Below are 115,343 nucleotides of genomic sequence, written 5' to 3'. Positions count from 1 at the left end.
GACCTCGATGGCGAGCTGCTCGAGGCCGGCGACGACGGGCGGATCGAAGCGGCGGGGCACGACGTCGAGCACGCAGAGCGAGCCGATCGCGTGCCGGCCCACCCGCACCGGCACCCCCGCGTACGCGCGGATGCCGTAGCTCTCGACGAGCTCCTTCGAGACGCGCTCGTCGCGCAGCGCGTCCTCGACGAGCAGCGGCGCCTCGTCGCGCACGACGAGCTGGCAGAAGGAGTTGCTTCGCGAGGTCGCACAGCTCACCGCGAGCTCCAGCGGCAGGCCGTGGTGCGCGCGCAGGAGCTGGATGTGGCGCACGACCAGGCTCACGAAGGCGATCGGCGCCCGCGCGAGCCTGGCGGCCCGCGCCACGCAGTCGTCCAGGAGGGCGTCCGCCTCGGTGCGCAGCATGGCGCCGCGCAGCTCGGCCAGGCGGGCGGGGTCGTTCAGGTCGGCCATGGCGGGGAGGTTACCAGCAAAGGCCGGCACGAAGACGCCGCGCCGGCGGAGCGCGCGGCGCGGCGTCCGCAGCGTACACCCGTGTGCGACGCGCATTCCCCTGCGCCGCGCGAATGTGCCGAGATCACCCGGCGCCCCCCGTCCCGGCGCGCGCCCTCGTTGTCGCGACCTCTCCCGCCGGGCAGAATCCCCGGGATGGCTGACCCCGCGCGAAGGCTCGATCCGGCCACGATGGCCGACCTCGAGGCGCTCCCGCCGCACATCAAGGGCGAGATCATCGAGGGCGTGCTGTACACCCACCCGCGCCCGCGCTCGCGGCACCAGCGCGTCCTCTCGCTCGTCGGCCACGAGCTCTTCGATCCCTATGACCGCAGCCGGAGCGGCCCAGGTGGATGGTGGATCCTCCCCGAACCCGGGATCGAGCTGCCGGGCTCACCGGAGTTCTCCCCCGACATCGCGGGCTGGAAGCGCGAGCGCCTGCCCGAGCTGCCCGACGACGATCCCATTCGCATCGCCCCCGACTGGGTGTGCGAGATCTTCTCTCCGCGGATGCGCTCGTACACGCAGGGCGTCAAGCGCCCCTTCTACGCGCGCGTCGGCGTCGGCTGGCTCTGGTACGTGGATCTCGACGCGCAGACGTTCACCTGGAGCCGACTTCACGAGGGGAAGTGGCTGGAGCTCGGCGTGGTGGTCGGCGAGGCGCGGGTGCGCGCGGAGCCGTTCGACGCGGTGGAGCTCGACGTCGCGGCGTGGTGGACGAGCGGGCGCGCGAGCGGGGCCGAGTGAGCCGACGTGGACGCGCGAGGCGCTGCTGCACAGCGCCCGCGCCTCCGCGGCTCTCGGAGGTCTGCGACCGAGGTCACCCCCGGCGCGCCGCCGCCTCCCGCGCCCGCACGGCCGCGACGAGCGTGCCGAGGTGCACCTCGACCACCCGGCTCACGTCGGGCGTGTAGCCGCCCGCGAGCACCCACGCGATCGGGATGCGCCGCTCGAGCGCGGCCCGGAACACGATCTCGTCGCGCGCGCGCAGGTCGTCGTGCGTCAGGTCGAGCGGCGAGTACGGGTCCTCGCGGTACGGGTCCGCGCCGGCCTGGTAGAGGATCAGGTCGGGCGCCGCGCGGTCGATCGCGGGGCCGAGGTGCCGCTCCAGGAGCTCGAGGTACGCGGCGCCGCCGCTGCCGTTCGGCACCGGGACGGACCAGCTATTGTCCGTGTCCGGCGCGCGCTCGCCCTCCACGTCCCGGTACGCCCGGTTCTGCTTGTACCAGTTGCCGTAGATCGAGAGCTGAAACGCCCACGGCCGCGACGCGAGCAGCGACGCGGTGCCGTTGCCGTAGTGGAGGTCCATGTCGACCACCAGCCCGCGGCGGATGCGCCCCTCGGCGCGCGCGCGCTCCAGGGCGACGACCAGGCCGTTGAAGGTGCAGAAGCCCTCGCCATGATCGGCGTGCGCGTGGTGAAAGCCGCTCGCGAGGTTGCCCGCGATGCCGTCCTCGAGCGCCGCGAAGGTGGCGGCGATGCAGCCGCCGTTCGTGAAGCGGACCGCCCCGGCGAGCGCCGGCGACCACGGGAACTTCTGGGACTCGGCCAGCGCCCGGGGCTCGCCGGTCGCGATCGCCTCGAGGTACCCGGGCGTGTGGACGCGCAGGAGATCCTCGTCGCTGACCGGACCGGGCTCTTCAACCCGCGCGGGGAGGCCGCTCCGCTCGATCGCCTCGCGCACGAGGGCGAACTTGCGCATCGGCATGACGTGCTCGCCGATGTCCGCGAAGTAGCGCGGCGAGTGGAACACCCGGATCGGGGGCGGGGCGGCCGCGCCGGCGGTCACTTGCAGACCGACTCGAGGACGTCGAGCGCCTCGGCCGCGTGGCGCGGCGCGAAGACGAGCGCCGGCCGGAAGCGGAGCGTGCGCTCGCCCGAACCGCCCACCTCGAGGCCGCGGTTCCGCAGCGCGGTGAGCGCCGCGTCGCGCCGGGCGGCGTGGGGGAAGTCGACCGCGGCGAAGGTGCCGATGCCGCGGGCGCCCGAGAGCACCCCGGGGTAGCGGCGGCAGAGGTCCTCGAGGCCGGCGACCAGGCGCTCGCCTGTCGCCCGCGTGTTCTCGAGCAGCCGGTCGCGCTCGATGACCTCGAGGATCACCTCGAGCTGCGCGCCGCGGAGCGGGTCGCCGAGCCAGGTGCTGAAGACGCGCAGCGCCTCGATCGGCGCGAGCTCCTCGCGGCAATAAAAGCCGCCGAGCTGCATCTTCTTCGAGAACGTCACCATGTCCGGCGGCTCGGGCAGGTCCCACGCCTCGTGCGCCCAGAGCACGCCCGTCCCGCCGCCGCAGGTCTGCACCTCGTCGACGATGAACGCGACGCCGCGCTCCGCGGTGAGGCGGCGGAGCGCCTGGAAGAACGCCGGGCTCGCGTGGCGGTCGCCGCCCTCGCCCTGGATCGGCTCGACGATGAGCGCGGCGACCTCGTCCGGGTGCGCGTCGATCGCCGCCTTGACCGCCTCGAGCGAGCGCGCCTCGGCGGCGCGGTTCTGCTCGGCGTGCTCCGCCTCGGGGAACTGGTTCGCGGGGAACGGCACGACCGGCCAGTCGAACGCCGGGATGTCGAGCTTGTGGATCGGCTTGCTGCGCGTCGCCGAGAGGGCGCCCATGCTGCGACCGTGGAAGCCGCCCTCGAAGGAGATCACCTTGAAGGCGTTCACGCCGGGCTGCCGGTTGAGCATGCAGGCGGCGAGGTCGCCGTCGCTCGGCTGCGCGCCGCCGCGCCGGCGCCGGGCGAGGTGGATGAAGGCGGACTTCAGCGCGTTCTCCACCGCCTCGGCGCCGGTCGTGAAGGTGAAGACGCGCGTGTGCCCCTTCGGCGCGACGCGCATCAGCGTCTTCTCGACGATGTCGACCCACTCGGGCGCGGGCGCGACGCCGAGCGCGGAGCGGTAGCCGGCGCACCAGTCGAAGCGGCCGTTGCGCCAGGCGGCGAGCAGATCCGGGTGGTTATAGCCGATGGGCACGGCGGCGATGTGCCCGTAGACGTCGAGCAGGACGTTGCCGTCCACGTCGACCATGTAGTTGCCCAGGCTCTTCCGCGCGTCCTGGTAGAAGTGGATCGGGCGCGCGTCCTGGTGGCGGTGGTGCCGGGCGCGGAGCGCCTCGGACGCGGGCCCCGGGATCTCGGTGCGCATGGCGGCGCGCTCGGGCTCACCGGGGATGGGCGGGGAGATGCTGGGCTGGGCGTTCATGGTCTGACTCCATTGCAACGGGGGCGGCGGAGCGTCACGCGGATCCGCCGCGCGCGTCGGAAGGCCGGACGCGCACGACGATCGACTTCGACGCGGGGGTGTGGCTCTTCTCGGCCATGCTGCCGAGCGGCACGAGCACGTTGGCCTCCGGGAAATACGCCGCCACGTTGCCGCGAGGGATCTCGTAGAGCACGACGCGGAACGCCCGCGCGACGCGCTCCCCGTCGGAGAAGCGGCTCGTGACGTCGACGAGGTCCCCCTGCGCGAGCCCGCGCTCGGCCGCGTCCTCGGCGTTCATGAACACGACGCGGCGCCCGCCGCGCACGCCGCGGTAGCGGTCGTCGAGCCCGTAGATGGTCGTGTTGTACTGGTCGTGGCTGCGGATGGTCATCATCAGGAGCTCGCCGGGCTCGAGCTCATGCCGCGGCAGCGGGTGCGCGATGAAGTTCGCCTTGCCCGTCGCGGTGCGGAACTCGCGCCGGGCCGCGGCGTTCGGCAGGGCGAAGCCGCGCGGGTCCTTCACCCGGGCGTTGAAGTCGTCGAACCCGTCGATCGTGCGCTCGATGAGATCGCGGATCCGGTCGTAGTCCGCGGTGAGCTCCTCCCACGGCACGCGCGACCGCGCGCCCAGCGTCGCGCGGGCGAGCCCCGCCACGATGGCCACCTCGCTCCGCAGCATCTCCGAGGCCGGCGAGAGGTTGCCGCGCGAGCTCGACACGACGCCCATCGAGTTCTCGACCGTCACGAACTGCGGCCCTCTCGCCTGCACGTCGCGCTCGGTGCGCCCGAGGCACGGCAGGATGAGCGCGCGCCTGCCGGTCACGAGGTGCGCCCGGTTCAGCTTGGTCGACACGTGCGCCGTGAGGTCGCACCGGGCGAGGGCGCGCGCGGTGAACGCGGTGTCCGGCGTCGCGGAGAGGAAATTGCCGCCCAGCGCGAAGAAGACGCGGGCGCGCCCGTCGGCCATCGCGGCGATCGCGGCGACCGTGTCGAGCCCGTGGCGGCGCGGCGGCGAGAAGCCGAAGTTCCTCTCGATGCGGTCGAGGAGCTCGGCGGGCGGGCGCTCCCAGATGCCCATCGTCCGGTCGCCCTGCACGTTGCTGTGCCCGCGCACCGGGCACGCGCCCGCGCCGGGCCGGCCGATGTTGCCGCGCAGGAGCAGGAAATTCATGACCTGCTGCACGTTGGCCACGCCGTTCTGGTGCTGCGTGAGGCCCATGGCCCAGCACGCGATCGTGCGCTCGGACCGCACCGCGATCTCGGCCGCGGCGCGGATCTTCTCACGCGGGACCCCGCTCTGCGCGACGATGTCGTCCCACGGCGTCGCGCGCACCGCGGCCGCGAACGCCTCGAAGCCGTCCGTGTGGCGCGCGATGAACGCGCGATCGAGCACGGCCCCCGGCCGCCGCTCCTCCTCCTCGAGCATCTGCTTGATGAGCCCCGTGAAGAGCGCGACGTCGCCGTTGATGCGCACCTGGAGGAACAGCGTCGAGATCGGCGCCCCCGGGCCGACGAGATCGAGCGGGTGCTGCGGGTGCTGGAAGCGCTCGCTGCCGACCTCGGGGAGCGGGTTCACCGTCACGATCTCGCAGCCGCGCTGCCGCGCCTCGCGCAGCGCCGAGAGCATGCGCGGGTGGTTCGTCCCCGGGTTCTGGCCGACGACGAAGATCGCGTCCGCGATCTCGAAATCCTGAAGAGATACGGTGCCTTTACCGACACCGATCGCCTCGCGCAGGCCGACGCCGCTCGACTCGTGGCACATGTTCGAGCAGTCGGGCAGGTTGTTCGTGCCGAGCTCGCGCACGAAGAGCTGGTAGAGGAACGCCGCCTCGTTGCTCGTGCGCCCGGACGTGTAGAACACCGCCTCGTCCGGCGAGCCCAGCGCGCGCAGCGACGAGGCGACGATGTCGAGCGCCTCGTCCCACGACGCCGGGCGGTAGTGGGTCGCCCCCTCCTCGAGCAGCATCGGGTGGACGAGCCGCCCCTGCTTGCCGAGCCAGTGGTCCGACTGCTTCGAGAGCTCCTCGACGCTGTGCTTGCGGAAGAACTCCGGCGTGGCGCGCCGGAGCGTCGCCTCCTCGGCGACAGCCTTCGCGCCGTTCTCACAGAACTCGGCGACGGAGCGCTTCTCCTCGGGCTCGGGCCACGCGCAGCCGGGGCAGTCGAAGCCCTCGCCCTGGTTCACGCGCAGGAGCGTGCGCACCGCGCGCGAGACGCCCATCTCGCCGACCGCGTGCTGCAGCGTCGCGCCGATCGCCGCGAGCCCGCCGGCGGCCGCGCTCCGCTCGCCGATCCGGGGCGCCTCGGGCTCGGGCGGCGGCTCGGCCTGGACGTCGCGCAGCGCGTCGCGCGCGCTCACGACGCCGCCTCCGCCGGGACCGCGACGCGCTCGCGGCCCGCGTACACGTTGAACCGGCCGTCGCGCGCGAAGCCGACGAGCGTCATCCCGTGCGCCGACGCGAGCTCGGCGGCCAGGCTCGAGGGCGCGCCCACCGCCACCATCACCGGGATCGACGCCCGGAGCGCCTTCTGCACGAGCTCGAACCCCGCGCGCCCGCTGACCATGAGCACCGCGCCCGGATCGGGCAGCTTCCCGGCGAGCAGCGCCGCGCCGACCAGCTTGTCGACGGCGTTGTGGCGGCCGACGTCCTCGCGGAGGTCGGCGAGCGCGCCGCTCGCGTCGAAGAGGGCCGCCGCGTGCAGCCCGCCGGTCCGCCCGAACACCGGCTGCGCCCCGCGGAGCCGCGCGGCGAGGCCGTGCACGACGCGCGGCGCGAGCCGCGGGGCGCCCCGCGCGAGCGGCGCGGGCGGCGCGAACGACGCCACGTCGATCGACGCCTTGCCGCACACGCCGCAGCTCGCGCTGGCGACCGCGAGCGCGCGCTCGGTGCGCCCGAGGTCGACGGTCACCTCGTCGCGGAGCGCGACGCGCACGAGCCCGCCCGAGGGGCCCTCGCCCTGCTCGACCGCGACGACGTCGGCCGCGCCGGCGATGATGCCCTCGGCGAACAGCAGCCCGATCGCGAGCTCGCGATCGTGGCCGGGCGTGCGCATCGTGATCCCGAGCCGGCGCTCGGCGCGGTCCTGCTGCGCGCCGCGGGCGCGCGCGACGACGACGATCTCGAGCGGCTCCTCCACGGCGAGCAGATCCTCCGCGTCCGAGGCGCTGTCGTCCGTGATCCTGCGGATCGAAACGGGGGTCGTGGTGGACGTCATGGCTGCGTGTCCCGCTCTCCCCATCCTAGTTCTCCAGGTCCGAGGCCGCCCCAGGATCCGGAGAGAGATTTCAACGCAAAGGCGCAAAGGCGCAAAGGCGCAAGACGGAGAAATTATATGTAATTTTGAGCAGTTATGACCCTGATGGCGCGGGTTGGCTGAAGCGGGGGAGCTCGGCTGGCCGCCGCTGGAGATCACGCGCCGTCCTGCGCCGCCTCCGGGGCGCCCGGGGCGGCGCTCGCTCACCCCGCGGACCACGCCGCGACGAGCCGCGCGAGCTCCCGCTCCGGCGCGTCGAGCGGCGCCTTGCCGCGCCACGCCGGCGGGAACAGCGGCATCACCGCGCTCCGGAGCAGCGGCGCGAAGCCGGCGACCTCGGCGGGCCCGCGCGGGATGCGGAGGAGCGGCACGCGCTCGCCCTCGAACGTTGCGAGGCCCGCGAGCGCGCGCTCGCGGATGGGGGCGAGGTCGCCCGGGGGGACCTCACGGGCGTGGACCGCCTGGTAATGGCGCAGGAACGACGCCGCGCCGGCGCGCGAGATGTCGGCGCGGTCCTCCTCGCCGACCTGGCGCACCACGGCGACGAGCGGCACCGGCACGGGCGTCACCCCGAGCGCCGCGGTGTCGCGGAAGTCGGGCTGCGCGTACGGCAGCACCGCCGGCGGGATGGCCCAGAACCCCGCGCGGCCGTAGGCGAAGAGCCGCACCGCTGTGTCGCGGTCGTCCGGATCGACAGGCTCCATCTCGGCGGCGAGGAGGATCTCCGCCTGCCCCGCCGCGATCCCCGCCGCCTCGAGCGCGCGGCGCGCGAGCGCGACCGGCGCCGCCCGCAGCAGCGCGGCCAGGCCGGAGCGGCGGAAGTCCGGCAGGACGAGGGCGTGCGAGAGCAGCACAACGCAGCGCCGCGCCGCGCGGTCCAGCGTGACGAAGCAGTCGCGCGCGCCGGCGAGGCGCCCGTCCGCGTCCCGCGCGAGGATCATGTGGTACGTCGCCGCGATCGGCGCCGCCCCGTCCGCGTGCTTCCCGGCCAGCCACGCCCAGAGCACCTCGCGGCGCTCGATCTCGCCCTTCGGCCCGAAGAACGCGTCGAGCGCCCGGTACCCCTCGTCGAACGCCGCGTCGTCCTGCGCCTCCTCCAGCGAGAACTGGGCGAGCGCCCGCGCGACCTTCTCCGGCCCCTCCCCCGGGCAGACGTCGCGCGGGTCGACGATCATCCGGCCATCTCCCGCAGCACCGCGTCGAAGACGCCTACCGCCTCGTCCACCTCCGCGACCGTCGTGATGAGGTGCGGGCGGAGGCGCACCGAGCGCGTCCCCGTGTAGCTCGCGAACACCCCGCGGCGCAGCGCGCGCCCGAGGAAGTCGTCGCGCGCGGCCGTCGTCGGCAGGTCGAAGGCGAGAAGGAAGCCGCGGCCGCGCGGCTCGCTCGCGAGCGCGGGGTAGCGCTCGCAGAGCTCCTCGATCCGGGCCAGGAAGTGGCGGCCCGTCGCGCGCACGTTGCCGAGCAGGTCCTCCGACTCGATCGTGCGGAGCGTCGCCAGCGCGACCGCGGCGCGCGCGCGGTCGCCGTTGCGCGTCTGGTACATGCGCCCGAACTGCGCGACGTCGTACGCCGACGTCGCGAAGAAGCCGCCCATCTGCATCTTCTTGCCGAAGCAAACGAGGTCGGGCGGGCGCGGCAGCTCGAGCTGCTCGTGCGCCCAGAGCGTGCCGCTGATCCCGAGGCCCGTCTGCACCTCGTCGAGGATGAACGCCGCGCCCGCCTTGCCGGCGAGCTCCTGCGCGCGGCGGAAGAAGACGGGGCTCGCGTGCCGGTCGCCGCCCTCGGACTGCACCGGCTCGACGATCAAGGCGGCCACCCTGCCCTGGTGCGCGTCGAGGATCCGCTCGAGGGCGGCGAGCGCCTCCGCCTCGGCGCGGTCGTTCTCGGCGGCGTGACGCGCGAGCGGGAAGCGGCTCGCCGGGAACGGCGCCGTGGGCCAGGGGAACGCGGGCAGGTCGGCCTTGTGGATCACCTTGGAGTGCGTCGCGGACATCGGCCCGAGGCCGCGGCCGTGGAACGCGCCGGCGAACGACACGACCACCGCGTCGGTCCCCGCGTTGTCGAGGATGCTCTTCTGCTGCTCCTCCGGGAGCTCCAGCGGGTTCTTCGGCAGCCCCGCCGCCTCGCGCCGGCGCTCGCCGTGCCGGATGAACGCGGCCTTGAGCGCCGACTCGACGCCCTCGCCGCCCGCGTCCACGCAGAAGACGCGCGCCATGCCGCGCGGGGCGTACCGCTGCTCGAGCGCCTCGACGAACTCGAACCAGCCCGGCGTCGTCACGAACGGCGTCGACGTCGGGTTCGCGACGGCGCGGATGAACGCCTCGCCGTGCGCCGCCTCGACCAGCGCGGGGTGGTTGTAGCCGAGCGCCCCGAGCGCGAAGTTCGCGAACAGGTCGAGGAACACGTTGCCGTCCACGTCGACCAGCGAGCACCCCCGGCTGGCCGTGTCGTCCATCACGACCGCGCGGTAGCGCGACTGCATGTCGAAGCCGCCGCGCGCCATCCACGCGCGCGCCTTCGGCCCGGGCAGCTCGGTGACGACTCTTCGCGGAGGGACGGACGGGAGCGTGGGACGATCGGAGAAGTCCATGGGTGGATGAGTATCCCGCACAGCAGGGCCGGTGTCATCGCCGCTTGCCGAGCCCGGGCGCGCGGGTTTACGACAAGGCATGTCCGAGACGCGCGAGACCGTGAAGAAGCTCTGGATCGACAACGCCGAGAGGGAGGCGCTCTCCGGCGAGACGTTCGAGACCGCGAACCCCGCGACCGGCGGGGCGCTCGCGCGGCTCGCCCGCGGCCGCCGTGAGGACGTGGACGCCGCGGTGGCGTCCGCGCGCGCGGCGTTCCCGGGCTGGGCCGCGATGGATCCGAACGAGCGCGCGCGCATCCTGTGGAAGGCGGGGGAGCTGATCCTCGCGCGGTGCGAGGAGCTCGCGCGCCTGGAGGCCGTCGACACCGGCAAGCCGATCACGGCGGCGCGGACGATCGACGTGCCGCGCACGGCGGACACGTTCTTCTACTTCTCCGGGTGGGCGACGAAGCTCGGCGGCGAGACGATCCCGGTGCGGGGCCCGTTCCTGAACTACACCGTGCGCGAGCCGCTCGGCGTCATCGGCGCGATCATCCCCTGGAACTTCCCGCTGCTGCTCGCGGCGCGGAAGGTCGCGCCGGCGCTCGCGGTGGGCAACACGGTCGTGGTGAAGCCACCGGAGGAGGCGAGCCTCACGACGCTGGAGCTCGCGCGCATCCTGGCGGAGGCGGGGGTGCCGCCCGGGGTCGTCAACGTGGTGACGGGGCACGGCGAGGAGGCGGGCGCGGCGCTCGTGGAGCACCCGGGGGTCGCGAAGATCTCGTTCACGGGCGGCACGGACACCGGCCGGGCGATCATGCGCGCGGCGGCGGGCACGCTGAAGAAGCTGTCGCTGGAGCTCGGCGGCAAGAGCCCCAACATCGTCTTCGCGGACGCGGACGTGGAGAGCGCGGCGAAGGCGGCGGTGACGGCCATCTTCTACAACCAGGGCGAGCTGTGCACGGCGGGGAGCCGCCTCCTCGTGGAGCGGGCGGTGCACGACCGCGTGCTGGAGACGGTGACGCGCGGCGCGCGCAAGCTCTTGCCGGGCGATCCGCTCGACCCGTCGACGCAGATGGGCCCCCTGGTGTCGGAGGCGCACTTCACGAAGGTGCTCGGCTACATCGACCGCGGCGCGGCCGAGGGGGCGCGCCGCGAGGCGGGCGGGCGGCGCGAGGGCCCGGGGTTCTTCGTCGAGCCGACGGTGTTCTCGGCGGTCTCGGAGTCGATGAGCATCGCCCGCGAGGAGATCTTCGGCCCCGTGCTGGCGGTCATCCCCTTCGAGGGCGTCGAGGAGGCCGCGCGCCTCGCGAACGCGACCGAGTACGGCCTCGCGGCCGGCATCTGGACGCGCGACATCGGCAAGGCGCACGCGCTGGCCTCGCGCCTCGCGGCGGGCACGGTCTGGATCAACACCTACAACCGGTTCGACGCGGCGAGCCCTTATGGTGGGTACAAGCAATCCGGCTACGGGCGGGAGAACGGCCGCGCGGTGCTGGACGAGCTCACGCAGCTCAAGTCGGTCTGGGTCGCGCTCGGCTGAGCCGAGCGCCGCGCAGCGGGGGAATCGCCGGGATGCAGAGAGACACGCGCTCTCCGCATCCCGGCATCCACTCCCGCGGTCGACTACTTCGTCGTCCCGGCGCCCTTCGTGCCAGCGCCGGCCCCGGCGGCCGGGGTCGCTGCCGGCGGCTGAACGCCGCCCTGGCCGCCCGGGCTCCCCGCCGTCACGCCGGTCTGCCCGGCCTGGTTCCCCGACTGCGCGCCGGCGGCGCGCTGCCCGCCGGTCGTGCCCTGGTTCCCGGCGCCGGTCGCGCCGGTCGTCGCGCCGCCCTGCGCCCCGGCGCCGGCCGCGCCGGTCGCGCCCTGCGTCCCCGTCGCGCTCGTCGTGCCCGTGCCGCCGGCCGCGCCGGTCGCCGGGCCGAGCTTCTGCGCGAGCGCCTCCGCGTCCTTGAGGTGCTTCTCGATCGTCGGGCGGAGGTCCTTCTCGATCATCGCCTTCAGATCGGCGTTCTTCGCGTCCTGCAGGATCCGCTTGTCGAGCAGGTCGAGCGTCTTCTGGTGGTCCTGGATCATGAGGGCCACGAACTGCTGATCGAAATCGGGGCCCTGCAGGGCCTTGAGCTGGTCGACCGCCTGCTGCGTGTCGGTGGTGAGCTGCTTGCTCTTGTCCGACTCCGCCGCGGTGATGCCGAGCTTCTTCACCAGCTGGGCCTGCTTCGTCTTCGCCTGGGTGTGGTGCTGGGTGATGACCCTGGCGTAGGCCTTCACGTCCTTGTGCTTGGCCTTCGTCTGCGCGAGCGTGGCCTCGTCAATCTCCTTCTTGTTCGCGGCGTCGAGCACGGCGACGATCTGCTCGTCGGTGAGCGGGGCCTCGGGCGGCGCGCTCGGCGTCGTGGTGGTGGTTGCCCCCGTCTGCGCGTCCGCGCTGGGCTGCGTCGCCGGCGGCGGCGCGGTGTCGACCGGCGGCGGCGGCGGCGTCATGGCGGGCTGGGTCGGCGGCGGCGTTGCTCCGCTCGCCGAGCTCGGATCGCTCGCCGGGGGCTGGTTCGAGCAGCCAACGCCGAGGGCGAGACCGAGCGAGACGACGAGAACGTTGCGCGATGCGACCATAGATCGAGACCTCCTCACGTAGGTTTGGGTGCCCGGCCGTGTGCAAGATCGGTGCACAAGGCGGGAGCATGGTTTTCCCGCACTTCGTGCAGCTAGTAGGGTTCCCTACTGTCGCAAATCGCTACAGCGGGTGCGAAGTTGCCTCAGCCGACGCCTCCTGGATGCGGATCTCGCTATTCAAGAAACCGGAGGGTCTCGACGGCGTTGCCGTCCTCTGCTCGGATCTCGTTGCCAGCCCAGTCCCAGCTCACGCCGCCCTCGCCCGGCAGCCCCAGTTCGAAGGTGACGCCCTCCAGCGTGAGCTGGTCCTCGTCGAGGTAGGCGATGCCGATCGAGTCGCCGCCGCGCCCGGGGCCGCCGTAGCCGCCGTCGCCCCCTCGGCCGCCGCTGCCTCCAGCGCAGGACCACGTGCCGTCCCCCACGGCGCCGCCCGGTGCGCCTCGGCCACCGTTGCCGCCTCGCTCGGGCGGCCCGCCGTCGCCGCCGGGACCTCCGTCGCGGGCGATGATGACACTGTCCCGCACCGTCAGCTTGGCGTGGAGCGCCACGATGCCGATGCTCGGGTACCCGTTTTCGGCCCCCCGCCCGCCTCGGCCACCGCATCCGCCGGCGCCGCCGGAGCCGCCGCCGGCGCCGCCCTTCGAGGTCACGCCGCACAAGGAGAACCCGCCGCGCTGCCCGCCGCCGCCGCCCCCGCCCTGGCCCGGCATGCCCCTGGTGCCGTCGCGTGCCCAATCGGGCACCCATCCAGTCTCGCTGAGGCGTCCGATGCCCTGGCCCGCCGCTCCGACGGTCCCTGGCGCGCCGTCGGCCCCCGAGAGCCCGTGACCGCACTTGGTGAAGTCCACCTGCCTGACTCCCCCGCGACCATCCAGCGGGTCGGACGTCGCGATCGGCTGCCCGGTCTCCCCATCGTCGCCGCCATCGGAGAGGCCGTCGCCTCCTTTGCCGCCGGTGCTCGGGGTTCCCCCCTCGCACACGTTCACCACCGCCGGACCGCCGGAGACGGTGGCCGCCGAGCATGCGTCGCCCCCGTACAGCCCATCAGGCCCCGTCTCCGCCCGATTCATCCCGGGCCATTCCTCGCCATCGTGACCCGCCCATCCGTAAGACGCGAGAATCTCGGTTCGGATGAACTCCACGGCTGTGCCCGAGCGAACGACGAGACCGATCGCGTCGCCCGACACGAGCCTCACGTCGGCAATCGTCGATACGCCGTCCGCGGCGCCCGTGTCTCCATCGCGCGCGGGGACGACGGTCAGAATCGGATCGTAGACATGGCTCTGAAGCGTGCTGAAGCCATTCTGGCGCTCCCAGCTCAAGCAGTTGAATCCCCCGATGAGGTCGACGCCTGACGGCAGCGTGACGGGATCGAAGAAGCCGTCGGCACACGCGAACACGCGCCCTCGTCCGGTTCGTGCGATTTCCACGGCGCGCTGGAGCGTGCGCACGGGCTTGTCCTTCGTGCCCGGGTTCGCGTCGTCCCCGCTGCCGAAGATCCCGCCCACGAACACGCCGCAGCCGTCCTCGAGTACATCGGCCGCGAGGCGCGCGAGACACGCCGACTCCGGCGGCGCCTCGCCTGGGCACGACGAAGCGCCGTCGCACGCCGCTCCGCCGGCGTCGTCGGAGCCCGGCGCGGTGCCGCAGCCCGTCACGACGAGCAACAGCGCAGGGACCAGAGCCATCGATGTCGCGATTCGCATCGTTCTCCCTCGTGATTGCGTAGCGCGCGTCGAGCCGCTCAGCGGGGCGGGACGGGGGCGGGGCCCTCGAATTGTCGGTAAGGCATGGCATCACCTGGCCTTCCCTTACCCTCTTCCTCATCCAGTGCTGCGTTGCCCGCGGGCCCCCCTTCGCCGCCGCGTCCGTACTCGATGTTCGTACCGAGGGCGATGGTGACGGTGGCGCCCAGCGATGCAACGCCGAGCGAGGGTCCCCCGAGGCCGCCGCCGGCATCGCCGCCGTCACCTCCGTCGCCGCCCTTGCCCCCAGGGCACGCGCCCCACATAGGCGATCCAGGATCACCGAGCCCGCCGTGTCCGCCCGGTAGCCCAAGGCCGCCCGGTTGGCCCGTGCCGCCGACCCCGCCGTCACCGCCGTCGCCCGTGATCACGGTCGTTGCCTCGAGCGTCAACGCGCTCCCCTGCAAGGCCACGATACCGATGCTCGCCCCGCCATAGCCGCCGCCTTTGCCTCCCCGGCCACCGCAACCGCCGCTGCCGCCTGAGCCGCCCGCCGCGCCGGCCTGCGGGCGATTCGCTGGACACGCGGTCATCGGGCCACGCGATTTGCTGCCACCGCCGCCGCCCCCGCCTTGGCCCACGCCGCCCTTCTTCCCGTCCTCGCCGCGGACGCCGACCCAACCGTCTTCCGTGAGGTAGCCCGCGCCCACCGCGCCGGCGGCGCGACCACGGTGGGCCCCGTTCGCGCCATCGCTTCCCTCGCTGCATCTCGTCACGCCGGCGCCGGCGCCCGCACGGCCCCAACCGTCGTCGTTCTCCGCCGGCTCCGGCTGCCCCGGCGCGCCGTCGCCCCCCGCCTCGAGCCCGCCGTAGCCCCCGTGTCCGCCCGTGGACTCGATGCCGTCGTCGCATACGGTGATGACCGGCAGGGCGCCCGTCGCGAAGTCCGCGGTGCAGGCGTTCGCGCCGTTGTTCCCGAACTCACCCCACGTCGCCCGTTCGCTGGGCATGTCCTCGCCCGGCGCCCCCTCCTCGCCGTCGCCCGCGATAACCACGCTGGCCCGCACGATCGCCCTGGCGCCCTGGCTCAAGATCATCGCGATCGACGACTTGCCATCGCGCGCCGAGGCGTCGGCCGCCACGGCGCGCACGCCGAAGATCACCGACGTCGCGGCGTCGTCCCCGACGACCCGCAGCGGGATCCCCGCCGGCGGCGCGATGACCGTCGGCTCGTTCGGCCCGTCGAACGCCCACGCGTACGACCAGCCGCCATCATCGCAGCGACGAGCGCCCCAGAGGTGGATCCCCGACGTCAGGGTGACCTCTTCCTGGAACGTCTCGCCGCACGCGTAGACGTGGCGCAGGCCCCGCGCTCGCGCCTCCACGATCGCGTCTTGCAGCGACGTGAACGGCTCCGCCCGCGTGCCAGCGCGCGGGACGTCCTCGGGCGCGCTCGCCCTGACGAACACCCCGCACTCGTCCATCACGGGACCCGCGCCGGGCTCGATCACCTCGCACCGCGACTTCGGCGGTGCGAGGCACATCCGCTCGTCGGCGCAGTCCTCCGCGTACATGCACCCGGAGAGCCCGCCCGCGCCGCCCGTCGAGAGGGCCAGCAAGGCGCACAGCCGGACGCCGCGTCGCCACGGGAGAAAACGCACCTGCTTGCTCCTCATCACCACACCCCGTGCGCCACGAGGCCGATCTGTCCCGGAGCGGCCATCGGCGACAGCGCGACGTTGTCTCTCCTGGGCTCTGCTTGGCCGAGGCCGAGATCGGTGAAGAACGAGGCGACGGTCACGGCCCCGAGGACGCCGCTTGCGACCACCAGCCCCGTGCCGAGCGCGGCGAACCGATCTCGCTGCCGCCGGAGGCGCGACAGCTCGGAGCACGTCGCAGGGGGCGATGGTTCCCGGCAGGCCCACGACGTCAACCCCAGCTCGTCGAGCTTGCCGTTGAGCTCCGCGAGATCGCCGTCGGCTGCCCTCGCGTGAACCATGAACAGGGCGCCGAAGGAGGCTGACGCCGTGGTCAGGCCGATGCCGGCGATGCGCAGCGTTCCCGGCCACGAGGAGAGCGGGCCGGGAGCCTCGGCGCGCGCAGCGGGCGCGGCGCTCACGGGCTTCGGCTTCGCCGGCGCGGTCTCCTTGGCGCTGATCGCCGCCGCGCGCGGCAGCACGGTCGCGATCTCGTGCCGCGCGCCCGCCACGGCCTGTATCACGTGCAGCGCTTCTTCCCGGCCCGTCGCTCGGGCCCGCACCACGTGCCGGCCCGGATTCAGGAACAGCCGGTGGGTTCGCGCGGTCCGGCCGCGGGGCGTGCCATCGACGATCACCTCGGCGTTCGGTGGATCCACCGCCACGACGAGCGTCCCGACGAACGGCTCTGCCTTGCGCAGCCCCTCCGAGAATCGCTCGTACTGCGCAGAAGACAGCGCATCGTGATGCTCGAGGCCCTGCTCAAGGCTCCACGCCAGGTGCTCCGCCGCGTCACGGTAGTTGCGCAGCGCGAGCTCACAGAGCCCGAGCTCCCCGGCGATCTCGGCGCGTGCCCTCGCTGTGGCAGACGCCGCGTCGGCCGCCTCGAAAGCAGCCCTGTAGGCGCCAGCGGCCTCGGCCCACCGTCCCTGTGCGCGAGCGCGCTTGGCACGGCGAAGATGCTCTTTGAAGGCCGAACCGTCGCTTCGTCCGGGCGCCGGAGCGCGGTCCTCCGCGCGGATCGGAGGCGCGAGGCCGATCGCGACGCCGAGCATCAAGCATACCCACAACGATTGCGCGACGAGACGCATGGCACGAACGGTACGTACGCCCGCCGTAGAGCGTCAACGGCTGGAAATCGCCACGAATCAACGCTTTGGATGACAAGAGACGGCCCGATGGCGGAACACGTGGTCCGTCCCCGGCGGTGGCGACCGTGCGCGCGCGTCGAGGTGCCTCATCGACAGCGCTTTTTCCGGTTGACACAGCACGGTTACGGAGCGCCCCTCCCGTGATGCCGGAAGGCGATCCGTCGCCCATCCGCTGCCCGCGCGATTCCCGCTACGTCCTGCACCACCCGCGGCGAAGCCCCGCGCGATTCCCGCTACGTCCTGCACCACCCGCGGCGAAGCCCCGCGCGATTCCCGCTACGTCCTGCACCACCCGCGGCGAAGCCCCGCGCGATTCCCGCTACGTCCTGCACCACCTCCGGACAAGCCCCGCGCGATTCCCGCTACGTCCCGCGCCACCCGCGGCGAAGCCCCGCGCGCTTCCCGCTACGTCCCGCACCACCCGCGGCGAAGCCCCGCGCGCTTCCCGCTACGTCCTGCACCACCTGCGGCGAAGCACCGCGCGCTTCGCGCTACGTCGCAGCGTCCTCCGCCGTCGCTCAACCGAGGCACCGGCCGGAGCGCCGTCTGCTCCTCTCGCCTGGGTGCTCAGCGCGATGTCCCGCTCCCCGATCACGGCGTTCGTTCCCCATGCTCCCTGCGACATCCTCGCTGCCGACATGCAACCGCACGATCATGTTCCTGGATCGCGCCCATTTCGTGCTCGCCTGCGACACTCGCCCCAGCGCGACTTAGTCCTTGCGTTCATGCCCAAACCCAAAAGCCCGAAGAAATCAGGGACCCCCTCCGTCGAGCCCACCCAGCTCCATATTGCCGAGGCGGCCTTCCAGCGCGTGAAGCCCGACCTCGACGCGATGCCGCTCGCCGGGCTGGAGACGCCGCGGCTCGATCTCCAGGCAGCGGCCGTGCAGGCTATCGGCGTGGCCAAGACGCTCTCCGCGCCCGAGCTGCGCCAGCGCATCGCGGCCATCGCCGCGGCGGGCGCGCTCGACGCCGCGCTGCTCGATGGACTCGAGAGCGTCGCGTGGGCGACATGGTTCGCCCGGCACAAGCTCCTCCTCACCTCGGCCACGCATTCCGGCGCGGCGCTCCCGCCCTCCCTCGTCGAGCGCGCCTACGAGACGCGCGCACGCATGCTGAAGACGCTCGAGTACCACCTCGACAGCGACGCAGAGGCGACAGCGCAGCTCGCGCACCTGCGCGCGGGCAGCGGCCACCTCGACCTCGCCAACGACCTGTCCGCCGCCGCCGGCATGTACCGGAAGCACCGCGAGGCGATACAGGACGACAAGCGGAACTTTCGCAGCGAGGACGAGAAGGAAGCAAGCGCCCTGGCGGAGCAGATCCTCCGCCTGCTCGGCGCCACGACGACACCCGAGCAGACGCTCTGGAAAGGCTACCAGGCGCGCGCCGCCAAGCTGCTCTTCCGCCATTACGACGAGGCCGTCCGCGTCGGTCGGTTCCTCTTCTATTACGATGATCCCGAGGGCCGCTTCCCCAACCTGTACACGGCGACGCGCTCCGCGCCGGCGTCTCCCCGGCCCGAGAAGGGCGACACGAAGCCGGATGCCGGCGCCGTGAAGCCCGAAGCCGTTCCCGTCGTGCCGCCCGTCATCGGCATCGCCTGATCCGGACGCGCGCGCTCCCCTGCGGCGCTCCTCCGTCCCCCTCCATCGCGCCGCTCGTGCCCTCCGGTCCGTTGCGCTACGGCATCGGCATGCGCCTCTACACGTTCCTCCACTCGCCCAACGCGCTCAAGGTGCGGCTCGCGCTCGCCGAGCTCGGGCTCGCCTACGAGCCGGTCGAGGTCGACCTGTTTCGCGGCGCGCAGCGCGCCGAGGTGTTCGCCCGGCTGAACCCGCACCGGAAGGTGCCCGTCCTCGAGGACGGTCCGTTCGTGCTCCGGGAGTCGAACGCCATCATCGCCTACCTTGGCCGCACCCACGGCACGACGCGCTGGCCCGACGTGCCGACGTCCGAGGCCAGGGCGCTCCAGTGGCTGTTCTTCGACAGCGCGCACCTGACCCCGCACTGCGGCATCATCTGGTGGACCAACGTCGTCGCGCCGAAGACGGGCTTCCCCGCCCCCGCCGAGGCGGTCCTCCAGCAGGCCGTCGACGAGGTCACGCGCTCGCTCGATCTGCTCGAGGCAGAGCTCGATGAGAAGCAGTACCTGCTCAAGAGCTCCATGTCGCTCACGGACTGCGCCCTGGGCGCCGCCCTCGCGATGCTCCGCGGCTCGCACCTCGACGACGCCGAGCGCTGGCCGAACGTGATCGCCTACCGCGAACGGCTGCGCGGCCGCGAAAGCTGGGCCGAGGCGCGCGGCGACGCGCTCGGCGAGCTCGGTTGACCCACGCGGCAAGCCAGAGCGCCCGCGCGGCGGCGCGCCTGCGGGTGGCACGCCTGCGGCTATCTCCTCGCCCTGCGGGCGAGCCCGCGCGCGTCGCGGCCCATCGGCTCGCCCAGCTCGAACGCCGGATCGCCGGTCCTCGCCGGCGGCTCCTGCGGGTCGCCCGGCTCGAGAGGGCCGTGCACTCGCTCGGCCTCGGCGATGGATGGGTAGTGCTCCACGTCGCCGTCCACCCGGAAGCCGCCCGCCCGCGCCGGGCGCACCACGCGACCGAGGACGAGCCCCTCCTCCCAGGTGCCCCCGTGCTCGACCGCGATCGCCGCGCCCACGGCCACCTCGGAGAGCCGCGCGAGTGCGCCCTCCGGCCGGTTCGGCGTGGGTCGCCAGCGCAGGATCATGTCCTCGTGCAGCACCACCAAGGCGAGATCGCCGGGTAGCTCGGAGACCCCGCGGGCAAAGCGGACGCGGCGCCCCGGCGCTCCGGATCCCGCCCCGCGCCCGCCACCGGCAGCGCCCTCCTCTGCCACGCCGATCGCCACGCCCTCGGCCAGCTCGATTGCCGCGCTCTCCGCCAGCTCGATCGCAGCGCCCTCGGCCAGCTCGATCGCGGCGCCCTCCTCGGCCACCCCGATCGCGGCGCCCTCCTCGGCCACTCCGATCGCAGCGCCCTCCTCCGCCAGCTCGATCGCAACGCCCTCCTCCGCCACCTCGATCGGGGTGAGCTGCTCCGGACGCAGATCCTCGAGCGGCGCCATGCGAAGTCCTCCCCGGCAGGTTTCGGCCGCGGGCGCAGCGCCGTCAAGCCCGCGGCCTCGTGCCCCGCGCTTGACGCCCGGCCGACTCCGCTGGTGCCATCCGCCGATGGCATCGTTCGACCCGTTCCCCGTCCTCACGACGCCTCGCCTCCGGCTCCGCGCGCTCGGGCCCGCCGACGTCGAGCGCCTCTTCCGTATCCGATCGGATCCGGAGATGACGCGCTACACCGGCCGGGCGCCCGACAGCTCGATCGCCGACTCGGAGCAGAACCTCGCGGTCGTCAGCGCCGGTATCCGCGAGAACACCTCTATCTACTGGGGCATCACCCTCAAGGAGGGCGGAGAGCTCATCGGGAACGGCGGCTTCTGGCGCTGGAACAAGCCCCATCGCTGGGCAGAGATCGGCTACGGGCTCCTGCCCGCGTTCTGGGGCCAGGGCATCATGACCGAGGCGCTGCGCGCCATGCTCCCCTTCGGCTTCGCGTCGATGGATCTCCACCGCGTCGAGGCCCAGCTCGACCCCGAGAACCGCGCCAGCGCGCGCGTGCTCGAGCGGCTCGGCTTCACGCGCGAAGGGCAGCACCGGCAGAACTGGTATTACGACGGGCGGTTCACCGACACCGCGGTCTACGGGCTCCTGCGCGGCGAGTTCCAGGCCACCGCGACGTGACCCGCGCGCTCGCGCCTACTTCGGCGCCGGCGCCACGCCGCTGCGCGACGGCGCCGGCGTCCCGGGCGCGGGCTCGCCTGTCCCCTCCAGGTTGAGCTGGATGCGCGCGGGGGACTCCGACGTGATCTCGACCTTCTGCGAGACGCCGTCGCTCGATCGCGCCTCCACCGAGAGCGACACCCCCGGCTTCGGCCGGGCGATGACCTGGCTGCCCACGCCGAGCACCACGTCGTTCAGCCGCACCACCGCGGCGCTCGGCTGGACCTGCACCGCGATCGGATCCACGAGCGGCCGGTGCTCCCGCGGCCGGCTCAGCGCGACGAACATGAGCGACGCGACCGCCACCCCCGTCGACACCGACGCCACGAGCCACGGCAGCGCGACCGGTCGCAGCGCGTCGCTGCCGGCGCGCATCAGCCCGCCGATCCCCCGCCGCGGATCCGTGCGCGCGCCCCGCGACCGGCCCTCGGAGACCGACCCCGCGCTCAGCGTCGCGCCGGGCCTCGGCCGCCACCCCGGGCGCTGCTGCGGCGCGGTCGCGCCCGCAATCTTCTGCCGCTCCTCCTCCATCGCGTCGCCGCAGCGCGCGATCAGGAGCTCGGCCACCTGGGCGCTCGTCATCACGCCCGACCGGCGCATGAGGAAGTCCTCCAGCGCGCTCGCCATCTCGCCCGCCGTCTGGAAGCGCTGGCGCGGGTCGCGCGCGAGCGCCTTCAGGATGATCTCCTCCAGCTCGCGCGGGCAATGCGGCGCGATGAGCGTGGGGCGCGGCGGCTCCGGAACCCCGGTCTGCGGCAGCACCAGGTCGTGCAGCACCTGGAACGGGAGCGCGCCCGTGACCGCCTCGAAGAGCACCACGCCGAGCGAGAAGATGTCGGAGCGGCGATCGACCGGGTACCCCTGCGCCTGCTCGGGCGACATGTACTCGCCCTTGCCCTTGATCTCGCCGGTCTGCGTCGTGTCGCCCAGCCGCTCGAACGCCTTCACGATCCCGAAATCGGCCACCTTCACCGTGCCGTCTCGGTCGATGAGGATGTTCTGCGGGCAGACGTCCCGGTGCACGATGCCGAGCGGCACCCCGCGCTCGTCGTGGAGCTCGTGCGCGGCGTGCAGCCCGTGCGCCGCGTCGGCCACGATGCGCGCGGCGATCGCCGGGGAGATCGGCATCGGGCGCAGCCCCGGCCGGAGCAGCCGCTGCATCGTCTGCCCGTCGATCCACTCCATCACGAGGAAGAGCACGCCGTCGGTGTCGCCGAGATCGAGGATCTCGACGACGTTGCGGTGGTGGATCTTCGAGGCGAGGTTCGCCTCGTCGAGGAACATGCGCTGAAACTGCGGGTCGTTCGCGAGCGCCGGGATCAGCGTCTTCAGCGCGACGACCTTGTGGAAGCCGCGGGAGCCCTCCATGCGCGCGGCCCACACCTGGGCCATCCCGCCCTCGCCGATGAGGCGCAAAAGCTCATATCGCCCGAGACGCTGCCCCGGAGCGGGGTCCTCGGAGATCCGCATGGCTCACCAGATGCTGGTGCTCGGGGAGCCGCGCCCGCGGTCTCCAGGAGCAGCCCGGGCCGCGGATCGCGGCCCCCTCTCTCCAGGCGCTCACCATAGCCAAGCGCGACCGCGCCGCAAAGGATCGTGTGGACCCAGGGACGCACGCGCGCCGCCGACCGCCGGCGCCCCCAACGCACGGCGCCGCGACGCCGTGACGCGCAACGCAAGACGACGGCCCGTGACGCGCAACCCGGACCACGACCGTGACGCGCAACCCGGACCACGACCGTGACGCGCAACCCGGACCACGACCGTGACGCGCAACCCCGGACCACGACCTCACGACCCGTGACCCCGGGTCACGACCCGGCGCCCCGGACCGCGCCCGGCGCCCCGCGCCCCGCGTGCCGCCCAGGCGGGCCTTGATCCGCGTCGCCCCCTCGCCCTGCCCCTGCTATGGCCGGAGCACGATGACGAACGCGACCAGCGCCCCTCCGCCCGCCCGCGGGGGCCGAGCCCCGGCCTCCAGAGCCCTGTTCGACCGCGCCGCCGCCGTCCTGCCCGGCGGCGTGAACAGCCCGGTGCGGGCCTTCCGCGCCGTCGGCGGCGACCCCCTCTTCATCGCCCGCGCGCAGGGAGCGCGGCTGTTCGACGCCGACGGCGCCGAGTACATCGATTACGTCGGCTCCTGGGGGCCGGCCATCCTCGGCCACGCGAACCCCGCCGTGGTCGAGGCCGTCCGCGACGCCGCCCTCCGCGGCCTCTCGTTCGGCGCGCCGACCGAGCTCGAGGTGCGCTTCGCCGAGACGATCCGCGAGCTCTACCCGAGCATCGACATGCTGCGCTGCGTCTCGAGCGGCACCGAGGCGACCATGAGCGCCATCCGCGTGGCGCGCGGCTTCACCCGCCGCGACGCGATCATCAAGTTCGAGGGCTGCTACCACGGCCACGCCGATCACCTGCTGGTCAAGGCCGGCAGCGGGCTCGCCACCTTCGGCGCGCCCGACTCCGCCGGCGTCCCCGAGAGCGTCGCCCGCGCCACGCTGTCGCTGCCCTACAACGACCCCGCCGCCCTCGAGGCCGCCTTCGCCGCCCGCGGCGGCGACATCGCCGCCGTCATCCTCGAGCCCGTCGTCGGCAACATGGGCTGCGTCCCGCCGGAGCCCGGCTTCCTCGCCCTCGTCATCGACCTCTGCCGCAAGCACGGCGCGCTCTCGATCTTCGACGAGGTGATGACCGGCTGCCGGCTCGCCCGCGGCGGCGCGCAGGAGCGCTTCGGCCTCCGGCCCGACCTGACCACGCTCGGCAAGGTCGTCGGCGGCGGCATGCCCCTCGCGGCCTACGGCGGCCGCGCCGACGTGATGCGCGTCGTCTCGCCGCTCGGCCCCGTGTACCAGGCCGGCACGCTCAGCGGCAACCCGCTCGCCGTCTCGGCGGGGCTCGCGACCCTCGAGCGCCTCACGCCCGACCTCTACGAGCGGCTCGAGAAGCTCGGCGCGGCGCTCGAGGACGGCCTCCGGGCCGCCGCCAAGGGCGCCGGCGTGGACGCGTGCGTCCAGCGGGTCGGCTCCATGATCACGCTCTTCTTCACGAAGGGCCCGGTCCGCTCCTGGGCCGACGCCTCCACCTCGGACACGAAGCGCTTCAGCGCCTTCCACGCGGGGATGCTCGCGCGCGGCGTCTACTGGCCCCCGTCGCAGTACGAGGCGGCGTTCCTGAGCGGCGCGCACACGGAAGAGGACATCGAGCGGACCGTCGCCGCCTGCCGCGAGGCGCTCGCGGCCTGAGGGCCGCGGCGCTCCGCGCGCAGGGAGCCGCGGAGCGAGGCCAGAACGGCGAAGGGCCGACCGCCTCGGCGATCGGCCCTTCGTGCGCGGGCAGGAGGACGCGCCCGCCCGCGCGGGCGGCCCCCCCGGCGCGCGCGTCAGTCCGCGCCGCGGACCCAGCCGTTCCGGTAGTAGTTGCCGCGGGCGGTCGGCCAGAGCAGGCAGTTATCCGACGACTGCGGCACCGTGTACACATAGGTGCACGGCTCCGGGTACTGCCCGTCGATCCACCCGATCTCGCGGAGCGACACGACGATCTCGATCGTCCCGTCCCCGTTCACGTCGGCGAGCGTCGGCACGGGCATGGCGCCGAGCCGCGGCAGCGGGATCTTGTGGAGGATCTTGCCGCCCGCGTTGAGGACGAAGAGGTGGCTCTTGTCCTCATCGGTCGAGTAGGTGTTGAACACGACCTCGGGGATGCCGTCGCCCGACAGGTCCCCGACCACGACGCCGCCCGTGAGCACCTGCGTGTCGCTCGTGTACTCGACGTCCCAGAACTCCGTCTTGTCGGCGTAGACCGCGTGGATCCGCCCGTCGAGGCCCGCGAAGATCATCTCGGGGCCGGGGCGCGTCGCGTCGAGATCGGCGACGGTCACCTGCTGGGTCGCGGCCACGATGTTGCCGCCGAGATCCTCGCCGCCGGACAGGTAGTCCGGCGCGTAGAACGGGCTCTCCCAGCCGTCGATGCGGCTCGCGTCGTTGCGGACCACCCAGAGGCCGACGCCCTGGGACTGGTCCGACATGTCGACGTCCTCGGCCGCGGCGAGCATGATGACCTCCGGCTTGCCGTCGCCGTCGACGTCCGCGATCGCAGGGGCCGAGTTCTTGAAATAGGCCTGCAGGTCGCGGCTGTCGCCGAAGCCCTGCTGCGCGAGCTCGAGATCGTGCATGTACCGCACGCCCGGCGTCTTCGGGCGGTTCCGGAACATGGGATTCGCGTCGAAGGCCTCTCCCGTGCCGTGATAGAAGCCGGCATAGGAGTTATCCATCGGCGAGACGATGTCCTGAGAGCCGTCTCCGTCGAGATCGCCGATGGCCAGGTTCTGGTCGTAGGCGCCCACGATCCAGCACTGGGCGTCGTCGCTGCGGCGCGCGTCGCACCCGATCGTCTCGCTCTCGATCGGCGGGAAGCCCGCGACAGGCGCCCCGCTCGCGTGGAAGGCCATCAGGATGTCGGGGGACCGGTCGGTGCTCGCGGCCACGACGTCGAGCTGGCCGTCGCCGTCGACGTCGCCCGCGGCGAGGGCGCGGATCTCGTCGTTCCAGGTGACGGGCCAGCCGCTGACCACCTGGCCGTTCGCGTCGAGCATGTAGATCCTGGTGCGCGCGGCGATGACGGTCTCGAGCTGCTCGTCGCCGCGGAAATCCCCGACGATCGGGCTCGCCCAGATGCGGCCGTGCTGCCGCGACTCGTCGAACCGCCACCGCTGCTCGCCGTCGGGGCCCCAGGCGACGACGTTGCCGTTGTGCGTGACGAGGATCTCGTTCGCGCCGTCGCCGTCCAGATCGGCGACCGCCGGCGAGCCGAGCCAGGCGCTCTCGTCGTCGTCGGAGAGCTGGAGCAGGAGCTGGGGCTCGGCGACGTCGGTGGAGCCGCCGCTCGCCGCGGGAGCGCACGAGGCGGCGGCGGGCAGCGGCTTGGAGCCCCCGGGGACGGGGCGCGGGCCGCCGCCGGAGGAGCTGCTTCCACCGCCGCGCGGAGGAGAGCCGTCAAGGTCGCCGAGCTGCCCCTCGCACGCAGCAAGGGCGAGCACACTGGCGAAGAGAGCAGTTCTGCCGGGAATTACTGAACCTCGGTTGCAGACAAAGAACTTCAGCATGGCGGGAGCTTAACAGCGGCTCCGCGCACCTCGAGCGACGGAAGTAGAAAATCACGCCGTCGAGCACACACCGGACGGTGCGTTACGCTCCTCCTTCAGGAGGCGAGGTGGGCGCATGTCCCTGACACGCCGCGACGGACGCGCGGAGCGCATGCCGGGGGCGCATGGCGGGGGTATGGGTGCGGGTAGGTGCTGTGCTAGGCTCCGCCGCCATGAACGTATCGCGACGGCTCTGGATCGCCGCCGCCGCCGGAGCCCTTCTGCTAGGCCCGATGGCGCTCGGCTGCAGCTCGAACCCCGCTCCCAAGACGGCCAAGGTGCAGGCCGGGGACATGCCCGAAGGCGCCGACTGGACGGGGGTCTATTACAGCGAGCTCTACGGTTACCTGCACCTCGTGCAGGACAACGACGCCATCTCGGGCAAGTGGATCCGGCCCGTCAAGGATCGCTGGGGCGAGCTGCACGGCTCGGTGACGGGCGACCTCATCAAGTTCTCCTGGACCGAGCATGTCATCGGCGCGATCGGGCCGAACTCGACCAAGGAAGGCCGGGGATACTTCAAGTACAAGCGGCCCGAGGGCGAGAACGTCGACGACAAGGTGGTGGGCGAGATCGGCCGCAACAAGGACGAGGTCGGCGAGCCCTGGGAGGCGGTCAAGCAGCGCAACATGATGCCGGACCTCCAGTCGATCGGCGGCACCGGCAGCTCCGACATCGGCGGCGGCGACTGGGACAGCGAGAACCAGGAGTCCGGCACGCCCGAGGCGCCTGCCTCACCCTCCGACGAAGGCGCCGCCGAGCCCCCCAGCCTCTGACCGACGAAGCGCCGGCCGGCCTCCACGGCCCTGACCGACGAAGCACCCGCGGGTCCACCGTGGCCCCTGACGACGAAGCACCTGCCGGGCTCCCCGGCCTCTGACATAACAGCACCCGATGACGCAACCGCAGCCGCGAGGCATTCAGTTCCGCGAACCCCCCATCTTCGAGCGCGGCACGCCGGGCAGGACCGGCGCGTCGCTCCCCCCGCTCGACGTGCCCGACGTCGACCCCGGCGCCCACTACGGCGCGCTCGCGCGCAAGGAGCCGGCCGGCCTGCCGGAGGTGAGCGAGCCGGAGGCCTTCCGGCACTTCGTCCGGCTCTCGCAGTGGAACTTCTGCATCGACGGGCAGATGTACCCGCTCGGGTCGTGCACGATGAAGTACAACCCGAAGATCAACGAGTGGGCCGCGCGCATCCCGGGCTTCGCGAAGCTGCACCCGATGACGCCCGATGAGCTCAGCCAGGGCTCGCTCGAGGTGATGTGGCGCCTCCAGGAGGCGCTCTGCGAGGTCAGCGGGATGGACGGCTGCTCGCTGCAGCCGTCGGCGGGCGCGCAGGGCGAGCTCGCGGGGCTGATGATGATGCGCGCGTTCCACGAGTCGAAGGGGCGCTCGCCGAGGAAGGTCTTCATCCCGGAGAGCGCCCACGGGACGAACCCGGCGAGCTGCGCGCTCAACGGGCTCGTGGCCGTCCGGATCGAGAAGAACGCCGACGGGATCACCCACCCCGAGCAGGTCCTCGCCGCGATCGAGCGCGAGGGGTCGGACGGCGACGTCTGCGGCCTGATGATCACGAACCCGAACACCCTCGGGGCGTACGAGACGCACCTGCCGGCGATCATCAAGCTCATCCACGACAGGGGCGGGCTCGTCTACGGCGACGGCGCGAACACGAACGCCATCATGGGGCACGCGCGGCCGGGCGACGTGGGCATGGACGTCATCCACATCAACCTGCACAAGACGTTCACGACCCCGCACGGCGGCGGGGGCCCCGGCTCCGGGCCGGTCTGCTTCAAGAAGCACCTGGAGCCGTTCCAGCCCTCGCCCGTGCTCGTGCGGCGCGGCGACGCGCTCGCGTGGGACCACGACCGGCCCCAGAGCATCGGGCGGCTGCGGGCCTTCACCGGCAACTTCGGGATGTTCATCCGGGCGTACGCGTACATCCGGGAGATGGGCGGCGAGGGGCTCACGACGGCGAGCAGCCTCGCGGTGCTGAACGCGCGCTACCTCTGGGCCAAGCTGAAGGACCACTACCTCGCGCCGGTGCCGCAGCCGTGCATGCACGAGGTCGTGCTCTCCGACAGCCAGATCGAGAAGGAGACCGGGGTCAAGACGCTCGACATCGCCAAGCGGCTGCTCGACTACGGCTTCCACGCGCCCACGGTCTACTTCCCCCTGGTCGTGCCGGGCGCCCTGATGATCGAGCCGACCGAGACGGAGACCCGCGAGACCCTCGACGAGTTCGCGGCCGCGATGCTGAGCATCCTCAAGGAGGCGCAGGAGACGCCAGAGGTCGTGAAGCAGGCGCCGCACGGCACGGTGGTCGGGCGCCTCGACGAGGCCCGGGCGGCGCGGCAGCCGCGCCTGCGATGGTCGAAGACCTGAGCTCCGCGGGAGGAGGACCGCGCGCGGGCGGCCTCCTCCGGCAGGCGGCGCCGGCCGGCGGCGCGCGCCAAATTCGCGAATCTACGCCGGACGCGTCTACAATGAGCGACGAGGGACCGCGGTGAGGTGCCTCACGGGACGAGCGACGCGTGGCCGATACCGTTGAGAACGAAGGCGACATCGAGACGATCTGCCAGACCACCCCGGTCTCGGTCGGAGACACCGTGCGCCTCGTGTTCCGCGCGTACGACGAGGCGACGCCGCCGTTCAACATCAAGATCCGCTCCCCCTCGGGCAAGATCATCATCGAGCGCGTGCTGCGCGACCTGCCCACCGGCAAGCCGCAGAGCGCCTCGCCGGTCGAGTTCAGCGCGTCGGCCCCCGGCGAGTACAAGATCGAGATCAAGCAGCTCTACGGCAAGCAGAAGGGCACCGCCGTCCTGCGCGTGAAGCCCTGAGGGGCGGCGCGGCGACGCTAGGCTGAGAAGCCCGGCAGGAGCATGTTCGTCATGCGATCGGGGCTCACGATGCCCTGGTCGTGCATCCAGGCGTTCGCCGCGTCGACGGCGGTGCGGCCCTCGTCGCCCTGGAGCAGCTCGCCGTGGCGGCGGCGCGCGGCGGCGGCGTGGAGCGCCATGCCGGCGGACTCGAAGCCGCGCACGGCGTCGGTGAGCGACTGGAGGGCCGCCTCGGCCTCGCCGCGCGCGGCGGAGACGGCGGCGCGCACGGACGCGGCGAGCGGGTCGGCCCAGGGCATGTGCTCGGCGTCGAGCTTGCGGGCAGCGCGGATCGCCTCGTCGTGGAGCGGCTCGGCGTCGGACGGCGCGGCGACGGCGGCGGCGACCGCGGCGCAGGCCCGGAGGTGCGTGATGATGATGCGCACCGCCTGGATGCGCAGCGCGAGCGAGCTCTCGATGCCCGAGCGCTGCTCGGCGAAGAGGCGGTGCGTCGCCTCGCCCTCGCCCCGGTACAGGCCGATGTGCGCGCGGGCGACGAGGTCGAAGTAGCTCTGGAGCTGGAAGCCCGCCTTGGACCAGCTCCGGATCGCGTCCTGCGCCTGGCGCTGCGCGGCGTCGGGATCGTCGCCGACCAGCCAGTAGGCGTTGCTCTGCGAGGAGCGCAGGCTCGTGGCCAGGTAACGGTCGCCGCGCTCGTCGGCCGCCTGCAGGTACATGGGGACACGGCGCATGAACTCGCGCGTCTCGCCGCCATACCAGAGCGCCCAGACCGAGAACGTGTGCGCCCAGCTCCGCTCCCACGTGACGCCGGTACAGCGCTCGCGGAAAATCACGTCTGCACGGTCGAGATCGGCCACGCCCTGCTGCCAGCGGCCGAAGAGCGTGGCCGTGACGCCGCCCACGAAGCCGACGAGGCCGAGCGCGTGCGGCCGGCCGATGCGCGCGGCGATCGCGCTCGCCGTCGAGAGCAGGTCGGAGACGCGGGAGGCGGACGGGCCGCCGTCGATGGCGAGGTAGGTCGCCTCGAAGGCGAGGGCGCGGGTCACGCGGTACGGCTCGCCTGCCTTGAGGGAGAGCAGCAGGTTGCGCGCCTGGAAGTCGGCGCCGCGCGTGGGGTCGACGATCGCGAGGCCCATCGCCGCCGACCAGCAGACGTCGATGCGCATGAGATCCTCGGGCGAGACCTCGTCGGCGGGGCGCTCGACGAAGTTCAGCCCGCGCAGGCGCACCTGCGCCCGCCGCAGCATCAGCGATGCGACCGCGAGCTCGGGCGTCTTCGGCACCTGCATGCCGACCGCGCCGAGCACCGAGCGCAGGCCCGCCATGCCGGCGTCGACGTAGCCGGCGCGGAGCAGGTTCTCCGCGGCGCGGCGCCCGAGATCGACCGCCTCCGCCTCCGGGGCGCCGTCGCTCGCGGCCATGTAGGCCTCGGCGGCCTTGGCGCCGCGGCCGGCGCTGCTCAGCGCGTCGCCGAGCTTGGCGAGCACGACCCGCCGCTCCGCCCCGCCGGGGAGGTGGAGATCGATCGCCATGCGGTAGAGGCGCGCCGCGTGGTCGAACGCGAACGCGGCCTCGGCCTGCTCGCCGGCGCGCACCGCGTAGCCGGCGGCGCGCTCGGCGTCGCCGGCGGCGCGCCAGTGCTCGGCCAGCGCCTCGAGCTCCGCCCGCCCGGAGGCCTCCAGCGCCAGGGCGAGCCGGCCGTGCCAGCTCCGCGATGTCTGCTCGTCGAGCCGGGTCGTCACCGTCTCGCGGATGCGGTTGTGGAACGGCTCCGCGAACTCGTCCTGGCCCGAGCCGCCGGTCCGCACGAGGTTCGCCGCGCGCAGGGCCGAGAGCACCCGCGTGAGCTCCGAGAAGTCCGCGGCCATGGCGTGCGCGGCGACCGACGTCAGCACCGGCGAGCCGGCGCACACGACGAGCTCGAGGAGCTGGCGCGCCCGCGGGTCCAGCCGGCTGATGCGCGCCCAGAGGACGTCGTCGAGGCGCACCGGCCCGCCGTCGGTGTCCTGCGCCATGCGGTGGCGCAGGAGGGCGTCGATGAAGAGCGGGTGGCCGCCGGCCTCCTGCGCGATCGCCTCGATGCTGAGCGGGCGGCCGGCCGGCGCGCCCCGGAGCAGCAGCGCGCAGAGCTCCTGCGCCTCGGCGAGCGACAGGCGGTGAAGGATGATGTGCCCGAGCGTCTCGGCCGGCACCCCGATCTGCCGCGACAGCGGCGGCGCCGTCTCCGAGGCGGTCCGCACCGCCGCCACGAGCATCATCGCCCGCGGGCGCGAGGCGTCGGCCGGCGCGCCCGCGGCGGCGCCGTCGAGCCCCGGGAACGAGCCCGGCCTGCTCGCGGCGACGAGGTCGGCCTCGGTCCACGGGCGCATCACCTCCGAGAGGAGCGCGACGCTGTCGGCGTCGGCCCACTGGAGATCGTCGATCGCGAGCACGAGCGGCCGCTCGGCCGCGAGCCGGCCGAGCAGCTCCCGGAGCGCGGCGAAGACGAGCGCGCGGATCTCGGGCGGGTCGATCGCCTTGCGCCGCGCGCGCGCCTCGGTGATCGCGGGGACGGTCCGGAGCACCGGGAACACCGTGCCGAGCAGGCCCGCGTTGGGCGGCAAGAGCGCCTTGATCTCCTCGGGAGGGCGGCGCGCGAGGTGCCGGCTCAGCGCGTCGATGAGCTCGTCCACCGCCTTGTAGGGGACCGCCTCGCGCTCGTAGCAGCGCCCCGCGAGGACGAGCGCCTCCTTGTCGATGCGCTCCAGGAACCGGCGGAGGAGCGCGCTCTTGCCGACGCCCGACTCGCCCTCGATGAACCGCGTGACAGCGCGCCCCATCCTGGCCTCCGCGAACGCGCCCTCGAGCGCGGCGAGCTCGCTGCGCCGGCCGACGAAGCCGATGCGCTGCGAGAGGACCGGCGGCTCCTCGATGAGCTCCTGCACGCGGAGCCGCCGCAGCACGTCGCGCGCGGTGGGCCGGGCGGCGGGGTCGATGCGGAGCATGTCGACGCAGAGCTCGTCGATGTCCGGCGGCATGTCCTCGACGAGCCGGCTCGGCGGCGGGGGCTCGGCCCGCCGCATCATGTCGAGCGTCGCCTTGGGCGCCATCTGGAACGGATAGACCCCGGTCAGCGCGAGGTAGAGCATGACCCCCACGCTGTAGATATCGGCCTCGGGCCCGGCCGCCTTCGCCTCGGCCTGCTCGGGCGCCATGTAGTGGAGGGTCCCCACGACGGCGCGCTCGCGGCCTGTGCCGCTCGCGTCGGCGACGAACCCGAAGTCGAGGACGACCACCCGCCCTTCCGCGGTGACGAGCACGTTCGAAGGCTTGATGTCGCGGTGAACCTTGTAGGCCGCGTGCACGGCCGCGAGCCCCTGGGCGAGCTGCGCCAGCGCCGAGCGGAGGCGGGCCTCGTGGAAGGGGCGCTTGATGCGCGGCTGCTCTTCGGAGGGGGGGGGCTGGGCGGACCACAGCGGGCTCGACGGCAGGGTGGAGCGCCGCCCGCCGCCGGCGGGCTCGCCCTGCGGCCCGGCGTCGCCCTCCTCGTGGAGCCGCACGTGCACGACGAAATCGACACCGCGGATGAGCTCCATGGTGAAGAAGAGCTGCCCCTCTTCCTCGTGGAGCTCGCCGAGGCTGACCAGGTTGGGGTGCTGGATGTCCTGGAGCGCACGGAACTCGTTCTTGAAGCGGAGGCGCGCGTCGGCGCTCAGATTCCGGAGGATCTTGAGCGCGACGCGCCCCTTCCGCTCGCGATCGAAGGCCTCGTAGACAACCCCCATCCCGCCGACGCCCACGACGCGAACGACCTGGAAGCGACGCGTGCCTCCGAACTCGGGTCTCGCGCTCCTCAGGCCCATGCGTGGACCAAGAAATCACCGGCGCCGAGCGGTGGCAAGCAGTGCGTGGAAGCGCGTGGAAGCGCGTGGAAGCGCGTGGAAGCGCGTCGAAGCGCGTCGAAGCGCCTGGAGGCACGTAGAAGCGCCCAGGGAGCGCGAAGGAGCGCACGCAGGCCCGCAGGGCGCGTTGGAGACCGCTGGGCCCGGCGCGGGGCGCGTGGAGCGCGCGAGGCAGCGGAGAGCGCGTTGCGAGCGGCGGACCATGGGGTGCGCGGGCGCGCTCGGGGCCTCGACGGGGGCGCGCGTGAGGCCGCGAGCAGGATCGGCAGAAAGGTGGCACCCCCAGGGGAATGCGGTAGCGTACCGGGCCTGCGAGCGAAAAGAGCCCGGCCGGTGCGCGCCGCTCAGCCGGTCAGCCCGGCGCGCACCCAGTTGACAACGGGAGGGCATCATGGTCTGCGTAGTACGCTCCGAGGCTTCGGAAGCGGTTCCGAGAGCGCCACGCGCGAAGGGTTTGCTGGGGTGATCCAGAGGTTGAGAGACTTCTTCTCGTCGTCGGCGCGACGCAGCACGGCGCCCCCGACCGAGAGCGCGGCCGAGCACACCCCGGGATGCAGCCTCGTTGTAGAGAGTGTCAGCAAGAGCTTCGGTAAGACACAGATACTGAACGACGTGTCGTTCAAGGCGGAGGCCGGCGAGTTCGTGACGCTCCTCGGGCCTTCCGGCTGCGGAAAGACGACGCTGCTCCGCATCATCGCGGGGCTCGATCGATCCGACCGGGGGCGCATCCTCCTCGCCGGCAGGGCGGTTGATCACCTGCCGGCGAACCGCAGGCCGGTGAACACGGTGTTCCAGAACTATGCGCTGTTCCCGCATCTCACCGTGTTCGAGAACGTGGCCTTCGGGCTGAGGTCGCGCAAATTCCCGGACCCCGAGGTGCGCGAGCGCGTGCGCTCGAGCCTCTCGATGCTCAAGCTCGATGATCTCGCGGAGAGATACCCGCACCAGATCTCGGGCGGTCAGAAGCAGAGAGTCGCGCTCGCGCGGGCGGTCGTCAACGAGCCTGAGGTGCTGCTGCTCGACGAGCCGATGTCCGCCCTCGACGCGAAGCTGCGCGCCGAGGTGCAGCTCGATCTGCGCCGCCTCCAGCGCGCGCTCGGGAAGACGTTCGTGCTCGTCACTCACGATCAGGACGAGGCGATGACCGTCTCGGACCGGATCGTGCTCATGAACAAGGGCCGCATCGAGCAGCAGGGCGCGACGGCCGAGGTGTACGAGCGGCCGCAGAGCCGCTTCGCCGCCGAGTTCTTCGGCGCGGCCAACATCATCTCGGCCCAGCGGGTCGGCGCCACGCTCGTCTTCACGACGGTGGGCGCGCTGAGGGTCCAGACCACCCCTCAGTGGGAGTTCGGCACGCTCGCGATCCACCCCGAGTGGATCGAGCTCTGCGAGACCGAGCCGCCGGAGAACGGGGTGCGCGGCGTCGTGCGGGAGAGCTTCTATCGCGGCGACCACGTCGAGCTCATCATCGAGCCCGGGCCGCTGCGCGTGCAGCTCAGCCCCCGCTCGCGGCTCACGCCCGGCTCGTCGGTCTGGCTCGCCCTGCCCGCGGAGCGGCTCGAGGTGCTCAGTGACTGAACCCACGGTCTGGTTCGGCCAGCTGACGACGCGGCGCAGGCTCCTCGCGCGCGGGTTCCTGTTCATCACGGCCGGCGTCTCCTGGCTCTCGCTGTTCCTCCTCTTGCCGAGCCTCGCGCTCCTCGTCGTGTCGTTCGTGAAGCGCGACGCGGACGGCGCCCTGATCTGGGAGCTGACGCTCGAGTCGTTCGCGCGCATCTTCGGATCGGCGTCGGGCGAGAACGCGCGTATCCTCATCAGGAGCGTCGTCCTCGCGATGGTCGCGACGTCCGCCTCGGTGATGCTCGCGTACCCGATGAGCTTCTTCATCGCCCGCGGCTCGCAGCGCCGGCGGTTCTTCTGGCTCGCGACCATCTTCGTCCCGCTCTGCACGAACCTCGTGATCCGCACGTTCAGCTGGAAGCTCCTCCTGTCGGCGCAGCTCCTGCCCGCCAAGGTGGCCGCCTGGCTCGGCTGGATCGACCCCGGCCGCGACATCTATCCGAGCTGGACCGCGGTCACGCTGGGCCTCGTCGCGGCCTCGCTGCCGTTCGCGGTGATCCCCCTCTACACGAGCATCGACCGCCTCGACTGGTCGCTCGTGGAGGCGGCGCAGGACCTCTACGCCTCGCGGCTCCGCGTGTTCTTCGCGGCGATCTTGCCCCAGACCCTGCCCGGGCTCAGCGTCGCCGTGATCCTGACGTTCGTCCCCGCGATGAGCGTCTTCGTGGTGAGCGACATGCTCGGCGGCGCGAAGCACTGGCTCATAGGCAACCTGATCCAGCACCAGTTCGGCCCGGGCCGGAACATCCCTTATGGGGCGGCGCTGAGCCTGCTGCTCATCATCCTGACGCTGGGCGGGGTCTCCCTCTACCGCCGGAATGGGCGCTCCGTGGAGATCCTGTGAGCGGCGGCCGCGGTCCCTGGCGCGCGCTGACGACCCTGGCCGCCTTCTTCGGCTTCGGGCTCCTCTACCTGCCGCTCCTCGCGGTGGCCATCTACTCGTTCAACGCCGCGGAGCGGGGCCTGGTCTGGACGGGCTTCTCGGTGCGCTGGTACCTCGAGCTCTTCGCCGATCCCGAGACCAGCCGGCGCGCCAGGGAGATCCGCGAGGTGGCGGTGAACACGCTGCTGCTCGGCGGCGCCTCCACGCTCATCTCGACGATCCTCGGGACGCTGCTCGCGCTCGGGATGCGGTTTCCGTGGCCGGGCTCCGTGAGTCGCATGCTCGAGTCGATCGTCGACATCCCGGCGGTCGCCCCGGACATCACGTTCGCCGCGGTGCTGGTGATGGCGTTCAACCTGCTCCGCCGGGTGGTGGACTGGTTCGACCTCGGCATGACGACGATGATCATCGGCCACGTGACGTTCGAGATCGCGTTCGTCACGCTCATCGTCCGCAGCCGCCTCATCTCCATCGGACCGACGCTGAGCGAGGCCGCGATGGACCTCTACGCGTCCCCCTGGACCCACTTCCGGCGGGTCACGCTCCCCCTTTTGTGGCCGGCCATCGTGGGGGGCGCCATGCTGGCATTCACGATGTCGCTCAACGACTTCGTGATCAGCTTCTTCACGTCCGGCCCGCGCTCGGTCACGCTCCCGCTCTTCGTCTACCACTCTCAGGTGCGAGGCATGCGGACCGACCTGTTCGCCATCTCAACGATCCTCGTGTTCGGCGTCATCGTGTTCATCATGATGCTCGAGCGGCTGACCCGCTGGAGACACGATTGAGCCGTCGCCGGCGCGTCGCGACCGGACGCGGGGCGCGGCGCGCGTCCGGCGAGGGGCGTGCCGCGCCCACCGCGAGAGCGCGCGCGAGAGAGCCAGGCGCCGGCGCGTTCGCGCGGCGCCGCGTCACGGCCGCTCGAGGGCGCGGCGGCGACGTCATCCAGCCCTCAGCGACCGCGGCGGGAGCGGGCCTCCGGCGCGGCGCGAGCGGGCAAGCCCGAGCTCGCGCGCCTGGCTCCCTGCGCGCGTAGACGCGAACGGTTCCGGGGAGATCCACGCGCGCGGCGGCCTCGGCGCCGCTCACTGTGTATGCGCTCCGCGCAGGGCGCCTACACAGCGAGGTCCACGTGGACCTCGGGGCATCGGGGGCTTGTGCGAACAGGTTGGATCGGCTCACGGCTTACGGTAAGCTGACCTGGCAATGCGGCTGTTCGTCCCAAGCTCGCCGTGTCTCGGCGTGACTGCTGGACCCGGCGGCGGCGCATTCCGCTCCACTTCGACCGTTGGGAATCGAGATCGAAAGATGAGCTTTCGTCGCTCCGCACTCCTACTCATACTCGTTTCACTCCTCACATTCTCCGGTCGGCCTGCCTGGGCGGACGATCTGGCCGATGAGGCCGATCTACACTTCAGGATCGCCACCGACCGGTACTCACAGCGCGATTACCGGGGCGCCCTGGAGCACTTCCTGGTGTCGAACCGGCTCGTGCCGAACCGCAACGTCATCTTCAACATCGCACGAACGTACGAGGCGCTCGGGGAGTACCCGGACGCGTTCCGCTACTACGTTCAGGCGCTCGAGCAGGAGCCGAACGCGGCGCGCAGGCCCGCCATCGAGGAGGCGCTCGCGCGCATCCGTCCCAACGTCGCCGTCATCAACGTGCAGACGGACCCGCCCGGAGCGACGGTGTACATCAACCGCCGCGATCTCGGCGGTCGCGGCAACACGCCCCGCCTCCTCGGCTTCCAGCCCGGCAAGCACAAGATCATCGTGGACCTCGAGGGCTACGAGCCGGCGGAGGTCGAGAACGTCGAGGCGAAGACCGGCGAGCAGACGAACGTCGCGATCAAGCTCAAGCGCATCGTCGGCACGGTGCGTGTCGTCGGCGAGACGGCGGGCACGCAGGTCAGGGTCAACGACGCGAGCGGGCCGGTGGCGTGCACCGCGCCGTGCGATCTCACGCTGCCTCCCGGCCGTCACCGCCTCTATCTGTCGCAGGAGGGTTATCAGCCGTCGGAGCAGGACGTGAACGTCGCGGCCGGCGCGACGGTGCCCGCGCGGTACCGGCTGAACCCGCTGACCGGCAGCCTCGTGGTCAACGCGGACGAGCGCGACGCGCTCGTCGAGGTCGACGGCAAGCCGATGGGCTTCACGCCGGCGGTGCTCAACGTGCAGAGCGGCCAGCGCCGGGTGCGCGTCTCGCTCCGCGGCTTCCGCCCGGTGGAGCAGGCCGTCAACGTCGTGGCCAGCCAGCAGACCCGGATCGACCTCTCGCTGCGCCAGCTCGAGGAGGTCGAGGCCGCGTCTCGTTCGACGGAGGCCGTCGAGGACGCCCCCGGCTCGGTCACCATCATCCCCGGGCAGGAGCTCCGCGCGATGGGGTATCCCACGGTCGCGGAGGCCTTGAGGGGCGTGCGCGGCCTCTTCACGACGTACGACGGCGTGTACACCTTCGCCGGCGTCCGCGGGATCAACCTGCCTGGCGACTTCGGCAACCGGATGCTCACGCTGCTCAACGGGCATTCGATGAACGACAGCTGGGTCAACCTGTCGTACTTCGATTACCTGGCCCGGACGGACCTGGAGGACGTGGAGCGGATCGAGATCGTGAGAGGTCCCGGCTCGGTGCTCTACGGTACGGGCGCGTTCTCCGGCGTCGTCAACATCGTGACCAAGGGCCGCCCGACGGCGACCAGCGTGGGCCTCGGCGTGGGCACGGCGGACAACTCGCTCATCCGTGGGCGCGCGTCGTTCCAGCTCCCGCTCGGGCGCGACTCCGGCGTCTGGATGTCGGTCGGCGCCGCGCGCAGCCTGGGACGTGACTACTACTTCGGCGATTACAGGGATCATCCCACTTCCAGTGATCCCCGGCCTCAGCCTGAGAACGAGGGCGATCCGATGCCGCCGGACGACCCGCTTCGTTACAGGTTCGACGGGCACTCGCGGGATAATGACAAGTTCACCGTGGGGACGCTCCAGGGGCGCCTCTGGCTGAAGTCGTTCTCGGCGCAGTGGTACCTGAACTCGCGCTCGAAGACGGTCCCCAACGGCGTCGCGACGACGCAGCTCGGCGTCGACAAGACGTTCTACCAGGACACCCGCGGGTTCCTCGAGCTCTCGCTCGCGCCGCGCTTCGGGGACAAGCTCGCGACGCTGACCCGCGCGAGCATCAACATGTACCAGTTCGAGGACAGGCTCTGGTACTACCCTCCTTTCGCCGCGCCGGGCATGGGCGAGGTGTATGACAAGGAGACCTTCGACGACATCTGGTTGCTCGCCGAGCAGCGGGTCGAGTTCAGCCCGATCCCGCAACTCAAGATCACGGCGGGCGCCGAGGCGCAGCTCCACTTCACGGCCGAGCAGACCGGCGTGGACACGGCCTGCGACAGCACCGGGTGCTACCCGTTCTCTTATCTTCCTCTCCCGGGGCAGTCCGGCGGCGACGGTATCGACGAGCACCCCTACAACATCCTGGCGGCGTACGCGCTCGTCGACATCACACCGTCGGAGCGGCTCCGCATCTCGGCGGGCTCGCGCTTCGACTACTACTCGACGCTGGAGGACGCGACGCCGGTCCCGAGCCCCAGGATCGCGCTCATCGTCAAGCCGTACGAGGGGGGCAACCTGAAGGTCACCGGCGGCCGCGCGTTCCGCGCGCCCTCGATTCAGGAGCTGTTCTATGGGTATGCCGTTTTCGCGAACAACGCGCAGGGTTACAACGTGACCTACAGGCCCTCGCCCGACCTGGAGCCCGAGAACGTCTGGTCGGGAGAGATCGAGTTCACGCACCGCCTCTCCTCCACGGTCTCGGCGCTCGGCGCCGCGTACGTGAACCACCTGAGCAACCTGATCTTCCAGCAGGGCTCCCAGACGACCGGGGATCCGACGCGCTACGAGAACACCGAGGATCCGATCCTGGTGATCGGCGGTGAGGCGGAGCTGCGCCGCGAGTGGCGCCAGGGGTGGATGGCGTCGGTCTCGTACTCCTATGCGAAGGCGCAGTACCTGGAGGAGGCCGGCGTGAATCAGCTTCGCCGGGTCCCGAACTCGCCGGAGCACATGGGGTCGGTCCGCGGCGCGGTGCCGCTCTTCGGGAAGGCGCTCGGTCTGGCGTCGCGCTTGACGGTCGAGGCGCCTCGCTACGACCGCAATGTCCGGGCGACGAGCGACATCCCGCAGACCAAGACCGAGCCGGCCGTGATCTGGGACATCGTCCTCTCCGGGCAGGTGGATGTCGGCGGGCTCCGCTACAACGTCGGCGTCTACAACGTGGGCGACTGGCGCTGGACGGCCCCCACGGCCGCGCAGTACACCATCGCCAAGTTCCCGCAGAACGGCCGTACGTTCCTCGCCTCGCTCAACATGAGCCTCTGAGCGACGCGGGCGCTGGTCCCGCCAGCGAGCCCGACGCACGACAGCGCCCCTCCCGTCCAGCGGAGGGGCGCTGCCTTTTTGTCTCCCCCCCATCGTTGCCAGACCGTGATCCCCCGGCCCTGAGCGGCGCGTCCGGGAGGTTGGCTCGCGCTCGACGCGACGCCGGTTGCCGGCAGGCCTCGTGCAGCGGCCTGCCGACCAGGTGCCGCCGGCACGACCAGCAGATGCCGCCGGCGCGACCAGCACCCTTCATCCAACGAGCGTAGGCCCCCGGAGGGGGAGGTCGTCGCGCGGGGTGGGGGATGGGCTGTTGTCTGAGCCCAAATGACGAAGAGGCTCCGGCATGCTCTGCACGCCGGAGCCTCTTCATCCAAGGCGAGTTCAGCCCATCCCCTGCCCCGCGCGACGACCTCCCCCTCCAGGGGCCGTGCCGCCAGGGTGAGCCGGAACGCCCCCGCTACTTGTTGTAGGGCCGCTGCGCCGGCCTGGGGCTGAACATCGTACACAGGATCGTGTCGTAGAACTTCCCCTGGAAGAAGTAGTTCTCCCGGAGGTACCCCTCCCGCTGGAAGCCGACCCGCTCGGCGACCCTGAGCGAGGGCCCGTGCTCGGGGTCGATGCCCGCCTCGATCGTGTGCAGGTCGAGCTGCTCGAACCCGAACCGCACGATCGCGCGCAGCGCCTCGGTCATGTACCCCTTGCCGCTCGCGGTGCGCGCCTGCTCGTAGGTGATCTCGGCGCGGTAGTGATACGGCATGAAGCGGAAGAACCCCGCGGCGCCGATCAGATGATGCTCCGCCCCGCGCACGCAGATGCCCCAGCGGAGCTGCGAGCCCTCCTGGTGCGCGCGCTTGAGCATGCCGATCATCTTTCGCGTGTCGGCGACCGTCCTGTGGACGGGGGCACCCCAGAGCCGCAGCCACTCATCGTCCGAACAGACGGAGAACAATGCTTCAGCGTCGGGCTCCGTGATCTCACGCAAGATCAGACGCTCAGTCTCGATGCGGGGATGCACGGCAAACGGCAGATCGAGAGGGCTACTCATCAGGGGATTCTCCCAGGTATGACGCCCAGCCTATCATCGTTCCGCGAGGCGATGCCGCAAACTGGCGTCCGTGCGTCCGAATTGTGCCCGTTACGCACGACGTCGAGCCGCGCGTCAGCCACGCGCGGGGCCCTCCGCATCACACCAGGTGCGGCAGAGCCCGCGCGCCGCTCGTCGCGGCCGGTCAGACAGGCAACTTCACAGAGGTTGTGTGTCAGTACACGTGGGCGCACGTACCGCCTTGGGCCCCCTGTCGCGCGTCGCGCTCCCATGGGTCGTCGGCGTCGGCGTCACTGGGACTTCACTTCGGTCCACACCTCGTCAAACACCTTGGCTGCCTCGCCGAGATCGCGGTGGTGCTCCAGGCGATCCGCGACCGCCTTCGTCGGATAGATGAGCGTGTTCGTGCGATCCGCGTCCGGCAGCTTCCCCTGCGCCGCGGCGTTCGGCGACGCATACTTCGTGTACATCGAGAGCTGCGCGCCGCCCTCCGGCGTGAGCACGTGATTGATGAACTTGTGGGCCAGCTCGGGGTGAGGCGCCTTCGCCGCGATCGTCATCACGTCGACCCAGATGACCGAGCCTTCCTTGGGGATCACGAAGGCGAGGCGCTCCTTGTCCTGCTCGATCGCCTTCTGCGCGTCGCCGTTCCAGACGACCGCCATGTCCACGGAGCCCGCCCTCACGTCCTCCATGGCGCCCACGCCGCCCTTGAAGCCGAGGCACTTCGGGTGCTTCTTCACGTCCTTGAGGACGCGTCCCGCCTCGCGGATCTCGTTCGCGTTCGTGGTGTTGCTCGAGTACCCCTTGTACTTGAGCACCGACCCGAGCATGTCCCGCTGCTCGTCGAGCAACACGAACGTCCCCGCCAGCTTCTGCGGATCGAGCAGCGACGACCACGAGGGGTCGAGGCTGGGCAGCTTCTTCTTGTTGTAGACGATGCCGACGGTGCCCCACTGGTACGGCACGCCGTGCTTGTTGCCGTCGTCGAACCCGGGCCCGGAGAACCGCGGCTCCAGGTTCTTGAGGTTCGGGATCTGGGCGTGCTCCAGCGGCTTGATGAGGTTGCGCCGCACCATCCTGGGCAGGATCTGGCTCGCCATGATGACGACGTCGTACTGGCTGTCGGCGCCCGCGTACGCCAGCTTGCTCTCCATCTCCTCGGTGGAGTCATACCGGGTCAGCCGCACCTGGGCCTTGGTCTGGGCCTCGAAGTCCTTGATGATCTTCTCATCGATGTAGTCTGGGAAGATCAGCAAGTTCAACTCGCCTACTTCCGCGGGCGCCGCTGGTTTGGCGCCGGAGCCCGACTCCTGCCCCGTCGGCGCGGGCTCCTTCTTGGAGCAAGCGATAAGCGAAAGGGCCCCCAGCAGCATCGAAACAAGCACCAGGGGTCTACGTCTAGTTTGCATCGGTCAGTCCTTTCTCCGTCTTGTTCAAGGCATCTCGCGGGAACGCGGCGTGCTCGGACGTTCGTCGCTCTAGTTGAACAATGATTTGACAGGACCTGTCGAGTGGACGATTCTGCGCGCAAGCAACGTAACCACGAAGTGATGGAACGCGGCCGCCAGCTCCGGGGCCTCGGCGGTGAGCCGCTGTAGCGCCTCCTCCGAGAGCCGGTAGAGCGTGGCCTGGCGGCTCGCCGTCACGGTCGCCGAACGTTTCTCGCCCATGTACAGCCCGGACTCCCCGACGACGGAGCCCGGTCCCATGGTGCGGAGCCGTTTTATCTTCTTCCCGTCAATTTCTAGCCACGCTGTCAGCTCACCGCTCTCGATAAGGTATAGATCCTTGGAGACGTCCCCTTGCCGGAACAGGTCGAACCCCGCCGGGGCCTCGACCCGCTCCAGGTAGCCAAGGAAGCGGAGCATCTCCGGCCTGCCGTTGAAGACGTCCTGGAGGTCGTAGAAGAGCATGGGCGGCGGCAGCATGCTCGGCGGCGCCTCCTGGATGATCTCGTTCTCACACGCCTCGAGGCCGCGGTCCAGATCCGGGTAGATTCGGCACACGTCGTCGTTCTCGATCACGACCTCGCCGCGCTCGAGGTGGTTCCTGATGTCCGCCGGCACCTCGGTGAGGATGAGCCTCACCCCGTGCGCCTTCGCGAGCCGGCGGAGCCGGAGGAAGCTGGCGATGGCCGAGGAGTCGAGCCCGTTGACGTGCCGGAAGTCGAGGAGCAGATACCGGATGTCCGCGTCCGTGTTCTGGATGCGCTGCTGCGCGCTCGTGAGCAGGTTGTACGCCGTTCCGAAGAAGACGTAGCCCTGGAGCTGGAGGATGTAGAGCTGCTTGGCGCGCTCCATCAACGTCATCTCCTCGCCGTCGCTGCGGGCCACGTTGCTGCGGAGGTGCAGGCCGGAGATGGCGTTGCGGATGACCTCGATGCGGCTGTAGCTGAGCGCGAACAGGATGAGCGACACGCCGAGCCCCACCGCGACCCCGGTGAGGAAGTCCGAGACGGCCACGACGAGGAGGATGACCACCACGACGAGGTACTCGGTCCGTCGCAGCCGGAAGTAGCCCTCGTACAGCGTGTTGATCAGGAAGTGAAAGCCGAGATAAGCGATGAGCCCCCCGAGCACGGGGCGCGGGTAATAGCTGATCGCGTCGGCGCCGATGACCAGCACGATCGCGCTGACCGACGCCGCGAAGATGCCCGCGAGGCGGGTGTTCGCGCCGGTCTTGAAGTTCATCGACGACTCGGGCATCGACATGTACCCGACGACGCACCCGAACAGGCTCCCGACGATGTTCGCGACCCCCGTCGCGCGCAGCTCCCGATCGAGATCGATCTCCTGCTCGGTGGCGAGCTCCACGCCCGACGCGCTCAGGAGCACGGTGATGGCCGCCATGACCGTGACGGCGACCATGTTGCCACCGCCCTCCTTGACCAGGACCGACCAGTTCACCTGCTGGAGGTCGGAGGCCTGGATGGGCGGCCAGAGCGCGTCTCGCGGGAACGGCCCGAGGAGCCACCCGTCCGAGAACGCCTGCGCCACGCTGGAATTGGAGATGTAGAGGATGAGATAGAAGACGCCGGTCGACCCGAGGAGCAGGATCGGCAGGAGCAGGAGGTTCGAGTAGCGCCGGAGCAGCGCCACGAGGAGGAGGCCGAACAGGAGGCCGGTGAGACACTGGTCCAGCGAGCTCGAGAACAGGCCCGGCAGCGTCCTCAGCGTGGCTGGCTTGCCCGACATGACGGACAGCGACCCGAGGACGAGCAGCCAGCCGGCGCCGGCGAGGAAGCCGCCGGCCACGGGATAAGGGATGAAGCGGACGAGGACGCCGAGGCGGAGCAGGCCGAGCAGCAGGAAGAAGCCGCCGGCGACGACCGAGGTGAGCGCGATCGCGACGATCACCGTCGGGAACGCGTCCGCGTTCGGGTCGATCCTGTGGACGCCCGCCGCGATCGCCGCGGCCATCGAGGCGAAAATGACGGCGGCGTCCTCCTGAGGCGCGGCGATGACGGGCCGGAACGAGCTGAGGAGGGCGACGATCACCCCGATGATGACGGAGCTGATCAGGAAGATGCCGATGCCCTTCGACAGGCGGTCCGCGAAGTCGTGCGTGAACACGAGCGCGGCCAGGGAGATGTCGAAGGTGACGACCAGCGTCCCCGAGACGGCAGCGGCCAGGAGCGCCTGGACCAGCTTGAGCCGCCTGCCCTTCCCGGGCTGCTCTACCTGCACCGGCTCCGCAACGTCCCCTGCTTCCTGCTGTGTCATGCTCTTGAGAGACCTCTCGGACGATGTGGCGAAATCCCGCGCGCTGCCCTGGGCCCGAGGCGCGCTAGCGCCGCCCCCCGGACGCGCCGAGCATAGCGAGTTCGCCGCCGGGCAGGTATGCGGCAGCGACGATCGCGACGACGATGATGCTCAGGGGGCCGGCGGGGGGCGCCCCGGCCCCCCGCGCCGGCTCAGGAGGCGCCCAGCTCACGCTCGATCGCGGCGGCCTGCTCCTGCAGAGCCTCCGCCTCGCCGAGGTGGCCGCTCAGCCGGTGCAGCTTCGCGAAATCGGCGAGGAGCCTCGCCTCCTCGCGGCGGTTCCCGATCTGCCGCTCGATCGCGATCGCGCGGGTGTACAGCGTCCGCGCGGTATCATACCGACCCTGGACGGCGTAGGCCATCCCGAGGCTCGCGAGCGTGAGCCCCTCGGTCGGCAGGTTGCCCGACTCGCGGGCGGCGCGCAGCCCCTCTTCCCAGTACGTGCGCGCGTCGTCGGGCTGCTGCATCGCCCAGTGCGTGCGGCCGAGGCCGAGGAACCCGAGCGCCTCGGACGCGCGATCGCCGAGCTTCTGCGCGTCGGTCAGCACGCGGATGTGCTCCTGCCGCGCCTCCTGGAACCGGCTCCTCGCCTCGAGGACGTCGCGCGCGAACTCGTAGCGCACGATGACGCTCTCGGGCGTCGGCTCCGGCGACAGCTTGAAGTAGACGCGGTAGAGCCGCGTCGCCTCCTCGTGCGCGTAGCGCGCCGCCGCCTTCCGCGCGCCCGCGAGGAAGTAGCGGCGCGCGTGATCGACCTTGCCCGCGCGCCGCCAGTGCCGGCCGAGCGCCACGAGCTGGTCCTCGAGGTCGTCGCCGTAGAGGCTCTCGATCGCCTCGGCGGCGAGCCGGTGGAGCTCCTGCAGCCGCGCGCGGGACTGCATCTCGTAGGCCGCGTTCCGGAGCAGCGCGTTGCTGAACTGGAAGCGCCGCTCCGTCATCTGCGACCAGATGCACTGCGCCTCGCCGATGCGCACGTGCTCCTCGAGCACCGACGCGTCGGGGAGCATCAGCGCGAGCACGCGCAGGTCGAACTCGCGCCCGAGGACGGCCGCGGCGACGATCGTCTGCTTCACCTTCGCGTCGAGCCGGTCAAGCCGCGAGATGAGCAGGCTGTTCACGTTCTTGGGCGGCATGAACGTGTTCGAGATCGAGATGGAGCTCGAGCTCGAACCGTAGCGCCCGTCCTCGAGCCAGTAGGCGAGGATCTCCTGCGCGAAGAACGGGTTGCCGCCCGCGGTCTCGCAGAGGAGCGTCGCGAGCATGTCCGGCATCGGGCCGCCGAAGAACGGGACCGCGAGCGCGAGGAGCTGCTCGCGCGGCAGCGGCTTCAGCTCGATCACCTTCTCGGAGATCCCGGGGTCGAGCGGGATGCGCACCGGGGTGCCGTCGTCCTTGCGCCGCGTCGTGCAGATGATCGCGATGGGCAGCCCCCTGCACGCGCGCGCGATGACGCGCACCGCCTCGAGCGAGTCCTCGTCGGCCCAGTGCGCGTCCTCGAGGTGGAGGATCACCGGCTGGAGCGACGCCTCGGCCAGGAACACGAAGCTGAGCGCCGACAGCGTGCTCGTGTACCGGAGCTTCGGGTGCAGGCGCTCGTACGGCGAGTCCTCCCACCGGATGCCGATCAGCGCCGCGAACACCGAGCGCGCGCGCTCGAGCTCGCGCTTCAGCGCGCCCTGGCTCTCGGGCAGGCGCTCGAGGAGGTACTCGAACGCGTCGTCGAAGTTCGTGAGCTTCTCTTCCTTGCCGAGCGCGGAGGACTCCCAGAAGTACTCCTTCAACGCGAACTCGAACGCGTTCAGGGAGCTCTGGAGCGTCTGGTCGCAGCGCGCGTCGATCCACAGGAAGGGCCGGTCGGTCTGGTGCTCCTCGCACCGGTGGCGGAAGCGCTGTACGAGGTAGCTCTTGCCGAGCCCCGGCTCGCCGTCGATGTAGATGATCCCGGCGGGCCTGCCCTCGAAGATCGGCCCGACGTAGCGCGCGAGCTGCTCGATCTCCGCCTCGCGGCCGATGAGGCCGAGGTCGTAGAACTCCTTCTGGACCGAGATGCGGCGGCGCTCGAGCGAGTAGACGAGGATGGGCAGGTCGAAGCCCTTGAACCGGAAGATGTTCTCCGTCGTCCACTGGTAGCTCGTCTCGCCGGCGCGGAAGACCTGCTCGTCGGCCCAGATCGCCGACCAGGGGGCCTTCGCGACGAGGCGCGCGGCGAGGTTCGTCGCGCGGCCGATGCACGCGAACTCGTTCCGCTCGGTGCCGCCGTTGAAGCCGGCGTAGCGGACGTCGCGCGTGATCCCCGCGCGGAGGCGCATCTGCCGGAGGCCGCGCTTCTTCAGCTCCAGCGCGAAGTCGAGCGCGCGATCGTTGTCGTTCTCGTGCGTGATCGGCGCGCCGAAGTGGATGAGCGCGGCGATGCCGAGATCGCCCGCGTCGATGCCCGTGAAGGTGCCGCCGTACAGCTCCGAGAGCTCGTGCAGGAGCCGCGTGAGCTCCGCGAAGCTCGGGATCTGCTCGAACGAGAGGAACACGCTCGTGACGTTGCGGAACTCGCCCTCCGGGGGCATGTCGGCGACGCCCCTCGCCACGAAGGCGGTGCCCTCGCCGCGCGGCGGGTTCCTCGGGACCTGCGGCATCCTGGGCGCCGGCACGTCGCCGAGCTTGTAGACGCCCTCGCCGTGGTACTTCGCGCTCGCGGGCGGGATGCGATCGCAGAGCGCGCGGTCGAGCAGGATGTCCCCCTTCTGCGCTTGCCGCTCGATCGCGACGCACGCGGCGAGCGCCTGCCCGTGGAAGTGGTAGTACGCGCGCTCGGGGGAGATGCGGACGATGCCCCACTCGACCGAGCCCCACGCGAGCCCCATCCGGAACGAGAACGGGAAGCTGCCGAAGGGCGTGTCGCGCTCGGGGTGCTCCGCGAACAGGTCGCGCATCGACAGCGCCGCGCCGAGCACGTACTCCGCGACCTTGCGGTCCGGCGTGTCCTGGAACAGCGCCGTGAACGCGTCGCCCGCGAAGTTCGTGATGAAGCCTCCGGCGTGGTGGACCGCGGCGATGAGCGGGTCGAAGTAGTACCGGAGCGTGCCCGCGAGCGTCTCCGCGCCCGCGCGGCCGTGCTGCATCAGCTTCTCCGTGAGCTCGGTGAAGCCGGGGATGTCGATCATCAGCACCGCCCCCGTGAAGCTGCCCTCGGTGTTGCCGAGAGCGTCTTGCTGGATGATGAAGTCGGGGACGAGCGGGTTCATTTCCTTGCTCCTCAGCAACGGATCCCGCTTGGAATCGGCCTGGGAAGCGCGTCTGCGGGACGCAGAGCCTGGAGTCTACTGCCGGCGGGAACAGATGAATACGGGGATCTTCGATCGGCGGCCCCATCGGTCGCACCGGCTCCATGGGCGCGCGCGGCGCTGCTCCGGCGCTGCGCGGGCTGGTCCCGACGCTGCGTGGGCTGGCCGGCGTGCGCGTGTTCCGCAGAGCGCGGCACACCGGCGCCTCGCGAGGGGTGCCCCTCGGCGGAGAGCCTGGAATAACACTCCGTCCCGTCAGCGCGGACATCCGCCCAGAGCGGCCGCGCAGAGAGGACAGACGGGGACACGACGAGGAGACGTGTGGGGCGCTGGAGGGTCATCGTTCGATCTGGATATCCAGCGGCCGAGGCGGGGGAGGTGACGGCGGCGGCGAGTCGGGGGCCGGCGAGGGCCTCGGGGCAGGCCGCCCGTAGGACCTGGGCGCGGGGGTCGCCGGGGGCGGCGTGGGCGCGGCCGGCGTGCTCGTCGGCGCGGCCGCGCGCTTCGTGAGCGTGGCGACCAGACGGACCGACTGATCCGAGGGGCCCTGGACGATCGAGTACGGCTCGTACCCCTCTTGCCGCACGGTGAGCCGGCGGGGACTGGCGCGCACCGAGCTGTTCGGGATCGAGAGCTGGAGCGGCGTGTTGCCGAGGGGCTTGCCGTCCTCCAGCACCTCGGCGCCGGAGGGCATCGACTCGACCATCAACACGAACGAGCTGACGTCCGGGGGCGGCGGGGCGACCTGCGGCGGCTTCTCTTGCGGCGCGGCGACCGGCGCCGGCTCGCTCGGGCGCATCTGCGACATCGCGACCCCGATGCCCGCGACGGCGAGGACCCCCACCGCGACGAGCACGATGCCCTTGCGGCCCTGCGGCGCCGCGTCGGCCGGGCGCGAGGCGGCGCCGAGCGACGCGTCGTCCACCGGCGAGGCCGCGCCCGCCGCGGACGACGACGGGGGCGCGGGGATCGCCGTCATCACGCGCACGGGCGGCATCGGCGTGGGCATCCTGCCGGTCCCGCCGGAGTCCATGGTCACGAGGCCCGTCGAGCCGAACGCCGGCGACAGGCCCATCGCCTGGGCGCACTCGCCGAGGCCGCGGATGAACGCCTCCATGTTGGCGGGGCGGCCGTCCGGCTCCTTCGACAGGCAGCGCATCACGAACGCCTCGAGCACCTCGGGGACGTCGGCCTCGGGGTTGCGCTCGCGCATCCGCGGGACGGGCTGCTGGAGGTGGGCGATCAGGATCTGGACCGAGTTCTGCGCCTCGAACGGGACCTTCCCGCAGAGCATCTGATAGACGATCACGCCCAGCGAGTAGACGTCCGTCCGGAGATCGACCTTGCCGTGGGAGATCTGCTCCGGCGACATGAAGCGCGGGGAGCCGAGGAACGAGCCCTGCTGCGTGAGCTCCTCCGAGTCGTCGGCGAGCACCTTCACGAGGCCGAAGTCGAGGATCTTGACGAGCTCGCCGGTGTCCTCGCCGGGGACGAGCATGACGTTCGACGGCTTCAGATCGCGGTGCACCACGCCGTGCTTGTGCGCCTCGCGGAGCCCGCGCGCGATCTGCCGGGCGACGCCCATCGCGTCCGGCGCCGACAGGCGGCCGGCCTTGCGCAGCCGCCGGAAGAGCGTCTCGCCCTCGAGGAACTCCATCGCCATGAAGTACCGCTCGGGCTCCATGTTCTCGACTCGGCCGTAATCGAAGACCGTGACGATGTTCGGGTGCTGGAGCCTGGCGAGGATGCTCGCCTCGAGGAAGAAGCGCTTATGAAAGTTGGGATCGATCTGATTCGATGAGTTGGTGGGCGTGAGGACCTTGATCGCGACCTGGCGCTCGAGCGCGATCTGCTCTCCGCGGTAGATGACCCCCATGCCGCCCGTCGCGAGGAGGGAGTGGATCTTGAACTTCTGATTCAAGACCTTTCCCAGCAGCGGATCGGACTCACCGCTGGCCGACGAGGCACCGTCCGAAAGCTTCTCCGCCGTGCTCATGGCCTCTGTCTCTTTCCCCTTCCCATCCCGCTGGCCCCCACTGCTGGCAGTCGGGGAAAGCCTACCCCGATCCCGTCGCGCGCTGCCTTCGTTCGCCTTGCGTTCGACTTACGTCTGTCTCACGTCCGGGCTTACGCCCTATCTCACGCTTTGCCTCACGTTTCGCTTACATCCGATGCAGATCCCGGGACCCGGCTCGCCGCGGCGCCGCCCGCGCTCGTCGGGTTGGTCTCCGGACTCGCTGCGGCACGTTGAGCTCAGCCTACCGTAAGCCGCGAGCCGATCCAACCCGGCTGCTGAAGTTGACATCCGTTGGCTACCCGACCGCACGCTGTGGGCACGCGCCCCCGGCCGGGACGCTTGCTCCCTGAACGAGCTTGCTGCATGGGCGGATGTACCCGTACTCTGACCGGGTCCCCGATGCCGCCGCAGCACTTTATCCGATGCCAGGCGTGCGGGTTGCCGCACCCGTCGGACACCGAAAGGTGCCCGGTGCACGGCACGGCGCTCACGCCGAGCGTCGCCCCGCCCTCCTCGACGCGGGTGCCGCCGACGAGCAGGGGCGAGTCGGTGTGGCCGGTGGACGGCCCGCTCGGGCACGATATCGATCCCGACCAGCCCCGGCCGACGAAGGAAGCTCCGCTCGTCGGCCGGCTCCTGCACGATCGCTACCGCATCCTCGGCGTCATCGCGAAGGGCGGGATGGGGATGGTCTATGACGCCATCCACATCGGCCTGCGGCGCCGCGTCGCGATCAAGACGCTCCGCGGCCAGTACGCGCAGAGCAAGACGGCGATCGCCCGCTTCCACAACGAGGCCGCCGTCGCGGGCCGCTTCGGTCACCCGAACATCGTCGAGGTCTACGATCTCGGCGTGCTCGAGGACGGCACGCCCTACCTCGTGATGGAGCGGCTCGAGGGCGAGACGATCACCGAGCGGCTCGCGCGAGAGCGCCCGATGCCCATCCCCGTCGTGCTGGACGTGGCCGTCCAGGTGCTCAGCGCGCTCGTCGTCACGCACACCGAGGGCATCCTCCACCGCGATCTCAAGCCGGACAACATCTGCCTCGTCGGCGGCGGCCGCGGCCCGCTCACCGTGAAGGTGCTCGACTTCGGCGTCGCCGAGGCGTTCAACACGGGGTCGGGGCCGTCGATCCTCGTCTCCACGGGCGCCGCGGGGAGCCACGCGGTGGCCGGCACCCCGGCCTTCATGGCGCCGGAGCAGGCCCAGGGCGTCCGCGATCTCGACGCGCGCGCGGACCTCTACTCGGTGGGCATGCTGCTCTACGTGATGCTCACCGGGCAGCTCCCGTTCAAGGCGCCGACCCCGGCGGCCCTGCTCGCGGAGATCCAGCGCGTCAAGCCGATCCGGCCGCGCATGCTGCGCCCGGAGGTCCCCCACTCGCTCGACGTCGCGACGATGCGCGCGCTCGCGCTCGACCGCGAGGAGCGCTTCCCGAGCGCGGCCTCGATGCTCGACGCGCTCGAGCAGGTGCAGATCGAGGCGGCGATCGGCGGCGCCCCGCCGGCCGAGCCGACCGAGCCGGCCGATCCGGACTCCGAGAAGGTCGAGTACTTCTACCGGAAGAGCGTCCTCCCGCCGCCCATGGAAGAGTGAGCGGCGCGCTCGGGGGGCGCGGGAGGTCGAGACCATGCGAGCCGTCGTCATCCGCGAGCCGGGCGGGCCGGACGTCCTGGAAGTGCGCGAGGTGGAGCCGCCCGAGGTGCCCGAGGGGCACGTGCGCGTGGCCGTCCGCTTCGCCGGGGTGAACCGCGCCGATCTGCTCCAGCGGCTCGGCGTGTACCCGGCGCCGCCCGGCGCGCCGCCGGACGTGCCGGGGCTCGAGTACGCGGGCGCGATCGAGGCCGTCGGCAAGGGCGCGCGCCGCTTCGCGCCGGGCGATCGCGTCTTCGGCCTCGTGCCGGGCGGCGCCTACGCCGAGCGGATCGTCGCCCACGAGCGCGAGGTCGCGCCGGTGCCGGACGGGCTCACCGACGAGGAGGCGGCGGCCGTCCCCGAGGCGTTCGTGACCGCCTACGACGCGCTCGTGACGCGCGCCCGGCTCGCGCCCGGCGAGCGCGTGCTCGTCCACGCGGTCGGCAGCGGCGTGGGGACGGCCGGCCTCCAGATCGCGCGCGCGCTCGGGTGCTTCGTCGCCGGCACGTCGCGCACGCAGGACAAGCTGGACCGCTGCCGCGCGCTCGGGCTGCACGCCGGGATCGCGGCGTCGGGCGGGAAGTTCGCGGACGAGGTGCTGAAGGCGACGGGCGGCGCGGGCGTCGACGCGGTGCTCGAGCTCGTCGGCGGCGCGTACGTCAACGAGGACCTCAAGGCGTGCGCGATGCGGGCCCGCATCGCGCTGGTCGGGCTGACGGCCGGCGCGTCCGCGGAGCTCGACCTGCGCGAGCTCCTGCGCAAGCGCGTCGAGCTGATCGGCACCGTGCTCCGCTCGCGCCCCCTCGAGGAGAAGATCGCCGCGGCGCAGGTGCTCGAGCGCAACATCTCCCCGTGGCTCGCGAGCCGCGCCGTGCGGCCGATCATCGACCGGGTCTTCTCGCTCGACGATGCAGCAGCAGCGCACGTTTACATGGCGAGCAACGCGTCGTTCGGGAAGGTGCTGCTCCGGCTCGACGCGTGATTGACGCGTGATCGACGCGTGATCACGTCAGCTTGCGCGGGCGCCTCGTCACGCGCCGCGGCCGAGGAGCCGCGCGAGCGCGCCGGCCTCGGCGTCGTGCGCCTCGGCCTCGTCGGCAGGCGTCCACGACATGTCGACCTCGAGCCGGTACGAGCCCTCGAACGCGTGCGGCGGCGAGCCGCCCCACTCGTCGGGCGAGAGCATCGAGAGGTAGCGGGCGCCGTCGGCGCGCCGGTAGAGGTGATAGACGTGGCCGGGCCGCTTCTTGAAGCTGCACGCCGCGCGGTGGAGATCGCTGTCGCGCTGCGCGGCCTCGAGCACCTGGCGCGCCTGCTCCTGCAGCGCCCGGATCTGCCGGGCGATCTGCGCGAGCTTGCCGCCGGTGACCGCGCCGAGCAGCGCGTCGGCCTGCTGGATCTCCCGCGCCACGTCGACCAGCTCGTGCGGGGCGGAGAGCCGGCTCAGGGGGTAGGGCGAGGTGCTGGCGGGGCCCTCGTGGCGGCCGCCGCCGTGCCTGGTGAAGCCGTCGTCGCTCATGCGGAGACCCGGAGCTTAGTGCAGCGCGCGCCCGCGCTGTAGCGGCCGCGGCGCGAGATCGCCGTTCCGTGACGTCGCCGGCGTCCGCCGCGGCGGGCTCGTCCGGACGCGCGGCCCCCGCCTCGGGGCGCCGTCCCGGCGGTCGTCACGGGTCCGGGCACCCGTCCTCGTCCGCGACGCCGTCCTCGTCTTCCTGCTGCGCGGGGCAGCGGTCCTCGTCGTCGAACACGCCGTCCTCGTCGTTGTCGCCTTCGGGGCACCCGTCGTCGTCCTGGAAGCCGTCGCGGTCCTCCGCGAGCTCGCGGCACTGGTCGGCGTCGTCGTCCACGCCGTCGTCGTCGGCGTCGTGGACGCGCGGGGTCCACGCGACCGAGAGCACGCCGCGCAGCGGCGAGGTGCCGATGCCGCCGACGAGCGCGGTCTGCACGCCGCCGAGGAGCGAGAAGTCGCCGAGCGCGTAGCGCGCCGCGAGGCCGAGCTCGAGGGCGGCCATCTCCTGGCGCTCGAACGGCCCGACGGGCGAGAGCGGCAGGTGCCCGTTCGCCTCCAGGAAGAACGTGGCGCGCCCCTCCGGGTCGATGCCCAGGATCTGCGGCCGGAACGAGAGGCCCAGGCCGAAGGGGAGCTCGTGGCCGAACACCGTGGGGCACGGATCGGCGCCCGAGGCGTCGATCGGGGTCGCCTGGCACGCGAAGCGGGCCCGCTCGGCGCGGAGCTTGAGCCCGGCGGCGAGGTGCGCGCCAAACGCGATGAGGCGGTACTCGGCGAGGAGCCTGAGCTCGTTCGTGACGCTCCCCTCGCCCACGTACGACGCCTCGTCGCCCGTGGGGAGCGTGAAGCGGTCGTGCAGCGCGAGCGCGAGCCCGCCGAGATCGCCGCCGGTGGGCTGCACGAGCGTCAGCTTGCCGACGAGGCCGAGATCGCCGAGCGCCTGCGCGGGGACCCACGTCGGGCCGAGCACGCGCGTGGCGTCGGACGTCGGCGCGTCGCCGGTCTGGTGGAGGACCACCGGCAGCGTGAGCCCCACGAGCAGGCGCCGCGCGATGCCCACGCCGGCCGCGAAATCGGCGCTGACCTGGTGGCGGATGACGTCGAAGCGGACCTCGTCCGACGCCGGGTCGCGGAGCACGATGGGGCGGAAGGCGTACGAGGCCCAGAGGCTCGCGCTCCACTCGCCGGTGTCCGGGGTCGCGGCGGGCTCCAGGTAGACGCCGGCCCCGGGATCGATCGAGGCGCGGAACCCGCGGAGATCCGCCGAGGGCTGGGCGGCGGCGAGCGAGGCCACGGAGGCGGCGAGCAGCGAGGTCAGGGCGAAGGCGCTCGGTCGCATGGCCCGGGAAGACTAATCCAGCGCAGGGGAAATGGGGCGCCCCGTCGTCCGCCCCGCACGGGGCGCTGGACGCTGGCGGCGGGCGGGACGACCGGCGGAGGCGACGACCGGCGGGCGGGGCGCGCAGGACGCCCGAAACATCGCGTTCCGCTGCGGGTTGTGCGATAGCGGGGGCATGGACTCCATCCGGATCCGGGGCGGCAAGCCGCTCTCCGGCAAGATCCGCATCAGCGGCGCGAAGAACGCGGCGCTGCCGATCCTCTGCGCGACGCTGCTCTCCGACGGCGAGAGCCTGCTCCGCAACGTGCCCGCGCTGCGCGACATCGAGACGACCTCGGCGCTGCTCCGGTTCCTCGGCCGCAACGTCGAGGTAGCAGCCCCGATCGTGAAGGTCGGCGCCGGCGACAACGTGCGCCCCGAGGCCCCCTACGAGCTCGTCAAGCAGATGCGGGCGAGCGTGATGGTCCTCGGCCCGCTGCTCGCACGCTTCGGCCGCGCCAAGGTGTCGCTCCCCGGCGGCTGCCAGATCGGGACGCGCCCGGTCGATCAGCACCTGAAGGGGCTCGAGGCGCTCGGCGCGACGATCCGGCTGTCGCGCGGCTACATCGTCGCCGAGTGCAAGCGGCTCCGCGGCGCCGAGGTCGTGTTCGACCTGCCGACCGTGACCGGCACCGAGAACCTGATGATGGCCGCCGCGCTCGCGAAGGGGCGGACGACGCTCGTGAACTCCGCGCGCGAGCCCGAGGTCGAGGAGCTCGGCCGGGTGCTCAACAAGATGGGCGCGCGCGTGAGCGGGGCCGGCACGGACGTCATCCACATCGAGGGCGCGGACGAGCTGGAGCCGTTCGATCACGCGATCATCTCCGACCGGATCGAGGCCGGCACGTACATGGTCGCGGCGGCCGCGGCCGGCGGCGACGTGCTGATCGAGAACGCGCCGCTCGAGGACCTCGAGGCGGTCGCGGCCAAGCTGCGCCAGGCGGGCGTCGAGGTGGGCCGCGAGGGCGACTGCGTGCGCGTGCGCCGCGACCCCGGGCGGCCGCTGCGCGCCGTCGACGTCACGACCGCGCCGCACCCGGGCTTCCCGACCGACATGCAGGCGCAGTTCATGGTCCTGATGTGCCTCGCGCAGGGCACGTCGCGCATCGTCGAGACGATCTTCGAGAACCGCTTCATGCACGTCCCCGAGCTCGGCCGCATGGGGGCGCACATCGACGTGGACGGCCACACCGCGCACGTCCACGGCGGCGCGCCGCTGTCGGGCGCGACCGTGATGGCGACGGATCTGCGCGCGAGCGCCTCGCTCGTCATCGCCGGGCTCGTGACGACCGAGGGCGAGACCGAGGTGCTGCGCGTCTACCACCTGGATCGCGGCTACGAGTTCATGGAGCGCAAGCTCGCGCAGATCGGCGCCGACGCGGTCCGCGTCGAGGGGCGGGCCGGATGAAGAAGCCGCTCACGATCGCCGTGCCCAAGGGGCGGATCCTGAAGGATCTGATCCCGCTCGTGCAGCGCGCCGGGCTCGACAGCACGCCGCTCCAGGAGAACGATCGCCGCCTGGTCCGGCCGACCGCGGACGGCGCCTTCCGGTACGTGTTCCTGAAGCCGGACGACGTGCCGACCTACGTCGAGTACGGCGCCGCCGATCTCGGGGTCTCGGGCCGGGACACGCTCCTCGAGCGCCGCCACGATCTCTACACGCCGCTCGATCTCGGGATCGGCCGCTGCCGCCTCGTCGTGGCGGGGCCGGAGGACACGCCGATCCCCGATCTGCCCCGCGTGGCCACCAAGTACCCGCGGATCGCCGGGGACCACTTCGCGAGCAAGGGCGTGGTGGCGGAGATCATCCCCGTGCACGGCTCGGTGGAGCTCGCGCCGCTCGTGGGGCTCTCTCACCTGATCGTCGATATCGTCGAGACGGGCGCCACGCTGCGCGAGAATCGCCTCGAGGTGCTCGAGACGGTCACCGAGGTGAGCACGCTCCTCATCGCGAACCGCGCGTCGTACAAGCTGCGGAGCGACGACGTGCGCCCGCTGGTCGAGCGCCTGCGGGCCGCGACGGCCGGCGCGCAGCGGTGACGGCGCGGTCCCGCGGCGGCGGTCATCGCCGCTCGCAGGATCGCTGACCGGCTCGCGGATCGACGACTGCCACCATCGGAGACACGGAGAGAGGAGGTCCCGCTGCTACCGCTGTTCGCCGCGCTTCCAGCCGATATCGACACGTGGGTGGGAGGGGGGACCAGCGTGGTCGTGGGCGTGCACCGCGACCCTCCGGGGACCCGCCGCTTCGACGCCCTGGCGCAGGCCGAGGTCGGCCTCCGGGCCGCGAGCGACTCCCTCTATTTCCGGCTCGATCTCGACGTCCAGGCCACCTCGGCGCCGCTCGGCCTGCCGGGGTTCGGCCTGCCGGGGTTCGTCTATCCCGAGTGGTCCCTGCCCGCGCCGGAGATCAAGATCGGTCCTCCGGAATGGGCGATGCTCCAGATTGGCCGGGAGGATCACCACCTCCGGCTCGGCGTCATCTCGCATGCGATTGGCATCGAGGACTGGGACAACTGGATCAACTACTTCCCGACCTTCTCGACGATGATCAGCACCGTGCCGGGCCGGATGCTCGGCGTCGAGCCCGGGCTCGTCCTCGGGGAGGGGTACGAGGTCAACGTCTTCGGCGGCTTCGATCTCGACGTCGACGCGCCGACGTTCGGCGCCGGCCTGACCACGATGCAGGCGCTCTGGTCGACCTGGTCCGGCGTCGCGTTCTATCCGACGATCGATTTCTACTCGGCGGTCGTCGCCCTGGAGGTTTACCCGGCCGAGACGCTGTCGGTGTCCATCGACGGCAGCGTGGGGCTGGTCGGCATGGCGGACGACGTCGGGGCGGTGAAGCTGAAGCCGTGGGTCGGCGGCGAGATCATCGCCAATATCCTTCCGAAGGTGGCAATCCATCCGCTCTTCCGAGTCCAGGCTCTCCACGAGCCCGGAGGTGCCCTCTCCGCCTTCCTGTTCGCGCCGCAGCCGAGCGTCTCGGCGAGCGCCGGGCTCACCTATGCGCCGTTCGACGAGCTCAAGATCAGCCTCGAAGGCAAGGCATCCCGGGTCGAGGACGACATCCTGCCCGGCCTGTTCGCCCTGGTGGCGCTCCGCCGGCCCGAGCCGCCGCCGTATGCCGCCAAGTGAGGAGACGGCGCGGCGCCGCACTTTTCCATGAAACACAGGAAACAATCAGGGTAGGGTCGGCTCGACGGCCGGCGAAGCGCGCGCCCGAGCGTTACCGATCGTTACCGATCGTCACCTGAGCGGCCGCGCGATCGCGCCCGCGGTGCATGTCGCCCTTCTTTCGCGTCTCGCGCGGGCCCCCCTTGTGATAGGGTGGCGGCCCCTCTCATGAAAATCCACGAGTATCAAGGCAAGCAGGTCTTCGCCCGCTACGGCGTGCCGGTACCGAAAGGGGAGCCCGCTTTCCAGGCGAGCGAGGTGGCGCCGATCGCCGATCGGCTGATCTCGCAGACCGGGAACCCTGTCGTCGTCGTGAAGGCGCAGATCCACGCGGGCGGCCGCGGCAAAGGCGGCGGCGTCAAGGTCGCGAAGGGCGGCAGCGCGGAGGCGACGGCGCTCGCCGAGAAGATCCTCGGCATGCAGCTCGTCACCAAGCAGACGGGCCCCGAGGGGCAGAAGGTCCGGCGGCTCTACATCGAGCAGGGCCTCGACATCGCGCGCGAGCTCTACTTCGCGATGCTCGTCGATCGCGAGCGCCGCCGCATCGCGGTGATCGCGTCGACCGAGGGCGGCATGGACATCGAGGAGGTCGCCCACAGCACGCCGGAGAAGATCTACAAGCTCTTCATCGATCCGGTGCTCGGCCTCGCCCCGTACCAGGGGCGGCAGCTCGCGATCGCGCTCGGGCTCACCGCGAAGGAGACGCAGCGCCAGTTCCTCAAGCTGGTGGCCTCGCTCTACACGTGCTTCACCGCGGAGGACTGCTCGCTGCTCGAGATCAACCCGCTCGTCGTGACCGGCGCCGGAGACGTCTTTGCGCTCGACGCGAAGGTGAGCTTCGACGACAACGCCGAGTTCCGGCACCCCGAGTGGAACGCGATGCGCGACGTCGACGAGGAGGATGCGGTCGAGCTCCAGGCGAAGCGGGCCGGGCTCTCCTACGTCTCGCTCGACGGCGACATCGGCTGCCTCGTGAACGGCGCCGGGCTCGCGATGGCGACGATGGATATCATCCTGCACTACGGCGGCAAGCCGGCGAACTTCCTCGACGTCGGCGGCGGCGCCTCGCAGGAGCAGGTCAAGACCGCGTTCCAGATCATCCTGCGGAGCGAGCGGGTGCGGGGCATCTTCGTCAACATCTTCGGCGGCATCATGCGCTGCGACGTGGTGGCGGCCGGGGTCATCGCCGCGGCGAAGGAGCTCGGGCTCAAGGTGCCTCTCGTGGTGCGCCTCGAGGGGACCAACGTCGAGGCCGGCCGCAAGCTGCTCGACGAGAGCGGTCTGACCATCCAGTCGGCGAGCTCCATGGCCGACGGCGCGCAGAAGATCGTCGCCGCCACGCGCGGCGGCAAGGCCCAACCTGGCGCCTAGGGCGCCCGCGAGCACCGAGCCCCGAACCCAGTTGAGCAGCGAGCGACGGCGATTGCCGGGCTCCTGTCCACGTTGAAGGTAGAGTAATCAAGCGATGAGCATCCTCGTCAACAAGGACACGCGGGTCGTCTTCCAGGGCATCACGGGCGCCTACGGCTCGCAGCACGCCCGCGCCTGCATCGAGTACGGGACGAAGGTCGTCGCCGGCGTGACGCCCGGCCGCGGCGGCCAGCGCTTCGAAGACAAGGTGCCGATCTTCGACACGGTCGAGCAGGCCGTGCGCAACGAGGGCGCCGACGTCTCGTGCATCTTCGTGCCGCCGGTCGGCGCCGCGGACGCGATCACCGAGGCGGTCGACGCGGGTTGCCGGCTCGTCATCTGCATCACCGACGGCGTGCCGGTGCTCGACATGGTGCGGGTGCGTCGCTTCCTCGAGGGGAAGCCGGCGCGCCTCATCGGGCCGAACTGTCCCGGCGTGATCACGCCCGGCGAGTGCAAGATCGGGATCATGCCGGGCCACATCCACAAGAAGGGGCACATCGGCGTCCTGTCCCGCTCGGGAACGCTGACCTACGAGGCGGTCGGCCAGCTCAGCGCGCTCGGGATCGGCCAGTCGAGCTGCGTGGGCATCGGCGGCGATCCGGTCGGCGGGATGGACTTCATCGACGTGCTCGAGCTGTTCAACCAGGATCCCGACACCCACGGGGTCGTGCTGATCGGCGAGATCGGCGGGACGGCCGAGCAGCGCGCGGCGGCCTGGATCAAGCAGAACATGAAGAAGCCGGTGGCGGCGTTCATCGCGGGCCGCGCGGCGCCTCCGGGCAAGCGCATGGGCCACGCCGGCGCGATCATCGCGGGCGGCGAGGGCACGGCGGCCGAGAAGATCGCGGCGCTCGAGGCGGCGGGGGCCAAGGTGGCCGCCACGCCGGCCGAGATGGGCGTCGCGATGCAGGCGGCGCTCGCGGCGGCGCGCTGAGCTGCCCGGCCCCCTCGCCGGGGGCCTACCCTGTTATTCTTGATTGGATGATCCGGCCGCGCCGCTCACTCGAGCGGTATCGTCCGCCGCTCGGCCGAGCTCCGCAGGGCGGCCTCGATGATGCGGATCACGTCGCGCGACTCCTCGGCGCGCACGGGCGGCGGGGCGCCGTCGAGGATCGCCGCCGCGATGCCCTCGTAATAGGCCTCGTAGGAGCCGGGCAGGCTCTCGATCGTGCGGCGCTCGCCGTCCGCCGTCACCAGCGTGCCGAACCAGCGCGGGTCCTCGCGCCCCCACTCCGGCATGCCGGGGCGCTTGCCCGCCTTGAGGGCCTCCTCCTGGCCGTCGAGGCCGTACTTGAGGAAGCTGCCGCCGTCGCCGTGGACCGCGAAGCGCGGGCCCGGCTCGCGCACCAGCGTGGAGGAGCGCACGATGACCCGGCGCCTGCCGTAGTCGAGCGTGAGGTGGAAATAGTCGACCGTGCGCGCCTCGGGTCGCTGCGCCAGGACGTCGGCGGTGATCGCGCGCGGCGGGCCGAAGAGCACGAGGGCCTGGTCGATCAGGTGGGCGCCGAGGTCGTACAGGATCCCTGAGCCGGGCGACTCCTGCTCTCGCCAGCCCGGCTTGATCGCGGGGCGAAAGCGGTCGAAGTGCGCCTCGTACGAGGCCACCTCGCCGAGCAGGCCCTGCGCGATGCAGTGGCGCACGGTGAGGAAGTCGGCGTCCCAGCGGCGGTTCTGGAACACCGACAGGAGCCGGCCCCTGCGCGCGGCCAGCGCGATGAGCTCGTCCGCCTCGCCGCTCGTGTTCGTGAACGGCTTGTCGACGACCACGTGCTTGCCCGCCTCGAGCGCCGCGCGCGCGAGCGGAAAGTGGGTCTCGTTGGGCGAGGCGATGACCACGAGATCGATCCCGGGCTCGGCGATCAGCACCTCGGGCGTCGGATGCACGGCGACGCCCGAGTGGTCGGTCATGACCTGGCCCTCCCGTCGGGTCGCGATGGCCGCGAGGCGCAGCCGTGGGACGGACCGGATCAGCGGGGCGTGGAAGACGGCGCCGGCGAGGCCGTAGCCGATGAGGCCGACATAGACGCGCTGGGACATGGCAGGGCGGGCTCGCGGCGGACGCTAGCCCGAAGGGGCGCCGGGGGGAAGCCCGGCGGGGCGGCGAGGCCGCGCAGGGCCTCTGCGAGGCGCTTGGCGGCACGCGAGCCGCCAGGCGCGTCCGCATCGCTCGCCATCGCGCCTGGCGGGCTCCACCAGGCGCGCCGTCATCGCTGTTCTTCGCAGGGTGCGCTCTGCCGAACAACAGGGCGACACACACGGCCTCACCACGGACCGCTGCGCCAGCGATGATCACGGGAGACGTGGTCTCCATGCGGCCAATGTCGTCGCACATAACCCCCTCTTCGCGGGGCGAGACGGTTCGTGCAGACGCGACGTGGCGCTTGCGATAACCTCCTCGGTTCGGAGGCTTGTGATGCACGCCAGGAGCGTCCTTTCCGTACTCGCACTGACCACCTTGTTCGCCAGCAGCCCCTTCGCGGCGGGATGCAAGACAACCGCGGAGGCCAGCGTGACCGAGGAGTCGGTCGAGGCGGCCCCGGTGGCGCTCGAAGAGCCGCTGACCGAGGAGCACGACGGCGGCTCGGTCGGGTGGGAGTTCGCGGCCGACGGCGCGGTGAGGGCCGCAGTCAAGACGCCTGATGGCAAGCCCATCGACAAGGACGTGAGCGGAACGCTCACCTGGAAAGGGCCGAACGGCGACGCGCAGGTCCCGCTCACGCTCGACCCGAAGACAGGGCTCCTGATCGCGGCCGGGCCCAGGCTCGAGGCCGATCTCACCGAGGTGAAGTACAACGTCGTCGTCTCCGGGAAGCCGTGGAACGGCACGCTCCACGTGCCCGCAGGGGGCACGAAGGTCATCGTCGAGGGCGCGAGGAAGGCCGAGAAGCGGCCCGTCCCGCCGGGCAAGACAGGCCCCAACGGCGGCGTCATCCAGGTGGTCGGCGACGACACCATCGAGGTGGTCGCGGACAAGACCTCCGGCCAGGTCAGGGTGTATGTCCTCGACGCGAACTTCAAGCCGATCCCCGTCGGCGACCGCAAGATCAAGCTCGGGTTCGTGGGGTCGGGCTCCGAGCTCATCCTGTTGAAACCCGCCCCCGGCGGCCTCTACTGCACCGGTACGATCGCGGCGAAGGTGAACCCCGTGAAGCTCACGGTCGTCGTGGCGCACCCGACCCACGCCGACGTGGTGCTCGTCGGGTATCGCCCCGGCGTGCACGTCGTCGTCGGCCCGAGCGCGCCGTCCCTGAACGTTGTCGTGGCGACGACGTGGAACGTGGGCGTGAAGGTCCAGACGAATCCAGGCGTGGTGGTGATCCACGATGACGACGACGACGACGACGACGGGCGAAGGGTCCACATCCACGTGCACGGCAAGCACAAGGGCAAGCACAAGCACAAGCACGGCCGCGGGCACTGGCACTGATCTCGCCCGCCGCTGGGCGGCCTACCTGTCCGCCGAGGTCGACGCCGCCTCGCTCGCTGTCTTTCGCGTCGGCTATGGCGCCCTGATCGCGTGGGAGGTCGTCCGCTACGCCCTCCACGATCGGATCGCCCGCTATTACATCGAGCCGGGCTTCTTCTTCAGCTTCGTCCCCTTCATCCGCCCCTGGGGCGGGACGGGGATGTACTGGCACTTCGCCGCCCTCTTCGTCCTCGCGCTCCTCTGCGCCGCCGGGCTCTTCTACCGGGTGAGCGCCGCGCTGCTCTGCGCCGCCCTCACGTACGTCTTCCTCCTCGACAAGGCGCAGTACCTCAACCACCTCTATCTCCTCTGCCTCCTCGGCCTGCTGCTCGCCGTCGCCCCCGCGCACCGCGCCCTCTCGCTGGACCTCCTCCGCAGGCGGCGCGCCGCGCCGTCCAGCGCGCCGGCCGAGACCGCGCCGCGCTATTACCTCTTTGCCCTGAAGGCCCAGATCGCGATCGTCTACTTCTACGGCGGCCTCGCGAAGCTGAACGGCGACTGGCTCCGGGGGCAGCCGCTCACGATGTGGCTCGCCGATCGCGCCGACGCGCCCCTCGTCGGGCCGCTCCTCGCCACGCCGGCAGCGGGGCTCGCGCTCTCCTATGCAGGGCTCCTCATCGACCTCTCGATGGGCTTCCTGCTCTTCTCTCGACGTACCTTCCCGCTCGGCGCGGCGATCGCCGTGGCGTTCAACCTCAGCAACGCTTTCCTGTTCAAGATCGGGATCTTCCCCTACGCGATGATCGCCTCGCTCGCGCTGTTCGGAGACCCCTCGTGGCCGAGGCGGCGGCTGCCCTTCCTGTTCAGGGCAGCGGACCGCGCGGCCGGCGACGTCCCTGCCCCGCCGCCCGCGGCGCCGCGGCGGAAGGCCCTGCCGCTCGCGCTGCTGCACGGATACCTCCTCTTCCACCTCGTGGTGCCGCTCCGCCACTGGGCTTATCCGGGCGACGTGGCCTGGAACGAGGCCGGACACCGCTTCTCGTGGCGCATGAAGCTCCGCGACAAGAACGTGAGCGAGCTCGACATTCACGTGCTGGATCCGAGGACCGGCGTGCGCGAGTCGCTCGACCTCGGGGAGTGGCTCACCGATCGTCAGCTCGGGGAGATGTGCACCCGGCCCGACATGATCGTCGACTTCTCGCGCCACGTGGCCGACCGCTGGCAGGAGGACTTCGGGGCGCGGCCGATCGTCACGGCCAGGGTCGTCGCGTCGCTGAACGGAGGGCCCTTCCGCGACCTCGTCGACCCGACGCTGGATCTGGCGTCGCTGCCGAGGGGGCTCCTCGCGGTCGTGCGGACGCCCTGACGCCGCACGTCAGAACCCCTGTCGCATCGAGGGGGATCACGGACGTGAGGACGAACACCGCATGAACAAGGGCAGCAGCGCGCTGACGGTCGCGGCGCTCAGCGCCAGCGCGGCGCCGATACCGAGGCCGAGGCGCGGCGCGGCGTCGATCGGCGTGAGCGTGAAGAGCAAGGTCATGACGACAGCGCCCGCCGTCTGGCCGGTCAGCCGCGCGGTGCCCTGCATGCCGCCCGCGGCGGCGCTCCGCGCGCGCGGCGCCGCGAGGAACATGTTGCGGTTGTTCGGCACCTGGAACAGGCCGAAGCCCGCGCCGCACAGCGCCACGAACGGCACCAGCGAAAGCGCGCTGCCGTGCGCCGGCACCAGCGCGAGCGCGGCGAGCCCCAGCGCGAGGCACGCCGCGCCCGTCGCGCACAGCCAGGCCGTCGAGACGCGGTCGGCGAGGCGGCCCGCGACGGGCGCCACGATGGCCACGCTCAGCGGCCAGGGCGTGATCATCAGCCCCGTGGTCAGAGCCTCCTGGCCGAAGCTGTGCCGCAAATAGAAGGGCAGCGCGACCAGCGCCGAGGCCTGTCCCGCGAAGCACGCGACCGACGCGATCACGGAGACGCGAAACGAACCGCTGCGCAGCAGGTCGAGCGGCACCAGGGGCGCCTCCTTCGGCAGCTCGCGGCGGAGCAACAGCGCCGCGCTCAGGACGGACGCGGCGAGCACGCCGGCCCCGAGCGCCGGCGCCGCGGGCAGCAGCTCCGCGCCTGCGATCAGCGCGCCGAAGGCCCCGGCGTTCAGCGCCATGCTGGTCGCGTCCAGCGCTCGCGCCGCGCCGGGGACGCCGGGGAGACCGCGCGTGGCGAGCAGCACCGCCGCGCCGAGCGGGAGATTGACGGCGAACAGCCAGGGCCAGCGCGCGCTCGAGAGCAGCGCGGCGCCGACCGCGGGCGCTGCGGCCGAGGACAGCGCCACAGCGAGCGCGTTCCAGCCGATGGCGGCTGCCAGCTGCGCCTGCGGAACCACGAAGCGCAGCAGCGCCACGCCGAGCGCCATCACGGCGGCGCCCCCGAGCCCCTGCAAGAAGCGCGCAGCGACCAGCCAGTGGAGCGATGGCGCCAGCGCACACAGCGCCGACGCGCCCGTGAACAGCCCGACGCCCGCCGTGAACACGGCGCGATGGCCCAGGCTCTCGCCCAGCGCGGCGCACGGCAACAGGGCGATCACCAGCCCGAGCTGGTAGGCGCTGACGACGCGCACCGACACGGCGGGCGTCACCTGGAACGCGTGCGCCAGCGCAGGCAGCGCCACGTTGGCGATGCCTGCGGAGAGCACCACCAGCACCATGGCCGCGAGCACGCACGCGATCGCCTCCGCGCGCGCCGGGCGGAGCGCACCGGAAGCCGCCTGATCGGACGCCTCGCCCGGCAGGCGCGCGTCCGCGACCGAGGTGCGCAGCGCCATCATGGTCCCACCGTCCAGACGCCGTCGCGCTCGACATAGCGGGTCACGCGCCGCGCGACCCGATCTTCCCGCTGGAGATCACGCTCGGTGAAGCGGAACAGCAGCGCCGGGCCGGCGACACAGCGCGTGTCGTGAATGTCTCCCGGCAAGAACAGCTGCGCCTGCCCGGCGCGCAACAGCGTCTCGTCACGCTTGACCAGCTGGACGCCGGCTCCGGTCTCGACGCGAGCGTAGGTCGACATCGCGATCTCTCCGCGCTGCAGCGCGTAGATCACCCAGCCGCGACCGTGATCGTGCGGCGGGCGGTAGAGCCCGGCCTGCTCGGTGTGGGCCAGCAGCACGAAGCCGTGCTCCGCATCCCGGTAGAGCTCCGTGGACGCGGGCGCCTCCTCGTGCAGCGCCGCGAGCCAGGGCTCGGCGGCGTGCGCCTTCGCCAGCCCTTCCAGGTGAAGGCGGCAGCTGGCGACCAGGTCGCTGCCGAGCGGTCCCCAGCTGGCGCGGGTGCGATGGATGAACAGTGCAAGGGCGTTGTCGGTCATGGGTGGCCTCCGGCTCGGCGCGAATCGACGTGATCCGCGCTTCGACGTCCAAGCTAGGGCGCCGACCCGGATTGCGGAACGCGCAACGATCGCAACAAGTCTTTGCGTTTGACGCCATGTCTCGCCCCGACCGCGGTTAGCCTGGTGGCATGGCGCTGCCCGATCTGAACTTGCTCGTGACGCTCGACGTGCTGCTCACGGAAGGCAGCGTCACCGGCGCGGCCCGACGCCTGCGCCTGAGCCCCTCGGCGATGAGTCGGGCGCTCGCGCGCTTGCGGGAGACCCTGGGCGACCCCCTCCTGGTGCGCGCTGGACGCGGCCTGGTGCCGACCCCTCGCGCGCTCGAGCTGCGCGAGCGCGTGAGCCACCTGGTGCAGGGCGCCGAGGCCGTCCTGCGCCCGGCCGAGGAGCTCGACCTGAAACGCCTGGCGCGCACCTTCACGCTGCGCACCAGCGAGGGCTTCGTCGAGAGCTTCGGTCCAGCCCTGATCGCGCGCACCGGCGCCCAGGCGCCGGGCGTCCGGCTGCGCTTCGTGTCGAAGCCCGACAAGGACAGCGCGCCGCTGCGCACTGGCGCCGTCGACCTCGAGACGGGCGTCGTCGACGGAGACACCAGCCCCGAGCTGCGCACCCAGGCGCTGTTCCGCGATCGCTTCATCGGCGTCGCGCGCAGCGGTCACCCGCTCTGCCGCGCGAAGATCACGCCCGCGAGCTACGCCGCCGGACGCCACGTCGTGTTCTCACGGCGCGGCCTGGCCAAGGGGCGCATCGACGAGAACCTGGCCGCGCTCGGCCTGGCGCGCGAGGTGGTGACCATCGTCGGCGGGTTCGCCACGGCGATCGCCCTGGCGCGCGCGACCGACCTGATCGCCACCGTTCCGGAGCACCACACCCGGAGCCTGCGCGACGGCCTGTTCAGCTTCGCGCTGCCCTTCGCTGCGCCGGAGATCACCGTCTCGTTGCTGTGGCACCCGAGGCTGGACGCAGACCCCGCTCACCGCTGGCTGCGCGACAGCTTGCGGGAGGTCGTGGCAGGCGGGGAAGTGACGGCGGCGAGGAACGGGCGCGCCGGGCAGCGCCGCGCGCCACGGAGGAGACGAAGGGGCTAGCTCGGCCTCACCCGCTTCAGCCGAGCCGCGCTCTCTTGAACCGCATCCGCTACTTCGACGCCTGCCTGTCCTCGCAGCGCCCCAGCACGAAGATCCCGCAGACGCGCTCGTTCACGAGGCACTGCTGCCCTTCCGGGCACTGCGACGGGTCGAGCACGGCCGGGTCGCACGGCCTCGCGCAGAACGGAGGCGGGCCGCGCGGGGCGTCGTAGACGCCGTTCCCATCGCGATCGAGGTAGATGGGGTTCGTCACCGCGTACGGCGCCACCGGGTACCAGTCGGGGACCGGCGGCGACGCCGTGAAGAACCGCGAGAGCGCCTCGACCTGCGTGAACGCGAGGCTCGCGACCCGGGGCAGCTGGAGCTCGCCGAACGACACCGGCAGCGCGACCGGCGTGAGGAGGTTCTCGTCGCGCAGGCCCATCGCCACCACCACGACCCAGCCGTCGGTCCCCGGCGCCGGCGCCGGCAGCGCGAGGCGCTCGTCGACGTCCACGATCGCCGACGGCCCCGCCGAGGGCTCGAGCACCCGGACCAGGCGGCCGCTCACGTAGACCTCGACGCGATCCACGCCGAACCAGCTCGCCGTCTCGATCCGCAGGTCGAGCGGCGCCGTGTCGCCCTCGACGCGCGCCACGCCGCCGAACGTCGCGCCGCCCACGCTCGCCCGGACGAACGGGCCATACGTCGCGAACGCGCTGCCCGCGCGCAGCGACGCCGTCGCCTCGGCGAGATCGAGCGCCGCCGGCTGGTCGGTCCGCGCGCGGAAGTACGTGCGCGGGAAGCCCGGCTCCAGCGAGGCGCCGTGGCCATCGCTGCTCCCTACCTGCGTCGGCGAGAAGCCGTGGTCGAGGTAGCGGAACAGGTCATCGACCTGGCCCGCGTGGAAGGTGCACGGCCGATCCGCGTCCCCGGGCGGGACCGCGCCGCCCTCGCCCCCCAGGCAGAGCGCCTCCCCGTCGGCCGCGCTCCTGTCGAAGCCCCAGACGGCGTCCTGCTCCTCGGGCGTCCTCGTCAGGATCCGCTTGGTCACGCTCCAGGCGAGCGCCGAGCGGGCGCGCTGCTGGCACACCGCGTACCGCTCGCCGGGCTTGCACGCCGGCAGCGCGAGGTCGCCGCACGCCGCGCGGAGCGCCGCCTCGTCCTCCGCGGCGTCGATGCGCGACAGGCACCGGTTGAAATCGACGACCTCCTGCACGGTGGGGGTCCGGAGCAGATCGAACCGCTTCGCGTTGAAGACCTCCATCGCGTCGAAGTCGCAGCTCCCCGCCTGGAACAGCGGGTTGCTCGCCTCGAGCGTCGGGATCGACCGGCGCAGCGTGAACGGGTCGACGCCGAGCTGGTCGATGTACCCGATGAACCCGTCGCGCGGATGAGCGACGATCACGAGCGCGTCCTCGCCCTCCGCCGCCGCGCCGCGGACCCCGTCGATCACGTCCCCGCCCGCGCGGCACACCCAGTCGAAGATGCCGTGATCCGGCACGTCGAGCTCGTCGTAGCGGAGCGGGAAGCCGATGAAGTGCCCGAGCTCCAGCGTCGAGACCTCCGCGCCGACCGCCGTCTTCAGGCGCGTCTCGAGCCCGAGCTGCCGCACCGCGGGCTCGAGATCCGTGTGCACGTCGTGGTCGGTGGCCACCGCGACGTCGAGCCCCTCGACGACCGCCGACGTCACCCGCTCCTCGAGCGGCATGCCGCTGTCGAAGCTGGGGCGCTGGTGCAGGTGCATGTCGATCGACATCCAGCCCGTCGAGTCGATCTCGCGCGGCACGACCGCCTCGATGCGGCGCGCCTCCCCGGCGCGCACCTCGAGGTCGGGCACCTCGAAGCGGCCGAACTCGGGTCCGCGCGTGACGAGGACGCGGTAACGGCCAGGTTCGATCTCGACCGAGCCGTCGCCCGTCGCCGAGCGCTCGATCTGCCGGACGCCGCTGCCGAGGCGGCCGTGGCCGAGGTAGACCCGCCGCAGGCCGTCGCCCTCGCGCGGCTGCCCCGCGGCGTCGAGCGCGACGAACGTCAGCTTGGCCGGCGCGAGGCGCCCCGCCTCGTCGACGACCCGGTACGCGATGCGCGCGGGGCTCGGCAGCTCCGCCGCGACGGTCGCCGTGGCCCCGGCGGCGAGCGCCACGCGGATCGGCGCGGACACCGCCGCGCCGTCGGGGCTCTCCGCGACGAGCAGGTAGCCGCCGGGCGCGAGCCGCGCGCGGAAGTCGCCGTCCTCGACCGGATCGAGCCCGCGATCGGCGTCGATGGAGCTGAGCAGCCCGACGTCGCCCGAGCGCGCGAGGTTCGCCTCGACCAGCTCGTCGACGCTCGCGAAGGCGACGCCCGGGTCGGGGTCGCGGAAGACGTGGACGCGCGCGTTCGGCACGGGCGCGCCTGTCGATCGCCACCGCACCGCGCCCTCGAGCGCGCCGGTCGGCGTGCCGCGGGCGTCGTGCACCACCTCGGCGACGCTCGCGATGTCGCCCTCCCCCACCGCGAAGTACCGCTCGTAGGTGAACGACCGCTTGCGGTCGCACGCCTCGTCGTCCGAGTCCTCGGCGAGGCAGCTCCGGCCGGCGCTCAGGAACGCCGTGGCCGCGCTCGTGAACACGGGGACGTTCACCGTGGTGGGCGGGCCGCCCGGCCCCGCCTTGGTGAAGTAGCCGTAGCTGACGTCGCCGCCGGCCGCGGCCACGAAATCGAAGCTGAGCGGCCGCTGGAACGTGTCCCGGCCGGCGAAGAGCGCGTCGAACACCGCCCGCTCCTCGTCGAACCCGATGCCCGGGCCGAAGATGTCGTTCTGGTTGCCGAAGAAGACGAAATCGCCGGCGACGATCCCGCCCTTGCGCTCGGGGTCGTCGTTGCGGTCGTCGCCGAGGATGCCCCGGAAGATGTCCGAGGGGCCCGTGTAGTTGTCGAGCGAGAGCGGCTCGCCGCACGCGCACGCGGGGCAGCCGTCGTCGCCCGCCGCGAGGCCGTCCTCGCACTCGAGCGCGCACGAGGCGACGCTCGGGCAGCCGATCGCCCTGTCGGGCAGGAGGAGCGTCGTGCGGATCGTGACGAACCGATCGCCCGGGCGAAGGATGTAGTCGGTGCGGAAGCGCAGCTCCGGCTTGAGGCCGTCGAACAGCAGGCCGAGCAGGTCCTCCTGCGTCTTCAGCACGCCGAGCGCGTGGAAGAGGAAGCCGCCGTCGCCCTCGACGCGGACGATCGCCTCCTGGCCGTCGGAGCCGTCCCTGGCCACGGAGACCTCGGTGGCGCCCGGGTCGGGCACGAGCAGGTTGGCGACCGGGAACGACTCGGCGAAGCGGTCGCGGCCCGACGCGCTCGCGAAGCGCGGATCGGGGCGGCGCAGGTCGGCGTCGACCAGCGAGCCGCCGTAGACCCCCGGCCCGGGCGAGTGGCGGGGGCCGAGGATCGCGACGCGGATCTCGTCGTTTTCGAGAAGGAAATCGCCTACATCCGCCATCGCTACAGGGCCGCCGACCAGCTCGAACCGGTTCTCGATCGGCTTGGCGCGCAGGAGGCTCGGCGACTCGCAACCTACGAGGCCGGCCGAGCCGGCGACGGCGAGCAGCGCGAGCAGGGCGGGAGCGGAGCGGCGGGTTCGCATGGCGGCCGCTACAGGTTGAGCTGGAGCTGCAGCGCCACGGCGTCGTTCTCGAGCGCGACGCCGTGGGCCTCTTGCCTGTGGGTGAAGTCGGCCTGCGCCTTGAGCACGTTGTCGATGAAGTGGTAGCTCGCGCCGGCGGTGAGGGCCCAGCCGTCGGTCTCGTCCGAGAGGTCGAGGTTGGGATCGAGCCACTCGAACCGCGCGCTCACGCCGAGCTTGATGCGCCGCACGAAGTAGCCGACCTCGCCGACGAGGCCGAGCGAGGTGACCGGGGCGAGCTGGCCCGTCGCCTGCGTGGGCGCGCGCTCGGGATCGCTCTGGTTCCAGAGGAGCTCGACGAGCGCGTGCGCGCCCGCGGCGTGCAGCAGGACGTCGGCGCCGACGCCGTGGATGTCGCGCGTGCCGCCGTCGCTGAAGAAGTAGCTCGCGCCCGCGCCGAGGCGGGGCCGCGAGACGGCGAGGTCCTGGAGGGAGCGCGGCAGGGGGCCGAGCGGCTCGGTGGCGAGGCGCGCGACGTAGGCTATGTGGTCGAAGCGGTTGCCGAGGCTCGCGGCGTTCTCGACATAGCCGGCGAAGAACTGATCCGAGCGCTGGAAGCCGTTGAACATGCCGGCGAAGTAGCTGAACGCCCGGTCGCGGAAGTGCCCCTCGACGTGCAGGCCGACCTGGCGGAACGGCGCCATGGCGCGCACGGCGAGCGGCCGCTCGATGAGCGCGCCCTCGCCGGCGCCCGTCATCGCGGATCGGCTGAACGGCACGTCGTGCGCGCCGAAGTAGAGCTGCGCGAACGGGAAGTGGGCGTAGCCGATCCACGCCTCGGAGAGCCGCGCCGACGCGTCGGCGCCCGCGGCGAGCTCGCCCGAGACGGCGAACGGCACGTACCCGGCGAGCGTGCCCGCGAAGCCGACGCGCGCGCGCCGCATGCGGAACCCCTGCCCCTCGGCGACGTCGCCGGCCTGCAGGAAGGCGTCGTCGCCCGCGTACGGCACGGCCTGCGCCTGCACGAGGACGAGCGGCGCGAGCAGGAGCCGCCCGACGCTGAGCTGGAACGGCGGCCCGGACGAGCCGTCGGCCCCCGGCGCGGCGTCGGAGCCGGCGGGCGCCGGCGCGGCCGCGGGCGGCGCGGCGCCGCCGGGCGGCAGCGCGGGGGCGGCTTGGGGCAGCGCGGGGGCGGCGGGCGGCAGCGCGGCGCCGGGGGGCGGGAGGGCGGCGCCGGGGGGCGTGGGCGCGGCGGGCGGCGCGGCGGCAGGCGGCGACGGCGTCGCGCCGGACGGCGGCGCGGGGGCGGCAGGCGCCGACGCGCCCGGCGCGGCGCCGGAAGGCGGCAGCGCCGCGTCGCCCGGGGTCGCCGGGGCAGCAGGCGGGAGCTGCGGGAGCGGGTCGGCGGCGGGAGGCTGGACCGGCAGCGGCTGGACGGGTTGTGCGCCGGCCGGCGCACACCAGAGCGCCGCCGCCAGGAGCGCAGCCGCGGCCGCGCCGCCCCCTGCCGCGCCCCCCGCGCGGCAGAGCGCCCTGGCACACCGAGCATTCGCGCCGCGACGACTCAACGAGCAAGGTGTCATCGGCATCCCTGTCGACCGGCGGCGATGGTGGGAGTCGCTGCGAGAGCAGCAGCGGCGCCGCTGGCAGGCGCAGCCCGTGTATCCAGGGTTCGACGGGGAGTCAACGCGCCGCCTCGCGCCGGGCGTGTCGCCCGTTCCGGCCTCTTGCGATCCGCGTACGCTCGTCGTCGCCGATCCCCGCGGCGATCGACGTCGATCGCCGCCCGTTCCCGATGGCGGGGCTCGCCCCGCGGCAGCGCCGGAGGCCGGCGTCGGCGTTCTGTGCGGTAGACCTCTCGCTGGATGTTCATCCGCCGCGCCGAGGCGCGCAAAGGAGGTGGCGCCGCGGTCGTCGGACGTCCTCGCGGTTCCGGAGTCGCCGGTGATGGCCGAGGGCCCAGCCGAGGACGACCTGGAGGCGGTCCCGACGCTCGTGCTGGGCCCGTTCCGCGTCCGTTCGCGTCGGTGGTGCTGCCGGAGCCTCCGGCGAGCGCGCGCAAGCGCGGGCGAGCGGGGTGATCGGGCAATCCTGTCCGGGGCCGTGGCGCGGCTGCCGTGGCCCATTCCCTGTTCAGGGGCCGCATCGAAGAGGATCCAGCCTGGAGGCTCTCGATGGCTCCCTTGTACTTGCCAACCTTCTACAACGATCTGAAGAAAGGCATCGAGAAGCTGGAGCGCTGCACGCATACGGACACTGACAACGACTCGAGCGACGCAGCGCCATTCAACCACGCTGAGATGACCGACGCAGCCCAGCACAGGGTTTTAGCGTTGGACCTGACCACCATGTCTGCGCGCTGCTACTGTGTCCACTCTCAAGACAGCAGTACCATTATTTTTCTTATTGGGACGAAAGACATGAGCCCAGGAGAGAGGTGGGCAAAGTATTTCACGTCGACATCGAAAAAGAAGAGATCGTCACTATCCTTACGCCTCGGCGCCGCGCCCCGCGGGAGCCGACGAGGACGCCCCGGGCCTTCGGACCGGCCGGGGCGCCCGCGCGCACACGACACCGAGTCCGAGCCTGGAGAACGCCGATGTTCAAGGAGACCCATTCACGCATCTCGCAGCTCGCCGCGCTCGGCGCGCTGGCCCTGCCGGCGATCGCCTGTGACGTGCCGGTCGAGGCCCCCCTCGTCGAAGGCGAGGCGCCGGCCGAGGCCACCGCCGAGGTCGAGCTCGGAGCGACGACGATGGCCAGGGGCCCCGTGGCCGACTATTTCATCGCGACCCGCCAGGACACCCGAAGGTGCATTGCGCCGCTGTGCGGCGGCCATTTCGTCGCGCGCGTCAACACCAGCGTGACCCGCTGCGCCGACGGGACGTGGCAAGAGGAGTGCCATATGTTCGAGCTCGATCTGTCGAAGCTCGGGCTCGAGCCGTCGGTCGAGGCCAAGGCGAGCGCGGCGTTCGGCGCGGGGGACGCGCTGGTCCGCGGCGAGCTGGTGCAGGTCGAGCTCGACGCGCTGACGGCGTATCCAGCCGACGTGCTCGTCGCCAGCGAGATCTGGATCGGCGCGACGGGCAACACGCCCGAGGGCCATTTCTCTCGCGTCGAGAACACCGGGATCCTCTGCGTGACGTATCCGTGTCCCTCCTTCTCGGAGCGGAGCCTGAACACGAACCTGAGCGGTACGCTCGACAGCATCGACCTGGCCGCGTCCGGGGGCGCCACGTCGGAGCAGGTCGAGCACGGTATGCGCGAGCTCTCCGCGGGCGCTCTGCTGGTCGCCGGTCGCCACGCGGTGATCACCGGTCCGGCCGGCTCGATGAACCACCTCGACGCGACGGAGTTCTACGTGCGCTTGAGGTGAGACGGCCGGCGCGCCGCGCGTGCCGCCGCCGTGATCGACGCGGCCCGCGCCGAGCTACGGCGCGCTGCTCGCGCCGCGGCTCAGCACGTCGAGGTAGCTGTGCAGCCCGCGGATGTGGTTCCCGCCGTCGACGAGGATCGACTCCCCGGTGATCCAGCGGGCGTCCTCGCTGCAGAGGAACGAGACCACGGGCGCCACGTCGTCGGTCTCGCCGATGCGCCCGAGCGGCGTGCGCTGGGTGAACTCCTCGGCAGACGGCCCCCTCGTGAGCCCGACGGCATCGGCGAGCGGCGTGCGGATGAGCCCCGGCGCGACCACGTTGACCCGGATGCCGTGGCGCCCGAGCTCGGAGGCGGTGACCTTGGTGAGCTGAGCGAGGCCCGCCTTGGCGGCGCAGTAGTGCGCCAGCCCGTCGGTCGCCGCCTGCTGGTTCAGCGAGGAGATGTTGACGAAGGCGCCCGGCCTGCCCGCGGCGATGAGCTCGCGCGCGACCGCCTTCATGAAGAGAAAAGGGCCCTTCAGGTCGACGGCGAGGACATGATCGAAGTCCTCCTCCGGCAGGTCCACGACGGGTGAGAGCGTCGCGGTGCCGGCGTTGTTGACGAGGATGCCGGGCAGCCCGAACGCGGCCTTCGCCGCCTCCACGCCGCGCGCCACGTCCTCGGCGCGGGACACGTCACCCGCGAACGCGCGCGCCCGCGCCCGCCCCTCGGCGGCTCGGTTCAAGGTCTCCGCCGCCTGCAGCGTACAGGATCGGCGCGCGGGGAGGCTGCGCTGCCGTCCGCGCAGCAGCGCGCCCGCGTTCGGCCGGCGGAGCCATGTTCGCCGGACACGGCAGGCCCCAGGGGGCCTGGTCCGCCGCGCGGCGACCCCCTCTCCGGGGCCGGGCAGCCCAGCCCTACCCCTTCTTCGCCCCGGCCGTCCCCTCCGCCGAGGGCCCGATCATCCTCTCCGGCCGCACGATCGCGTCGAACGCCTCGCCGTCGAGGAGCCCCAGCGCGAGCGCCGCCTCGCGGAGCGTGGTGCCCTCGGCGTGCGCCTTCTTCGCGATCTTCGCCGCATTGTCGTAGCCAACGTGCGGGTTCAGCGCGGTCACCAGCATCAGGCTCTCGCGGAGGTTCCGGGCGATCCGCTCGCGGTTCGGCTCGATGCCCCGCGCGCAGTGCTCGTCGAACGACGCGCAGCCGTCGGCGAGCAGCCGGATCGACTGGAGCACGTTGTGGATGACGAGCGGCTTGTACACGTTGAGCTCGAAGTTGCCGCTCGCCCCGCCGACGCCGACCGCGACGTCGTTGCCGAGCACCTGCGCGCACAGCATCGTCATCGCCTCGGCCTGCGTGGGGTTCACCTTGCCCGGCATGATCGAGCTGCCCGGCTCGTTCTCGGGGATCGTGATCTCGCCGATCCCGCAGCGCGGCCCGCTCGCGAGCCAGCGGACGTCGTTCGCGATCTTGAACAGGCCGCAGGCGAGCGTCTTCAGCGCGCCGTGCGCCGCGACGAGCGCGTCGTGCGACGCGAGCGCCTGGAACTTGTTCGGCGCGGTGACGAAGGGCGCCCCCGTGAGCTCGGCGATCTTCGCCGCGACCTTCGCCGGAAAATCCGGGTGGGCGTTGAGCCCCGTGCCGACCGCCGTACCCCCGAGCGCGAGCTCGCGGAGCGGCGGGAGCGCCCGCTCGATCGCGGCGACGCCGGCGTCGAGCTGCGCCACGTAGCCGGAGAACTCCTGCCCGAGCGTGAGCGGCGTCGCGTCCTGCAGGTGCGTGCGGCCGATCTTGACGATGTCCGCGAACGCCGCGCTCTTCTGCGCCAGCGTGTCGCGGAGCCGCCGGACCTCCGGGAGCAGGCGGCGCTCGATCTGGAGCGCGGCGACGACGTGCATCGCGGTCGGGAAGACGTCGTTCGAGCTCTGCGACCGGTTCACGTCGTCGTTCGGGTGGACCGGCGACTTCGAGCCCATCACGCCGCCGCTCATCTCGATCGCGCGGTTCCCGATGACCTCGTTGACGTTCATGTTGGTCTGGGTGCCGCTCCCGGTCTGCCAGACGACCAGCGGGAAGTGGTCGTCGAGCTTGCCCTCGATCACCTCGTCGGCCGCCGCGACGATGAGAGCGCATTTCTCCGCCGGTACGAGCCCGAGATCGCGGTTGACCAGCGCGGCCGCCTTCTTGACGGTGGCGAGCGCGGCGATCATCTCCCGCGGGAAGCGCTCGCCGCCGATCCGGAAATTCTCGAGCGAGCGCTGCGTCTGCGCCCCCCAGTAGCGATCGCTCGGGACCTCGATCGGCCCGAAGCTGTCCTTTTCGATGCGAGTCCCCATCGCCGCGTCTTAGCGGCGGCGAACCCGCCCCTCAAGCGGGGCCAGGCCTGGATCTCCGGGCCCTGCGCACCCGTGCGTAGGAGCGTTCGCGCCCCGGGGTTAACAGCGGACATGCTCTTGTTTTCTCGCCCCTTTTTTGCGAAGTTCCCTGCCGCACACGGGCGAGAATCACGGAGTTCAGCATGGCCGGAATGGACACGGTACCGCGGGAGTTGCTGCAGGCTGCCTACAGGCGCAATCCGATTCACCTGCTCAAGATACCGCTTCATTTCGGCATCTGGGCCGCGGCGACGTGGGTGCTGTACGCGACGCAGCACCACCCGCTCGCGATCCCGATCGGGATCGCCTGCTCGTACCTGATCGCCAACCTCGTCCGCGGGCTGGGCGCCGTCGCGCACGACGCCGTGCACGGGAGCTGCTCGCGCTCGAAGCTCGTCTCGTACCTCATCGCCCTGGTCTGCTGGGCGCCGACGGGCATGAGCGTGACGCTGTACACGAACTACCACCTTCACCATCACAAGATCGCGAACACGTATCCTGACGTCGACAACTTCGTCGTCACGGACTACACGCGGAACCCGGTGCTGGCGAAGCTCCTCTTGCTCGCCGTCTACACGTTCGCCTATCCCCTGTACTTCCTCGGCTGCATGGCGCGGTACGTGAAGCGCCTCTCGCCGATCCAGCGCGTCAAGATGAACCTGGAGCTCCTCGGCTTCTACGGGCTCATGGCGCTCTTCTTCTGGATCATGCCGCTTCAGGTGTTCTTCTTCTTCTATGTCCTGCCGTTCGTCTTCGGCGCCATCCTCGCCAGCGTGACCTCGATGATCGAGCACTACGAGATGCTCCCGGGGGAGGACGCCTACAGCTCTCGCACGTACGGGACGAAGGCGCACCTCACCAACTTCCTCTGGAACAACGTCACGTACCACAACGAGCATCACAAGTTCCCCGGCATCCCGTTCTACAACCTGCGCAGCTTCCACGTGGCGGCGTATCCCTATTACGATGAGCGGGTGAAGTCGGCCTGCCACCCGTCGATCGTCGGCATCGCGCTGGAGCTGTACGGCCGTATCCTGAGGCTCGATATCGAGAAGCTCGACGAGCGCTACCGCGGGCTCAACAAGGAAGCCGAGCGGCAGAAGATGATGGCGCTGAACGGGATCCAGCCCGGCGTCACCGCCTGAGTCAGCCCGAGCGAGGTCGGGACCCCGGGCGACGCCCACGTCATCGACGCAGAGACGATCTACCGCGCGGTACCCGGCCGAACGGGGCGCCTGGCGCAGCCGCGTGAGGCGAGCGCGAATTGCTCGGTTGATCGGCAGATGCTACGCGCAGCGAATGAAAGTCGCCATCGTCGGACCAGGCGGGATCGGGAGCACGTTCGCGTTTCAGCTCGCGCGAGCGGGGCACGAGGTGACGGTGGTCGCCCGTGGAAAGCGGCTCGAGCAGCTCCAGCGGGACCAGGCCATCGTGAAGGCCGCCGGAGAGCGCGCTGCGGTGCGCGTGAGCGCCGCGCTCGACGCGACGGAGGCGTGGGACCTGGTGCTCGTGACGGTGCTCGCCTCCCAGGTGGACGCGGTGCTGCCCGCGCTGACCGCCAGCGCGGCGAAGAGCGTGATGTTCATGTTCAACACCTTCGAGCCGCTGCGCCGACTCCGAGATGCGGTGGGCCCGGCGCGCTTCGCCTTTGGCTTCCCCGCGATCCTCGCGACCCTCGATGACGGAAAGCTGACGTCGAAGATCGTCACCCGAGGGATGGTCACCACGGTGACGGACGAGGCCTGGGCGAAGGTCTTCACGGACGCTGGCATTCCCGCCGTCGTGCACGCCGACATGGAGAGCTGGCTCCGCACGCACGCGGCGCTCGTCGCGCCGGTGATGGTCGCCATCGTCACGGCGCACACGCGCCAGGCGGGCCTCTCGTGGATCGAAGCGATGAACCTGGCGCGCGCCATGGAGGAAGGGCTTCGCCTGGTGCGTCAGCTCGGAAACACCATCACGCCGGAGCCGGTCGCGAGGCTGAGCCGCTTGCCCACGCCGGTGATGGCGACGTTCCTGTGGACGCTCAGCAGGATCGAAGCCTTGCGCAAGCTGGGCGCCGCGGGGCCCGGCGAGCCGCGCACGCTGATCGACGCGATGGCCGCCGCCGCCCCGGGCCAGACGCCGGCGCTGCTGGCCATCAGGCCCTGAAAGGCCGCCGTGAGCTGCCCCGGCGAGACCGGCTCCGGTCCTCAGGCCAAGCTCAGCTGCCCCGGCGAGACCGGCTCCGGTCCTCAGGCCAAGCTCAGCTGCCCCGGCGAGACCGGATCCGGTCCTCGGGCCAAGCTCAACCTCGCCGGCGAGACCGGCTCCGGTCCCCAAGGCCAAGCTCAGCTGCCCCGGCGAGACCGGATCCGGTCTTCAGGCCAAGCTCAGCTGCCCCGGCGAGACCGGATCCGGTCCTCAGGCCAAGCTCAGCTGCCCCGACGAGACCGGATCCGGTCCTCAGGCCAAGCTCAGCTGCCCCGACGAGACCGGATCCGGTCGCGGAAGGCAGCTCAGCTACCCCCAGTCACCGGATCCAGTCGCCACGAAGCCATCAGCTACCCCGCCGGCGAGCGTCGATCTCCGTGGCGGGGGAGGACCAAGGCGCGAACATCACGCAGAAAAGGGGGCGCCGAGGGGCCTCGGAGGCCGCCCGGCGCAGGACCCGGCGCTCGCTACTGCCCGCCGGGCAGGCAGACGGAGCCCATGCAGGAGAAGCCCGCCTTGCAGTCATTGGCCCCGACGCAGGGGAAAGCACACTTGCCCGCGGACGTGTTGCAGCGGTGCGTGCCGCACGGCACGTCGTCCGTGCACGGGAGCGCGAGCGGGCCGGGTGTCGCCGTGGCCGTGGTCGCCGCGCCGACCTGGCCCGGCTGCTGCCCAGGCTGCTGGTAGCCGGGCTGCTGGTACTGCCCAGGCTGCTGGTACCCGGGCTGCTGGTACTGCCCAGGCTGCTGGTAGCCGGGCTGCTGATATCCAGGCTGCTGGTACTGCCCAGGTTGCTGGTAGCCGGGCTGCTGGTTGTAGGCGTTGTACTGCTGGTTCGACGGGTCTTCGGCCTCGCTGCCACGGCACGCGGAGGCCAGGAGTCCGAGCCCCCCGAGGGCAAGGACGACCGCCGCGGCGGCGCGCGCGCTGGTAAACCACATGGATCGCTTCATCAACGTCTCCCGCAGGTGCGGGGATCTTCCCCGCGTGAGGAGCGGGCCGGTGCCGACCCGCCGCTGAGATCTGAGCCCTCGCCCCCGGAGGAGCAAACCGCAGGCCCTTCGCCGGCGAACGCCGCGTCGCGGCGCCCGCTGCACGCGAGGGTACTCCCGGTCGACGGCAACGCGCGCCCCAAAAGAAACCGACGAGCGCGCGACGGTCGTGGAACGTGGAAGCGGAGGGCTCGCCTGCCGCCTGCAGCGCGGCGTCACTGCCCGCCGGGCACGCAGATCGCTGTCCGCGTACCGGCGCCCATGCAGGAGAAGCCCGCGGCGCAATCGGTGTTCGCGGCGCAGGGGAAGGCGCACTTGCCCACGGCCGTGTTGCACCGGTGCATGCCGCAGACCAGGTCGTTCGTGCACGGCAGCGCGAGCGGGCTCGGTTGCACCGTGGCCGTCGGGGCGGGCTGGCCCGGCTGCTGGTACTGCCCCGGCTGCTGATACCCGGGCTGCTGGTACTGCCCCGGCTGCTGATACCCGGGCTGCTGGTACTGCCCCGGCTGCTGGTACCCGGGCGAGTACTGCCCCGGCTGCTGGTACCCGGGCGAGTACTGCCCCGGCTGCTGGTACCCGGGCGAGTACTGCCCCGGCTGCTGGTACCCGGGCTGGTTGTAGTATTGCTGATCCGACGCATCCTCGGCGTCGCGACCCCGGCTGCACGCGGAAGACAGGAGCCCGAGGCCCCCGAGGGCAAGGCCGACCGCCGCGACGGAGCGCCCGCTGGTGCACGACATGACTCGCTTCATCCAGGTCTCCCGCAGGTGCGGGGCCCTCCCCCGCGTGAGGAGCGGGCCGGCGTCGACCCGCCGCTGAGATCTGATCCCTGGCCCCCGGAGGAGCAACCACGACCCCTTCGCCGCTGAGCGCCGCGCCGCAGCGCGCTCACCGCGGCGCCGCGTCCTTGCAGCAGCGGAACCCCTGCTCGTACCCGTAGTCCTCTTCCTTGTGGAACCCGACGGTCGGGCGGCAGCGGCCGCGCATCGGGCCCCACCAGCCGCCCTTCAGCCCGCTCCGGTCCGGAGACTTGCGGCCCGGCCGGACGACCCACTCGTTGATGTTGCCGTTGAGATCGTGGACGCCGAACGGCGACACGCACGCGGGCATCGACCCCGCGGGCACGCGCTGGTCGAGCCGCTCGAGCTCCGCCTTGCACTTCGGGTGCTTCATGCACCGCTCGTAGCGGTAAAGCGTCAGCTCGCGCTGGCGGAAGGGCCGGTCGATGTTGCACTTCGTCGGATCGCGCTCGTGGCCGTACGTGTACGGGAGCATCTCCTCGCCCTCGCAGGCGAAGTTGAACTCGTCCTCGGTGCAGAGGCGCTTGCCGACGCCCTCGCACTTCTTGACGGCCTCGCGCCACGAGACGAGCAGCGCGGGGAGCTCGCCCTTCGTGTTGGGCCACTCGTAGCGGTCGACGCAGTACCGCATCGGCGTGCGCTTCTTCGAGAGGCACACCGTGGGCTGCCTGTACTCGAGGCAGCGCTCGCTGACGCTTGTCGTGCCCTCCACCTCGCCGTAGGGGGTCGAGCGCCTCGCCTGGTCCTTCTCGAACTCCTTGTGGTGCTTCAGGCAGACCTGATCGACCAGGGGGCAGTAGTCGCCGTCGACGAGGACCATGTCGTCAGGGCACCCCTCGGAGCTGCCGGGCAGCCCGCCGTCGAGCGAGGCGGCGCCGGACGAGCCGCCGTCGAGCGAGCCGGCGTCGGAGGAGCCAGCGTCGGACGAACCGGGCGACGGCTCCGGCGTCGCGCCGTCCGGCGCCGCGGGATCCCACGGCGCCGCGGCGTCCGTCTGCGCCGCGGCCGCGTCGTCAGCTGGCGCAGGCTCCGCGTCCGCCGTCGCGCTGGCGTCCGCAGGTCCGGAGGGGGTCGCGGCGTGCTCGCGGCGATCGCAGGCGAGGGCCGCGGCCGCGAGGCCGCCGCACAGGAACACGAGGCCAGCCGCGCAGGGCCGGCGAAGGGCCCTGCGCCGTCGCGCCGGCGCGGCCGACAGCGCGGCGCGACGAGGGCACCACCTCATCGGCCGGGGGCGGGGATGACCTTGAGCGGCACCCGGGTACCGCCGCGATCGACCTCGATCACGACCTCGCGGCCGGGCTCGAGATCGCCGAGCGCGAACATGAAGTCATGGATGTTGGTGATCGCGTGCGCGCCGATGCGCACGATCACGTCCCCCGCCTGCATCCCGGCGCGCGAGGCGGGCGCGTCGGGCCGCACGCCCGTGAGCTTCACGCCGGGCCCCTGGTACGCGTAGTCCGGCATCGTGCCGAGCGACGCGCGGAAGCCGCCGCGCATGCTGCGGTGCGGGTCGGCCGGGGCGTCGGTGAAGGGCAGCCGCGCGTCGCGCTGCGCCAGGGCGAGCGCCATCCGCGCGGCGAGCACGGAGCAGCGCGAGACGCCGGCCGCGTCGATCTTGTCCGCTGTGTCGCTCGGCCGGTGGTAGTCCTCGTGGACGCCCGTGAACAGGAAGGCGACCGGCACGCGCGAGGCCGTGAACGAGGTGTGGTCGCTCGCGCCGAAGCCCTCGGCGCCGTACTGGAGCGCGAGGCCGAGCCCCTGGGCGGCGCCGTCCACGATCGGCCTCCAGTCGGGCGACGTGCCCAGGCCGTCGACGAGGAGCTTGTCCTCGCGCATCCGGCCGACCATGTCCGCGTTGATCATGGCCACGATCGGCTTCATCCCCGCGAGCGGCGCCGGCGGGTGGTCGACGAAATGGCGCGAGCCGAGGGTGCCGAGCTCCTCGGCGCCGAACGCGATGAACAGCAGGCTCCGGTCCGGCCGCGTGGGGAGCGCGGCGAACCGACGCGCCACCTCGAGCAGCATCGCGGTCCCCGACGCGTTGTCGTCGGCGCCCGGGTGCACCGCGTGCACGCCGGGCGCGCGCGAGTACGAGTTGCCCCCGTGGCCGAGGTGATCGTAGTGCGCCCCGACGACGACGTACTCGCCGGCGCGAGGGGAGCCCGCCCGCGCCGGGAGCAGCCCGATCACGTTGGACGCCGGCGCCGTCCGCGGGGTGACCTTGGTCGTGATCTCGACGGTGGTGCCGTCGAGCGGCTTCGGCGCGGGCGCCTTCGCTGCGGCCTGCTTCGCGGCCGCGGGCTTCGCCGCCGCCTGCTTCGCGGCGTCGGGCTTCACCGGCGGCGCGAGCCCGGCGGTCGGGAAGAGCGCCCGGGCCGCGGAGCGCGTGATCACGACGGCCGGGATGCCCATGCTCGACGCGTCGTCGGGCACGCGCGGGAGCTCATCGCCCGCCGCGACCAGGATGACGCCGACGGCCTTGTGCTCGCGGGCGGTGCGGAGCTTGTAGCGGACGCTGCCGAAATCGCGGAGCGCGTCCGGCCGCGGAGAGGGCGCGTGATGCGGATCGTCGTGCGCGGCAGCGGCAGGCGGACCAGCGTGCGCAGCACCGGCAGGCGGACCAGCGTGCGCCGCATGCGCCGCACCGGGCGCACCAGCGTGCGCCGCACCGGGCGCACCAGCGTGCGCCGCACCGGCGGGACCGCCGTGCGCACCATGCGCCGCGCCGGCGGCTCCGCCGTGCGCCGCACCAGCGGGGCCGCCGTGCGCACCATGCGCCGCGCCGGCGGCTCCGCCGTGCGCCGCGCCGGCGTGCGCCGTCGCCTCCGGGCCGCTGCCCAGCGTGGGCGCGCCGTCGAGCACGACGGCGATCTTCCCCTCGATGTCACGGCCGCCGTAGTCGTCCCAGGAGAGCGCCGGAGCGGTCACGCCGTGGCCCACGAGCACCGCGGGCCCCGAGATCGCGCCGCTCGCGCTCCCGTCGGCCGTGACCAGCTTGCCGGCCTCGACGCTCTGCTTCCGGCCCGCGCGCTGCACGACGAGCGACGCCGGCGCCACGTCGGCGCCCACCCGCGCGTCGAACGCCTGCATGTAGGCCCTGGCGCCCCCGTCGCGGCCGCCGCCGAGCGGCTGCAGCCCGAGCTCGGCGAACTGGCGCGCGATGAACTCGGCCGCGCGGTCGGCCCCGGGCTCGCCGGTGGCGCGCCCCGCGAGCTCGGGCGACGCGAGGTAGGTGACGTCCCCCTTGATCCGCGCCTCCGCGGCGGGGTCGAGGTCGATCGAGACCGGCGCGGCGGGCGCCGCGGCAGCAGCCGGCTTCGAGGCCGGCGGCGCGGACGCCTCGCGAGGCGGCGCGGCCGGCGGAGCGCACGCGGCGAGCGCGGCGAGCACGCCCGCGACCAGGCCGCGGCGGAGGCCCGCCGCGCGCGCCGGGCGGGCCGCGGCGGGGCCCGCGCTCGCGCTCGCGTTCACCATGGCGCGGCCTTCTGCGCCGCGCGGACCAGCTCGAGCGCGCGGCGGCCGATGTACTCCTCCACGTCGGCGGGCGCGATGTGGCGGTCCTTCGCGAAGTCGAACTCGCGCGGCTTGCCGTCGCCGAAGGTCACCCGGACGATCGCCGAGTCGCGCAGCAGCTCCAGCGCGAGGCTGAACTCGCCGAACGCGAGCCGATGCTTGTCCTGCTCCTGGGAGAGCACGATGGGCTGCCCCTTCTCCTGCAGCCTCTCGTGCGCGAACTTCAGCGACTCGGCCCCCAGCGACACGGCCGACTCCGCGGCCGCGAGCGCCTCGGCGACCCGCTTCTTGTGTCGCGCGAGCTCCTCCGACTCGCGCTCCGCCTTCGATTTCACGGCCTCGATGAGCTCATCACGCCAGGTAGCCACAGTGCACCTCGGCGCGAACACTCTTCCGAAACGTGCGTTTTGTCCAGCCCGACGCGCGCCCGAGGCAGGCCCGGCCGCGCCGCTGAACAAAAACAGAAAGCCCGGGATCTCCGGGGAGGACGGCCTCCCGCGAGAGCTCCCGGGCCTCTGCCACCGCCGCGGCGGCCGGGGCGGCCCGTGCCGACGCGGCGCGCGGCGCGCGTCGCGCTACTGCACGTCGGAGCTCCCGCCCTTGGCCGGGGCGAGCGCGCTCAGGTCCTCGGCCACGGTGGCCTTCGGGTTCATGAGCTCGTGGAACGCGCGCTTCGCGAGCGCGCCGGTCTCGCCCGGCTCGTGCCGCAGGGCCATGAGCGCGCCCTTCTCCTTCATGAACTTGAGCGTCTCGATCGCGCCCTTCTTCTGCTCGCCGTCGCCGCTCTTGGCCGCCTGGTAGAGCCGGTAGCGCAGCACGACGCGCGTCTCCGAGTGCGGGCCGTTGTCGTACTTCAGGTTGTCGAACTGGGCCTGGAGCCGCTGCCTCGCCCACTCCTGCGGCGCGTCCGCGACCTTCACGCGCGTGATCGCCTCGGCGTTCGCCACGTACCGGTACAGGTTGCCGCGCTTGAAGTCCTCGTCCGACCAGTAGCCGAAGGCGCGGTAGTAGTGGTCCTTCAGGTCGTCGAGCGCGCCCTTGTCGAAGTCGGCGTACATCGCGACCGTCCGCGCCGCGGTGTCGCTCGTGCCGCCGAGGATGAGCGCGAGCGCCGCGGCGTTGCGGACCTCGACGTCCTTGAGCTTCTCGAAGAGCTGCCCCTGCACCCCCTCGTCGAAGCCGCCGATGCCGATGGCGCGCGCGATGGCCATGCGCACCCCGGGGTCGATGTCGGCCGTGAGCAGCGGGACGAGCTCGCCGGCCGCGCTCGGCACCGGCCGGAGCGCGAGCGACGACGCGTAACATGCGCCGATGAGCTGCTTGCGCGGCTCCTTCTTGCTCGCGAAGTCCTTCGCCTTCTTCGCCACCTCGAGCATCGTCTTGTCGTCGGCGCACCACGCGAGCGCCTCGCACGCGGCCTGGCGGGCCTCCTCGTGCCACGTCTCGTCCTCGATGAGCTTCGTCAGCGGCTCCACCGCGCGCGCGTCGCCCCACTCGGCGAGCCCCTGCGACGCGCCGTAGGCGACCGCGCGCAGCGCCATGCCCATCATCGCGAGCCCGGCGCCCTGGAGCCCGTCCTGCGTGATGTCCATCTTCGGGTCCTTCTTCCGCTTGAACTGCTCGAGCAGCCGCGGGTAGGAGGGCTCGTCCTTCATCCGCCCGATGTAGCGGAGCGCGCTCTGCGCGGTCTCGAACGCGGCCGGGAACGGCGGCTGCTGCCCCTCCTTGGGGAGCGGGTCCGTCGGGAAGGCCCAGTCGCGCATGTCCTTCAGGATCTTCTCGGAGCGGATCGTGGCGAGGAAGCGCAGGCCGTTCGCGTGCGGCTGCGGGCGGTCCTTGAGCCACAGGATGACCGGGGCCTCGGCCGCGGCCTTGAGCTCGGCGCTCTTGTCGGTGTGGACCGTGGCGAGGTCGGCGAGCATGCGGGCGCCGACGACGCGCGGCAGGTCGGTGCGCGACAGGTGCCCGCCCTCGTCCGCCTCCCAGAACTTCTCGAGCTTGTAGAGCTTGAGCGGGTCGGCCAGCATCCGCTCGCCGATGTACTTCGCGCCGCGGAGGTCGCCGACCTCGGCGAGCCGCGTCCCCGCCTCGCCCTGCCAGTGCAGCGGCGGCTTCCTGGCCTCGATCCACTTCACGAGCGGGTCGGCCGACCGCGGATCGGCGAGCTCGCGCAGCATCTCCATGATCTGCTTCGTCTGGAACCAGGTCGTCTCCTCGGGGTCCTGCTTCACGCTGTCGAGGGCGAGGACGAGCCCCTCGCCGCCGATGCCGTCGCGCAGCGCCTCGAGGAAGCGCTGGCGGCTGTCCTTGTCGGCGTTCGACAGCGCCTCGAGGAGCGGGGCGCGCGCCGTCTCGTCGCCGATGCGCCCGAGGCCGTTCGCGGCCTCGCGCGCGACCTCGACGTCCTTGTCCTTCACGAGGGTGATCAGCGCGCTCGTCCACTTCGACTCGGCGTTGCGCGACAGCACCGTCGCGACGAGCTGCCGCACCGACGCGCTCTCGTCGGTCGCGAGCTTCGCGAGCTCGTCGAGCGACACGAGGCCGGCGAGCTTCTCGGGGTCGAACGCGATGCCGCCGCCGAGCCGCTCGACCTTCGAGAGGAACCCCTTGCGGTACTGGTCCATCGCGTCCTTGAACGCGGCCGGCTCCTTGAGCTCGACGAGCGCCCAGACGATCTGGGGGCGGTCGCTCTCGTCCGCGACCTTGAGCGCCTCGAGCAGCGCGGGCTTGGCGCCGTCGGCCTTGGGCGAGCCGTAGTAGGAGAGCACCTGCGCGGCGACGCCCTTCACGCGGTGGTCGGGGAGCTTGAGCGCGTTCGTCGCGTGCGTGACGCCCTCGGGGTCGCCGGCCCACGCGAGCTGCATGAGCGCCTCTTGCTGGAGCGACGGCTCGGCGTTCGAGGCGGCCCACTTGCGCCAGAGCGGGAGCTGGTCCTTCTTCGGGAGGACGAAGATGTTCTTCTTCTCCTTGGAGATGGCGTCGACCGTCAGCTTCTGGCCCTCCTGCTTCACGCCGAACCAGATGGCGCCCGCGGCGCCGAGCGCGAGGAGGAGGCCGACCACGATCGAGACGGGGCTGAAGCGGCCGCGCTTGAAGTTGCCGTCGTCCGCGAAGCCGCCGCCCCCGGGCGCCGGCGGGGCGCCGGGCACATCATCGCTGTCATCGGGGGGCCACTTGGCCGCCCACTTGGCCGGAAGGGGCCCGGGCGGTGGGCGCCGTCCGCGCGGCCCCGTGGGATTTTCTCGTGAAAGATTCGGACGATCCAGCATGGTTCCTCCAGCGCGCGGGCGACGACGTTCCCGAACGGCGGTGGCGTCGCGCGGCGAGCCGCGCTGCGCCCCCGATCCCCACCGGCGGCGGCGGCGTCGCGCGGAGAGCCGCGCTGCGCCCCCGACCCCGGGCCAGGCGGCGAAGCGCCCGGCCGGTCGAGGCGCCGGACCGTACCAGAGCCGCTCGGACGTAGGCCCAAAGATTTGCTATGAAGACCGGGCCGCCGTATGGCCGAACCCGAGTTCAATTCCGGTAAGATTCTCTACCCCGCCCTCGCGGCGCTGATCGCCCTGAGCGCGCTCATCGGGCTGGCCGTCCTGCCCCGCCTGTCGCCCGGGGTCGGGGGGATGGTCGGCGCGGTGGCCCCCGACGTGACGCTCCCCGTCGCGGCGAACGGCGAGCCCGGCGCGCGCATGCAGCTCGCCGAGCTGAAGGGCCAGCCGGTGATCCTGGACTTCTGGGCCACGTGGTGTGGTCCCTGCGCGGTCCAGGCGCCGATCCTCGAGCGGATCGCGCGCCGGTACGAGAAGAAGGGGCTCGTGGTGCTCGGCGTCAACGTCGACGATCCGCCGCACGTGGCGAGTCAGTACGCCCTCAAGAAGGGCCTCTCGTATCCCATCCTCATCGACGACGCGAAGGACGCGTCGATGCGCTACGGGGTGGACAAGCTGCCGAGCCTGGTGGTGATCGACCGGCAGGGGAAGGTCGCGGCGTACCTGACCGGCGTCGTCGACGAGGCGAGCCTCTCCGAGATCATCGCGGCCACCCTCTGACCTCGCTCCCGGTGTCGAAGCCCTCCCGTCCCCTGCGCGCCGCGCTCGCGGCGCTCGCCGCTGCCGCGCTGTCCTGCTCCCGCGGCGAACCTGATCGCGGCCGCGACGCCGGCGCCGCGCCGCCGGCGGCCAGCCCTCCTGCGCCCTCGGCGGGGCCCGCGGCCTCGGCCCCGGCGACTCCAGCGGCGACCGGCGATGCCGGCGCGGCTCCGGAGGCCGGCGACGCTGCCGGCGCGGCTCTGGCGACCGGCGACGCTGCCGGCGCGCCGATGGCGGCCGGTGATCCGATGGCGACGCACCACGAGGCGCGCGAGGACCTGGTGCGGCTCTTCTCGCTGAAGGAGCTCACGGAGCGCGAGCGCAGGTTCAAGAACCCCGAGCTCTTCCTGGAGAAGAACTTCGGCGGCGGCACGCCGGCCCGCATCAACCAGGGCAACAAGGAGCTCGCGCGGCACACGCGCTCGAAGGAGCAGTGCCTCGAGGGCCTCAGCGGCGTCGTCCTCCAGACGGAGGAGCAGCGCGCCCGCTGCGGCGGCCGCGAGAACATGGTGCCCGTCTCCAAGACCGTCCGCGGGAAGCCGAAGCCGGCCGAGTTCTGCATCGACATCTTCGAGTTCCCCAACAGGCCGTGCGAGCTGCCGATGGTGTGGGCGAGCCCGACGCAGGCGGCGTCCGTGTGCAGCCTCCAGGGCAAGCGCCTGTGCACCGAGGACGAGTGGAGCCTCGCGTGCCGCGGCGACCCGGAGGGCGGCGAGCCGAGGACGTACGCCTACGGCGACGAGCTCGATCTCACCGTCTGCCACACGCAGACGCGACACCGCGAGATCGACGGCGAGCCGTGCGACGGCGACACCGCGCGCTCTGCCTACCAGACCTGCGCGACCGACACCGAGCCTGCGGGGTCCTACCCCGCGTGCCGCTCCCGGTTCGGGGTCTTCGATCAGCACGGCAACGTGGCCGAGATCATGACCCGCCGCGACCGCGACGACGGCAAGCTGTACAGCCAGCTCAAGGGGAGCGCCTGGTTCTACGTCGAGGTCGCCCGCGAGCACGACGCCCCCCGGCCGAAGAACGGCCGGGAGACCTACCCCGATCACTGCACGTTCAGCCCGCGGTGGCACGTGGAGCCGATGGAGAACGCGTGGCACGCGAACTACCACCTCGGCTTCAGGTGCTGCGCGACGATCCGCTGAGCCGCGCGCGCCGGCGCGACCGACGCCGGGCCGGCGCGACAGGGGGGCCGAGGGTCGGCCCGCGTGGGCGCGGATGCGCGGACAACGCACCTCCGCGGCGGCCGAAACGAGAGAGTTTCTCGGGGCTTCTGAAAACGGCTCATCAAAATGAGCCCTGGAGCACCACGAGCATCGATATTTTTCCGCGCCTCCACACTGGTTTTCTCTCGCATCCACGAGAGTGCGTTTGCTATCCATATCCGCATGATCAAGAAAGCCAGTCTCCTCGGATTGCTGGGTGTGGTCTCCGTCACTTCACTGTTCCTCGGGTGCAAGGACGAGCCGGTCGGCGGCAGCTCACAGGCCCTGGTGGCGGAGTGTGTCGACCCGGGCGCCGCGATCCCGGAGGGTGAGTGGGTGTGCGGCGAGGAGCGAACCGTCGAGTGCACGACGCCCTCGGGCGCGTACGTCGAGACCATCTATGCGCAGCTCTCGACGGGCACCTGCGCCGAGGCGACAGTGTCAGTCTCCGCGGAGGGGCCGTTCGCGCTCGGCGCGCATGAGATCGTGGTGACCGCAGAGGTGGCGGGCGAGGAAGCGGCGCTCGCGTCGCTCTGCACCTCGGAGCTCGTCGTCGTCGATACCGTCGCGCCGGTGCTCACGGACAGGCAGCCCGAGCTCTGGCCGCCGAACCACAAGTTCCACACCATCACGGTGGATGACTGCGTGGACGTGGAGGACGCCTGTGACGACGACGTGCAGGTGAGCTTCACCTATGCGGCGAGCGACGAGCCGCGCAACGACACGGGCGACGGCAACACCGAGGTGGACATCGCGAACCTCGGCTGCGATTCGGTGGACCTCCTCGCGGAGCGGAAGGGCAACGGCGACGCGCGCGTCTACACGCTCGGCGTCCGGGCGGTCGACGCGGCAGGCAACGTGACCGAGGGGGAATGCCACGTGATCGTTCCCCACGATCAGGGCGGCAAGGTGCCGGTCGACAGCGGAATCGCGTACCAGGAAGAGGCGCCTGCCTGCGACTGATGCGACTGATGCGACTGATGCGACGGATGCGACGGATGCGACGGATGCGACGGACGCGACGGATGCGCTGACGACGGCTTGAGTCGGCCTGCGTCGAGGAGTACCTTTTCCCCTCGATGCACGCGCTGGCCCCTGGTGCACGGATAGTCCGCGGCAGGTCCGGTGAGAGCCGGTGGGAGCTCGCGACCCGGCCCCCGGCGCCGCGCCTCCGCCCGTACCTCCGCGACTTCAGCGGCTACACCGAGGAGACGCCTGGACCGCTGCGGCGGCGCGAGTTCCCCATGCCGCAGGTCGTCGTCATCATCGAGTTCGGGCCGCCGGTTCGCGTGTTCGACGCCGGGAGCGATCGCCTCCATTCCCGGTACCCGGGCGGCTTCGTCGCGGGTCTCGACGACACCTTCACGATCACGGAGCACGACGGGCTCCAGCGCGGGCTCCAGGTGAACCTCACCCCCATCGGCGCGCGGCTCTTCTTCGGCGTGCCGATGGCGGAGCTCACCGGGCGCGTGGTGTCCGTCCGCGATCTCCTCCCCCGGAAGCACGCCCGGCTGGCGGAGCGCCTCGAGGAGCTCCCCACCTGGGACGCGCGCTTCGACCTGATCGAGCGCGCGCTCGGCGAGCGCCTCGACGAGGCGCGGGTCGACACGGGCGTGGTCTCGTGGGCATTCCGGCGGATCGAGGAGCGCGCGGGCGCGGTCGACATGCGGGCGCTCGCGCGCGAGCTCGGCTACAGCCAGAAGCACGTCATCGACCTGTTCCGCGACAACGTCGGCGTCCCGCCGAAGCTCCTCGCGCGCCTCGTGCGCTTCGACCGGCTGGTGCAGCACCTCAAGGCGGGCGCCTCGGGCACGTGGGCCGAGCTCGCGCAGCGGTTCGGCTACTACGACCAGGCGCACCTCGCGCGAGACGTGAAGCAGTTCACGGGGACGACCCCGACGAGGGCGCGGGCGGAGCTCATCGAGCTGGCCGGCCTGAGCCCCTAGAACAACGATCAGTTGATCAAGCGAGAAATGAACCGCCAAGACACCAAGGACGCCAAGATTGGATTCTCTTCTTGGCGTCCTTGGCGGCTTGGCGGTTCGAAGTTCTGCGCTTTTCAGGCAGCTTCAACCCGTTTGTCGCTCTAGCCGAGCGCCGACCGAAGTCTGTCGTAGGTGGGCTCGAGCGCCCGGAGCGCGGCGGCTTCCGTCGCGCGGTCACCCGTGAACGTGGCGAACTCTATCACCGGTGAGGACAAGGGAGAGTTCTGGCGCGGGCGACGCTCGCGCCGAAAAGCTGCGCGCGCCCGTCGCGCAGGAAAGGAAATCTCTCGTCGAACGTAGACCCGTCTGTCCAGCGCGGTTGCCGAGACGCCCTCACGCCCAGCGCTTCCAGGCGCGGTGGCGTCGCCTCGAGGGCCGCGCGGGCATGCTCGGTTGAACGTTCTCGTACAAGGAGATCTCGACATGACACGGATGAAGCTCTTCGGTTTTCTGATGGCTGGCCTCGCGCTGGTGGCGTGCGGCGATGACGACGTGGGCAACGGGGGCGAGACCGGGAGCGAGCTCGACGGCAAGCAGCTCGGCGCCCTGACGGCCGAGGAGTCCGTGGAGGTGTGCCATGACGTCGGCGCGCAGGCCGAGGCGCTCTCGAAGGAGGACAGATGCGAGATCGAGGGGGCGCTCGCCTCCGCGTTCGGGATGGAGTGCGAGACCGCCAAGCAGGAGTGCATCAGCGCTCCGGAAGAGCCCGAGGAGTCCGCGGAGTCCGAATGTGAGGGGCTCGGGTTCGCCGGCTGCACCGCGACGGTCGCGGAGTTCAAGGCCTGCACGACCGCCATGGTCGATACCTTGGCGGCGATCACGTGTGAATCGGCGTTCGCCGACATCTTGCAGAAGCCCGCGGAGTGCGTCGCGCTCGAGAAGAAGTGCCCGGGGTTCTTCGAGGAGGAGGAGGAGACCGAGAGCGAAGGCACCTGAGGTCGCGGCGTTCGACCCGCCGCGCTGCTCGATGTCCCGGCAGGAGCTCGCGGCGGGGTAAAATCTTTACAAGACTGCCGGCGTCGCGCTCCTCAAGGTGAGGCCCGAAGGAGCGAACACCATGTCGAACGGGTCTCCCACGAGCGTCCCCCCTGCGTTCCGTTTGAACCAGATGATCATGAGCCTCTGGGTGCCGCAGGTCATCCACGCGGCCGCGGAGCTCGGCGTCGCCGACGTCCTCGCCGAGGCGCCGCTCTCGAGCGGCGACGTCGCGGCGCGGCTCGGCACGCACCCCGACGCGACGGACCGCCTGCTCCGGGCGCTCGTCACGCTCGAGCTGCTCGTCGCGCGCGGGGATCGCTTCGAGCTCACCGAGATGGGGCGGTTCCTCGAGACGAGCTCCCCGCTCTCGAAGCGCGCCTGGTCGCGCCTCATGGGCGGGCAGGACGTCTGGCAGGCCTGGGGCCGCCTGACCGACTGCGTCCGCACCGGCCGGATGGCGTGGGGCTCCGGCGACGGCTCCGCGTCGTCCGGGACCGAGCACTTCGATGCCCTGGGGCGCGATCCTGGCGCTGCCGCGATCTTCCACCAGGCCATGGTCGAGCTCACCCGCGGGGTCGCGCCGGGCATCGTCGGGGCCATCGACCTCGGCGGCGTCCGCCGCGTGGTCGACGTGGGCGGCGGCCACGGCGCCCTGCTCTGCGCGATCCTGGAGGCCCACCCCGCCGTGGAGGGGGCCGTCTTCGATCTCGAGCACGCGCGCGACGGCGCGCTCGCGCTGTTCGCGTCGCGCGGCGTCGCCGCCCGCGCGTCGTTCGTCGCGGGGAGCTGCTTCGACGCGGCGCCGCCGCCCGCCGACGCCTACGTGATGAAGAGCGTGATCCACGACTGGGACGACGCGCGCAGCCTGCAGATCCTGGGCAAGTGCCGCGAGGCGATGGCCAGTGGGGCGCGCCTCCTCGTCGTGGAGCCGCCCGCGCCCACCGCGCGCGGGAACGCGACCCTTGACTGGATCCTCACGTTCAGCGACATCAACATGCTCGTGAACACGGGTGGACGCGAGCGCACGGAGGCCGAGTACCGCGCGTTGCTCGAGGCAGCGGGGCTGTGCGTGACGTGCGTGCGCGAGACGCCGAGCTTCTTCCGGGTGTTCGAGGCGGTCCGGGCCTGATGAGCCCCGTCACGACAGCGCTACATCCCGCTTGCCGAGGCGTACTGCCATGATCTCCTCCGACGATTTCCAGAGACTCGCGCTGTCGCTGCCCGAAGCCGAGGAGCAAGACCACTTTGGCAAGCCGTCGTTCCGCGTGCGAGGGAAGATCTTCGCGACCCACTGGGTGCAGGAGGAGGGCGCGGTCCTGAAGCTGTCCCTCGACGAGCAGGACAGCCTGGTGCAGGCGCAGCCCGACGTCTTCTCGGTGACGCCGTGGGGACACCAGGGCTGGACCCGGGTGGAGCTGCGTCGCGTCGACCGGACGCTCCTGGAAGAGCTGCTCACAGGAGCCTGGCGTCGCGTCGCGCCGAAGCGCGTGGTCGCGCAATGGGACGCCGGCCGCAGCGGGGAGCAGGCGGCGCCGCCGGGGTCTCCCGCACGCCCGCGGAGGCGCCGGCGCGCGACGTGACGGGGGCGGAGGCGCCGGGCCGGTGCCTCGGTCGCGCGCGGCGATGCTCGCGCCGGAGGCGGCAGAGGTTTTTGTTTCCAACAGGAAGCAAGATTCAACCGTGACCGTAGTATGTTCGCTCCCGCGCGCCTGCCCGGTGGACGATACAGCCCGCTCGCTTCCTTCGACGGAGCCGTCCTCGAGCGCCGCGCGGGTACGCTCAGGTGAGCAATCTCGATCAAGGAGAGCTTGAATGACACGGATGAAGCTTGTGGGGGTTCTGATGACCGGTCTCGCGCTCGCGGCTTGCGGCGGCGACGACGACGGGGGCGACGAGGGCAACAGCGGAGGTGACCTCGACGGCAAGCAGCTCGGCAGCCTGACCGCCGAGGAATCCCAGGCGGTGTGCGAGGACGTCGCCGCGTCGGCCACCGTCACGAAGGAAGACGTATGCGAGCTCGCCGGCGCGTTCGCCAGCGCCTTCGGGGGTGCTGACTGCGAGACCGCCAAGGCAGAGTGCATGAGCCAGCCGGAGCAGCCCACGGAGGGCGGCGAGTGCGCCACCGCGGGCTTCGCGGACTGCACCGCCACGGTGGCGGAGTACAAGGCCTGCATGACGGCTCAGATCGAGGCCCTGAAGTCGATCACGTGTGAAACGCCGCTCGACACCTCCGGGGAGCCCCCCGCGGCGTGCGCGGGGCTCGACCAGAAGTGTCCGGAGATCCTCGGCGGCCCGGCCGGGGGCGCCTGAGGTCGCCCCCCACCCCGCTACCTGTCGATCTCGGGCGCGACGACATCGAAGCTCGCGATGAGCGCCACGAGGTCGGCCAGGAATAGCCCGGGGCTCTTCGCCTCGATCATCCCCATCGCGGTGAAGCTCCCCGTCCGGAACCGCGCCCGGTACGCCTCCTCCGCGCCCCGCCCGATCACGTAACATCCCATGTCGCCACGGGCGCTCTCGATGCGCGCGTAGGCCTCGCCGTCGGGCCTCATCTTCTTGGGCAGCTTGCCCAGGATGTCGTCCTCGGGGTGCTCGTCGATCTTCTCGAGCGCCTGGCGGAGGATCTTCGCCGACTCGCGGCACTCCTCGACCCGGACGTAGAACCGGTCCCAGCAGTCGCCCACGGTCCCGTACCGCCCGTGGCCCACGGGGACGTCGAACTCGAGCTCCGGATAGACCGAGTAGGCGTCCTCCTTCCGGAGATCCCATTTCACGCCGGAGGCGCGCAGGTTGGGGCCGACGAGCCCCCAGTCCTTCGCCTCCTCGGCCGTGACCACGGCGACGTTCGCCAGCCGCTTGATGAAGATGTCGTTCAGGCTGATGAGCCGGTCGAACTCGACCATGATCGGCTCGAAGCCGTCGAGCCACCGCTTCACCTTGTCGGCCCACCCCTTCGGCATGTCGAACGAGACGCCGCCGATGCGGTGGTAATTGAAGGTGAGCCGCGCGCCGCACAGCTCCTCGATGAAGTCGTTGATGTGCTCGCGCTCGCGCAGCGCCCACGGGAAGGGGGTGACGGCGCCGACGTCCATCGCCATCGCGCCGAGCGCGATCATGTGGCTCCCGATCCGGTTGAGCTCGCAGGAGATGACGCGCAGGTACTGCGCCCGCTTCGGCACCTCGATGCCCATCAGCTTCTCGCAGGCGCTCGCCCAGGCCTCGTTCGCGAACATCGCCGCGATGTAGTCGACGCGATCGGTGTACGGCATGAAGCCGCTGTAGGTGCAGCGCTCGCCGATCTTCTCGATGCTCCGGTGCAGGTAGCCGACGTCCGGCACCGCCTTCCGGATGATCTCGCCGTCCGTGGAGATGACGAAGCGGAGCACTCCATGGGTCGACGGGTGATGAGGCCCCATGTTGAGGGTCATCTCGTCGTCCATCTCCTGCCCCGCGTCCCCGCGGTCGACGCTGAGGATGACCTGGCTCATGACGCGTCCGCTTCCTTCTTCGGGAGCTTGATCTTGAAGAGCTCGATCGGGTTCGGCCGCTGCGTCGGGATGCCGCGGTACTCCGCCTTCTCCTGCCAGTCCTTGCGCAGCGGGTGGCCCTCCCAGTCGTCGGGCAGGAGCAGGCGCCGGAGGTCCGGGTGCCCCTCGAAGCGCACCCCGAGCAGGTCGTAGCACTCTCGCTCTTGCCAGTTCGCGGCCGACCACACGTCGACCAGCGTCGGCACCGACGGGCTCTCGCGGTCGAGGAACGCCTTGAGGACGACGCGGTGCTTCTTCGCGTACGAAGTGATGTGATAGACGACGACGATCTTCTTGAGATCGGGGTAGTCGACCCCCGTGATGCACTCCAGGTAATCGAAGGCGAGCTCCGGCGCCTCGCGCAGGTGCTGGCACACGGCAGCGATCTTCTCGGGCGCGACCTGGAACCAGGCGTCTCGGTCCTTCGCGGACACGGGGTGAAAGTCGAAGACCGCCTCTTCGCCGAGGCTCGCCTGGAGCGCCTGAAAGGTCTCTTCGGGTGTCATGAGGTGCCGGGGTGGCCAGGGTGGATGAATCAGCCGCCCGTCGCGCCGCGGCGGTCGAGGGCCCGCTCGCTCTTGATCTTCTCCTGGATCTTCAGGAGCCCTTCGAGGAGCGCCTCGGGGCGCGGGGGGCAGCCGGGCACGTAGACGTCGACCGGGATGATCTGATCCACGCCCTTGCAGACCGAGTACGCGTACTGGAAGAGGCCGCCGCAGTTCGAGCAGCTCCCCATCGAGATGACGAAGCGGGGCTCCGACATCTGGTCGTAGAGGCGCTTCACCCGGGTCGCCATCTTGTACGTCAGCGTCCCCGCGATGATGAACAGATCGCTCGACCGGGGGCTCGGCCGCGGGGCCGCGCCGAAGCGCTCGAGATCGCCGCGCGGGCCGCCGGTCTGCATCAGCTCGATGGCGCAGCAGGCCAGGCCGAAGAGCATGTACCAGACGCTGTTCGATCGCCCCCAGTTGAGCAGCCAGTTGACGGTCTGATCGACGCTCGTCGTGATGACGCCGCCGCCGTCGCTCTCGTACTTCGCCTCCCACCCGCGGGGCGGGGCCATCAGGTTCAGGTTCGATGTCATGACTCCGCACCTCCCTCGGCGACGGCCGCCCGCCCCGCGAGGCCTGCGGGCGCGGCGCCGCCCGCGCTCGCGCTCGTCAGAGACGCGCGCGGCTGAGCCCGGCTGGTCACGTTCTGCGCCCCGCGCGGATCCCCCTTGATGGCGCGGATCCAGTCGAGATCACCCTTCACGAGGACGTAGACGAAGCCGAGCATCAGGATGGCCACGAAGAGGAAGATCTCGATCAGCGCGAACAGCCCGCTGCCCTGGTCCACCCAGCGCTTGAACACCGCCGCGACCGGGTAGATGAAGGCGATCTCGACGTCGAAGACGATGTAGATGAGCGCGACGATGTAAAAACGCGGGTTGAAGTTGAACCACGCGGGCCCGACGGGCGCCTCCCCGCACTCGTACGTCTCGACCTTCTCGGCGTACGGGTTGCTCGGGCGCAGCAGCTTGCCGAACAGCAGAGAGCCGAGGACGAAGCCGATCGCCACCAGGAAGAACGCGGCAACGCTGGCGTATGCCATCAACATCGAACGGAACCTCGCTCGGCTCGCCCTCCCCCGCCACGGGCGAGAGAGCGCCAGATCCAGGGGGTTATGTAGGTGAAAAGATGAACCGCGGCAAGCCGGCAAACCCTGAAGGGGCGGCGCTCTCAGCCGGCGCCTGCGCGCAGTTCCACGCTGTTTCCATGGTGTTCCGTGCGTTCCACGCTGTCCCTCGGTCCCTCGTGTTCCAGCGCCGCGCCGCGCTGCGGCGCGGCAACATGGTGAGGCGACGCTCGAAGCCGCTGCTCGGGATCGACAGGACGCGCCGGGCTGGAGTATCGGTCGAGCGTGGGTCTCGTGGACGTCGCGGTGCTCGCGGCCGTCGAGGGGGCGGCGCACGCGCTGCCCATCTCGGCGACCGGCCACGGCGCCGCGGCGCGCCTCTGGCTCCGCGCGGCCGACGGCGACGCGTGGCTCGCGGCCGCGGAGGCGCTCGCGGCGGCCGCGGCGCTCGCGCTCGCCGTGCGGCGGCGGCTCCGGGGCGCGCTCGCCGAGGGGGCACGGGCGCTCGCGCGGCCGTCGCTCTTCAGGACGTCGCCGCCGGCGCGCGACGCGGCGCTGCTCGCGCTGGGCGCCGCGGCGAGCCTGATCGTGGCAGCGGCGCTCCGGCCGTACGTCGCGCGCTGGGCGAGCGCGCCGCTCGCGGTGGGGCTCGGCCTGCTCGCCACCGGCGCCGCGCTCGCGAGCACGGCGATCGCGCCGCGGCGCGGCGGTCGCGCGGGGACCGACGCGCCGTCGCTCGCCGGGATGATCGCGGCCGGCGCGGCGCACGGGCTCGCGGCGCTGCCGGGCGGTTCGCGCGTCGGCGCGGCGCTCGTGCTGCTGCTCTGGCTCGGCGTCCGGCCGGCGCGCGCCGTCGAGATCGCGCTCGCGCTGAGCATCCCCGCGCTCCTCGTCTCGGGGCTCGCCGACGCGCGCGCGCTCGACGGCCCTCCGCCGGGGCCGGGCGCCGTGGCGCTGAGCCTCCTCGCCGCCTTCGTGGGCGCCGCGGCCGCAGCCGCCGCGCTCCGCGCGCTCGCCGAGCGGCGGCGCACCGCCGCGCTCGCGCTGTGGGTCATCCCGCTCGGCCTCGCGATGGTCGCCTACGCGCGGGCGCTGCCCGGCCCCTCCTGAGGAGGCCCTCTGCCATCGCGCCGCAACCGTGCCGTCACGCTCGACATTGTACCCCTCAACGAACGCCCATGAGCTCGACCGAGACCCCCATCCATGTCCTGATCCTCGCCGGCGGCGCGGGCACGCGCTTCTGGCCGGCGTCGCGCGCCGCGCGCCCGAAGCAGCTCCTGCCCCTGCTCGGCGGCGAGCCGCTCATCACCGCCACGGCGCGCCGGGTGCTGCCGCTGTGCGCGCGCGGGGGGAGCGCCGGCTGGGAGCGCCTCTGGATCGCGACCGGCGAGCACCTCGTGGCGCCCACGCGCGCCGCGCTGCCGGACGTCTCCGAGCGGCGCCTGCTCGTCGAGCCGGCGCCGCGCAACACCGCGCCGTGCATCGGCTGGGCGGCGGCGACCATCGCGCGCGACGATCCCGACGCCATCGTGGTCGTGCTCCCGAGCGACCACCACATCGCCGACGTGCCGCGGTTCCTCGAGGTGCTGGAGGCCGCCGTCGCCTCGGCCCAGAGCGGCGCGATCACGACGGTCGGCATCCGCCCGACGCACCCGGAGACGGGCTTCGGCTACATCGAGGCGGAGGAGGCGGCGGGCGCAGCGAGCGCGGCGCCCCGCAAGGTGCTGCGCTTCGTCGAGAAGCCGAGCCGGGAGCGCGCCGCGGAGTTCGTGGCGAGCGGCCGCTTCCTCTGGAACGCGGGGATGTTCATCTTCCGCGCGGGCGACATGCGGGCGGCGATCCGCGCCCACCTGCCCGCGCTCGCCGAGGGGCTCGACGAGATCGACCGCGCGGCCGCGCTGGGCGCGGCGGCCGAGGCGGAGGCCGTGCGGCGCGTGTTCCCGCGGCTGCCGGCCGTCAGCGTCGACCACGGCGTGATGGAGCACGTCGCCGGGCTCGCGGTGGTGCCGGGCGATTTCGGCTGGAGCGACCTCGGGAGCTGGCAGAGCGCCTGGGAGCTCGCCGAGAAGGACGAGCGAGGGAACAGCGCGCCCGCGGGGTCGGTCCTGGTCGACGCGCAGGGCAACTATCTGGTCGACCTGCGCGGGCGCGACGGCGGCGCGCGCGCGGAGGATCTGCGCGGGCGCGACGGCGGCGCGCGCGCGGAGATCGACCGCCGGGTGATCGCGCTCGTCGGCGTGGAGGGCCTCGTGGTGGTCGAGACCGACGACGCGCTGCTCATCGTGCCGCGCGACCGCGCGCAGGACGTGAAGCACGTGGTCGACGCCCTGAAGGCGCGAGGGCAGGGCCGGCACACGTGACCGCGTGATCTACTCGCGCGACGCGCCCCGCCGCGCCACCGCGCGCGCGTAGAGCTCCCTTCGGGGAAGGCCGAGCTCGACCGACAGCTCCTCGGCGATGTGCTTCGCCCGGCGCCCCTGCGCGAGCTCGCGATCGATCCGCGCGTCGATCTCCGCGTCGTCCAGCCCGGCGCCCGCGGCGGAGGGCTCCGCCGGCGCGAGCACGAGCGTGATCTCGCCGAGCCACTCCCGCTCGAGCGCCGCGAGCTCCTCCACGGTGCCGCCCAGGATCTCCTCGTGCACCTTCGTCAGCTCGCGCGCGACGACCGCGCGACGACCGCGCATCCGCTCGGCGAGATCCGCGAGCGTCTCGCGGAAGCGCCGCGGCGACTCGAACAGCACCACCGCCTCCGGCGTCGAGGTGACCAGCGCCAGCACCTCGCGCCGCTCGCGCCCCCCGCGGGGCAGGAACCCCACGAAGCGGAAGCCCCCCGTCACGAGCCCCGACGCGCTCACCGCCGCCATCACCGCGCTCGGCCCGGGGATCGCCACGACGCGCGCCCCGGCCTGCGTCGCCGCGCGCACGAGCGCCGTCCCCGGATCGCTCACGACCGGCGTGCCGGCGTCGGTCATGAACGCGATCGACTCGCCCGCCGCGAGCCGCGCGGCCGCCCGCGCCGCGTCCGCCTCCGACGCGTGCGCGTCGAACCGGTCGACCGGCTTGCCCGAGACGCCGAGGTGGCCGAGGAGCAAGCGGGCGCGCCGCGTGTCCTCCGCGAGGATCCGGTCCGCCGCCCGCAGCGTCTCGACCGCGCGCAGCGTGATGTCGCCGAGGTTGCCGATCGGCGTCGCGACCACGTAGAGGCACCCGCGGCCCGTCGCCCCACCTTGCTCGTCGCCGCTCGACAAGGCCTAGTCCGCCTCGACGGCGTCCCCGAGCTCCTCCTGCAGGTACGTCCGCAGCTTCGACTGGAGCCGCGCCTCGAGCTGGCGCACGCGCTCGCGCGAGATGCCGAACTCGTTGCCGAGCTCCTGGAGCGTGAGCGGATCCTCCGCCGCCATCCGCTTGTCGAAGATGATCACGTCCTTGCCCTTCAGCGTCTCGCGGAACTTCGAGAGCCGATCGTGGACGAGCATGCCCATCTCGCGCGCCTCGAAGGCGCTGTCCGGGCTCGCCCCCGACGAGACGAGCATCTCCACGCGCGGGATCGAGCGGCCCTCGAGATCGCCGACGGGGGCGTCGAGCGACGCCTCGCCGCTCGAGAGGCGGCGGTCCATGTCGACCACCTCCTTCTCCTCGACCGACAGGCGCTTCGCGATCTCCGCCGCCGTGGGCTCGATGCCCATCGCCGAGAGCTTCGCCTTCTCCTTGTTGAGGTTGAAGAAGAGCTTCCGCTGCGCCTGCGTCGTGCCGAGCTTCACCAGGCGCCAGTTGTTGAGGATGAAGCGGAGGATGTACGCGCGGATCCACCAGGCCGCGTAGGAGGAGAGCTTGACGCCGCGGTACGGGTCGTAGCGCTTCACGGCCTGCATCAGGCCGATGTTCCCCTCCTGGATGAGGTCCATGATGTTCTTGTAGGCGCGCCGGTACTCGTACGCGAGCTTGACCACGAGCCGCAGGTTCGCCGTCACGAGCCGCGCGGCGGTCGCGACGTCCTGCGTCTTCGTGTACTTGACCGTCAGCTCCTTCTCCTCTTCGGGCGTGAGCAGCCGGTGCCGCTGCACCTCGCGCAGGTAGGCCTGCAGCGGGTCGGTGCGCGACAGCGCCGCGTCGCTGCTGCCGCGGCCCTCGCTGGCGCCGAGCCGCGCGGAGCGCGGGATCTCGATGTCGTTCAGGTCGACGCCCGCGTCGTCGATGACCTCGCCGACGACCTCCACGACGTCGCCCTCGTCGACGTCGCCCTTCTCGGCGCCGCTCTCGGGCGCGGCGTCCGCGTCGTCGTCGTCCTCGCGCGCGCCGTCGTCGTCGCCGGCCGCGGGCTGCGGCTCGCCGCCGCGCGCGCGCCCCGCGGCCTTCGCGGAGGGGCGCTCGCGGCGCTTCAAGGCCGGCCGGGGGGCCGCGCCGTCCGCCTCACCCGTGTCGGGCGGGAGGTCCGCCGCCGCGTCCTCCGACCCGGATCGAGGGCCCGCCTTCGCCGTGCCCTCGGGCTGCGGCGCACCGGCCCCCTTCGTTCGCTTCGCTCGCGGCTCGCTCTTGCTCTTCGCCACCCGGACCTCGTCTCGAAGTTCTAGTACAGCCCCGCCGCGTCGCGCCACCTGCGCCGGCGCGCAGTCGACACGGCCCCGCGACCCGAGGCTACCCGCCCCGCAATCTACGGGAAGGCCGCGGGGAAAGGCGGGTCAGGAAGAGAGCGCGCGGGATCGGAGAACGTGCTACACGGCAGCCGTCACGTGGACTCGCACCGACCTCCGCGCCCGCGCTCGCTGCGCCCCTGGTACCTGGTGGCCACCATGCTGCTCACCTGGATCATCGGCGTCCGCGGTTTCATGGCCGGGTGCGGGACGGCCACGTACCTGCGCGGCGGCATGGCCCCGGACGTCATGGTCGTGGCCGAGCAGGCGCGCGACCAGGGGGATCCGTTCCAGTTCACGTTCCTCGTGCTCGAGGCCGCCCAGGCGAGCGCCATGAGCCTGCACCAGGACGTCTCCTTCCCGCTCAGCGTCGGGAAGGTGATCCTCGGCGGGCTGCTGGTCATCGCGAGCGGGCTGGCGCTCGGCGGGCGGCCCGGCACGCGCGGCTTCGTGCTCCAGGTCCTGGCCGCCAACCTGGCCTTCGCCACGGTCGAGTACGCGCTCACCCGCGACATCCGCGGCGCCTGGATCGACATGGTGGCGCAGGCGGGGGCGCTGCTGCCGCCGGACGTCCCCGAGCGCTCGAGCCTCACGAACCCGAGCCTCTGGTGGACCGCCGAGCGGGTGCGCTTCGCCCTCTTCGAGCTCGCCATCCTCGGGGCCGCGGCGCTTGCGATGACGCGGGAGCGCACCAAGCTCTACTTCCAGGCGGTCGCCCGGACGGTCGACCCCGGCGACGAGCCATGAGCACCGCGGAGAGGATCGCCGGCGCGGATCCTCGATCGCAGCCCGCCCAGCCCGACGAGCGGAGGGTCGCCGTCCTCCCGGACGACCTCGCCAACCAGATCGCGGCGGGCGAGGTGGTCGAGCGGCCGGCGAGCGTGGTGAAGGAGCTCGTCGAGAACGCGCTCGACGCGGGCGCGCGCCGCGTCCGGGTCGACATCGAGGGCGGCGGCGTCGGCCTGGTGCGCATCGCGGACGACGGGCGCGGCATGAGCCGCGAGGACGCGTCGCTCGCGGTGCTGCGCCACGCGACGAGCAAGATCGCCCGGCTCGACGATCTCCGCTGCATCCAGAGCTTCGGCTTCCGCGGCGAGGCGCTCCCGAGCATCGCCTCGGTCAGCCGCTTCTCGCTGCGGACGCGGCGCGACGGCGAGGCCGAGGGGACGGAGATCCGCGTCGAGGGCGGCGGCCCGGCGCAGGCGATGCCTTGCGGGTGCGCCGCGGGCACCGTGGTGGAGGTGCGCGACCTCTTCTACAACGTCCCCGCCCGGCGGAAGTTCCTGCGCGCGGTCGGGACCGAGTCGGCGCACGTGACCGAGATCGCGCAGGCGATCGCGCTCGGCGAGCCGGGCGTGACGCTGGTCCTGTCGCGCGACGGCCGCGTCGCGCGGGAGTGGCTGCGCACGACGAGCCGCGCGGAGCGGGTGCGCACGATGCTCGCGGGCGAGGAGCTCGCGACGTGCGCGGGGCAGCGGGGGCCGCTCACGGTCGAGGCGTTCGTGTCGCGGCCGGAGCGCGCGCGCTCGGGCGCCGGCTGGCTGTGGATGTTCGTCAACGGCCGGCACGTGCGCGACCGCTCGCTGGCGCGCTCGATCGCGCTCGCCTACGGCAGCGTCCTCGAGCCGGGCCGGTACCCGATCGGCGCGGTGTTCATCGATCTGCCCGCCGAGCTCGTGGACGTGAACGTCCATCCGCAGAAGGCCGAGGTCCGCTTCGCGGACGGCCGCGCGGTCGCCGACGCGATCTACAAGATCGTCGCCGCGCAGGTGGCCGCGGCGTTCGGCCTGCCCGCGCCGTCCCCCGGCGGCTTCCAGGGCCGCAAGGGCAAGCTCTTCGAGGACGCGGCGCCGCCGCCCGGCGACGCCTGGGTCTGGTCGAGCGGCCCCGCCGCCGAGCCGACCGCGGCGGGCGCCTCGAGCGAGCGGCAGGGGCCTCCGGGCGAGCGGCAGGAGACGCCGGCCGATCCGTGGGGCCTCGGCGGCGATCTCGTCGGGATCCCGCCCGCGCGCCCGGAAGCCGCGCGACCTCCGGCCGCGCCGGCGCCCGGTCCGGAAGCGCCGTTGTTCGCGGGCGCCTGGGGCGACGTCGCGCCGCCGGCGTCGCCCGGCGAGCCGGCGGCCGCGCCAGGGGCGCCGCCCCTCCCCTACCCGACCGGCAGCGGGCCCGTGCTCGCCGCGGCCGAGCGGACGCTCGCCTGGCGGTCGCTGCGCTTCCTCGCCCAGGTGCGCAACACCTACTTCGTGTGCGAGGGGCCGGACGGGATCTACTTCCTCGACCAGCACGCGGCGGCGGAGCGCGTGACGTTCCACCGGCTGCGCGCGTCGTACGACGGCCGCGATGTCGCCACGCAGAAGCTCCTCTTCCCGGTGATCATCCCGGCGGCGCCCGCGGAGGTGTCGCTCGTCGAGGAGGCGCAGGAGGCGATCGCGCGGCTCGGGCTCGACGTCCGCGCGGCGGGCGCGGCGCAGCTCGCGGTGCACGCGGTGCCGACGCTGCTCCGCCGCGCGGCGCCCGAGCGCCTCGTGCGCGACCTCGTGGACGAGCTGAGCCACGCAGGCGAGCGCGCCTTCTCCGGCGCGGTGGACCTCGCGCTGGCGACCATGGCCTGCCACGGCTCGCTGCGCGCGGGCGATCCGGTGGCGCCGGAGGAGGCGCGCGCGCTGCTCACGGCGCTCGACGAGGTCGACTTCGCCGGCCACTGCCCGCACGGACGGCCCATCGTGATGCGCGTCGGCTGGCCGGAGCTGGAGCACCGCGTGGGGAGGCGGTGACCGAGGCGGCGCGCGAGGCCGCTCCGGAGGCGAGCGCGGCCGCCGCGCCGCCGTCGTGGGAGACGATCGCGCCGCCCGCGCCGGGCGAGCTGCTCGTCGTTGTCGGCCCGACGGCGAGCGGCAAGACGGAGCTCGCCATCCGGCTCGCGGAGCGCCTCGGCGGCGAGGTGGTGAGCGCCGACAGCGTGCAGATCTACCGCGAGTTCGACCTCGGCTCGGGGAAGCCGACGCCCGCCGAGCGCGCGCGCGCGCCGCACCACCTGGTCGACGTGGCCGATCCGCTGGAGGCGATCGACGCCCAGCGCTTCGCGGAGCTCGCGGAGGCGGCGATCGCCGACATCCGCGGCCGCGGCCGGATCCCGATCGTCTGCGGCGGCACGTTCCTCTGGGTGAAGGCGCTGCTCTTCGGTCTGTCGCCCGCGCCGCCCGCCGACGCCGAGGTGCGCGCGCGCCACCGCGCGATCGCCGACGCAGCGGGGCGCGCCGCGCTCCACGCGCGCCTCGCCGAGGTGGATCCGGAGAGCGCGGCCCGGCTCGCGCCGAACGATCTCGTGCGCGTGAGCCGGGCGCTCGAGATCTACGAGCGCTCGGGCCGGACGCAGAGCGCGTGGCACGCGGAGCACGGCTTCCGGGAGCGCCGGCACGCCGCGCGCCTGCTCGCGGTGCACCGCGACCGCGCCGAGCTCGACCGCCGCATCGAGGCGCGCGTCGCCGCGTGGCTGGAGCAGGGCTGGATGGACGAGGTCCGCGCGCTGCTGGCCCGCGGCTACGGCGACGCGCGGGCGATGGGCTCCGTCGGCTACAAGCAGGTGCGGGAGCACCTGGAGGGGCGCCTGCCGGCCGAGGAGCTCGCCCCCGCCATCGTGCGCGCGACGCGCATCTTCGTGCGGCGGCAGCGAACCTGGTTGAGGGACCAGGCGGTCGCGCACGTCGCGCTCACGTGACCGGGCGGCGGCGCGGGTCAGTAGGCGAAGGCCTGGTACACCTCGGTCTCGTCCGGCACGTCGAGCGACTCGACGACCGGGTTGAAGCGGAGCATCCGCTTCGCGCGCTCCGAGAGCTGGGCGAGGCCCTCGCGGGGCACCCGGATCGAGACCTCCGGCCGGAAGAGCCAGCGGCGGCTGTACCCGATCACCACCATCGGCCGGGGCTCGCGCGTGCGGTTCGGGGTACCGCGGTGCAGGCCGCGGACGTCGCGGACCATGACGTCGCCGAGCTCCATGGTCACAGGCTCCAGCGCGACCTCCCCCATCTCCAGGCGCCGCATGGCTTCCGCCTTGGAGAGCATGTGCGTGCCGCGGGCGATCTCGATCGGGCCGTTCTCGGCGGTGACGTCGACCAGGGGGAAATTGACGGCGAGCTGGAACGCAGGCGTCTCTCTCCCGGTCTCGGGGAAGAGCGGCGGCGTGTCGCGGTGGACATCCTGGTAATCGGACCCGAGGAGCGGAGTATCGGTCGCGAGCTGGACCATGGTCATGTCGGCCCCGACCAGGCGCTCGACCACGCCGAGGATGGTCTCCTCCTCGTAGATGCGCGGCTCCGCGAAGGGGGCCTTGAACGGGAGCGTCACGTAATAGCGACCGGGCCCGCGGTTCTTGAGGTGCCCCTCGCGCTCGATGTGCGCGTCGAGGAGCGGAGTGAAGGCCTCACGCCACGAGCGCAGAAGGCTCTTCGGGATGAGGTTCTTTATCAGACAGAACCCATCGCGCTGCGCTGCGTGGGCAAGCTCATCCATCTGGGCGCTCGTGTGGCGGGCGTGGCTCATAGCTCGGCGCCAAGCTTGGTCGGCCTCCACCGGAGTCGTCAAGCTCAGCGCTTGCGCTCCGTCGATTCATGATGACGCCACCTTGTCCGGAATCGTTGCTTCCGTCAGAGAAAGCACCCCTGCAGGTGTCTGGCCCACGCGGCGGCAGGTGAACAAGCGGGCTCAGGCGATTCTTCTCTGCCCCCGCGGTGCTGGGCTCCTCGACGTCAGCGCGCTCTCGACCTGACCTCGCCGTCGCAGCGCGGGCACCCGGCGCTGCGCGGCCGCGCCTCCTGCGTGAACGCGACGCGGCCGCAGCCGGTGCACACGGTCATGTGCCTCCGGTAGAGATCCGCGTCGGAGAGGATCTCGGCGGCGAAGAGGCTGAGCACGATGTCGCTGAGGAGGTCGCTCTCGCGCGGCGCCGGCAGCCAGCCCGAGCGACCGCCCACCACGGTCCATCGCACGCGCGCGCTGTACAGCGCCGCGCGGAGGAACCCGCCGTCGGGGTTCGGCGCCACGAAGTCGAGCAGCGCGAGCGCCACGCGTTCGCGCGCCCGCGCGGTGAGCGCCGCGACCTCCCGGTGCCGCTCGTCGAGCCCGCAGAGCTCCAGGGTCTCCGCGCCCGGCTCGCGCAGCGCGCGCGGGGCCCGCATCCAGCCGGGGGCGACCACGTGCTCGAGCAGCCACGCCGCGAGCTCGTGGGGCTCCCACGGGCGCGTCGTGACCTGCATGAACTGGAGCGCCCCGGCCAGGCTGGGGCTCGCGAGCATGCGCGCGCGCAACGCGACGAACGAGCTGGCCCGTCCCGCATCGGCTCGAGAGCCCCGATCGAGCATGTCGCTCCGGACGGAGCGGCTCGCCGGCCGAAGGCTGTCCATCGCGATCTTCAGGGAATTGCTCATAAATTCCATGGGGGGTTCCGTCCCGCCGTCCGCCGCGGGGAGCGGCCGGTCGCCGGCGATGTGCGGAGCGGTAAGCGCCCCGCGTGCCAGCCAGGAAATGAGGCAGAATCCCGCCACGTGGTGCGGACGCGCGCTGGACCCGCGCAGCCGTCGCGACACAGCGAAACTCGCTGAGGTCTCGAGGCCGCTGCCGAGCGCGCGCGGCTGCTGCGTCCAGGCATCGGGTCGCCGGAGCGCCCTCAGCCCCGGCGCTCGCCGAGCGCCCCGTGCTCACGGCCGGGTCCGTGAGGGGGTCGTTCTTGCGCACTCACCCGCCGCGAGCGGACGCGCGTACGCCCGCGGCGAACACGATGTCAGCGCGCGCCGAGCACGACATGGGCCATCGCGCCGGCGGCGGGGCGCGGTGGCCGCGGGGCATCGGCGGCGCTGGCGGACCGCTGGGACGTCGGCGCGGAGCTCTGGAGGTGAGGTTGGAGAGAGCGAATCCGATCAGCTCGCCGCCAGGCCCGGGAGCGGCGACTTGGACGGCAGGTTCGGATCACCGAAGCCGGCGAAGTCGGTGACGCCCATCGCGTCGCACAGGCTGAGCAGCACGCGCTCGTGCCGGTCGGAGCTGCGCACGTACCGGCCGCCGGGACTCGTCTTCAGGTAGCCGCCATCGCCGCTCGCCAGGACGAACTTCATCTCGTTCATGTTGTGGTTCGGCGAGTCGCCCATGTCGCGGCACCACGCGATGAGCGTGTTGTCGAACAGCGTCCCCGAGCCGTCGGCCTCGGGGATCGCCTTCAGCTTCGTGATGAGGTCGACGAACCGCTGCGCCAGCCACTTCTCCAGCTTGATCAGGTCGAGGTGCGCAGGGGCGCCGGTGTGGATCATGGAGCCGTGCTCCTCGCCCCGGAGCCCGATATCCGGGAGCTCGACGTTCATGGCCTGATCCGAGCCCCACTGGATCGCGGCGACCCGCGTGATGTCGCACGCGAACGCGCCGACGATGAGATCCATGTGCGCGAGGTTGGCCTGCAGCGGGTTGGTCGGATCGGTGGCGGCCTTCGTGGGCGGCGCGCAGCCGCCACCTTCGCCGGACGACGCGTTCGACAGCCGCGTCTCGATCTGCCGGATCGACTCGAGGTGCAGATCGAGCTTGTACCTCTGCTCGGAGCCGAGACCTCCCTCCAGCGTCTTGATCTCGTTCTTGAGGTGATCGAGGACGCTCTTGCGGCGGCGCAGCAGGTCGTCCGACGAGGTGTTCGCCGGGACCGCCGAGCCGAACAGGGTGGAGTACGCGGACGTGGGGGACGCGATGGTCGGCAGGTTGTCCGCGCGATAGTACGGCGACCTCCCGCCGCTCACCGTGCTCTCCGCGCCGAGCAGGAGCGAGGCGATCGGCGTCTTCACCCCGGCGGCGACCAGCTTGTCCGCGATGAACTGATCGACGGAGATCAGCCCGGCGGGGCCCCCGCCGAAGCCGAGCCCGGTGAGGCCGTCCGGGGCGCCGTGGTTGTTGCCGGGGTTCCCGCTGGGGAGTCCGTCCACGAGCACGACGTGCTGCTTCACGTCGGCGAGCGGCGACGTGGACTCGCTGAACGTGGGCGTCTCGCCGGAGACGCTCGTCGGCTTCCATATCTGGGTCGCGGTCCCCATCGTGCAGAACAGGAGGAGCCGCTTGGGCTTCCGCCCGGGCGCCGCTTCGGCGATCGAGTCGAGGAAGGGCGCGAGCAGGAAGCCGGCACCGACGCTGGCCGTCAGGCCCTTGAGAAACTCTCTACGACGATGGCTGCGCATGACTGACCCTTTCCGTCGCTCACCGATCTTCTGCAGACCGCGCCCGTGGAGCTCGCGGTCCCCGATCTCCATGCGCGCGACGCGTCGCGGCGTCGGCGCGGATCACGCGCTCTCGACGGCGAACTCTGTCGCTTCGGCCGGCTTCAGGACGCGTCGTGCTTGAACTTCGTGCGGCCCGCGTCGACGGGCCAGAGCGCTCGTCGATCCGCCGACGGACCACGGGCGTCGACGGTAGCGCGCGCCGGCGGAGCTCACCGCGACAGGCGCGTGGGGGCGCGCCTGTCGCGGCGAGAGCCTCGCTGGCTCAGGTCGCGGCGAGGCCCGGGAGCGGCGACTTGGCGCCGAGGCCCGGATCGCCGAAGCCGGCGTAGTCCGTGACGCCCATCGCGTCGCACAGGCTGAGCAGCACGCGCTCGTGCCGCTCCTTGCTCGTGATGAACCGGCCGCCCGGGGCCGTCTTCAGGTAGCCGCCCGTGCCGCTCGCCAGGACGAACTTCATCTCGTTCTGGGTGTGGGCCGGCGCGTCGCCCATGTCGCGGCACCAGGCGACCAGCGTGTTGTCGAGGAGCGTGCCGGAGCCGTCCGCCTCGGGGATCGACTTCAGCTTCTTGATGACGCCGACGAACTGCTCGTGCAGCCACTTCTCGAGCTTGATCAGCTTCACGTGCCCGGGGTCGTAGCCGTGGATCAGGCCGTTGTGCTCCTCGTCGGCGAGGCCGATGTCCGGCAGGTTCACGTTCATCGCCTGATCGGAGCCCCACTGGATCGACGCCACCCGGGTGATGTCGCACGCGAAGGCGCCGACGATGATGTCCAGGTGGAGCTGGTTGGCCTTCATGGCGTTGGACATGTCGCCGGAGGGCGACGTCGGGGCGGTGCAGGCGCCGCCGGAGCCGCCCCCGTTCATCGAGCCCGAGAGCCGCTGCTCGATCTGGCGGATCGACTCGAGGTGCAGATCCAGCTTGACCTTCTGCTCCGCGCCCAGGTCCCCCTTGAGCGTCGTGATCTCGCGCGTGAGGTGGTCGAGCACGCTCTTGCGGCGGCGGAGCTGGTCCTCGGCGGAGGTGTTGGAGGTCGGGTTGGTCGGCGCCGCCCCCGTGAACACGGTGGTGTAAGCCGACATGGGGGAGGCGATGGGCGCCAGATTGCTCCCCTTGTAGAACCCCGTCTTGCCGCCGCCGGTGTCCGCGCCGAGCAGGAGCGAGGGAATGGGCGTCGACAGCGCGCCCGAGCCCTTCAGCTTCTCCACGATGAACTGATCGACCGAGATCAGCCCGTAGGGGCCGCTGGCCGAGTAGCCCATCCCGGTGAGGCCGTCCGCCGATCCGTGGTTGTTGCCGGGGCTCGCGCTGGGGAGGCCGTCCAGCATCACGATGTGCTCCTTCACGTCCGCGAGCGGCGAGGTCGCCTCGCTGAACGTGGGGGTCTCACCGGAGACGCTCGTGGGCTTCCAGATCTCGGGCGCCGTGCCCATGGTGAAGAACACCAGGAGCCGCTTCGGCTTCTTCCCGGGAGCAGCGTTGGCGATCGAATCATAGAAGGGGGAGAACAGCAGGCTCGCCCCCAGGCTGGCACCGACACCCTTGAGAAAATTCCTACGACTGTGGCTGCGCATGACCGATCCTTTCACTCGCTACCGCTCTTCTGGTGGGTTGCAGCCGTGGGGGTCACGGGCCTTGAACTCTACGGGTGAAGTGCGGCGCGCGCGTCAGCGCGAGCCACACGCTCTTGATGCGGAAGTCGTCAGCCGCCGCTTCCTGCTGGACCTTCTCGTACGTGCAGCCGTCCTGGTCCCAGGTGTCGCCGAACGCGTAGTACGACCAGTGACGGACCATGCACTCCTTGACGTCCTCGTTCGCAGCGAGGTAGTCGGCCAGCTCGGTCACGCCGTTGAAGCTGAAGTTCTCCCCCTCGGGCGGCGCGAAGACCGTGCCGGTCGCGTCGATGGGGAGCCCGGACTCATCGTTACGCCACCGACCGAATGTGTCGTAGTTCTCGAAGCCGAAGCCGATCGGGTCCATGAACTGGTGGCAGCCGCCGCAGGCCTCGTCCGAGACGTGCTGCTGGAGCATCATGCGCGTGGTCGCCGGGCCCTCCAGGGGTTTGATGTTCGGATCGACGCCGGGCGGCGGGGGCAGGAGCGGCTGGCAGAGGAGACGGGTGCGGACCATCTTGCCGCGCTGGGTGGGCGAGGACAGCTTCGCGCCGCCGTGCCCGGTCAGGAAGCTGCCGTGGGACAGGAGGCCGCGATCGCGCTGCCCGGGGGTGATCGTCACCCTCGTCAGCTCGGTGCCGCCGGCGCCGCCCATGCCGTAGTGCGTGGCCAGGCTGCTGTTGATGAACGTGTAGTCCGCCTGCAGGAGGTTGGCGAACGTGCCGTTCTGGGTGAACGCGGTGTCCACGATGAGCGCCTGCGTCTCGGCCATCATGTCCCTGCGCAGCTCGTCGCTGAGATTGAAGACCGTGTTGTCCTTCACCGTGGAGACCAGACGGTTGAGCTGGAGCCAGCCGCGCATGAACCGCATCATCTCCGCCTCGGCGAGCGGGCGGGTCGCCGGGTCCTCCAGGATGCGCAGCGCGTGCTGGGCGATCTGGTCGCTGGTCAGCGAGATGCCCTGGGCGACGGCCTCGTCGGCGGCCTGCAGCAGCGCCTCGTCCGGCATGGTCCCCGTCAGCAGGTACGACAGGTTGCTCGCGACCTCGTGCGGGGTGAGCTCGTAGATGCCGCCGCCGATGTCTCGGCCGATCTCGTGGCGGTACAGGAAGTACGGCGACTGCAGCATGGCGCTCACGACCACCTTGGCGCCGTCCTCGAACGAGCCCTCCGCGTCGAACAGGGCGTCGTAGGACGCGAAGCGGTCGTCCGGGAGCGTCTCGCGGAACGCGCGGCGGCCGAAGTCGCGGATGAACTGGCCGCGGCATGCCGCGTCCTTCGTCCGACAGGTGGCCGAGGTGAGGGTGTCGAGCTTGTTCGTCACCGCCCAGTCCGCGGTCTGCTCGGCCCAGTCCATGATCTGCTGGGCGGTCAGGTCGCGGATCACGAGCGCGTTCGCGTCGGCCGTGAACCCGAGCACCTGCGGATCGTTGAAGATGCTCGGGAGGGTGACGCTCGAATCCCGGAAGAGATCGCGGACGGTCGCCTCGAACTGGTCCACCGTCAGGCGCCGCACCACGCGCGGGCCGGGGGTGCTCAGGTCCGCGGCCTCGCATTGCGACACCTCGGGGATGGCGTGGGGCTGCTCCGGCTGCTCGCCGGGCGGCGTGCCATCCGGGTTGCTGGGGTCGCCGCTGCTGCTGCCCTCGTCGGAGGGCGTGCCGTCCGCGTTGCCCAGGTTGCCCAGGCAACCGAGCGGGCCGGCGAGGAGAAGTGCCACTGCGGAGTAGCGGCGACACGCCTTCGCCGAAACTAAGCTATTAAGCGTGCTCATCATTGCTTGAGAAAAGCTGATGTCTCTCATGTTGTCAAGCCCCGATCAAGCTGTGTCGCCTCTAGATATCGACTCTGCCCACGCTGACTGCTCTGCTTACCCTACCGAATCCATCCGCTCACCCGACTGCGACTCATCAACTTTTCGCCTGCGGCGCTCAGCGTCTTTCAGCGCATCTCAGCGCCGCTGTCCGCGTCCGGGCCCTCGCCCGCATCGTCATGGGTCATCATCGGTCAAGCTCGGACGCACCGCGTCGAGCTGACGCACGATGCAGTGCGCCATGCAGGCGAGCTCGGCTCGCCCTGGATGCCGTAGCAAGGTCGGACCCTCGGCTCGTACAGCGCGCTTCCACCTCGAGGCGCGAGGCGAGCTGCTGAGCGAGCGCCTCCGTCTCCGTGAGCGTCGAAGCGCGGTCCATGCCAGGGACTAAGCAAGCGGTATGCCGCGTGTTTCCCCGGGATTGCCCGGGTGCTCAGTGCCGTTTTCTTGATTTTTTCGGCCACCGACGAGTGGTGGACGCGAAACAGTCCAGGAAGCGCGATCCACCTGATCCGCGATCCATCGAGGCTTTTGTGGGCAGCCCCCCCAGCGGCCGCCCTCAGCCCTTGGACCAGGCGCTGATCGACCGGTAGCTCGCGACGGACTCCTCGATGACCTCCAGCGCGCGGTTCCGGTCGTACATCGTATCCACCTCGGCGAGCTTGTTCTCCAGCGTCTTGTAGTCGATGAAGAACCGCATGAGCTCCTTGGTCACGTGCGGGGGCAGCTCTTCGTGCGTGAGGTAGTGGGCCACCGAGGGGTCGTCGACGGCGACGGCGATGATCTTGTCGTCGACGCCCTTGTCGTCGCGCATGAAGAAGCCGCCGATCGCGCGCGCCCTCACGATCGTGAGCGGCACCACGGGCTCCTGCATCAGGACGAGCACGTCGAGGGGGTCGCCGTCGCCTGCGTGCGTCTGGGGGATGAAGCCGTAGTTGGCCGGGTAATGCACGGACGAGTAGAGCACGCGATCGAGCATCAGGAGCCCGGTCTTCTTGTCGAGCTCATACTTGCACTTCGATCCCTTCGGGATCTCGATGACGACGGGGAAGAAGTCGTGTCGGCTGTCGGGGAGGAGGATGTCGTGCAGCGGATGGGTCATTGAGGCGTCCTGGGGCTGTCGCCCCGCCCGGGACGGGGCGAGGGGGCGCGCAGGATAGCAGAATTGCAGGCAAACTGGCGCGCGGCGTATCGCCTGCCACGCCCGCGCGGCCGCGCTGGCGCGTCGCCCCCGCGCGGCCGCGCCGGCACGGCTGTACCGGCGCGGCCGCGGGGGTGGGCGATGCGCGCGATGCGCCGCAGCGGCTCACTCCCGCCAGCAGAAACCGAAGCTCGCAGACTGGTTCTTCTCGATCTGCGCGTTCCACTCCACCCCGGTGAACTTCACGCCCGCGTTGCCCGCCTCGGCCACGGCGTTCCACACGTCGGAGGGCGTGCCGTCGACCTGGAGGGTGACCTCCCACGCCGCCTTGCTATCGCCCAGGTTGGTGACCGTGACCGACTTGCAGCCGCCGCCGTCCCACACCGAGTCCACCTTCTCCTCGACATCGAAGTCCGCGTTCGTGGGCAGCGGGGGGTTGTCGGTGCCCGAAGACCCCGAGTCGCCGCCGGGCTCCTCCGAGGAGCCCGGGTCCGTCACCGCCTCGGCGAGGCGCCTCGTGAAGCGCGGCGACTGCGCGATCGCCTTGATGACACCCGCGACGGTGAGGTTCTCGGGCCCGAGCTGGCCGGTGATCTGCTCCGCCATGCAGGAGAGCTCGGACTGGTCCATGGCGCCGAAGCCGAAGCGGAGCCACTGGAGCGTGAAGCACGCCTGCGCGTCGGGGCTCTGCGCGAGCATCTGGGCGAGCTCTCCGGTGCCGTCGAACGTGCCGCTCGTGCTCGGCGCCCCCACGATGTTGCCGCTCGCGTCGACCGGGTGCCCGTCGTCGTTGTCGCGGTAGCGGCCGACGCCGTCGAAGTGCTCGAAGCCGAAGCCGATCCCGTCGATGAGCGAGTGGCAGCTGCCGCACGCCTCGTTGTTGGAGTGCTCGGCGAAGCGCTCGCGCGTCGACTTCGTGGGATCGGGCTGGGGCGGCTTGACGTCGAGGCCCGCGGGCGGCGGCGGCAGCGGCTGGCAGAGGAGCTGCTCGCGCACGAACTTGCCGCGGTGCACCGGCGACGACTCGGCGGCGTGCGCGTGGGTGCTGAGGACGCTGCCGAGCGTGAGGATGCCCATGCGGTTCGAGCCGGTGAGGTCGACCTGCGTCATGCCGTCCTGGTCCGCGTCCCCGCCCGGCGCCTGGAGGCCATAGAACGACGCGAGCTCCTGGTTCACGTAGGAGTAGTTCGCGGTGTACATCTCGCTCAGCGAGCCCGAGCCCTCGCGGATGAGGTGGCGCACGAAGGCCGCCGTCTCCTTCTCGATCGCCTGCCGGACCGCCTCCGTGTACTCCGGGTACGCGGTCATGTCCTTCGACGGCTTGCCGTTCAGCTGCAGCCAGGTCCTGAAGAACCTGAGGACGCCGGCGTCGGCCCGCGGGTCCTGCATCATCCTGTCGACCTCGGCCGAGATGACCGCCGGCGTCGCGAGCTCGCCCGACTCCGCCTTGCTGAGCAGCTCGTCGTCCGGCATCGAGCTCCAGATCATGTAGGAGAGCTGGGAGGCGATCTCGTGCGGCAGGAGCTGGTATGTGCCGTCCGCCGCGACGGCGCCGATCTCCGGGCGATAGAGGAAGTAGGGAGACTGGAGCGCGGCGGCGATCATCGCCTGGACGCCCCCCGCGAAGCCCTCGTCGGCCTTCACGCTGCTGTAGAGCTCCAGGTACCGCGCGCGGTCGTCCTGGGTGAGCGGCCGGCGGAAGGCGCGGCGCCCGAAGCTCTCGAAGAACTCGGTCGCGCACGCGTCGTCGCCGGTCGCGACCTCGCAGGGGACGAGCGACCCCGGCGCCTCGATCACCCTGGCGGCGATGTCCTCGGCGGCGTCGCGCATGAGCTGGACGTCGGTCCCGGCGTAGAGGAGCGCCTCGGCGTTGTTGTCGAAGCCCTCGACGTTCGCGTCGGTCGGGAGGATGTAGCCCGTCGTGTCGAGGCCGAGGAGATCGGCCACGGTCCTGTCGAACTCGACGCGCGACATGCGGCGCAGGACGCGGCGCCCGGACACCATGTTGGGCTCGCAGGCCGTCGGCTGCTCCTCGCAGCCCACGCCCAGGTTGACGCGGTTGACGAACTTCTCGAACACCACGTAATCATCGCTCTGGAACGGGATGAGCGCGCCGCCGGCGTGGCCGTCGGGGTGCCGGCCGGAGGGGCGCAGCAGCAGCGTGGACTCGCCGTTCACCTCGAGCGCGGCCATGCTGCGCACGGCCTCGAAATTGGCCTGGAGCGCCTCGTCGGTGCCCGAGGTGTCGAACACCATGCGGGTGCCCTTCGCGAGCCCGCTGTCGGTGTGGCAGACGGTGCACTTCGAGGACATGATCGGGTCCCAGAGGTTCGCCTTGAAGAACTCGATGTTGTCGGCACATCCCGAGTCCAGGGAGCCCGTGTCGTCTCCGCCGTTCGTCTCGCT

At 71.8% G+C, this 115,343-nt stretch carries 87 protein-coding genes (2 of these 87 only partly in view); 39 read left to right on the top strand and 48 right to left on the bottom strand.

Annotated features, from left to right (window positions below; genetic code table 11):
- On the bottom strand, positions 1-549 hold the start of the coding sequence (locus WME76_RS43705) for a GAF domain-containing protein (RefSeq protein WP_437958073.1). 570 nt of this gene lie to the left of the window's left edge; only the first 549 of its 1,119 coding nucleotides appear in the window; the start codon lies at positions 547-549; its stop codon lies off the left edge, out of view.
- Between the two features lie 99 nt (positions 550-648).
- Here WME76_RS43705 and WME76_RS43700 point away from each other — a divergent pair, with 99 nt between their 5' ends.
- A complete protein-coding gene (locus WME76_RS43700; protein ID WP_437958072.1) occupies positions 649-1,239 on the top strand; it encodes a Uma2 family endonuclease in 591 nt (196 codons plus the stop codon).
- A 73-nt stretch (positions 1,240-1,312) separates the two neighbouring features.
- On the opposite strand, the gene WME76_RS43695 is transcribed toward WME76_RS43700, so the two are convergent.
- The 6 genes from WME76_RS43695 to WME76_RS43670 all read right to left on the bottom strand — a co-directional run bounded on the left by WME76_RS43695 (position 1,313) and on the right by WME76_RS43670 (position 9,532).
- Positions 1,313-2,281 (bottom strand): histone deacetylase family protein, encoded by a 969-nt coding sequence (locus WME76_RS43695; protein WP_437958071.1) that lies wholly within the window; start codon positions 2,279-2,281, stop codon positions 1,313-1,315.
- Positions 2,278-3,684: an aminotransferase class III-fold pyridoxal phosphate-dependent enzyme gene (locus tag WME76_RS43690; protein ID WP_437958070.1), complete on the bottom strand. Its 1,407-nt coding sequence runs from the start codon at positions 3,682-3,684 to the stop codon at positions 2,278-2,280. Before WME76_RS43690 ends, WME76_RS43695 begins: the two co-directional genes overlap by 4 nt.
- Before the next feature lie 34 nt (positions 3,685-3,718).
- Positions 3,719-6,043 (bottom strand): FdhF/YdeP family oxidoreductase, encoded by a 2,325-nt coding sequence (locus tag WME76_RS43685; RefSeq protein WP_437958069.1) that lies wholly within the window; start codon positions 6,041-6,043, stop codon positions 3,719-3,721.
- Positions 6,040-6,900 carry a formate dehydrogenase accessory sulfurtransferase FdhD gene (locus tag WME76_RS43680; RefSeq protein ID WP_437958068.1) on the bottom strand — a complete coding sequence of 287 codons (861 nt, stop codon included), beginning with the start codon at positions 6,898-6,900 and terminating at the stop codon, positions 6,040-6,042. Before WME76_RS43680 ends, WME76_RS43685 begins: the two co-directional genes overlap by 4 nt.
- A 242-nt stretch (positions 6,901-7,142) precedes the next feature.
- On the bottom strand, positions 7,143-8,114 hold the full coding sequence (locus WME76_RS43675; RefSeq protein WP_437958067.1) for a hypothetical protein: 972 nt from the start codon (positions 8,112-8,114) through the stop codon (positions 7,143-7,145).
- On the bottom strand, positions 8,111-9,532 hold the full coding sequence (locus tag WME76_RS43670) for an aminotransferase class III-fold pyridoxal phosphate-dependent enzyme (RefSeq protein WP_437958066.1): 1,422 nt from the start codon (positions 9,530-9,532) through the stop codon (positions 8,111-8,113). Before WME76_RS43670 ends, WME76_RS43675 begins: the two co-directional genes overlap by 4 nt.
- A 79-nt stretch (positions 9,533-9,611) precedes the next feature.
- Here WME76_RS43670 and WME76_RS43665 point away from each other — a divergent pair, with 79 nt between their 5' ends.
- Entirely contained in the window at positions 9,612-11,054 is a 1,443-nt protein-coding gene (locus tag WME76_RS43665) for an aldehyde dehydrogenase family protein (protein WP_437958065.1), read from the top strand.
- Positions 11,055-11,137: 83 nt separating this feature from the next.
- On the opposite strand, the gene WME76_RS43660 is transcribed toward WME76_RS43665, so the two are convergent.
- The 4 genes from WME76_RS43660 to WME76_RS43645 form a co-directional block, all read right to left on the bottom strand.
- The gene (locus WME76_RS43660; RefSeq protein ID WP_437958064.1) at positions 11,138-12,124 is read right to left on the bottom strand and encodes a DUF4142 domain-containing protein; all 987 of its coding nucleotides are present in this window, start codon (positions 12,122-12,124) and stop codon (positions 11,138-11,140) included.
- A gap of 173 nt (positions 12,125-12,297) precedes the next feature.
- A complete protein-coding gene (locus WME76_RS43655; RefSeq protein WP_437958063.1) occupies positions 12,298-13,812 on the bottom strand; it encodes a hypothetical protein in 1,515 nt (504 codons plus the stop codon).
- A 56-nt stretch (positions 13,813-13,868) separates the two neighbouring features.
- Positions 13,869-15,470, bottom strand: coding sequence for a hypothetical protein (locus WME76_RS43650; RefSeq protein WP_437958062.1), 1,602 nt, complete (start codon positions 15,468-15,470; stop codon positions 13,869-13,871).
- A 14-nt stretch (positions 15,471-15,484) separates the two neighbouring features.
- Positions 15,485-16,561 carry a PEGA domain-containing protein gene (locus WME76_RS43645; RefSeq protein WP_437958061.1) on the bottom strand — a complete coding sequence of 359 codons (1,077 nt, stop codon included), beginning with the start codon at positions 16,559-16,561 and terminating at the stop codon, positions 15,485-15,487.
- A gap of 821 nt (positions 16,562-17,382) precedes the next feature.
- Here WME76_RS43645 and WME76_RS43640 point away from each other — a divergent pair.
- Both WME76_RS43640 and WME76_RS43635 read left to right on the top strand, forming a co-directional pair.
- Positions 17,383-18,264 carry a hypothetical protein gene (locus WME76_RS43640; RefSeq protein ID WP_437958060.1) on the top strand — a complete coding sequence of 294 codons (882 nt, stop codon included), beginning with the start codon at positions 17,383-17,385 and terminating at the stop codon, positions 18,262-18,264.
- Positions 18,265-18,320: 56 nt separating this feature from the next.
- Positions 18,321-18,989 carry a glutathione S-transferase family protein gene (locus WME76_RS43635; protein ID WP_437958059.1) on the top strand — a complete coding sequence of 223 codons (669 nt, stop codon included), beginning with the start codon at positions 18,321-18,323 and terminating at the stop codon, positions 18,987-18,989.
- Positions 18,990-19,048: 59 nt separating this feature from the next.
- Here WME76_RS43635 and WME76_RS43630 read toward each other — a convergent pair whose 3' ends face one another.
- Complete coding sequence (locus WME76_RS43630) at positions 19,049-19,744, bottom strand: hypothetical protein (protein WP_437958058.1); 696 nt, start codon at positions 19,742-19,744, stop codon at positions 19,049-19,051.
- Between the two features lie 106 nt (positions 19,745-19,850).
- Between WME76_RS43630 and WME76_RS43625 the strand changes: the two genes are divergently transcribed.
- Entirely contained in the window at positions 19,851-20,414 is a 564-nt protein-coding gene (locus tag WME76_RS43625; protein ID WP_437958057.1) for a GNAT family N-acetyltransferase, read from the top strand.
- 15 nt (positions 20,415-20,429) lie between these two features.
- Here the strand turns inward: WME76_RS43625 and WME76_RS43620 are convergent, their stop codons facing one another.
- On the bottom strand, positions 20,430-21,869 hold the full coding sequence (locus tag WME76_RS43620; RefSeq protein ID WP_437958056.1) for a serine/threonine-protein kinase: 1,440 nt from the start codon (positions 21,867-21,869) through the stop codon (positions 20,430-20,432).
- A gap of 506 nt (positions 21,870-22,375) precedes the next feature.
- Here WME76_RS43620 and hemL point away from each other — a divergent pair.
- Positions 22,376-23,692: a glutamate-1-semialdehyde 2,1-aminomutase gene (hemL, locus tag WME76_RS43615; protein WP_433932398.1), complete on the top strand. Its 1,317-nt coding sequence runs from the start codon at positions 22,376-22,378 to the stop codon at positions 23,690-23,692.
- Positions 23,693-23,829: 137 nt separating this feature from the next.
- Here the strand turns inward: hemL and WME76_RS43610 are convergent, their stop codons facing one another.
- Positions 23,830-25,551, bottom strand: a complete 1,722-nt coding sequence (locus WME76_RS43610) for an FG-GAP repeat domain-containing protein (protein ID WP_437958055.1) — start codon at positions 25,549-25,551, stop codon at positions 23,830-23,832.
- 212 nt (positions 25,552-25,763) lie between these two features.
- Between WME76_RS43610 and WME76_RS43605 the strand changes: the two genes are divergently transcribed.
- From WME76_RS43605 to WME76_RS43595, 3 genes are all read left to right on the top strand, one after another.
- Complete coding sequence (locus tag WME76_RS43605) at positions 25,764-26,366, top strand: hypothetical protein (RefSeq protein ID WP_433932396.1); 603 nt, start codon at positions 25,764-25,766, stop codon at positions 26,364-26,366.
- 118 nt (positions 26,367-26,484) lie between these two features.
- Complete coding sequence (gene gcvPB, locus WME76_RS43600; protein WP_437958054.1) at positions 26,485-27,978, top strand: aminomethyl-transferring glycine dehydrogenase subunit GcvPB; 1,494 nt, start codon at positions 26,485-26,487, stop codon at positions 27,976-27,978.
- 149 nt (positions 27,979-28,127) lie between these two features.
- Positions 28,128-28,436, top strand: a complete 309-nt coding sequence (locus WME76_RS43595; RefSeq protein WP_437958053.1) for a hypothetical protein — start codon at positions 28,128-28,130, stop codon at positions 28,434-28,436.
- 17 nt (positions 28,437-28,453) lie between these two features.
- Here the strand turns inward: WME76_RS43595 and WME76_RS43590 are convergent, their stop codons facing one another.
- Positions 28,454-32,278, bottom strand: a complete 3,825-nt coding sequence (locus WME76_RS43590) for a serine/threonine-protein kinase (RefSeq protein WP_437958052.1) — start codon at positions 32,276-32,278, stop codon at positions 28,454-28,456.
- Positions 32,279-32,779: 501 nt separating this feature from the next.
- Between WME76_RS43590 and WME76_RS43585 the strand changes: the two genes are divergently transcribed.
- The 4 genes from WME76_RS43585 to WME76_RS43570 all read left to right on the top strand — a co-directional run bounded on the left by WME76_RS43585 (position 32,780) and on the right by WME76_RS43570 (position 39,197).
- On the top strand, positions 32,780-33,895 hold the full coding sequence (locus tag WME76_RS43585; RefSeq protein WP_437958051.1) for an ABC transporter ATP-binding protein: 1,116 nt from the start codon (positions 32,780-32,782) through the stop codon (positions 33,893-33,895).
- Entirely contained in the window at positions 33,888-34,781 is an 894-nt protein-coding gene (locus WME76_RS43580; protein ID WP_437958050.1) for an ABC transporter permease, read from the top strand. The genes WME76_RS43585 and WME76_RS43580 overlap by 8 nt, the downstream gene beginning before the upstream one ends.
- On the top strand, positions 34,778-35,605 hold the full coding sequence (locus WME76_RS43575; RefSeq protein WP_437958049.1) for an ABC transporter permease: 828 nt from the start codon (positions 34,778-34,780) through the stop codon (positions 35,603-35,605). Before WME76_RS43580 ends, WME76_RS43575 begins: the two co-directional genes overlap by 4 nt.
- Positions 35,606-36,293: 688 nt before the next feature.
- Complete coding sequence (locus WME76_RS43570) at positions 36,294-39,197, top strand: TonB-dependent receptor domain-containing protein (RefSeq protein ID WP_437958048.1); 2,904 nt, start codon at positions 36,294-36,296, stop codon at positions 39,195-39,197.
- A gap of 457 nt (positions 39,198-39,654) precedes the next feature.
- On the opposite strand, the gene WME76_RS43565 is transcribed toward WME76_RS43570, so the two are convergent.
- The 5 genes from WME76_RS43565 to WME76_RS43545 all read right to left on the bottom strand — a co-directional run bounded on the left by WME76_RS43565 (position 39,655) and on the right by WME76_RS43545 (position 49,280).
- The gene (locus WME76_RS43565; RefSeq protein ID WP_437958047.1) at positions 39,655-40,242 is read right to left on the bottom strand and encodes a GNAT family N-acetyltransferase; all 588 of its coding nucleotides are present in this window, start codon (positions 40,240-40,242) and stop codon (positions 39,655-39,657) included.
- A 290-nt stretch (positions 40,243-40,532) separates the two neighbouring features.
- On the bottom strand, positions 40,533-41,501 hold the full coding sequence (locus WME76_RS43560; protein ID WP_437958046.1) for a polyamine ABC transporter substrate-binding protein: 969 nt from the start codon (positions 41,499-41,501) through the stop codon (positions 40,533-40,535).
- 222 nt (positions 41,502-41,723) lie between these two features.
- On the bottom strand, positions 41,724-43,967 hold the full coding sequence (locus WME76_RS43555) for an SLC26A/SulP transporter family protein (protein WP_437958045.1): 2,244 nt from the start codon (positions 43,965-43,967) through the stop codon (positions 41,724-41,726).
- A 191-nt stretch (positions 43,968-44,158) separates the two neighbouring features.
- On the bottom strand, positions 44,159-47,245 hold the full coding sequence (locus WME76_RS43550) for an AAA family ATPase (RefSeq protein ID WP_437958044.1): 3,087 nt from the start codon (positions 47,243-47,245) through the stop codon (positions 44,159-44,161).
- 376 nt (positions 47,246-47,621) lie between these two features.
- The gene (locus tag WME76_RS43545; protein ID WP_437958043.1) at positions 47,622-49,280 is read right to left on the bottom strand and encodes a serine/threonine protein kinase; all 1,659 of its coding nucleotides are present in this window, start codon (positions 49,278-49,280) and stop codon (positions 47,622-47,624) included.
- Positions 49,281-49,772: 492 nt separating this feature from the next.
- Here WME76_RS43545 and WME76_RS43540 point away from each other — a divergent pair, with 492 nt between their 5' ends.
- Positions 49,773-50,897 carry a serine/threonine-protein kinase gene (locus WME76_RS43540; RefSeq protein WP_437958042.1) on the top strand — a complete coding sequence of 375 codons (1,125 nt, stop codon included), beginning with the start codon at positions 49,773-49,775 and terminating at the stop codon, positions 50,895-50,897.
- A 34-nt stretch (positions 50,898-50,931) separates the two neighbouring features.
- Positions 50,932-51,918 (top strand): NAD(P)H-quinone oxidoreductase, encoded by a 987-nt coding sequence (locus tag WME76_RS43535; RefSeq protein ID WP_437958041.1) that lies wholly within the window; start codon positions 50,932-50,934, stop codon positions 51,916-51,918.
- Positions 51,919-51,966: 48 nt separating this feature from the next.
- Here WME76_RS43535 and WME76_RS43530 read toward each other — a convergent pair whose 3' ends face one another.
- Entirely contained in the window at positions 51,967-52,455 is a 489-nt protein-coding gene (locus WME76_RS43530) for a DUF2452 domain-containing protein (RefSeq protein ID WP_437958040.1), read from the bottom strand.
- Between the two features lie 145 nt (positions 52,456-52,600).
- The gene (locus tag WME76_RS43525) at positions 52,601-53,785 is read right to left on the bottom strand and encodes a hypothetical protein (protein ID WP_437958039.1); all 1,185 of its coding nucleotides are present in this window, start codon (positions 53,783-53,785) and stop codon (positions 52,601-52,603) included.
- Positions 53,786-53,960: 175 nt separating this feature from the next.
- Between WME76_RS43525 and murA the strand changes: the two genes are divergently transcribed.
- From murA to sucD, 5 genes are all read left to right on the top strand, one after another.
- Positions 53,961-55,232 (top strand): UDP-N-acetylglucosamine 1-carboxyvinyltransferase, encoded by a 1,272-nt coding sequence (murA, locus tag WME76_RS43520; protein ID WP_437958038.1) that lies wholly within the window; start codon positions 53,961-53,963, stop codon positions 55,230-55,232.
- Positions 55,229-55,864 carry an ATP phosphoribosyltransferase gene (gene hisG, locus WME76_RS43515; protein WP_061615021.1) on the top strand — a complete coding sequence of 212 codons (636 nt, stop codon included), beginning with the start codon at positions 55,229-55,231 and terminating at the stop codon, positions 55,862-55,864. Before murA ends, hisG begins: the two co-directional genes overlap by 4 nt.
- A gap of 147 nt (positions 55,865-56,011) precedes the next feature.
- Positions 56,012-56,962, top strand: a complete 951-nt coding sequence (locus tag WME76_RS43510) for a hypothetical protein (protein WP_437958037.1) — start codon at positions 56,012-56,014, stop codon at positions 56,960-56,962.
- Positions 56,963-57,169: 207 nt separating this feature from the next.
- Positions 57,170-58,372 (top strand): ADP-forming succinate--CoA ligase subunit beta, encoded by a 1,203-nt coding sequence (gene sucC, locus WME76_RS43505; protein WP_061615019.1) that lies wholly within the window; start codon positions 57,170-57,172, stop codon positions 58,370-58,372.
- Positions 58,373-58,466: 94 nt separating this feature from the next.
- A complete protein-coding gene (sucD, locus tag WME76_RS43500; protein WP_437958036.1) occupies positions 58,467-59,348 on the top strand; it encodes a succinate--CoA ligase subunit alpha in 882 nt (293 codons plus the stop codon).
- 65 nt (positions 59,349-59,413) lie between these two features.
- On the opposite strand, the gene WME76_RS43495 is transcribed toward sucD, so the two are convergent.
- Positions 59,414-60,451 (bottom strand): oxidoreductase, encoded by a 1,038-nt coding sequence (locus WME76_RS43495; RefSeq protein WP_437958035.1) that lies wholly within the window; start codon positions 60,449-60,451, stop codon positions 59,414-59,416.
- A 472-nt stretch (positions 60,452-60,923) separates the two neighbouring features.
- Here WME76_RS43495 and WME76_RS43490 point away from each other — a divergent pair, with 472 nt between their 5' ends.
- Positions 60,924-61,841, top strand: a complete 918-nt coding sequence (locus WME76_RS43490) for a hypothetical protein (RefSeq protein WP_437958034.1) — start codon at positions 60,924-60,926, stop codon at positions 61,839-61,841.
- Entirely contained in the window at positions 61,738-63,186 is a 1,449-nt protein-coding gene (locus tag WME76_RS43485; RefSeq protein WP_437958033.1) for an HTTM domain-containing protein, read from the top strand. Before WME76_RS43490 ends, WME76_RS43485 begins: the two co-directional genes overlap by 104 nt.
- 36 nt (positions 63,187-63,222) lie before the next feature.
- On the opposite strand, the gene WME76_RS43480 is transcribed toward WME76_RS43485, so the two are convergent.
- Both WME76_RS43480 and WME76_RS43475 read right to left on the bottom strand, forming a co-directional pair.
- The gene (locus WME76_RS43480) at positions 63,223-64,641 is read right to left on the bottom strand and encodes an MFS transporter (protein ID WP_437958032.1); all 1,419 of its coding nucleotides are present in this window, start codon (positions 64,639-64,641) and stop codon (positions 63,223-63,225) included.
- A complete protein-coding gene (locus WME76_RS43475; protein WP_437958031.1) occupies positions 64,638-65,177 on the bottom strand; it encodes a hypothetical protein in 540 nt (179 codons plus the stop codon). The genes WME76_RS43480 and WME76_RS43475 overlap by 4 nt, the downstream gene beginning before the upstream one ends.
- Positions 65,178-65,326: 149 nt before the next feature.
- Between WME76_RS43475 and WME76_RS43470 the strand changes: the two genes are divergently transcribed.
- Complete coding sequence (locus WME76_RS43470) at positions 65,327-66,286, top strand: LysR family transcriptional regulator (protein WP_437958030.1); 960 nt, start codon at positions 65,327-65,329, stop codon at positions 66,284-66,286.
- A 49-nt stretch (positions 66,287-66,335) separates the two neighbouring features.
- On the opposite strand, the gene WME76_RS43465 is transcribed toward WME76_RS43470, so the two are convergent.
- Together WME76_RS43465 and WME76_RS43460 are read right to left on the bottom strand one after the other, a co-directional pair.
- A complete protein-coding gene (locus WME76_RS43465; protein WP_437958029.1) occupies positions 66,336-69,881 on the bottom strand; it encodes a PHP domain-containing protein in 3,546 nt (1,181 codons plus the stop codon).
- 8 nt (positions 69,882-69,889) lie between these two features.
- Positions 69,890-71,428 carry a porin gene (locus tag WME76_RS43460; RefSeq protein WP_437958028.1) on the bottom strand — a complete coding sequence of 513 codons (1,539 nt, stop codon included), beginning with the start codon at positions 71,426-71,428 and terminating at the stop codon, positions 69,890-69,892.
- 1,031 nt (positions 71,429-72,459) lie between these two features.
- Between WME76_RS43460 and WME76_RS43455 the strand changes: the two genes are divergently transcribed.
- Positions 72,460-73,236 carry a DUF6748 domain-containing protein gene (locus tag WME76_RS43455; RefSeq protein ID WP_437958027.1) on the top strand — a complete coding sequence of 259 codons (777 nt, stop codon included), beginning with the start codon at positions 72,460-72,462 and terminating at the stop codon, positions 73,234-73,236.
- A 54-nt stretch (positions 73,237-73,290) separates the two neighbouring features.
- Here the strand turns inward: WME76_RS43455 and WME76_RS43450 are convergent, their stop codons facing one another.
- Positions 73,291-74,025, bottom strand: coding sequence for an SDR family NAD(P)-dependent oxidoreductase (locus WME76_RS43450; RefSeq protein WP_437962228.1), 735 nt, complete (start codon positions 74,023-74,025; stop codon positions 73,291-73,293).
- A 109-nt stretch (positions 74,026-74,134) separates the two neighbouring features.
- Positions 74,135-75,553 carry a class II fumarate hydratase gene (gene fumC / locus WME76_RS43445; RefSeq protein WP_437958026.1) on the bottom strand — a complete coding sequence of 473 codons (1,419 nt, stop codon included), beginning with the start codon at positions 75,551-75,553 and terminating at the stop codon, positions 74,135-74,137.
- A 191-nt stretch (positions 75,554-75,744) separates the two neighbouring features.
- On the opposite strand from fumC, the gene WME76_RS43440 reads away from it, so the two are divergent.
- The gene (locus WME76_RS43440; RefSeq protein WP_437958025.1) at positions 75,745-76,737 is read left to right on the top strand and encodes a fatty acid desaturase family protein; all 993 of its coding nucleotides are present in this window, start codon (positions 75,745-75,747) and stop codon (positions 76,735-76,737) included.
- 154 nt (positions 76,738-76,891) lie between these two features.
- Positions 76,892-77,743 (top strand): ketopantoate reductase family protein, encoded by an 852-nt coding sequence (locus WME76_RS43435; RefSeq protein WP_437958024.1) that lies wholly within the window; start codon positions 76,892-76,894, stop codon positions 77,741-77,743.
- A gap of 509 nt (positions 77,744-78,252) precedes the next feature.
- Here the strand turns inward: WME76_RS43435 and WME76_RS43430 are convergent.
- The 6 genes from WME76_RS43430 to WME76_RS43405 all read right to left on the bottom strand — a co-directional run bounded on the left by WME76_RS43430 (position 78,253) and on the right by WME76_RS43405 (position 86,239).
- Positions 78,253-78,726 carry a hypothetical protein gene (locus WME76_RS43430; RefSeq protein WP_437958023.1) on the bottom strand — a complete coding sequence of 158 codons (474 nt, stop codon included), beginning with the start codon at positions 78,724-78,726 and terminating at the stop codon, positions 78,253-78,255.
- Positions 78,727-78,992: 266 nt separating this feature from the next.
- Entirely contained in the window at positions 78,993-79,517 is a 525-nt protein-coding gene (locus tag WME76_RS43425) for a hypothetical protein (protein ID WP_437958022.1), read from the bottom strand.
- Positions 79,518-79,665: 148 nt separating this feature from the next.
- On the bottom strand, positions 79,666-80,712 hold the full coding sequence (locus WME76_RS43420) for a formylglycine-generating enzyme family protein (RefSeq protein ID WP_437958021.1): 1,047 nt from the start codon (positions 80,710-80,712) through the stop codon (positions 79,666-79,668).
- An 83-nt stretch (positions 80,713-80,795) separates the two neighbouring features.
- A complete protein-coding gene (locus WME76_RS43415) occupies positions 80,796-83,051 on the bottom strand; it encodes a M20/M25/M40 family metallo-hydrolase (protein ID WP_437958020.1) in 2,256 nt (751 codons plus the stop codon).
- Positions 83,045-83,425 (bottom strand): hypothetical protein, encoded by a 381-nt coding sequence (locus tag WME76_RS43410; protein ID WP_437958019.1) that lies wholly within the window; start codon positions 83,423-83,425, stop codon positions 83,045-83,047. The genes WME76_RS43415 and WME76_RS43410 overlap by 7 nt, the downstream gene beginning before the upstream one ends.
- Before the next feature lie 240 nt (positions 83,426-83,665).
- Positions 83,666-86,239 (bottom strand): HEAT repeat domain-containing protein, encoded by a 2,574-nt coding sequence (locus tag WME76_RS43405; protein ID WP_437958018.1) that lies wholly within the window; start codon positions 86,237-86,239, stop codon positions 83,666-83,668.
- A 348-nt stretch (positions 86,240-86,587) separates the two neighbouring features.
- Between WME76_RS43405 and WME76_RS43400 the strand changes: the two genes are divergently transcribed.
- The 8 genes from WME76_RS43400 to WME76_RS43365 all read left to right on the top strand — a co-directional run bounded on the left by WME76_RS43400 (position 86,588) and on the right by WME76_RS43365 (position 93,659).
- Entirely contained in the window at positions 86,588-87,133 is a 546-nt protein-coding gene (locus WME76_RS43400) for a TlpA family protein disulfide reductase (RefSeq protein ID WP_437958017.1), read from the top strand.
- Positions 87,134-87,144: 11 nt separating this feature from the next.
- A complete protein-coding gene (locus WME76_RS43395) occupies positions 87,145-88,326 on the top strand; it encodes a formylglycine-generating enzyme family protein (RefSeq protein ID WP_437958016.1) in 1,182 nt (393 codons plus the stop codon).
- A 243-nt stretch (positions 88,327-88,569) separates the two neighbouring features.
- A complete protein-coding gene (locus WME76_RS43390; RefSeq protein ID WP_437958015.1) occupies positions 88,570-89,349 on the top strand; it encodes a hypothetical protein in 780 nt (259 codons plus the stop codon).
- Positions 89,350-89,465: 116 nt separating this feature from the next.
- On the top strand, positions 89,466-90,332 hold the full coding sequence (locus WME76_RS43385) for a helix-turn-helix domain-containing protein (RefSeq protein ID WP_437958014.1): 867 nt from the start codon (positions 89,466-89,468) through the stop codon (positions 90,330-90,332).
- 462 nt (positions 90,333-90,794) lie between these two features.
- Positions 90,795-91,307 (top strand): hypothetical protein, encoded by a 513-nt coding sequence (locus WME76_RS43380; RefSeq protein WP_437958013.1) that lies wholly within the window; start codon positions 90,795-90,797, stop codon positions 91,305-91,307.
- A 121-nt stretch (positions 91,308-91,428) separates the two neighbouring features.
- A complete protein-coding gene (locus WME76_RS43375) occupies positions 91,429-92,478 on the top strand; it encodes a methyltransferase (protein WP_437958012.1) in 1,050 nt (349 codons plus the stop codon).
- 49 nt (positions 92,479-92,527) lie between these two features.
- Positions 92,528-92,929, top strand: a complete 402-nt coding sequence (locus WME76_RS43370) for an MmcQ/YjbR family DNA-binding protein (RefSeq protein WP_437958011.1) — start codon at positions 92,528-92,530, stop codon at positions 92,927-92,929.
- Positions 92,930-93,170: 241 nt separating this feature from the next.
- Entirely contained in the window at positions 93,171-93,659 is a 489-nt protein-coding gene (locus tag WME76_RS43365) for a hypothetical protein (protein ID WP_437958010.1), read from the top strand.
- A gap of 17 nt (positions 93,660-93,676) precedes the next feature.
- Here WME76_RS43365 and WME76_RS43360 read toward each other — a convergent pair whose 3' ends face one another.
- From WME76_RS43360 to WME76_RS43345, 4 genes are read right to left on the bottom strand one after another with little or no spacing between them, the layout of a single operon-like run.
- A complete protein-coding gene (locus WME76_RS43360; RefSeq protein WP_437958009.1) occupies positions 93,677-94,837 on the bottom strand; it encodes an NADH-quinone oxidoreductase subunit D in 1,161 nt (386 codons plus the stop codon).
- Complete coding sequence (locus tag WME76_RS43355) at positions 94,834-95,382, bottom strand: NADH-quinone oxidoreductase subunit C (RefSeq protein ID WP_437958008.1); 549 nt, start codon at positions 95,380-95,382, stop codon at positions 94,834-94,836. The genes WME76_RS43360 and WME76_RS43355 overlap by 4 nt, the downstream gene beginning before the upstream one ends.
- A 29-nt stretch (positions 95,383-95,411) precedes the next feature.
- Positions 95,412-95,960 (bottom strand): NADH-quinone oxidoreductase subunit NuoB, encoded by a 549-nt coding sequence (gene nuoB / locus WME76_RS43350; RefSeq protein ID WP_081427129.1) that lies wholly within the window; start codon positions 95,958-95,960, stop codon positions 95,412-95,414.
- Positions 95,957-96,475 (bottom strand): NADH-quinone oxidoreductase subunit A, encoded by a 519-nt coding sequence (locus tag WME76_RS43345; protein WP_437958007.1) that lies wholly within the window; start codon positions 96,473-96,475, stop codon positions 95,957-95,959. The genes nuoB and WME76_RS43345 overlap by 4 nt, the downstream gene beginning before the upstream one ends.
- Positions 96,476-96,778: 303 nt before the next feature.
- Here WME76_RS43345 and WME76_RS43340 point away from each other — a divergent pair, with 303 nt between their 5' ends.
- Positions 96,779-97,603: an undecaprenyl-diphosphate phosphatase gene (locus tag WME76_RS43340; RefSeq protein WP_437958006.1), complete on the top strand. Its 825-nt coding sequence runs from the start codon at positions 96,779-96,781 to the stop codon at positions 97,601-97,603.
- 68 nt (positions 97,604-97,671) lie between these two features.
- Positions 97,672-98,853: a mannose-1-phosphate guanylyltransferase gene (locus tag WME76_RS43335; protein ID WP_437958005.1), complete on the top strand. Its 1,182-nt coding sequence runs from the start codon at positions 97,672-97,674 to the stop codon at positions 98,851-98,853.
- A 9-nt stretch (positions 98,854-98,862) separates the two neighbouring features.
- Here WME76_RS43335 and rsmI read toward each other — a convergent pair whose 3' ends face one another.
- Together rsmI and WME76_RS43325 are read right to left on the bottom strand one after the other, a co-directional pair.
- Entirely contained in the window at positions 98,863-99,741 is an 879-nt protein-coding gene (gene rsmI / locus WME76_RS43330) for a 16S rRNA (cytidine(1402)-2'-O)-methyltransferase (RefSeq protein ID WP_061615477.1), read from the bottom strand.
- 3 nt (positions 99,742-99,744) lie between these two features.
- The gene (locus tag WME76_RS43325) at positions 99,745-101,040 is read right to left on the bottom strand and encodes an RNA polymerase factor sigma-32 (protein ID WP_437958004.1); all 1,296 of its coding nucleotides are present in this window, start codon (positions 101,038-101,040) and stop codon (positions 99,745-99,747) included.
- A 183-nt stretch (positions 101,041-101,223) separates the two neighbouring features.
- On the opposite strand from WME76_RS43325, the gene WME76_RS43320 reads away from it, so the two are divergent.
- From WME76_RS43320 to miaA, 3 genes are read left to right on the top strand one after another with little or no spacing between them, the layout of a single operon-like run.
- The gene (locus WME76_RS43320; protein WP_437958003.1) at positions 101,224-101,871 is read left to right on the top strand and encodes a hypothetical protein; all 648 of its coding nucleotides are present in this window, start codon (positions 101,224-101,226) and stop codon (positions 101,869-101,871) included.
- A complete protein-coding gene (gene mutL, locus WME76_RS43315) occupies positions 101,868-103,898 on the top strand; it encodes a DNA mismatch repair endonuclease MutL (protein WP_437958002.1) in 2,031 nt (676 codons plus the stop codon). The genes WME76_RS43320 and mutL overlap by 4 nt, the downstream gene beginning before the upstream one ends.
- The gene (gene miaA / locus WME76_RS43310) at positions 103,895-104,842 is read left to right on the top strand and encodes a tRNA (adenosine(37)-N6)-dimethylallyltransferase MiaA (RefSeq protein ID WP_437958001.1); all 948 of its coding nucleotides are present in this window, start codon (positions 103,895-103,897) and stop codon (positions 104,840-104,842) included. The genes mutL and miaA overlap by 4 nt, the downstream gene beginning before the upstream one ends.
- A 17-nt stretch (positions 104,843-104,859) precedes the next feature.
- On the opposite strand, the gene WME76_RS43305 is transcribed toward miaA, so the two are convergent.
- The 7 genes from WME76_RS43305 to WME76_RS43275 form a co-directional block, all read right to left on the bottom strand.
- A complete protein-coding gene (locus tag WME76_RS43305) occupies positions 104,860-105,633 on the bottom strand; it encodes a phytanoyl-CoA dioxygenase family protein (protein ID WP_437958000.1) in 774 nt (257 codons plus the stop codon).
- A 236-nt stretch (positions 105,634-105,869) separates the two neighbouring features.
- A complete protein-coding gene (locus WME76_RS43300) occupies positions 105,870-106,415 on the bottom strand; it encodes a hypothetical protein (RefSeq protein WP_437957999.1) in 546 nt (181 codons plus the stop codon).
- 621 nt (positions 106,416-107,036) lie between these two features.
- Positions 107,037-108,329 carry a DUF1552 domain-containing protein gene (locus WME76_RS43295; RefSeq protein ID WP_437957998.1) on the bottom strand — a complete coding sequence of 431 codons (1,293 nt, stop codon included), beginning with the start codon at positions 108,327-108,329 and terminating at the stop codon, positions 107,037-107,039.
- Between the two features lie 304 nt (positions 108,330-108,633).
- Positions 108,634-109,944 carry a DUF1552 domain-containing protein gene (locus WME76_RS43290; protein ID WP_437957997.1) on the bottom strand — a complete coding sequence of 437 codons (1,311 nt, stop codon included), beginning with the start codon at positions 109,942-109,944 and terminating at the stop codon, positions 108,634-108,636.
- A gap of 52 nt (positions 109,945-109,996) precedes the next feature.
- Positions 109,997-111,760, bottom strand: a complete 1,764-nt coding sequence (locus WME76_RS43285) for a DUF1592 domain-containing protein (protein WP_437957996.1) — start codon at positions 111,758-111,760, stop codon at positions 109,997-109,999.
- A gap of 595 nt (positions 111,761-112,355) precedes the next feature.
- Positions 112,356-112,898 (bottom strand): inorganic diphosphatase, encoded by a 543-nt coding sequence (locus WME76_RS43280; RefSeq protein ID WP_012241655.1) that lies wholly within the window; start codon positions 112,896-112,898, stop codon positions 112,356-112,358.
- Positions 112,899-113,102: 204 nt separating this feature from the next.
- Positions 113,103-115,343, bottom strand: partial view of a DUF1592 domain-containing protein gene (locus WME76_RS43275; RefSeq protein ID WP_437957995.1) — the 3' portion only. It continues 189 nt past the right edge of the window; only the last 2,241 of its 2,430 coding nucleotides appear in the window; its start codon lies beyond the right edge, outside the window; the stop codon is at positions 113,103-113,105.

Source organism: Sorangium sp. So ce119 (genome assembly GCF_051524405.1).
GTDB classification, from domain to species: domain Bacteria; phylum Myxococcota_A; class Polyangia; order Polyangiales; family Polyangiaceae; genus Sorangium; species Sorangium cellulosum_G.
Note: the sequence above shows the minus strand (reverse complement) of the source record. Positions and strands in the feature narration are given on the sequence as shown.

Coding starts and splice junctions, on each gene's coding strand:
- WME76_RS43375 (WP_437958012.1), top strand. CDS start 91,429: ATGTCGAACGGGTCTCCCACGAGCGTCCCCCCTGCGTTCCGTTTGAAC.
- WME76_RS43465 (WP_437958029.1), bottom strand. CDS start 69,881: ATGCGAACCCGCCGCTCCGCTCCCGCCCTGCTCGCGCTGCTCGCCGTC.
- WME76_RS43610 (WP_437958055.1), bottom strand. CDS start 25,551: ATGCTGAAGTTCTTTGTCTGCAACCGAGGTTCAGTAATTCCCGGCAGA.
- WME76_RS43640 (WP_437958060.1), top strand. CDS start 17,383: ATGCCCAAACCCAAAAGCCCGAAGAAATCAGGGACCCCCTCCGTCGAG.
- WME76_RS43380 (WP_437958013.1), top strand. CDS start 90,795: ATGACACGGATGAAGCTCTTCGGTTTTCTGATGGCTGGCCTCGCGCTG.
- WME76_RS43525 (WP_437958039.1), bottom strand. CDS start 53,785: ATGCGACCGAGCGCCTTCGCCCTGACCTCGCTGCTCGCCGCCTCCGTG.
- WME76_RS43355 (WP_437958008.1), bottom strand. CDS start 95,382: ATGACACCCGAAGAGACCTTTCAGGCGCTCCAGGCGAGCCTCGGCGAA.
- WME76_RS43295 (WP_437957998.1), bottom strand. CDS start 108,329: ATGCGCAGCCATCGTCGTAGAGAGTTTCTCAAGGGCCTGACGGCCAGC.
- fumC (WP_437958026.1), bottom strand. CDS start 75,553: ATGGGGACTCGCATCGAAAAGGACAGCTTCGGGCCGATCGAGGTCCCG.
- WME76_RS43665 (WP_437958065.1), top strand. CDS start 9,612: ATGTCCGAGACGCGCGAGACCGTGAAGAAGCTCTGGATCGACAACGCC.
- WME76_RS43390 (WP_437958015.1), top strand. CDS start 88,570: ATGATCAAGAAAGCCAGTCTCCTCGGATTGCTGGGTGTGGTCTCCGTC.
- WME76_RS43345 (WP_437958007.1), bottom strand. CDS start 96,475: ATGTTGATGGCATACGCCAGCGTTGCCGCGTTCTTCCTGGTGGCGATC.
- murA (WP_437958038.1), top strand. CDS start 53,961: ATGGACTCCATCCGGATCCGGGGCGGCAAGCCGCTCTCCGGCAAGATC.
- WME76_RS43290 (WP_437957997.1), bottom strand. CDS start 109,944: ATGCGCAGCCACAGTCGTAGGAATTTTCTCAAGGGTGTCGGTGCCAGC.
- WME76_RS43285 (WP_437957996.1), bottom strand. CDS start 111,760: ATGATGAGCACGCTTAATAGCTTAGTTTCGGCGAAGGCGTGTCGCCGC.
- WME76_RS43680 (WP_437958068.1), bottom strand. CDS start 6,900: ATGACGTCCACCACGACCCCCGTTTCGATCCGCAGGATCACGGACGAC.
- WME76_RS43645 (WP_437958061.1), bottom strand. CDS start 16,561: ATGCTCGGCGTCGCGATCGGCCTCGCGCCTCCGATCCGCGCGGAGGAC.
- WME76_RS43400 (WP_437958017.1), top strand. CDS start 86,588: ATGGCCGAACCCGAGTTCAATTCCGGTAAGATTCTCTACCCCGCCCTC.
- hemL (WP_433932398.1), top strand. CDS start 22,376: ATGACGAACGCGACCAGCGCCCCTCCGCCCGCCCGCGGGGGCCGAGCC.
- WME76_RS43535 (WP_437958041.1), top strand. CDS start 50,932: ATGCGAGCCGTCGTCATCCGCGAGCCGGGCGGGCCGGACGTCCTGGAA.
- WME76_RS43475 (WP_437958031.1), bottom strand. CDS start 65,177: ATGACCGACAACGCCCTTGCACTGTTCATCCATCGCACCCGCGCCAGC.
- WME76_RS43555 (WP_437958045.1), bottom strand. CDS start 43,967: ATGACACAGCAGGAAGCAGGGGACGTTGCGGAGCCGGTGCAGGTAGAG.
- WME76_RS43550 (WP_437958044.1), bottom strand. CDS start 47,245: ATGAACCCGCTCGTCCCCGACTTCATCATCCAGCAAGACGCTCTCGGC.
- WME76_RS43415 (WP_437958020.1), bottom strand. CDS start 83,051: ATGGTGAACGCGAGCGCGAGCGCGGGCCCCGCCGCGGCCCGCCCGGCG.
- hisG (WP_061615021.1), top strand. CDS start 55,229: ATGAAGAAGCCGCTCACGATCGCCGTGCCCAAGGGGCGGATCCTGAAG.
- WME76_RS43625 (WP_437958057.1), top strand. CDS start 19,851: ATGGCATCGTTCGACCCGTTCCCCGTCCTCACGACGCCTCGCCTCCGG.
- gcvPB (WP_437958054.1), top strand. CDS start 26,485: ATGACGCAACCGCAGCCGCGAGGCATTCAGTTCCGCGAACCCCCCATC.
- WME76_RS43690 (WP_437958070.1), bottom strand. CDS start 3,684: ATGAACGCCCAGCCCAGCATCTCCCCGCCCATCCCCGGTGAGCCCGAG.
- WME76_RS43435 (WP_437958024.1), top strand. CDS start 76,892: ATGAAAGTCGCCATCGTCGGACCAGGCGGGATCGGGAGCACGTTCGCG.
- WME76_RS43630 (WP_437958058.1), bottom strand. CDS start 19,744: ATGGCGCCGCTCGAGGATCTGCGTCCGGAGCAGCTCACCCCGATCGAG.
- WME76_RS43530 (WP_437958040.1), bottom strand. CDS start 52,455: ATGAGCGACGACGGCTTCACCAGGCACGGCGGCGGCCGCCACGAGGGC.
- nuoB (WP_081427129.1), bottom strand. CDS start 95,960: ATGACATCGAACCTGAACCTGATGGCCCCGCCCCGCGGGTGGGAGGCG.
- WME76_RS43565 (WP_437958047.1), bottom strand. CDS start 40,242: ATGAGTAGCCCTCTCGATCTGCCGTTTGCCGTGCATCCCCGCATCGAG.
- WME76_RS43365 (WP_437958010.1), top strand. CDS start 93,171: ATGAAGCTTGTGGGGGTTCTGATGACCGGTCTCGCGCTCGCGGCTTGC.
- WME76_RS43485 (WP_437958033.1), top strand. CDS start 61,738: ATGACGACGACGACGACGACGACGGGCGAAGGGTCCACATCCACGTGC.
- WME76_RS43300 (WP_437957999.1), bottom strand. CDS start 106,415: ATGCTCGCGAGCCCCAGCCTGGCCGGGGCGCTCCAGTTCATGCAGGTC.
- WME76_RS43440 (WP_437958025.1), top strand. CDS start 75,745: ATGGACACGGTACCGCGGGAGTTGCTGCAGGCTGCCTACAGGCGCAAT.
- WME76_RS43360 (WP_437958009.1), bottom strand. CDS start 94,837: ATGAGCCAGGTCATCCTCAGCGTCGACCGCGGGGACGCGGGGCAGGAG.
- WME76_RS43280 (WP_012241655.1), bottom strand. CDS start 112,898: ATGACCCATCCGCTGCACGACATCCTCCTCCCCGACAGCCGACACGAC.
- mutL (WP_437958002.1), top strand. CDS start 101,868: ATGAGCACCGCGGAGAGGATCGCCGGCGCGGATCCTCGATCGCAGCCC.
- WME76_RS43370 (WP_437958011.1), top strand. CDS start 92,528: ATGATCTCCTCCGACGATTTCCAGAGACTCGCGCTGTCGCTGCCCGAA.
- WME76_RS43670 (WP_437958066.1), bottom strand. CDS start 9,532: ATGGACTTCTCCGATCGTCCCACGCTCCCGTCCGTCCCTCCGCGAAGA.
- WME76_RS43470 (WP_437958030.1), top strand. CDS start 65,327: ATGGCGCTGCCCGATCTGAACTTGCTCGTGACGCTCGACGTGCTGCTC.
- WME76_RS43455 (WP_437958027.1), top strand. CDS start 72,460: ATGTTCAAGGAGACCCATTCACGCATCTCGCAGCTCGCCGCGCTCGGC.
- WME76_RS43675 (WP_437958067.1), bottom strand. CDS start 8,114: ATGATCGTCGACCCGCGCGACGTCTGCCCGGGGGAGGGGCCGGAGAAG.
- sucC (WP_061615019.1), top strand. CDS start 57,170: ATGAAAATCCACGAGTATCAAGGCAAGCAGGTCTTCGCCCGCTACGGC.
- WME76_RS43660 (WP_437958064.1), bottom strand. CDS start 12,124: ATGGTCGCATCGCGCAACGTTCTCGTCGTCTCGCTCGGTCTCGCCCTC.
- sucD (WP_437958036.1), top strand. CDS start 58,467: ATGAGCATCCTCGTCAACAAGGACACGCGGGTCGTCTTCCAGGGCATC.
- WME76_RS43590 (WP_437958052.1), bottom strand. CDS start 32,278: ATGGGCCTGAGGAGCGCGAGACCCGAGTTCGGAGGCACGCGTCGCTTC.
- WME76_RS43385 (WP_437958014.1), top strand. CDS start 89,466: ATGCACGCGCTGGCCCCTGGTGCACGGATAGTCCGCGGCAGGTCCGGT.
- WME76_RS43655 (WP_437958063.1), bottom strand. CDS start 13,812: ATGGCTCTGGTCCCTGCGCTGTTGCTCGTCGTGACGGGCTGCGGCACC.
- WME76_RS43430 (WP_437958023.1), bottom strand. CDS start 78,726: ATGTGGTTTACCAGCGCGCGCGCCGCCGCGGCGGTCGTCCTTGCCCTC.
- WME76_RS43305 (WP_437958000.1), bottom strand. CDS start 105,633: ATGGATGAGCTTGCCCACGCAGCGCAGCGCGATGGGTTCTGTCTGATA.
- WME76_RS43700 (WP_437958072.1), top strand. CDS start 649: ATGGCTGACCCCGCGCGAAGGCTCGATCCGGCCACGATGGCCGACCTC.
- WME76_RS43545 (WP_437958043.1), bottom strand. CDS start 49,280: ATGAGCACGGCGGAGAAGCTTTCGGACGGTGCCTCGTCGGCCAGCGGT.
- WME76_RS43605 (WP_433932396.1), top strand. CDS start 25,764: ATGAACGTATCGCGACGGCTCTGGATCGCCGCCGCCGCCGGAGCCCTT.
- WME76_RS43335 (WP_437958005.1), top strand. CDS start 97,672: ATGAGCTCGACCGAGACCCCCATCCATGTCCTGATCCTCGCCGGCGGC.
- WME76_RS43425 (WP_437958022.1), bottom strand. CDS start 79,517: ATGTCGTGCACCAGCGGGCGCTCCGTCGCGGCGGTCGGCCTTGCCCTC.
- WME76_RS43495 (WP_437958035.1), bottom strand. CDS start 60,451: ATGTCCCAGCGCGTCTATGTCGGCCTCATCGGCTACGGCCTCGCCGGC.
- WME76_RS43480 (WP_437958032.1), bottom strand. CDS start 64,641: ATGATGGCGCTGCGCACCTCGGTCGCGGACGCGCGCCTGCCGGGCGAG.